This window comes from Streptomyces sp. AM8-1-1, assembly GCF_032229325.1.
GTDB lineage: Bacteria > Actinomycetota > Actinomycetes > Streptomycetales > Streptomycetaceae > Streptomyces > Streptomyces achmelvichensis.
Genome location: NZ_CP135086.1, coordinates 1,539,721 through 1,652,723, shown reverse-complemented (window position 1 = coordinate 1,652,723; position 113,003 = coordinate 1,539,721). Strand labels below are relative to the sequence as shown.

Below are 113,003 nucleotides of genomic sequence, written 5' to 3'. Positions count from 1 at the left end.
AGGCGAGCCGGATCGCGTTCGCGGACCGAGGGCGCTGGGTCGGTGACCCGGCGTTCGAGAAGGTGCCGACGAAGGGGCTCCTGTCGCAGCGGTTCGCCGACTCGCGCGGATGCCTGATCAAGGACGACGCGGTGCTCACCAGCCCGCTGGCGCCGGGCGATCCGAGCAAGCCGGTGGCGTGCGGCGGATCGGGCACGGCGGCACCGACCACGTTCGAGGGGGAGAACACCACCCATCTGACGGCGGCCGACAAGTGGGGCAACGTCGTCGCCTACACCCTCACCATCGAGTCGACCGGCGGCAGCGGCATCACCGTGCCCGACCGGGGCTTCCTGCTCAACAACGAGCTCACGGACTTCTCGTTCGCCCCGGCGAGCCCGGCGGTGCACGACCCGAACCTGCCGGGTCCGGGCAAGCGACCGCGCTCGTCGATCTCGCCGACGATCGTCCTCGATGACGGCCGTCCCGTCCTCGCACTCGGCTCCCCGGGCGGGGCGACCATCATCACCACCGTCCTCCAGTCCCTGACGGGCCGTCTGGACCGGGGCCTGCCCTTGGTGGACGCGATCGCCGCGCCGCGCGCCAGCCAGCGCAACCAGACGACGACGGAGATCGAGCCGGCTCTGTGGAACAGCCCGCTCCGCGGACAGCTGGAGAAGATCGGGCACGCCTTCCGGCAGAACCCGGAGATCGGCGCGGCGACGGGCATCGAGCGGCTGCCCGACGGCCGCTGGCTCGCCGCCGCCGAAAAGGTCCGCAGGGGCGGCGGATCGGCCATGGTCGTCCGCCCCAGCGGTGATCCGTACGGCCGCTGACCGAACGGCGCAAACGTCCGCCGCCCGTCCGGGGCCCCAAACCCCGGACGGGCGGCGGACGTTGGTCTTCCGGGCTCGGCGAGCGCCGGGTGGGGGCGGTCGGATGTGCGCGTGAGCGGGTAAGGACGCTTTCCTTACAGAAAGGCGACACCCCCCATGCGCACTCGCACACTCGCGCTCGCCGTCTGCGGCGCGGCCCTCCTCGCGGCGGTCGCGCTGCCCGCGACGGCGAGTTCCGCGGCGACCGGCACCGGTGCCTTCCGCGAAGGCACGGTCACCGCGGCCGACCTGCTCGCCAAGGTGACGGGCTGTCCGCAGATCTCGAACGGCCTGTACCGGACCGACAGCGAGGCCCCGGCGACGATCCCGGTCTGCGGCAAGGACGGCGTCGTGTACTGGACGGCCGACATGGACATCGACTGCGACGGCCAGGTCACGAGCGCGTGCAACACCGGCACCGACCCCTGGTTCCAGGCCGCGACGGCCTTCCACCAGTCCGACGGCCGGGCTCTCGACGCCGAGCGGCTGCCGTATGTCGTCGTGCCGACCACCAGCGCCATCTGGAACTACGCGAGCGCCGGCATCAAGGGGGGCGGCGTGGTCGCCGTCATCCACAACAACCAGGTGCAGTACGCGGTCGTCGGGGACACGGGCCCCAGCCAGATCATCGGTGAGGCGTCCTACGCCACCGCCCGGGCGCTGGGCATCGACCCGGACCCGTCGACGGGCGGCACCGCCGCCGGGGTCACGTACATCTTCTTCCCCAACACCACGGTGCTGCCGATCGAGAACCACGAGGCGGCGGTGACCCTCGGGGAGACGCTTGCCAAGCAGTTCGTCGCCGGGTTCTGACGGCGGGGGATCCGGCGGCGGGGCCCTGCGGTCCGCGAGGGCACGGTCAGAGCGCGGTGAGGATGCGGGGTCCGTCGTCCGTGATCGCCACCGTGTGCTCCGCGTGCGAGGCGCGGCTGCCGTCGAGCGTGCGGACCGTCCAGCCGTCGCCCGCCGTGCGGTGGCCGTCGGTGCCGCCGCCGATCACCATCGGCTCGATCGCCAGCACCATCCCGTGGCGCAACGGCATGCCCCGGCCCGGGCGTCCCTCGTTCGGGACGCCCGGGTCCTCGTGCATGCTGCGCCCCACGCCATGACCGCCGAAGCCGTCCGGGATGCCGTACCCGGCCGTCCGGCACACGCGGCCGACGGCATGGGCGATGTCACCGATGCGGTTGCCGACGACGGCGGCCGCGATACCGGCCTCCAGGGCCTCCTCGGCGGTGGCGATCAGTCGTACGTCCTCGGGCCGGGCGCGCCCGACCGTGAAGCTGACGGCCGAGTCGCCCACCCAGCCGTCCCGGATCGCCCCGCAGTCGAGGCTCACCAGATCGCCGTCCCGCAGGCGGTATCCGTCCGGGATGCCGTGCACGATCGCGTCGTTGACGGACGCGCAGATGACCGCGGGGAAGGGGATGGGAGCCCATGAGGGGTGATAGTCCAGGAACGGTGATCCCGCCCCGGCCTCGTCCAGCACCGCCCGGGCGGCACGGTCCAGTTCCAGCAGGCTGACGCCCACGGCCGCGGTCTCGCGGGCCGCCGTGAGTGCCTGCGCCACGAGGCGGCCGGCCTCGCGCATCGCCTCGATCGAGGCATCGGTCTTGATCTCTACCATGCCAATTACTATACCGGTCCTACCGGTATTGGAATACCAGCATTAGAATACCGCCATGGTGCGCACCCCTCTCACCCCCGAAGAGCGCGAACGCGGCGAACGGCTCGGCCGGATCCTGCGCGTCGCGCGCGGCGACCGCAGCATGGTGGAGATCGCCGCGGCCGCCGGCCTCTCGGCCGAGACCCTGCGCAAGATCGAGACGGGCCGGGCCCCGACGCCCGCGTTCTTCACGGTCGCCGCTCTCGCGCGGGTGCTCGGTCTGTCGATGGACGAACTCGTGGTGCGCTGCGCGCTGGTGCCGGCCGCCTGACGGGCCTCCGGGCCGATCAGGTACGACCCGGGCCTGCCGTTCGGAACAAGACCGGGTCAGTGACCGGGTTCCGGGCGAGCGACGGGACCTCGCCCGCCACCGCGAGCTGGATACGGCGGTGGCGCGGCCGCTCGATCTCGTCGAGCAGGGCCACGGCCAGGTCGCCGTGCGCGATCCGTCCGCCGCCGTCGATGAGCCGTCCCCGGGCCGTCCGGTAGCTGCCCGTGCGGGGAGCTTCCGCGTCCAGGTCCATGGGCGGGACGACCATCAGCCAGTCCAGCTCCTCGGGCGCCCGGCGCAGGACGTCGAACTCCGCGACATGCCCCTGGGAGAACACCCGGTACGGCTCGGGGAAGCCCGGATCGTCCATCACCCGTACACCCGGTGACGTCTCCAGCGTCGAGGCGATGCCCAGCGTCAGGAAGCGGCGCACGCCGGCCTCGGTCAGCCCGGTGACCATCGCCTCGGCCGCGCCCGTGAAGAACTCCTCCGCCGGGACGTCCAGCCGCGCCGCCGCGTTGACCGCCGCGTCGTGACCCGCCGCGAGCCGGGCGACCGCTGCTCCGTCCGTCGCATCGCCGGGTACGACCGTCATGCCGTCCGCCGCGAGATCCGGGTGTCTGCCGGGGTCGCGCACCACCGCTGTCACCTCGTGGCCGCGCGCCGCCGCCTCCGACACCGCAGCTCTGCCGACCCGTCCGCCCGCTCCGAAAACGATGATGTGGCCCATGTCCCGGACGGTAGAACGGAGGTGGCCGGTTACTGCAAAGGTACCGAGCGGACCCGGGGGAGCACGCAGGATGGAGCGCATGGAGACGAAGCCGGAGCCGCTGAGGCCGGACATGTTCGACGATCCCGACTGCTCGGCCGGGTTGCAGCCGTTCCGGTTCGGCGACAAGTGGTCCGGGATGGTGATGCGCTGCCTGGAGGACGGACGGCGCCGCTTCTCCGAACTGCGTGTCGCGCTGCACCGGGTGACCCCGAAAGTGCTCACCGAGACGCTCCGCGCGATGGAACGCGACGGCTTCGTGAAGCGGACGGCGTACGACGAGAATCCGCCACGGGTCGAGTACGAACTCACCGTTCTGGGCCGTTCGGCACTCCAGCCGATGAACGCGGCGTGCGACTGGGCGCGTACGCACCGGCCCGAGCTCGTCGCGGCCCGGGATGCGGACCCGGAGTACGGGCGCGGATAGCCGGACCGGCCGCGCCAGGGGCCCCGGACACGGCGTAGTCTCGCGAACGTGACTGCCGAGGACTTCGCCGCCGCCAAGTACATCAGCGTGACCACGTTCCGTAAGAACGGAACGGGTGTCGCCACCCCCGTCTGGTTCGCCGAGGACGGCGGAAAGCTGTACGCCTGGACACGGACCGATTCCTGGAAGGTCAAGCGGCTGCGCAACGACCCGCGCGTCGTGGTGAGCGTGTGCGACGTGCGCGGCCGGATCGCCGAGGGCGCCCCCACCGCCGAAGGGACGGCCGAGCTCCTCGACGCGGCGGCGACCGCACGGATCCGCATACTCCTGGCCCGCAAGTACACCTGGCAGTTCTGGCTGGTCGACTGGCCGGCCACGCTGGTGAGGCTCGGCAAGCGCCCGCACACCGGCATTGCGGTAACCGTCTGAAAACAGCGCGTAGCAGTGCCGTAACACGTCTGATGTCCAATGCCACCCAGTCGAGGGTGGGGCGGGACAGTGATGGCGGTGCATCAAGTACCGGCACAGACCGGTGTGTTCGCGCGGTACCTCAAGGGGCTGGCCGCGCTCCTGGACCGTGACAGCGGCTGGTACGCGGTCTTCCTGCACCGTGACCCGCAGGGCATGCAGGCGTGCCTGGACGGCTTCGAGGTCCCGCCGTGGGACGTCGTCGGATCACTGCTCCAGGATCTCGCGGTGGTGCGCGGACGGGAGTTCGTGGAGCAGGAACAGCTCCGGGCGAAGCAGCTGCACACGGCCTCGGCCGCGGCCCACGACCGCCGGCCGGGCGGTCGCGAGGCCCTTGTGGAGCGCCTGGAGCTGATGCGGCGCGAACTGATCCACGCCACCGGTCGCGACGAGGAGCTCATCCGTCTGATCGCCTCCGAACCGGAGGGCACGGAGACGGCGGAACATCTGGCGTACGAGCTGGAGTGGGTCCGGGACGACCACGCGCGGGCCACCGCGAGGGTCGCGGAACTGCGCCGGCGCCTGGCCGCCCTTCCCCCACCGGAACACGGCCGGGCCGGCGCCCCGGGAGCGGCGGAGCGTGTGCCCCGGCAGGCGTCCCGCCCGGCCCCGGTGCAGTGGCCCGCTCCGGCACAGGAAGGACCCCGGCCCGGCCCGCACACCCACACGGCCGGGCCGTCCGCCGGGCCCGACCAGGGCAAGGGCAGGAGCAAGGACGGCGGCAAGGACGGCGGCAAGGACGGCGGCAAGGACGGCGGCAAGACCAAGGACAAGCGCCGGCGCCCGCGCGGCGCCCGGTTCGCCGGCATGGAGGAGGACGCCGAGGCCGTCGCCGTGCCCGAACTCCCCGTCGGCGGGGATCTGCCCCGCGGGGCACGGTACGGCGGCGCGGGCACGGCTCCCGAACAGGAGCAGCCCGTCCTCGCCGATCCCGACGACGCCCTGCGCGCCGCGCGCGAGACCGTGCGCACCCTCGGGCGGCTGCGCGCCGAGGGCCGCAGCGGAGAGGCCCATGCCCTGCTCTGCGAGGCCGCCACCCTGCCCGCCACCTGGTTGCCCGTGCTCGCCGCCGAGCTCCACCGCGCCGGCCTGGAGGCCGACTGGGCCACGCTGCTGTGGGAGGCCGCCTCGCAGCCCGTGCTGCGGCTCGCGGCGATCGCCGGAGCCCTCTCCGGCGCCGGCCGCGCCCAGGACGGCCACCAGCTCCTGCGTCAGGGCGTGACCCGCCCCGCCGACGAGATCGCCGCCGCCGTGCTCTCCCTCGACGAGGACGGCCGCGCCCCCGAGGCGCTCGCCCTGCTCATCGCCTACGCCCAGCTGCACACCCCCGCCGACACGGCGAGAATCGCCGACCGCGACCCCGCCCGTCTCGTCCCCCGTCTGCTCGCCGCCGCCCGTGCCGGAACCGCGGCCCATGAGCGCGATCTTGTCCACGCCTTACGTGTCTCGGGCCACCTCGGCGCCTGACCCGTACGGTGTCGACCGCTCGGGTGCGAAACACGATCGACTCTGCGGGTTGACGACGATGGTCTTGCCCCAGTGTGTGACGGGGCTTACGTTCTCCATCTACGCATTCGTCTACGTGCGTAGAGGCCCTCTGCCGTTCGGCCGAAGGAGCAGCTCATGGCCACTGTCGTACGCGCCGCACTCGTCCAGGCGACCTGGACCGGCGACACCGAATCCATGATTGCCAAACACGAGGAACATGCCCGGGAGGCGGCCCGTCAGGGTGCCAAGGTCATCGGATTCCAAGAGGTCTTCAACGCCCCGTACTTCTGCCAGGTCCAGGACCCGGAGCACTACCGCTGGGCCGAGCCCGTCCCGGACGGTCCCACCGTCCGCCGGATGCAGGATCTCGCCCGCGAGACCGGCATGGTCATCGTGGTACCGGTCTTCGAGATCGAGGGCGCGGGCTTCTACTACAACACCGCCGCCGTGATCGACGCCGACGGCTCCTACCTGGGTAAATACCGTAAGCACCACATCCCTCAGGTCAAGGGATTCTGGGAGAAGTACTACTTCAGGCCCGGAAACGCCGGCTGGCCCGTCTTCGAGACCGCGGTCGGCAAGGTCGGTGTCTACATCTGCTACGACCGCCACTTCCCGGAGGGCTGGCGGCAACTGGGCCTCCAGGGTGCCCAGTTGGTCTACAACCCGTCGGCGACCTCGCGCGGCCTCTCCAGCTACCTCTGGCAGCTCGAACAGCCGGCCGCCGCCGTGGCGAACGAGTACTTCATCGCCGCGATCAACCGCGTCGGCGAGGAGGAGTACGGCGACAACGACTTCTACGGCACCAGCTACTTCGTCGACCCGCGCGGCCAGTTCGTCGGTGAGGTGGCCAGCGACAAGGCCGAGGAGCTCGTCGTACGCGACCTGGACTTCGACCTGATCGACACCGTCCGGCAGCAGTGGGCCTTCTACCGCGACCGGCGCCCCGACGCGTACGAGGGGCTGGTGCAGCCGTGAGTCATCTGTACGACCGGCACAAAGCCGTGATCCCCGACTGGGTCGCGCTCTACTACCAGCGCCCCATCGAGATCACACACGGCGAGGGCCGCCATGTCTGGGACGCGGACGGCAACCGCTACCTCGACTTCTTCGGCGGCATCCTCACCACGATGACCGCCCACGCGCTGCCCGAGGTCACCAAGGCGGTGAGCGAGCAGGCCGGGCGGATCATCCACTCCTCGACGCTCTATCTGAACCGCCCGATGGTGGAGCTCGCCGAGCGGATCGCGGCGCTCTCGGGCATCCCCGACGCGCGGGTCTTCTTCACCACCTCGGGCACCGAGGCCAACGACACCGCCCTGCTGCTGGCCACCGGACACCGCCGGTCCAACCAGATCCTGGCGATGCGCAACAGCTACCACGGCCGGTCGTTCTCGACCGTGTCCATCACGGGCAACCGCAGCTGGTCGCCGACCTCGCTCTCCCCGCTGCAGACGCTGTACGTGCACGGCGGCGTCCGCACCCGGGGGCCGTACGCCCACCTGTCCGACGCGCAGTTCATCGAGGCGTGCGTGGCGGACCTGGAGGACCTGCTCGGCCACACCCGCGACGTCGCCGCGCTGATCGCCGAACCCATCCAGGGCGTCGGCGGGTTCACCTCCCCGCCCGACGGGCTGTACGCCGCGTTCCGTGAAGTCCTCGACCGGCACGGCATCCTGTGGATCGCCGACGAGGTGCAGACCGGCTGGGGCCGTACCGGCGACCACTTCTGGGGCTGGCAGGCGCACGCCGGCAACGGACCGCCGGACATCCTCACCTTCGCCAAGGGCATCGGCAACGGCATGTCCGTCGGCGGCGTCGTCGCGCGTGCCGAGATCATGAACTCGCTGGACGCCAACTCCATTTCGACGTTCGGCGGCTCACCGGTCACCATGGCCGCGGGCAGCGCCAACCTCGCGTATCTGCTGGAGCACGACCTCCAGGGCAACGCCCGCCGCGTCGGCGGACTGCTGCTCGAGCGGCTGCGCGGGATCGGGGCGAGCGTGCCCGCCGTCCGCGAGGTGCGCGGCCGGGGGCTGATGCTCGGCATCGAACTGGTCAGGCCCGGCACCGACGAGGCCGATCCGCAGGCGGCGGCGGCCGTCCTGGAGGCCGCGCGCGAGGGCGGGCTGCTGATCGGCAAGGGCGGCGGGCACAACACCAGTGCGCTGCGCGTCGCGCCGCCGCTCTCCCTGACCGTGGCCGAGGCGGAAGAGGGCGCGTCCATCCTCGAACACGCCCTGCGCAGCGTTTAGGGCCCGATCCACACGACAGGCCCAGGGCCTGACGCCGGACAGGCCCCGCGCAGGGCCTGTCGTCGGGATCGGGCCCAGCCGACCGTACGTATCCCAAGGGAGCGCACCAGCCATGAGCAGCACCCGCACCCTCATCCGTGGCGGACTGGTCATCACCGCATCGGACGAGATCCACGCAGACGTACTGATCGAGGACGGCCGCATCGCCGCGCTCGCCGCGCAGGGGTCCGCCGTCTCCGAGCCCTGGACCGCCGACCGCATCATCGACGCGACGAACAAGTACGTCATCCCGGGCGGCGTCGACGCCCATACGCACATGGAGCTCCCGTTCGGCGGGACCTTCGCCTCCGACACCTTCGAGACGGGCACCCGCGCCGCCGCCTGGGGCGGCACGACCACCATCGTCGACTTCGCCGTCCAGTCGGTGGGCCGCCCGCTGCGCGAGGGGCTCGACGCCTGGTACGCGAAGGCCGACGGCAACTGCGCCGTCGACTACGGCTTCCACATGATCCTCTCGGACGTCAACGAGTCGTCCCTGAAGGAGATGGACCGGCTGGTCGAGGAGGGTGTCACCTCCTTCAAGCTGTTCATGGCCTATCCGGGCGTCTTCTACAGCGACGACGGCCAGATCCTGCGCGCCATGCAGCGCTCCGCCACCAACGGCGGGCTGATCATGATGCACGCCGAGAACGGCATCGCCATCGACGTCCTCGTCGAACAGGCACTCGCCGAGGGCCGCACCGACCCCCGCTACCACGGCGAGGTGCGCCGGGTACTGCTGGAGGCCGAGGCCACCCACCGGGCCATCCAGCTGGCCCGGGTCGCGGGCGCCCCGCTCTACGTCGTGCACGTCTCGGCAGAGGAGGCCCTCGCCGAACTCGCCGCCGCCCGCGACATGGGGCTCAATGTCTTCGGCGAGACCTGTCCGCAGTATCTCTTCCTGTCCACGGACAACCTGGCCGAGCCCGACTTCGGGGGCGCGAAGTACGTCTGCAGCACCCCGCTGCGACCAAAGGAGCACCAGGCGGCGCTCTGGCGCGGACTGCGGACCAACGATCTCCAGGTGGTCTCCACCGACCACTGCCCGTTCTGCTTCGTCGGGCAGAAGGAACTGGGCCGCGGCGACTTCTCCAAGATTCCCAACGGCCTGCCGGGCGTCGAGAACCGGATGGACCTGCTGCACCAGGCCGTCGTCGACGGGCACATCACCCGCCGCCGGTGGATCGAGATCGCGTGCGCCACCCCGGCCCGCATGTTCGGTATGTACCCGAAGAAGGGGACCATCGCGCCGGGCGCGGACGCCGACGTCGTCGTCTACGACCCGCACACCGAGCAGACCCTCTCGGTGGAGACCCACCACATGAACGTCGACTACTCCGCGTACGAGGGCAAGCGGGTCACCGGACAGGTGGAGACCGTGCTCTCTCGCGGTGAAGTCGTCATCGACCAGCGGAAGTTCACCGGCCGGGCGGGACACGGCCAGTACACCCCGCGCGGAACCTGCCAGTACCTCGGCTAGAAGGGGTCAAAGACCATGGACTTCGGACTCGTCCTGCAGACGGATCCGCCGGCATCCGGTGTCGTCGGACTGATGCGGCGCGCGGAGCGCAACGGCTTCCGCTACGGCTGGACCTTCGACTCGGCGGTGCTCTGGCAGGAGCCGTTCGTCATCTACAGCCGCATCCTCGAACACACCGAGACGATGATCGTCGGGCCGATGGTGACCAACCCGGGCACCCGGACCTGGGAGGTCACCGCCTCCACCTTCGCCACGCTCAACGACATGTACGGCAACCGCACGGTCTGCGGCATCGGCCGGGGCGACTCGGCGATGCGGGTCGCGGGCCGCAAGCCCAACACCCTTGCCCGGCTGGGCGAGGCGATGGGCGTGATCCGCGATCTCGCGGAGGGACGCGAGGCCGTGGTCGACGGTCAGCCGCTGCGACTTCCATGGGTGCAGGGCGGCAAACTGCCGGTGTGGATGGCCGCGTACGGCCCCAAGGCGCTCGCGCTCGCGGGCCAGAAGGCCGACGGTTTCATCCTCCAGCTCGCCGACCCGTATCTCACCGAGTCGATGATCAACGCCGTGCGCACCGCCGCGTCCGACGCCGGACGGGACCCCGATTCGATCACCATCTGCGTCTCGGCGCCCGCCTACGTCGGCGACGATCTGGCCCACGCCCGAGACCAGTGCCGGTGGTTCGGCGGGATGGTCGGCAACCACGTCGCCGACCTGGTCTCGCGCTACGGCGAACACTCCGGCCTGGTGCCCGAGGCCCTCACCTCGTACATCAAGTCGCGGGAGGGATACGACTACAGCCACCACGGCCGCGCGGGCAATCCGTCCACGGACTTCGTCCCGGACGAGATCGTCGACCGGTTCTGTCTGCTGGGCCCGGCCGAGGCGCACATCGAGAAGCTGCGGACACTGCGCGACCTGGGCGTGGACCAGTTCGCCGTCTACAACATGCACGACGCCAAGGAAGTGACGATCGACGCGTACGGCGCCGAGATCATCCCCGCGCTGAACGGCTGAGATCCCCCACCGCAGCCTGCCCCCGCTGAACCGTGCACGACCGCTCACCACCGCTGAAGACCTCCGAAGGGCCAGCGCCATGACCGCGACCGTCCCCCCTGCCCCCTCCGGCCAACCGATACCGGATTCGTCCGGCCGCGTCGAGCTCGCGCCCGGCGCCGTACCCGCGGACGGCCGCTTCGTCAACGACGATCTGCTGCCCGTCCCCGTCGCCCGACGCCGCTGGACCACCTACAACTTCGCCGCCCTGTGGGTCGGCATGGCCCACAACATCCCGTCCTGGCTGCTCGCCTCGGGACTCGTCGCTCTGGGCATGGACTGGAAGCAGGCGGTCTTCACCATCGGGCTTGCCAACGTGATCGTCCTCGCGCCGATGCTGCTCACCGGGCACGCCGGACCGAAGTACGGCATCCCCTTCCCGGTCCTGGCGCGCGCCTCGTTCGGGCTGCGCGGCGCGAATCTGCCCGCCCTGATCCGGGCCGCGGTGGCCTGTGCCTGGTTCGGCATCCAGACCTGGATCGGCGGGCAGGGCATCTTCATCCTGCTGGGCAAGATCTTCGGCGGCTGGACCTCGGCCGCGGAGATCGGCGGCCAGCCCTGGACGCTGTGGGTCTGCTTCCTGCTCTTCTGGATCCTCGAACTCGCCATCATCTACCGGGGGATGGAGGCCCTGCGGCGGTTCGAGAACTGGGCGGCGCCGTTCGTCATCGTCGGCGCCGTGGTGCTGCTCGTGTGGATCGCCGTCAAGGCGGGCGGCTTCGGCCCGCTCCTCGACCAGCCCTCCAAGCTCGGCTGGGGCGCCGACTTCTGGCCCGTCTTCTTCCCCTCCCTGATGGGCATGATCGCCTTCTGGTCGACCCTGAGCCTCAACATCCCGGACTTCACCCGGTTCGGCGCCGGGCAGCGGGCCCAGATCTGGGGCCAGACGCTCGGTCTGCCGACGACGATGACGCTCTTCGCCCTGCTGTCGGTCTTCGTCACCTCCGGCTCGCAGGCGGTGTACGGGGAGGCCGTCTGGGACCCGGTCCAGCTCGCCGCCAAGACCGACAACGTCTTCGGGCTGCTCTTCGCGCTGGTGACGGTGCTGATCGCGACGATCTCGGTGAACATCGCGGCCAACGTCGTCTCACCCGCGTACGACCTGGCGAACCTGGCGCCGAAGTTCATCAACTTCCGCACCGGAGCGCTGATCACGGGTGTGGTGGGCGTCCTGATCATGCCGTGGAAGCTGACCGAGACACCCGAGCTGTACATCTTCACCTGGCTCGGCCTGGTCGGCGGCCTGCTCGGCACGGTCGCGGGCATCCTCATCGCGGACTACTGGCTGATCCGGCGCACGGTCCTCGATCTGCCCGGCCTCTACACCGAGGGCGGCCGCTACTGGTACACCTCCGGCTGGAATCTGCGGGCCGTGGCCGCCTTCGTCGTCGGCGGTGTGCTGGCGATCGGCGGCTCGCACTCGGCGCCGGGCAAGGGGCCCTTCCCCGAGGACGGCCTCATCCCGTTCCTCAAGCCCCTCGCCGACTACGGCTGGGCCGTCGGGCTCGCGGCCTCGCTGCTGCTCTACGTCTCGCTCATGCGGATCTCGGAGCGCCGGAAGGCGTGAGACCCCACGGAGGCGCGGCGTCCCCGCCGTTCAGCGCCGCTCAGCGACGGGAACGCTGCGCCTCCACGATCTTCTCGACCGTCGGCTCCGCCCCGGCCCGCCGCTGCACCCGCTCGGCGAATCCGGGGAACTGGCCGGCGATCGCGCTCAGGATCTTCAGCTCCAGGGGAGCGACGTTGATCTCGGCGACGTCGCGCTCGACCGCCCGCATCACGGCGTTCACGACCGCGCGCGGCGAGACGGTGCGGACCCCGCCGGGCGTCCCCGAACCGGTGGCGGCGAACATCCCGAGGTCGCGGACGAAACCGGGCTGCACGACGGAGACGCCGACGCCCGTACCGTGCAGATCCTGGCGGAAGCCGAGGGAGAAGCCGCGCAGCCCGAACTTGGTCGCGTTGTAGAGGGACGACGACTTGGTCGCCGCCTTCCCGGACAGGGAGCCGACGAAGGCGATGTGGCCTCTGCCCGCGTCGACCATCGCGGGCGCGAGCAGCCGGGCCAGCATCGTGGGCGCCCGCAGATTCACCGCGAGGGCCCGGTCGATCTCCTCGGGCGAGTAGTCGAGGACGTCGCCGCTGGAGGGCAGGGCGGCGTTGGCTATCAGGATGTCCGTCCCCGCGGCCTCCTCGGCCAGCCGCCGTACGTCGTCCGGGTCACCGAGGTCCGCGAGAATCGTGCGGGCGCCATAGGCGTCGGCGAGCGGTGTCAGTGCTTCGGCACGCCGGCCGGACACCACCAAGGTCGCCCCTCGCGCCGCCAGTTCGGCGGCGAGCGCCCCGCCGATGCCCCCCGTCACGCCGGTGAGCAGAACGGTTGCTCCGGTGATGCGCATCTGGTTACCCTCCAGTTCTGTTCGTTCGAACGAACAATAGGGAGGCGGGGCGGTCGTGTCCACAGACGAATTCGGCGGACTGACGGAATACGTAAGCGAGTTGGCGGACGGCCACACCACGTCCGAGGCCCTTGTGGCACGTGCCGTCGAGCGCATCGAGGCAAGTCAGGGCACCATCAACGCCTTCCGCTGGGTGCGCTCCGAGGAAGCACTCGCCGAGGCCCGGGAAGCCGACCGGCGGCTCGCCGCGGGGGAGAGGCTGCCGCTGCTCGGCGTGCCGGTCGCCGTCAAGGACGACACCGACGTGGCCGGACTGCCCACCCTCTTCGGCTGTCAGGGGGACATCGTCGCCGCGGGTTCGGACGGTGAGGCGACCCGCCGGCTGCGCGCGGCGGGAGCGGTGATCGTCGGCAAGACCAACTCCTGCGAACTCGGCCAGTGGCCGTTCACCGAAGGACCCGCCTTCGGCGCCACCCGCAACCCCTGGTCCACCGACCACACCCCGGGCGGTTCGTCCGGCGGCTCTGCCGCCGCCGTCTCGGCCGGGCTCGTGCCCGCGGCCCTCGGCTCGGACGGCGCCGGGTCCATTCGCATCCCGTCCGCCTGGACGCACCTGGTGGGCATCAAGCCCCAGCGTGGCCGCGTCTCCCTGCACCCGTACTCCGACGCCTTCCAGGGCCTCGCCGTCAACGGCCCGCTCGCCCGCACCGTGGCGGACGCCGCCCTGCTGCTCGACGTCGTGCAGGGCCCGCACCCCGAGGATCTGCACCGCCCGGACGCGATCGACGCCTCCACCGCCGCCCGCCGCGAACCGGGCAGGCTGCGGATCGCGCTCGCCTGGCGGCCCCCGCTGACCCTCACCCGCACCGGCCCCCACCCCGAGGTGCGGCGCGCGGTCACCGGGATCGCCGAGGCGCTCGCCCGGCTCGGCCACCACGTCGAGGAGGCCCGGCCGCGCTACGGCCTGATCGGCCTCTCCTTCGTGCCGCGTGCCACCGCCGGTGTCGCGGAGGTCGCCGCACTGCACCCCGACCCGGCGCTGCTCGACCCGCGCACCCGCAGCGCGATGCGCTCCGGCAAGCGACTCGGCGGCCGGGTCGTGCGCGCGGCCCGCGCCCGTGAGGCCCGCCAGCACACACGGATCGGCGAGATCTTCGACGGCCGCGGGTTCGACGTCGTGCTCGCCCCGACCACCGCGACACCGCCCCCGCGCATCGGCACCTTCGACCACCTGGGCGCCTGGCGGACGAACGCCGTCATGGCGGCCGCGTGCCCCTACGCCTGGCCCTGGAACGTCCTCGGCTGGCCGGGTGTCAACGTACCCGCGGGTCTCACCGCCGACGGCCTGCCCGTCGGCGCCCAGCTCCTCGGCCCGGCCGGCAGCGAGGAGACGCTCATCTCGCTCGCCGCTCAACTGGAGGCCGACCAGCGCTGGTACGAGAAGCGTCCCCAAGCCCCCGGGATCTCCAGGAGCACCCCGGTGGAACAATGAGAGGCATGTCCCACGCCGCCCGCTCCGCGCCGACCCGGCAGCGCATCATCACCGCCGTCCTGCACATCATCGGAGAGGGCGGTGTCGCGGCGGTCACCAACCGGCGCATAGCCAAGGAGGCCGGGGTCTCGCTCGGCTCGGTCACCTACCACTTCGAGACCCAGCACGACCTGTTGCGGGAGAGCCTGCTGCACTTCGTACGCGAGGAGACCCGCCGCTTCACCGAACTCGCCGACCAGTGCCAGAGCGAGGGCATCGACATCGGCGGCGCCGCGTCCCTGGCGGGCCAGGTCGCGGACGGCACCTCCTTCGACAGCGCGCACATCGCGCCCTTCGAGCTGTACGTCGAGGCGGGACGCGACGAGCGGCTGCGGGAGGCGGCGGCGGAGGCGTTCACCGCATACGACCGGCTGGCGGCGCAGATCCTCACGGGCCTGGGCGTACCCGACGCGGAACGGCTCGCGGCGACGACCGTCGCCCTCGTGATGGGCCTCCAACTGCGCCGACTCGCGACGGGCAGCTCGGCCGACGACCTGGTGGACGCGCTGCTGCTGCTCGCGCGGGGGGCGGCAGCCGCGGACACGAGCCGGTAGGGCCCGTCGTTCCGATCAGCCGAGGACCAGGTCCACGACCTTGCGGTACTCGCTCTCCTGCGCCGCGTCGAGCGTCGCATGCGTGGCGATGCGGAAGACCAGTGCGCGCACGAGCAGTTGGGTCCAGTCCGGCAGATGCGACCAGCGCTCCAGCAGCGCGGGATCGGCGTCCCACCAGCACAGCGCGTCGACGGCGACGACCGCGGAGGCCCAGGACGCCGGCCGCCAGTACGGCGGCCAGTCGATGATCGCGGGCGGAGCGTCCGTCGCGAAGAGCACATTGCCCAGCAGGTCGCCGTGCACGATCTGCGCGGGTGCCGCGACGGGACGGCGCGCGGCCAGCAGTGGCCGCAGCAGCGGGAAGTCCGGGCCCTCCTCGCTCTCGCCCCACGCCAGCCGGTCCGCCCGTGACCAGGCGTTGTCCCGTACGCCGAGGAAGCGCGGCCGGGGCAGGTGCGCCACCGCCGCGTGGAATGCCTCGCCCGCGCGGATCACCTCGTCCGGCCGGCGCGGATCGGCCGTACCGCCGACCATGCGCCACGCCTCCCAGCCGCCGGCGCACCAGGAGCCGTCGGCCGCCGCGACCGGCCGTGCGACCCGGAAGCCGGCCGTCTCCGGGAGGTGGCACAGCACCCCGGCGCGCCACGAGGTCTCGGGTCCCATCGCCGCGGGCTTCAGCACCACGGCGTCGGACCGCCAGGCCGAACCCTGGCCGCCGGGCAGGGGAGCCGGCCTGCCGGCCGTTCCGAACGCGGTGAGGACAGATGCGGGCGGGGCGGGGGAGTGGCTCATGCCGCCGCAGCGTAGGCGACTAGCCTGCACGAATGCCGAACTCCCGTCTCGCGCCCGGTGAATTCGGGATGCCGCACAGATTCGGTGACCGGTCGTACGGCTCGACGGGGGCGGGCCGGCGAGAGGGGCCGCGTACGGCCCACTGCTGCGAAAGGGGCTCCATGTTCACCACCCGGCCCACCCTCCAGGGCACGTTCGGCATGGTCTCGTCCACGCACTGGCTTGCCTCGCAGTCCGCGATGGCGGTCCTCGAGGACGGTGGCAACGCCTATGACGCGGCCGTGGCGGCCGGCTTCGTGCTGCACGTCGTCGAGCCGCATCTGTGCGGGCCCGCGGGCGAGGTGCCGATCCTCCTCGCCCCGGCCGGCGGCGACGTACGCGTGCTCTGCGGACAGGGTCCCGCACCCGCCGGGGCCACCATCGGCCACTACCGGTCCCTCGGACTCGACCTGGTGCCCGGCACCGGGCCGCTGGCCGCCGCGGTGCCCGGCGCCTTCGACGCCTGGATGGTGCTGTTGCGCGACCACGGGACCAAGTCCCTCGCCGAGGTGCTGCGTCACGCGATCGGGTACGCCGAGGACGGGCATCCGCCGGTGGAGCGCGTCGGGGCGACCGTGGAGGTGGTCCGCGAGCTCTTCGAGACGGAGTGGACCTCGTCCGCCGACGTCTATCTGCCGGGCGGCCGCGCCCCCGAGCCCGGCGAGTTGTTCCGCAACCCCGCCCTCGCGGCGACCTGGCGACGGCTCGTCGCCGAGAGCGAGAGCGAGAGCGCGGGCGGCGGACGGGTGGCCGAGATCGAGACGGCGCGGCGGGTGTGGCGCGAAGGCTTCGTCGCCGAGGCACTGCTGAAGCAGTCCGGTCGCCCCACCATGGACACCAGCGGCCGACGGCACACCGGCACGCTGACCGCCGCCGACCTCGCCGGCTGGTCCGCCACTCACGAAGCACCGGCCACCTACGACTGGAACGGCTGGACCCTGTGCAAGGCGGGCCCCTGGAGCCAGGGCCCCGCGCTCCTGCAACAGCTCGCGCTGCTTCCCGACGACCTGCCGCCGTACGGCTCCGCCGCGTACATCCACCTGCTCGTGGAGGGCTGCAAGCTCGCCATGGCCGACCGGGAGGCCTGGTACGGGGACGCCGACGACGTGCCCCTGGAGGAGCTGCTCTCGCAGCCGTACAACACCGCACGGCGCGCCCTGATCGGCGAGCACGCCTCCCGTGAACTGCGGCCCGGCAGCCCCGGCGGCCGGACGCCCCGGCTCAGTCCGCACGCCACGGACGTGGCGGGGAACGCCGGTGACGACGCCATGGGCGTCGGCGAGCCCACCGTCGCCAAGGACGGCAGGAGCAGCGGCGACACCTGCCACATCGACGTCGTCGACCGCTGGGGCAACATGGTCGCCGCCACTCCGAGCGGCGGCTGGCTCCAGTCGAACCCGGTCGTACCCGAGCTGGGCTTTCCCCTCGGCACCCGCCTCCAGATGGCCTGGCTCGACCCCGGACTGCCCAACTCCCTGACCCCCGGCCGGCGGCCGCGCACCACCCTGACGCCCTCGATCGCCCTGCGTGACGGCGAGCCGGTGATGGCCTTCGGCACCCCCGGCGGGGATCAGCAGGACCAGTGGCAGCTGCACTTCTTCCTGGCGGTGGCGCTGGGCTCCGCCGTACGCGGCGGGCTCGACCTCCAGGGCGCGATCGACGCCCCCAACTGGCACAACGACAGCTTCCCCGGCTCCTTCTACCCGCGCGGCATGTCGCCCGGCAGCGTCACGGTCGAGTCCCGCGTCGGGCCCGACGTGATCGCGGAGCTGCGGCGGCGCGGCCATGACGTCACGGTGGGTGACGCGTGGTCCGAAGGGCGGCTGTGCGCGGTCGCCCGGGACCCGCGCACCGGGGTGCTGTCCGCCGGGGCGAACCCGAGGGGAATGCAGGGTTACGCGGTGGGACGCTGAGGGGACAGCCCGATGTCAGAGGGCCGTGCTTAGCTGGACATATGATCGATGACTTTGTTGCCGGTGACCTGTCCGACGTCGAGGAGGCGATCCGCAAGGCGGCCGCCGCCGAGATCATGCCGCGGTACCGCCAGCTCGCCGCACACGAGATCGTCGAGAAGACCGGCCCGCACGACCTGGTGACGACGGCCGACCGTCAGGCCGAGGAGCACCTCACCGCCTCCCTCACCGCGCTGCTGCCCGGGTCGGTCGTGGTCGGCGAGGAGGCGGTGCACGCGGATCCCGCCGTGTACGACGCGCTCCGGGGCGACGCACCCGTGTGGATCGTCGACCCCGTCGACGGCACGCGCCAGTTCGTGCACGGCGATCCCGGCTTCTGCACGCTGGTCGCGCTCGCGCAGCACGGGAAGGTGCTGGCGTCCTGGACGTACGCACCCGTCCGCGACGACATGGCGACGGCGGTCCGCGGCCGCGGCGCCCGCCTCAACGGTGAGCCCCTCCGCGCGGGCTCGCCCGGCCCCGACGCCGTCCTGCGCGTGGCCATGTCCCACCCCGACTACACCACCCCCGATCAGAAGCGCGCCCTCCTCGGACTGAACGTCGACGGCGTCGACGCCCGCCCGTGCGGTTCGGCGGGCCTGGAGTACCTGTCGGTCGCCCGCGGCGACCTGGATGGAGTGGCCTTCTCCTGGGAGAACGCGTGGGACCACGCGGCGGGACTGCTGCTGGTGGAGGAGGCGGGCGGCACGGACGTGACGGTCGCGGGGGAGAGGTTCCGCATAGCGGGCGGGAACACGCTGCCGTTCACGTCGGCGCGGACGGACGCGGTGGCCCGGAGGATTCGCGCGCTGCTGACGACCTGAGGCGCGGGCGGTCCGTCCGCCTTCGCGTGAACAGGCTTCGCGGATCATGTGGTTGAGACCGGGTGATCGCCCTGTGTGATGATGTACGGACAAGAACCGGCCCTGGGGAGGACCGGTGAGGCGGAGGGGCGGGGACGGGGCGTGGGGAAGGACGGGGCGTCCATATCGGACGAGGAGTGGGAGCGCTTCCTGCGGGAGTCGGAGGCCGGAACCCATGACGCCCCCGAGGAGCCGTCGGCACGGGCCCGGATGGTCACGCGGCGGCTGCGGGACGAGCCCGCCCCTCCGGAGGGCTGGCGCACTCACCGGCCGGCCCGGCGGCGGCGGGGCAACGGCTGGTACGGAGTCGGTCTGCTGGTCGCGATCGGCCTGTTCGTCGTGGCCCTGAACCCGGGCTGGGTCACCGGCCGCCTCGGAGGCGGAGGCGGCGGGAGTCAGCCGCTCGCTGCGGAGTCGGAACGTCCGGATCAGCCGCCGCCGAGCGAGGTGGCAGTCCAACTTCCCACAGTGGAAGAGCCGTTCAGAGGGTCGCCCGCCGCGGAGTGGGGCGATGGGACGGCCGGGGTCCATCTCCCTGTGGCACGGGCCACCGGCTGGATGAGCAAGCAGCAGGTCGCCCGGACGATCGAACGGACCCGGGACTTCCTCGCCGCGTCCAGTCTGGATCCCGGAGTGCTGCGCGGGGAGCGGCCGGGCAAGGCGATCGCGTTGATCAATCCGCATCAGCAGGACGTCCAGAACTATCTGGCGACCGCCTTCCGCGCGCCCAGCCGTCAGAACGATCCCCTGCTGCTGTTCAGCCGGTTCGGGAAAGAGCACGTGCGGCTCGTCGGGGACGTGATCAAGGCACGGGGACGGGTCACGTACCGGGAAGGTGAGCGCGGTGCGGTCGAGGTGACCACCGATGTCACCTACGTCTATCCGGTCGTACGCGCCGCTGCGGGGAGCAGCGAGGTCGCGCGCACCGTCGTGCGCCGCGAGGTCGTGATGAGCTGGGACGACCCGCAGAAGGTGACCGTCGAGCCCGGGACGTTCTCTCTCATCTCCTACAAGGTGGATACCGCCAACGGCGGTTGCGACACCTTCACCGGCTACTTCACCCCCGCGTTCACCGCCGAGCGGGCGGTCTCGGGCCCGGGAGACGGTCCCGAGGTCGACCCGTACGACCGGAGCACCTCGATGGACGTGCGTATGAGAGACGCCGCCGAAGCGGGATGCGGGACCGCCACCCGCTCGTAGACGCACGGGAGGCCTACGCGCCCACCGCCGCCCTCACCTCCCGCACCAGCCTCCCCGCCACTTCCACCGCTTCCCCGTCCAGCCCCTTCAGCACCCTCCCGGCGTCCTTCGCGAACCCCTCCGGCGTGTCCCGCATCGTCGCCGCCGCCGGCAGCGCGCCCTTCTCGTTCAGGCACCACACCCTGTGGTGGGCGTGCAGGGACTGGACCAGGATGCCCATCGCGCGGGACAGGCACAGCGACTGGTGCAGTACGTCCCCGGTGCTCACCGACTTCGCCGCCGCCGCCACCGAGAACTCCGCCTCCCACGAGGCGCGGATCAGGGCCTCGCGCAGCGCTTCCGGGTACACCTGTGTCTCCTGCCGCAGCGCCGTCAACGCGCCGTCCGTGTCGGCCAGTACGCGGCACAGCGCCACTTCCCCGGCGTACGCGGGCGACCAGAACCCCAGCGGGTGGCCCGGCTGTATGCCCGTTTCGTAGCGGCCGGTGCGGCAGTCCGCCCAGACGCGCTCCACCCGGTCCAGGTCCCGCAGGATCCAGTCCACGGGCGTGCCGTCGACGACCAGCCACGCCCCGCCGTCGACCCACGGTCCCCACCCGCCCGGCCCTGCCACCTCGACCGGCCGCCCCGTCGCCTCCGCCGCCTGCGCGGCCAGGGCGGCGACGTCCACCGAACCCCGGTAGTAGACGCCGAGATCCCAGTCGGAGTCGGGCCGGTGCGTACCCCGGGCACGGCTTCCGCCGAGTGCCACGGCGCGTACCCCGGCGACGCTCATGAGCTGCGCGGACATCGTCTCGATCACGTTGTTCACGGCATCGGACCCTACCCAGGGCACCGCTGTCGGCGCCCCGGAATATCCTGGGGCTCCTGGCCATCGGCTGACAAAGGAGTCCGAAGGTGCCGTCGATGCTCGATGCCGTCGTCGTGGGGGCGGGCCCCAACGGACTGACCGCCGCCGTCGAACTGGCCCGCCGTGGCCACTCAGTGGCGGTGTTCGAAGCCCTGGACACCGTCGGCGGGGGAGCCAGGACCGAGGAGCTCACCCTCCCCGGCTTCCGCCACGACCCCTGCTCCGCCGTCCACCCGCTGGGCGTCGGCTCGCCCGCCTTCGCGGACATGCCGCTCGGTCGGTACGGCCTGGAGTGGTTGCAGCCCGAACTGCCGCTGGCGCACCCGTTCCCGGATGGCACGGCCGCCGTGCTGAGCCGCTCGGTGGGGGAGAGCGCGATGTCGCTGGGGGCCGGGGACGCGGGGACGTACCGCCGGCTCGTCGCGCCGTACATCGGGCACTGGGACACGATGGCCGCCGACTTCCTGCGCACGCCCTGGGACGGGCTGCCCCGGGACCCGTACCGCTTCGCCCGCTTCGGGACGACCGCGATCCAGCCCGCGACCTGGGTCGCGCGCCGGTTCCGGGGCGAGAAGGCCCGAGGTCTGTTCGCCGGGCTGGCCGCCCACGCCATCGCGCCGACCAGCGGTATCGCGACGGCCGGTATCGCCATGATGTTCGCGCTCGCCGCCCATGCCAAGGGCTGGCCGGTGCCCCGCGGCGGCTCGCAGTCGATCTCCGACGCCCTCGCCGCGTATCTGCGGGACCAGGGCGGCACGATCCACACCGGCGCCGAGGTCAAGCGCCTCGACGAACTGCCCCCGGCCCGCGCGTACATCTTCGACACCTCACCGACGGCCCTCGCCCGTATCGCGGGCCTCGGGAACGCGTACGAGCACTACCGCTACGGCCCCGCCGCCTTCAAGATCGATTACGCGCTCTCCGGCCCCATGCCGTGGACCGCGAAGGAGGCCCGCAGCGCCGGGACGGTGCACATCGGCCCCACGGCCGGCGAGATCGAGGCGGCGCTCGGCGCGGCTCTGCACGGCCGGCAGCCCGACAAGCCGTTCCTGATCACCGCACAGCCGAGCCTCATCGACTCCTCACGGGCGCCTGCCGGCAAGCATGTCCTGTGGGTGTACGGCCATGTACCGGCCGGCTGGGACGGGGACGCCACCGAGGCGATCGAGCGCCAACTGGAGCGCTTCGCGCCCGGTTTCCGCGATCTCGTGCTCGCCCGCGCGGTCGCCGGCCCGCCCGAACTGGCCGCGCGCAACGCCAACTACATCGGCGGGGACATCGCCTGCGGCGCCTTCGCCGGACTCCAGACGATCCTCCGGCCCAAGCTCGCCCGCGTCCCGTACGCGACCGCGCACCCCGCCGTGTTCCTCTGCTCGTCGGCGACCCCGCCGGGTCCGGGGGTCCACGGGATGTCGGGTCACCACGCCGCCAAGGCCGTGTGGCGCCGGCTGCGGGGCGCCCGGTGAGGAGGTCACTGCGGCGGTGGGCACGCAGGCGGATGATGGACGTATGACACAGCAGCAGCCGAAGATCGTGCTCGTCCGCGGGGACATCACCGAGCAGCGGGTCGACGCCGTCGTCAACGCGGCCAACTCCTCGCTCCTCGGCGGCGGCGGTGTCGACGGTGCCATCCACCGCCGCGGCGGCCCGGCGATCCTCGCGGAGTGCCGCGACCTGCGTGCCTCGCACTACGGCAAGGGCCTGCCGACCGGCCAGGCGGTCGCCACCACCGCGGGCCATCTGCCCGCCGGCCATGTGATCCACACCGTCGGTCCGGTGTGGTCACGGGAGCAGGACCGCAGCGCCCTCCTCGCCTCCTGCTACCGCGAATCGCTGCGCGTGGCGCGGGAGTTGGGGGCGGGCACCGTGGCCTTCCCGGCCATCTCGACGGGCATCTACGGCTGGCCGATGGACGACGGGGCCCGGATCGCCGTCCGAACGGTCCGCGCCGAGGCGGGGCCGCCGGTCGCGGAGGTGCGGTTCGTCCTGTTCGACGACCGCGCGTATGAGCAGTTCGCCGCGGTGCTGGCCGCGGAGGAGTGATCCCTCGCGATCCGGCCGCGCCTCCCGAGGGGGCGCCGACGCGGTCCTGCCTCGTGGGTAGGGCGACCGCGGTCGTGGTCTCGTACGGGTGACACCGGGCCTGGCCTCGCACGGTGACACCGGGCCCGGGCCCGGTCCTGGCAGCTCGAGGCTGATGTCGTTTTCCCGCCAGCTTCGGCACTGCCTGTGCACGATGCTTGACCCATGCACACCGACACCGAGCGCTGCGTGCGCGCCGTCCGGTCGAAGGACGCCCGATTCGACGGCTGGTTCTTCACGGCCGTCCTGACGACGCGGATCTACTGCCGTCCCAGCTGCCCGGTGGTGCCGCCGAAGGTCGAGAACATGACCTTCTACCCGAGCGCCGCCGCCTGCCAGCAGGCCGGTTTCCGCGCCTGTAAGCGCTGCCGCCCCGACACCACACCCGGCTCCCCCGAGTGGAACGCCCGCGCGGACTCCGTGGCCCGTGCCATGCGCCTGATCCGGGACGGGGTCGTCGACCGTGAGGGCGTCCCGGGCCTCGCCGCCCGCCTCGGCTACTCCACCCGCCAGATCGAGCGGCAACTGCTCGCGGAGCTGGGTGCGGGCCCTCTCGCCCTCGCCCGGGCCCAGCGCGCGCAGACCGCGCGCGTCCTGATCGAGACGACGGGCCTTCCGATGGCCGAGGTCGCCTTCGCGGCCGGCTTCTCCTCGATCCGCACCTTCAACGACACCGTCCGCGAGGTCTTCGCGCTCGCACCCGGTGACCTGCGCACCCGTGCCGCCCGCAGCACGACCGCCCCGCCGCAGACCCCGGGAGTCATCGCGCTCAGGCTGCCGTACCGGGCGCCGCTCGATCCGAGCAATCTCTTCGGGCATCTCGTGGCCACGGCCGTGCCCGGCGTCGAGGAGTGGCGCGACGGCGCCTACCGGCGCACCCTGCGGCTTCCGCACGGCCACGGCGTCGTCGCCCTCACCCCCCGCCCCGACCACATCGCCTGCCGGCTGTCACTGACCGATCCGCGCGATCTCACCCTCGCCATCAGCCGCTGCCGCTGGATGCTCGACCTGGACGCCGATCCCGTCGCGGTCGACGACCAGCTGCGGACCGATCCCCTGCTCGCGCCCCTCGTCGACAAGGCCCCCGGGCGCCGGGTGCCGCGCACCGTCGACGCGGCGGAGTTCGCCGTACGGGCGGTGCTCGGCCAGCAGGTCTCCACGGCCGCGGCCCGTACGCACGCCGGCCGGCTGGTTCTCGCGCACGGTGAGCCGGTCGAGGACCCGGAGGGTGGCCTCTCCCACCTCTTCCCGTCCCCCGAGGCCCTCGCGGCGCTCGACCCCGAGTCCCTGGCACTGCCCCGCAGCCGGCGCACCACACTGACCACGCTGGTCGGGGCGCTGGCCGACGGCTCGCTCCGGCTGGGCGTCGACAGTGACTGGGACAAGGCCCGCGCGGAACTGACCGCCCTGCCCGGGTTCGGGCCGTGGACGGTCGAGACGATCGCCATGCGGGCCCTCGGTGACCCGGACGCCTTCCTGCCGGGCGACCTCGGAGTGCGCCACGCGGCTGCCGGACTCGGCCTGCCCGTCACCCCGGCCGCTCTCACCGCACGCGCCGCGGCCTGGCGCCCTTGGCGCGCCTATGCCGTCCAGCACCTGTGGGCCACCGGCGACCACCCCGTCAACCGCCTGCCCGCGTAAGGAGTTTCCTCATGACCAAGCAGTACACGGTGGTCGACAGCGCCTACGGCCCGCTGACGCTCGTCGCCACCGACGGCACGCTGAGCGGCCTCTACATGACCGATCAGCGCCACCGCCCCGGCGAGGAGACGTTCGGTGAGGAGGACCCGGCCCCGTTCGGTGAGGTGATCGGACAGCTGGACGCGTACTTCGCCGGCGAACTGACCGCGTTCGACGTGCCGGTCCGGCTGGAGGGCACCCCCTTCCAGCGGAGCGTGTGGGACCTGCTGATGAAGATCCCGTACGGCGAGACGCGGACGTACGGCGAACTCGCCGGGCAACTCGGCAGGGCGAGCGCCTCGCGGGCCGTGGGGCTCGCCAACGGCAAGAATCCGGTGTCGATCATCGTCCCGTGCCACCGGGTGATCGGCGCCTCGGGCAGCCTCATCGGTTACGGCGGCGGGCTGGACCGCAAGCAGCGGCTGCTCGCCCACGAGCGCGGCGCGGAGGGCGCCTTGTTCTAGGGCCTGTCCGCCGGACCCCCACGACATGACTGTCCCCCGCACCCTGACCTCGGGTGCGGGGGACAGCATGCGCGCGAGCGCACCGTCGGACGTTCAGGCCCTCATGCGAACGAGAAGGCCCTAGCCGCGCGAGGCCCTGCGGCGCCGCATCCACCACGTCAGCCCGCCGCCCGCGACGGCGAGCGCGGCAGCCGCGGCGGCGATCAGGCCGACGGGCGTGCTGTTGCCGGTGTCGGCGAGGTCGCCGTCCGGGTCCTTGGCCGGCGGAGTCGTGTCGCCGCCGGGCGTGGACGGTCCGGGTGCCGGGGTCGACGGGGGATCGGTCGGCGTCGGGTCGTCCGGGCCGGTCGGTGTCGGTGTCGGCTTCGGGTCCTCCGGGCTGGTTTGCTGATCGGAGGTGCTTCCGCCGAAGTAGGCGGTCTCACTGTCCTGGTAGGTCACCTCGGACTGGACCGATGTCCTGGTGGTCTTGTCCAGGCCGCGGTGCTGCGTGTTGAACTCGGTGCGGGTGATGTTCCGCTTCGGCGCCTTGGAGAAGTCGACCCCGCCCATGGACAGGATCCACACCTTGCCGTCGTAGACGCGCTCGAACTTGTAGTCACCGTTCTTGAACGAGTGGACGTACTTGTCGTAGACGGTCTTCTTGTCCCAGTCCTTGTTCTCGCCCCTGAGCGGCCACCGCTTCACATCGTTGCTGTTGATGATCTTGCGGAAGTCGGTCGGGCTGACCGCGTCCTGGCGGCGGATGTACTCGGCCGCCACCCGCGAGGAGTACACACGGCGCAGATCGACGTACGACGCGTCGTCGTTGACGCGGCGTTCGAGTTCCGGCTGGATCATCGTGAGGATCAGGTTCTCGGCCTGCTTGGTCTGCGCCTCGGTGAGCTTGCAGTTGCCGGGCGGCACATCGGGTCCGGTGGGGACCTCCATGTTGACCTTGAGCGGCGCGTCCAGGATGTAGATGCCGCCGTCCTGCTCCCGGATCTTCGCGGGCTTCGGGGTGATCCACTGGCGGATGACCGGCAGGCACGGCATGCCTTCCGGGGTACGCGGCGCCTCGCGCCAGAAGCGCTCCCCGCGCTCGTACTTGTCGGGGTTCATCGCATCCGCGTAGTCGTGCTTGAGAGTCAGGTCCGCCTCCAGCAGGATGCGCCCGGCGTCGGTCTTCGCGAACTCCTTGTCCATGATCACGTCGGGACGGATCGGGTTGAGGTTGACCCAGAACTTGTCCGGGGTCAGGGCGAGCCAGGTGAAGAAGGCGTCCGAGGCGAGCTGGAGCTTGGCGTCACCGCCGTAGCCGGGGTTCTCGTCCGGGTTCTTGACGTAGTCGGCCTTCATCGAATAGTCGAGGCCCTTGCCCTTGACCGGCGTGCCGACGTAGTTGATCTCCAGGGTGGAGAAGTCGATGCCGCCCGGCCCGCGGTTGAAGTAGCCGCCGCCGTTGTTCTGGTTGTACATCCCCTGCAGCCGGCGGGCTTCTTCGAGCGTCTTCCCCGACCGCAGTGCCTGGTCGATGATCGGCCCCCGGCCGCCCTTGAGGGGATCCGGGTTGAAGCGCTTGTCGTAGTTGGTGTAGACGTTCGGCTTCTGTGTGCGCTCGATGGCGTTCGACCGGCGCTCGTTGACCCCGGCCTGGGTGCGGTCGGTGCCCCGGTCCCGCTTGAGGTCGTCGTCGAACTGCTTGATCTTGGCCTTCGTCGAGTCCTCGGTCCGGGCGCCGGTGAGGTACCGGAACGTCGACTTCGGCTTCTCCTTGGCGATCTGCCGGTCCGCCTTGAGCTGGTCGCTCTCGATCCTGCCGTTCGACTTCGCCTCGACCTTGCCCTCGGTCCGGCGGTTGTGCATGTCGACGACGCGGTAGCGCTTCTCGCCGGTCTCCGGGTCGGTGTACTCGATGACGTCCTGGCACCACCAGTCGGGACCGACCATGTTGTACTTCTTGACCATGCGGGCCTCGAACGCCTCGCCCCGCGGAGGGTTGCCGTGCGCGCCGATGTAGCGCACGTCGAGGTACCGCTTGAAGTCCTTGTAGCCCGTCGGGTTGTTGTACTGGCTGTTGTAGCGGGCGTAGATCTCCATGACCTTGTCGGCCGGGTTCTTCGTCCGGTTGAACTTGCGCTGCCACTTGCGGTAGTTCGTTCCCGCGGCCTCGCGCTGGGCGTCGGTCGGCGGCAGCACCCCGTCATAGGCCTTCGCGGGGTTGTCGTAGGTGTAGTTCTCGTCGTTCGGCCACGCCTCGTACGGAAGACTGTTCGGCGGCCCGGAGTTGGCGGGCGTCGAGGGAAACTTCTTCTTGAGGAACTTCTCGTCGCACCGGATCGGCTTGACGTTGGGCGGCTTCGCGGCGTGCGCCTCGTCGAGTGCGGGCAGGCCCGTCAGGGTCAGGGTTCCCGCGGCGGTGAAGGCGATCGCTAAGCGCGCCCACACACGCCGATGACGCGCAGGTCGAGGTGTCTGAGTGATCACTGGCTTTCTCCCCGTTGGAACCCCCGTTGTCACTGGGAGAGTCGCGCGGCACCAAGGGGGCTCCGATGTCAACTGGTCCGTGTGCGCCGCCAGTTGTTCACACTAGGGGTGTGGCGTCCGGGGTTCCCGGGGTTTTGTGCGGCATGTCCCCGACAACTGGGCGCTGTTTCGCGATTGTTACGGTCAGAACTCGTCGAACTCCCCGAGCTCGCCGATCCAGGTGTCCTCCAGATCGCCGGTGGCCTCTTCGGTGTGCCGGACGCGGAAGACGGAGAGAGTGCGGCCCTTGCGGAACAGCGGGGCGGTGCGCCCCAGAGCGAGCCGGACCAGACCTTCCCAGGCGAACGACCCTGGGGCAGCGTCGAGTTCGACGTCCTTGCCTGCCAGGTCGTCGGGGGAGATGCCGAAGGCGTCGACGATCTCCTGCGGGGTGCCGAGGAGATCCCAGTCCCCTTCTCCGCTCCACCCGGCGGCGAACAGGCGCGCGCCGCCCGGGTGGTGGATCACATGGGTGCCGTAGGTCATGTTGTGGTCGATCGTCGCCGAGCCGATGACGACCGCCCCGGGGAAGCGCTCGGACAGCGCGTCGGCCTGCTCGGCGAGGGGGAAGGTGCCCCCGGTGAACACCAGGGCGGGATCGTTGATCTCGGTCACCGTTCCCCAGCACCCGACACCGACCAGATCGAGGTCGGCACGGGTGGCGAAGGGGGGCCGCTCGGTCGCCTCGATCCGGTCGACCTCCTCCACCACGGTGCCGATGGTGCCGAAGGCAGCGGCGAACTCCCGTGCCCGCGCCGGGTCATGCGGGGGCAGTGCCTCCTCGCCGACGGGGAAGGGCGGCTCGACGAGGGTGAGCCTGAACTCGCCGAGCTGAGCGATGGACTGCTCGGGCGGGTACTCCCAGAAGTCGTTGTCGGTCATCGGTTGCCTCCGTGGATATCAGGAAGGATCACGGCACGGGCCGTGGGAATCCCGGCCCTTGGGCGGGGTCTCCGGGTTCAGTCTCCAGGGCGTCGGCGCGCCGCGTGAGTTCCGCCGCGACGTCGTCCCGGTCCGGCCCGTGCAGCCACAGGCTCTCAGCGGCCTCGCGAAGGAGAGCCGGGTCGTCGGGCCGCTGAAGGAGCACGAGTCGATGGGCGAGGTTTCGAACCCACACCGGAAGAAGGCCGTCGACCAGCTGCGGGCACAGCTCGCGCAGCATCGCGAGGATCGTCTCCGCCTCGGCGAAGGTCAGCTCCTCGATGAAGCAGTGCTCGTGATGTTCCCGACCGCATGCCGGAGTCGGTCGGTACTCGTCTCCGTAAAGACACCGGGCGTGCTCGGTCAGGGTGCGGTGCATGGAGCCGAGCCTATGAGGTCGTCATCCGCCGGACGGACCCCGGAGAGCCGCGAGGAGCTTCGGCAGCGCCGTGCCGATCGGCTCGCGGACGAGCTCGTCGGCGAGTTCGTCGTACGGCGTCGGGTCCGCGTTGACGATCGACAGACGCGCGCCGTGCTCGGCCGCGATCCCCGCGAGCGACGCGGCCGGCTGCACCTGAAGGCTCGTGCCGACCGCGACGAAGATCTCGCTCGCCTTGGCGATCGCCATCGCCTCGGACAGCACCTGGGAGTCGAGCCGCTGCCCGAACATCACCGTCGCCGACTTCAGAATCCCGCCGCAGGCCAGGCAGGAAGGATCCTCCTCGCCCGCCTCGACCCGCGCCAGCGCGTCCTCCATCGAGGAGCGCAGATGGCACCTCGTGCACACCACCGACCGTGACGTGCCGTGCAGTTCGAGCACCTTGCGGTCGGGCATCCCTGCCAGCTGGTGCAGCCCGTCCACGTTCTGGGTGATCACCCGGACCGCGAACCCCGGCCGCTTCTCCAGCTCGGCGACGGCACGGTGCGCGGCGTTGGGGCGTGCGCGCCATGTCGGGCTGTCCCGTCGCATCTGCCAGGCGCGGCGCCGGATGTCCGGATCGGCCATGTAGTAGTCGTACGTGACGAGCTTCTCGGCCTCCGGATCGCGCCGCCACAGGCCGTTGGGCCCGCGGTAGTCGGGAATGCCGGAGTCCGTGGAGATCCCGGCGCCGCTGAGAATCGCGACGAGAGTCATACGGCGAGCCTATGCAGCGAGTCCCGGGACAGCGAACCGGTTTTGCCGCGCCGGGGCGGGTAGGCCCGACCGCTCGCCGCGCCGGGCGGACACGCCCGACCGCTCGCCGCGCCGGGGCGGATACACCCGACCGTTCGCCGCGCCGGCCGCACGGCAGAGCGTCAGACTGCCGGCCGGCCGTCCTCCAGTTCCACCGCACCCGCCCCCGTGGCCAGGACATCGAGCGCGGCCACCACCCGGTGGCCCAGTTCGCCCAGCAGATAGGTGTGGATCTCCTCGCGGCCCACCAGCCGCCACGACAGCAGCTCCTCCTCCTGGAGCCGGATCGCCTTGAGACGGGACTCGCTGAGCACCCCGCCGTCGTACACATAGGCGATGATCGGCGGGCGTCCCGCGCCCGGGACCCAGTCGACCGCGAGCAGCCGCCCCGGCTGCACATCGAGGCCGATCTCCTCCAGCGTCTCCCGGCGGGCCGCCTGCCGGGGCGTCTCGTTGTCGTCCGACTCGACCGTCCCGCCGGGAAGTGCCCAGCCCTTGCGGTAGTTGGGTTCGACGATCAGCACCCGGCCCTGTTCGTCGAGGAAGAGCGTGGCGGCGCCGACGAGGACGCGGGGGAGCGAGGCGATGTACGCGGAGTAGTCGGAAGTCACGCAGGAAGCCTAGTGCCGCTCCCGGCACTGGAACGTGAAGGCGGGCCCTGTCCCTCGGAGCCGCCCCCGGCTCTCGGGCCACCGCGCCGGAGCGCCTCAGCTCTTGTCCGCACCGTGCGGGGACCGGTCCCGGCCGACCCGCTCCGCCAGGAACTCCTCCCAGGTGCGCTTCCCCAGGACGGCCCCGTCGAGCGACAGGTTCTCCCCGGCCCGGTAGGCACGGCCGGCCTTCCCCGGGATGCGGACCGGCAGCATCGGCCGGCGCCGGCCGCTCGCCCGGAGGTAGCCGCCGAGCAGGTCGGCCATCGTGTGGACCTTGGGACCGGCGAGGTCCGGCACCAGGCCGGCCGGGGCGCCGAGCGTCAGTTCCACGAGACGGGCGGCCACCTCGCGGGAGTCGACCGGCTGGAGACGCATGCCCGGAGCGGGGATCACCGGCAGCTTGGCCATCTTCTCCGCCAGGGTCAGCGCCAGATCGTGGAACTGCGCGGCCCGCAGCGTCGTCCACGGAATCCCGGACCCTGCCACGGCCTGCTCCGCGGCCAGCTTCGACCGGAGCCACGCCAGCGGGACCCTGTCCGCCCCGATGACCGAGATGGAGACGAGGTGCCGCACCCCGGCCGCCGACGCCGCCCGCACCAGATGGCGGGTGGCCTCGTCGTCACCCTTCGGCCCGCCCGCGAGGTGCAGCACGATCTCGACCCCCTCCACGGCGGCCTCGATGCCCTCGCCCTTGACCAGATCACCGGTCATGTACTCGACGCCGTCCCCCGGCTCGCGGCCGTGGCGGCTGAACACCCGCACCTCGGGGCCGGCGTCCAGCAGCAGCGGAATCACGTGCCGGCCCAGGGTGCCCGTACCACCGGTGACGAGAATCGTCGATGCCATCTTCTTCTCCTGACGTCGTGGGGCCGGGAAGGCAACTCCCGGGCCCGCTCGGTAGTTTTCGAGGTTCTGCTTCTCTGACACATGGCGAACGGGGAACGTGACCGATGGACGAGCACGACTTTCTGACCGAGCGGTTCGCGGCCGACCGGACACACCTCGTGGCGGTGGCCTACCGGATGCTCGGCTCGCTGAGCGAGGCCGAGGACGCGGTGCAGGAAGCCTGGCTGCGTGCCCGCCGCGCCGGTACCGACGGCGTGGAGAACCTCACCGGCTGGCTGACCACCGTGGTCGCCCGGGTCTGTCTGAACATGCTGCGCTCACGCCAGTCACGGCGTGAGGACCCCCTGGACGCCGGGGTGCCCGAACCGCCCCTCGGCTCCGAGACCGGCGGTGACCCCGAAGAGGAGGCACTGCTGGCCGACTCGGTCGGGGTCGCCCTGCTAGTGGTCCTCGACATGCTGACGCCGGCCGAGCGGCTCGCCTTCGTCCTGCACGACATGTTCGCGGTGCCCTTCGACGAGATCGGTCCGATGCTCGAACGCTCGCCGGCCGCGGTGAGACAGCTCGCGAGCCGGGCACGCCGCCGGATCAAGGGCGGCACCCCGGCGCCCGACGCCGACATGATCCGTCAGCGTGAGGCCGTGGAGGCATTCCTGGCGGCCACCCGCGGCGGGAACTTCGACGCGCTGGTGGCGCTGCTCCACCCCGACGTCGTCCTCACCGCCGACCCGTCGGTCATTCCCACCCCCCAGCCCGTCGTGGTCAGCGGTGCTGCCACCGTCGCGAAGGGCGCGATGGCCGCCACCGGCCGGGCGCGCTTCACCGGACTCGCGCTCCTCGACGACCGGATCGGCCTGGCGATGGCACCGCGCGGCCGGCTGTCCCTGGTCCTCGCCTTCACGGTCACCGAGGACGGGATCACGCAGATCGACGTCATCGCGGACCGCGAACGGCTGGGCCGGATGGACCTCGCCGTCCTCGACGACTGAACGTCAGCCGCCGCCGTCTCCCGCCGTCGCGGTCAGCCGGACCGTACGCTCCGCGAGTTCACTGATGCGTGAGCCGTCGAATCCGAACACCGCGCTGCGCACCCGGTCCTCCAGCGGCCGTGTCCACTGCGCGGGGATGGCGGCGGCTCCGCACAGCACGCCCACGACCGAGCCCGCCGTGGCGCCGTTGGAGTCGGTGTCCAGCCCGCCGCGGACGGTGAGGGCGACGGTGCCGCTGAAGTCCCCGGCGCCGTAGAGGAGTCCGGCCGTGATGACGGCGGCGTTGGGCACGACGTGGATCCAGCCGAGGCCGCCCGTACGGTCCTCCATCTCGGCCAGCGTGTCGGACCAGGACGTCCCCGCGTCGTACAGGGCCGTGGTGTGGCGGACCGTACGGGCCAGTCGGCAGCTCGCCGGGATGCGCTCCAGGGCCGCCTCGATCGCCTCGCGCGGGCGGCTCGCGGTGAACGCGGCGGCCACCAGGGCGGCGGCCCACATCGATCCGTAGACACCGTTGCCGGTGTGCGACAGGACCGCGTCCCGACGGGCCAGCGCGGCGGCGCGGTGCGGATCGCCGGGGGACGTCCAGCCGAAGATGTCCGCGCGGATGAGAGCGCCGATCCACTCCTGGTACGGATTGTCGTACGAGGCGGTGAGCGGCGGCTTGATGCCGTTCGCCAGACTGCGGTACGCGGCCCGCTCGGCGGTGAACGTCTGGAGATACGGCAGCCGCAGCAGCCACAGGTCGCCCACCTGCTCGGTGGTGAAGGCGAAGCCGTGGGTCTCCAGCAGATGCAGACCGAGGATCGCGTAGTCGATGTCGTCGTCCCGGCAGCTGCCGTGGATCCGGCCGCGCACACACTCCCGCCACTCCGGGCGCAGCTCGAACTCACCGGGCCCCGCGTCGGGCGGCGGGCCGGGCAGATAGTCCGTGAGCGGCAGGGCACCGGTGCGGCGCAGATACCGGTCGATACGCTCGCGCGTCCAGTGATCGCCACGCTCCACCGGTTTGCCGAGCATGTTCCCCGCGATCCTGCCGAGCCAGCCGCCGAGCGTCCGGTCGGCGAGCTCCGCATGGTGCAGTCCCATACGTCCGGTGTACCGAAATGCGGCGCGAAGCGCGCGGTGGTGGGCCGGCCGTTCTGCCTCGTGCGCGGGTTCTCACGCTTCGTGGTGGGGTGGCACGTCCTGTGACCTGCCGGATAAGGTCGGGGCGGCGCGACTGCCTGTTCGACAGCAAGGGATAGCAGAGTGACGGACGGAGCAGTTCATCAGCCCGCGCGCGTGCTCGTGGCGGCTGACAAGTTCAAAGGCTCGCTCACGGCCGTACAGGTCGCGGAGCGGGTGACGGCGGGCCTCCAGCGGGTGGTGCCCGGCCTGGAGGTGGAGACCCTGCCCGTCGCCGACGGCGGCGACGGCACCGTCGCGGCTGCGGTGGCGGCCGGTTTCGAACGCCGTGAGGCCCAGGTGACCGGTCCTCTCGGCCAGGCCGTGACGGCGACCTACGCCCTGCGGGACGGCACCGCCGTCGTGGAGATGGCGGAGGCGTCCGGCCTCCAGCACCTTCCCGAAGGGGTCTTCGCGCCGCTCACCGCCACCACCTACGGCTCGGGCGAGCTGCTGCGTGCCGCGCTCGACGCGGGCGCCCGCACGATCGTCTTCGGCGTCGGCGGCAGCGCGACGACCGACGGCGGCGCGGGCATGCTGGCCGCGCTCGGCGCCCGTTTCCTCGACGAGGGCGGTGCGCCCGTCACCCCCGGCGGCGGTGGTCTGCGGGAGCTGGCCACCGCGGATCTGTCCGGGCTCGACCCGCGCTTCGAGGACGTGGAACTCGTCCTCGCCAGCGACGTCGACAACCCCCTCACCGGCCCTAAGGGCGCGCCCGCCGTGTACGGCCCGCAGAAGGGCGCGACACCGCAGGACGTGGCCACCCTGGACGAGGCGCTGACCCACTACGCCTCGATCCTCGGCCCCGACCAGGCCGGCCTGCCCGGCGCGGGTGCGGCGGGCGGTATCGGCTACGGGGCGCTGGTCGCGCTCGGCGCGAGCTTCCGCCCCGGCATCGAGGTGATGCTCGACGTGCTCGGGTTCGCCCCCGCCCTGGCGCGAGCGACCCTGGTGATCACTGGCGAGGGTTCCCTCGACGAGCAGACCCTGCACGGCAAGGCACCGGCGGGCGTCGCGGCGGCGGCGCGCGCGCAGGACATCGAGGTCGTCGCGGTCTGCGGCCGGCTGACCCTGCCCCCGGAGGCCCTCGGCCGCGCGGGCATCCGCCGTGCCTACGCCCTGCTGGAGCTGCAACCTGACCCCGCCCGCTGTATGGCGGAGGCGGGCCCGCTGCTGGAGAAGGTGGCGGAGAACATCGCGCGGGACTTCCTGACGTGAGCTGAGCCGGGGCGGCGGGGGCGCGCAGGGAGGTGCGGGCCGGGCACCCGGGCCCGGATGGCGTACGTCCGGCGTCCACAGGCCCGTCGCTGCTTCGGTCGGCGAGCGAACGACGCGTTCGTGAAGCTGCCTGCTGCCGGAGCCGAGAGGGCGCCCCTGCTGGAGCTGGAACCGGACCCCGCCCGCTGCTGGAGAAGGTGGCGGAGAACATCGCGGGGGATTGCCTGACGTGAACTGAGCCGGAGCGGCGGGGCACGGCCGGGATGTGCGGGCCGGCACCCGGGCCGGGCGAAGCCCGGCGCCCACGGGCCCGTCGCTGCTCCGCTCGGCTCGGCGAGGCCGCGATGTGTTCGTGAAGCTGCCTGCTGCATGAGCCGCGGGGGGCGACCGTCAGTCACGGGCGGCCGGCGCGCGTCGTGCCAGGCGGGCCCGCAGGCTTCCTTCACATCCTCGGCGCGGAAGAGCCGGCCGCGGGGGCCTCTCCATCTGGTCGGCAGAGGTCTGCTGGTAGGTGCGTGCGCGTTCCAGGAGGGCAGCGCGCTCCTCAGCGCCGAGCCGGTCGTCCCGCCGAGTCCGTCGACCGCCCGAGCCGATCGTCCCGCCGAGCCGGTTGCCCGCGCCGAGTCCGTCGACCGCCCGCCGATCGTCCCGCCGAGCCGGTCGTCCCCGCCAGCCCGTCGTCCGCCCCGAGCCGATCGTCCCGCCGAGCCGGTCGTCCCACCGAGCCGGTCGTCCGCCCCGGCCGGTCATCCATATCGAGCCGGCCGGTCGTCCCTATCGAGCCGGTCGGTCGTCGGAGCCGCCCGGTCGACCCGGGCCGTATCAGCCCTGCGCGTCCGCGAGTTCGATCGGGCCGCGCGGGTCGCCCGTGATGCGTCGCGCCTCCTCCACGACCGCGGCCGTCACCCGGGCCACCTCTCCGTCGTCGTTCTCGATCACGGCGTACTCGTCGTCGAGCTCGACGAGCCGCTTGGCAAGGGGCAGTTCGTGCCCGTAGAGCTGGTGGAGCCGGAACGTGAGTTCCCAGGGCGCCGACTGCCCGGACAGCATGCGCCGGGCGAGCGCTCGCACAGCTGCCTCCTCACGGGCCTCGCCCGCGACCGTATGGAAGGCCACGCCGAGCTCGTCCAGCGCCACGGGGAGCAGGTCGTGCACGGCGTAGCCCGCCTCGGCGCGGGTGCAGGCCGCCAGCTGCCGGAGGCCGGGGCGATCGAGTCCGGCGACGAGCGCGTCGCAGGCCGCGTCGACGACATCGGCCGCGGGGATCTCGCCCACGCTCCAGAGCGTGGCACGGTCCTGGAGTTCACTCAGCGCTGCTTCGGGCGACGGCATCCGGCCATGATCCCCATGTCCCGGGGCCACGGTCGAACGGGTTTCACGGCAGCGGCTGTTCGGCAGCCCGCTCCGGCGGGACTCGCACGCCCTGCGCCGATGTCCACCGCGTGCCCCGCAGCCACCCGCCGCCGAGGGTGGCGGCGCTTGTGCCCGTGCACAAGGTGTGCGCTGCGCCGCTGGTCATCCGCAGCGATTCGCCCCGGCGGCGTGGACGGCCGGGCAGCGCCGGTGGTGATGTGAGGCACCACAGGGGCACGCAGGACACAGGCCCCGGAAGGGGGACTGCATGGCCGCCTCGCTCGAGGTACGAGCACTGTCCGTCGGCTACGGGCCGGTGCGGGCGCTGCGTGAGGTCTCCGTCGATGTGCCGGAGGGCAGGATCGTCGCCGTGCTCGGCGGCAACGGCGCGGGCAAGTCCACCCTGCTGCGCGCGATCTCACGCACCCTCACCTTTCAGCGGGGCCGGGTCACCGCGGGCTCCGTCCACTTCGAGGGCCGCCCGCTGAACGGGCTCAGCCCGGCGCGCGTCGTGGCCGCCGGAGTGGTCCAAGTGCCCGAAGGACGGCAGGTGTTCGCACGGATGACGGTGGCCGACAATCTGCGGGCGGGCGCACTGGGGGCGCGTGGCGGCCGGCGGGAGGCCGCCGCGGCGCTCGCCCGCGTACACGAACTCTTCCCGGTCCTGGCCGACCGCGCCCACCAGCGGGCCGGTCTGCTCTCCGGCGGCGAGCAGCAGATGCTCGCGCTGGGCAGGGCGCTGATGGCACGGCCCCGGCTGCTGCTGCTCGACGAGCCGTCCCTGGGACTCGCCCCGCTGATGGCCGAACGGATCGCGCAGACCGTCCAGGAGATCAACACCGCCGGCACCTCGGTCCTGCTGGTGGAGCAGAACGCGGCGATCGCGCTGCGGCTCGCCTCCACGGCGTACGTCCTGGAGGTCGGCGAGGTCGCCCTGGAGGGACCCGCGGACCGGCTGGCCGCCTCCGACGAGGTGCGCCGGCGCTATCTGGGAGTGGTCGACGAGGAGGCCGCGGAGGACGCCGTACGGGCCGAGGCGGCCGCACCGGCGCTGCGGAGGTGGTCCGCATGACGGCCCCGGACACGGCCGCTGCCGTGGACGACGCCGCCGCCACGCCGGCGCTCACCGTCTCCGGCCTCACCGTCCGCTTCGCCGGTCTCACCGCGCTCGACGACGTCTCCTTCACCGTCGCGCCCGGCAGTGTCCATGCCGTCATCGGCCCGAACGGCGCGGGGAAGTCCACCTGCTTCAACGTCCTGTCGGGTGTCTACCGCGCCACAGCCGGCACGGTCCACTTCGGCGACAGCGAACTCACCGGCCTGCCCCCGCACCGCATCGCGGCGCTCGGTGTCGCCCGCACCTTCCAGAATCTCGCCCTCCCGCCGCACGCCACCGTCGCGGACAGCCTGCTGCTCGGCCGCCACCGGCTCACCCGCGCCGGCTTCCTCTCCGCCGGGCTGCGGCTGCCGTCCGCCGCCCGCGAGGAACGGCGACACCGGGAACGCGTCGGCGAGATAGCGGAGTTCGTCGGGCTCGCGGCCGATCTCGGCCGTCCTGCCGGAGCGCTCCCGTACGGCAAACAGAAGCTTGTCGAGCTGGGCCGCGCGCTGTGCATGGAGCCGCGGCTGCTCCTGCTCGACGAACCCGTCGCGGGCATGACCGCCGACGAGCGGCAGCAGACCGCCGCCGTCATCGCGGGCGTGCGCGACGGTCTCGGCATATCCATCGTGCTGGTCGAACACGACATGGGGGTGGTGATGCGGCTCGCGGACGCCGTGACCGTACTCGACTTCGGGCGCCGGATCGCGGACGGCACCCCGGCCCAGGTGCAGAGCGACCCGGCGGTCGTCCGGGCTTACCTCGGAACAGGTGCGCAGGCATGACGACCTTCACCGAACTTCTTCTCGGCGGGCTCTCCATCGGCTCCGTCTACGCCCTGATCGCCCTCGGCTTCGTCGTCATCTTCAAGGCCACCGAGGTCGTCAACTTCGCCCACGCGTCCCTCCTGCTGGCCGGCGGCTACGTCACGGCCGTCCTCCACGACGACATCGGCTTCTGGGCGGCGCTCGCCGTCGGCATCGCGAGCGCGGCCGTGGTGGGAGCCGCCGTCGAGTTCTTCGTGATGCGCCGCTACCGCGGCTCCGACCACAGCGTCCTCGCCATCGTCACCATCGGTGTCGACATCCTGCTGACCACCGAACTCACCCGTCGTATCGGCACGGACGTCCTCGCCCTCGGCGACCCGTGGGGCGACCGGGTGGTCACCATCGGCGACATCACCATCGCGCAGACCCGGATCGCCGCGTTCGTCGCCGCCGCCCTCCTCATCACCGCGTTCCTGCTGGCCTTCCGTTTCACCTCCTGGGGAGTGGCCATGCGGGCGGCTGCGGAGAACCCGCAGACCGCCGCGCTGATGGGGGTGCGGCTCGGCAGGGTCTCGCTCGCCGCGTGGGGCGTGGCGGGCGGCCTCGCGGCCGTCGCCGCGCTGTTCCTCACGGTCTTCCCGACCCCCGGGCTGGAACGCGCCACCTCGCTCGCGGCGCTCAAGGCCTTCCCCGCCGCGATCCTCGGCGGACTCGACTCCACCACCGGCGCCCTCGCGGGCGGGCTGATCGTCGGTGTCACCGAGTCGTTCGCCACCGGGTACCAGAGCGAACTGTCCTTCCTGGGCCGGGGCATCGGCGATCTCGCGCCCTATCTGGTGATGGTGCTCGTCCTGCTCATCAGGCCGGCCGGACTCTTCGGCACGAAGGAGCCCGCGCGTGTCTGACACCCTGCCCGAGACGCTCGACAAGGCCCCGTCCCTCAGGGCGCCCAGGGTCTCGGTGGCGTTCAGGAACCCCCGGGCGTACGCCTGGATCCTGGGCGGTCTCCTCCTCCTCGCCCTGCCCTTCTACCTCGACCGCTTCTGGCTCCAGGCCGGACTGTTCGCGATGGCCGCGGCGATCGGCGCCATCGGCATCAATCTGCTCACCGGCGCGACCGGCCAACTCTCCATGGGCCACGCCTTCTTCCTCGCCGTCGGCGCGTACGGCTACTGCGTCCTCGCGGGCGGAAACGAGGCCGAGAACGGCCACCGTCTCACCGGCCTCGGCCTGCCGACCTGGCTGGCCGCGATCCTCGCCGTCCTGCTCGCCGGCGCGGCGGGCGGCCTGTTCAGCCCCATCGCCGGCCGGCTGAGCGGGGCGTATCTCGGTATCGCCACCCTCGCCCTGATCTTCATCGGCCAGCATGTGCTGTTCAACGCGAGTGATCTGACAGGGGGGTTCAACGGCCGCGCCGTCCCGCCGCTGTCCCTGTTCGGCTTCACCTTCGACGACACGGAGGTCGTGATCGCCGCCGTGCCCTTCCAGTCGGCGGAGAAGCTCTGGTACGCGGCCCTGGTCGCGCTCCTCGCCTGCGGGCTGTTCGCCCGCGGTGTGCTGCGTGGCCGCCCCGGGCGCGCCATGAACGCCCTGCGCGACCACCGCATAGCGGCGGGCGTGATGGGAGTTCCGGTCGCCCGCTACCGGGCCGCCGTCTTCGTCCTCTCGTCGATGTACGCGGGTCTCGCGGGTGTTCTGCTCGCCCTGGTCTTCCAGCGCACGGTCCCCGAGTACTTCGGCATGATCCTCTCGCTCGAATACCTCGCCATGATCGTGATCGGCGGTCTCGGCACGGTCGCGGGCGCGGTCGTCGGCGCGGCGTTCGTGTCCCTGCTGCCCCAAGTGCTCACCCACTACAGCGACAGCCTCCCGCTGGTCGCCGCCCCGGGCACGGGCGGCGTCTCGCCGGGGGAGGCGTCGCGCTATCTGTACGGCGCCGCGGTGGTCGCGGTGGTGCTGTTCCTGCCCGGCGGACTCACCCGCCCGACAGTGTCCCGACGGGAGAAGACATGAAGCCGAAGAGATACATGGCGGTGCTGGCCGTACTGGCGCTCAGCGCCGTCGGTTGCAGCGAGAAGGCGACGAGCGGTGACGGCGGTGGGAAGGACGCCGGGGGAGTGAAGACCGGTGAAGGCGTCACCGCCAAGACCATCACGCTCGGTGTGCTCACCGACATGACCGGTGTCTACGCCTCACTCGGCAAGAGCGTCACCCAGGCCCAGCAGCTGTGGGCGAAGCAGACCAACGCGGCCGGCGGTGTCTGCGGCCGGCAGATCGAGCTGACCGTGCGCGACCACGGCTACGACCCGCAGAAGGCCCTCGCCGGCTACACCGAGCTCGAACCGAAGGTGCTGGGCTTCGCGCAGTTCATCGGCTCGCCGTTCGTGGCGGCCGTCAAGCAGCGCATCGACGGCCAGGACAAGGGCCTCGTCCTGCCACAGGCATGGTCGGCCAGTCTGCTCGGCAGCCCGTACGTCCGGGTGGTCGGCGCGACGTACGACATCGAGACGATCAACGCGATCGACTATCTGCTCACCCAGAAGCGCATCGCCAAGGGCGACAAGATCGGTCACGTCTACTTCGAGGGCGACTACGGCGAGAACGCCCTCGCCGGTTCCAAGTACGCGGCCCAGCAGGCGGGCCTCAGCATCGTCGAGCAGAAGATCAAACCGACCGACAACGACATGTCGGCCCAGGTGGCCGCGCTCAAGAAGGCGGGCGTCAAGGCCGTCGTCATCAGCGCCGGACCGCGGCAGGCGGCCTCCCTCGTCGGCGTGGCGGCCGCCGGCGGCTTCAATGTGCCGGTCGTCGGCAACAACTCCGCCTACGCCCCGCAGCTCCTCGCGACCCCGGCGGGGCCCGCGCTGATGAAGGACTACTACGTCGCCGCCTCCACCCTCCCCATCGGCGCCACGGACGCGGCGCCGGCCAAGCTGGCGAAGGAGTACGCGGCCGCCTACCCCAAGGACGGCCTCGACAACGGTGTGGTCGCCGGGTACACGGCCATGGGGGTCTACGGCGAGGTGCTGAAGAAGGCCTGCGCCGACAAGAACCTCACCCGGGAGGGCATCGACAAGGCCCTGCTGACCCTCTCCGCGTACGAGAGCGGCTTCGGCATCACCCACGACTTCTCCGACCCGGCAGCACCGTCGACCCGGCAGAGCGTCATCATGAAGCCGGACAACAAGGTCCCGGGCGGACTGAAGGTGGTGCGGCCCGCGGCCGTCGCGAAGGCGGCGGAGTCCTTCAAGAGCGGCGGCTAGGACGTGTCCCACCGCGGCTGAACCTGTCGCACACACGAGGAGGGCCCGGGTGCGGATCGCACCCGGGCCCTCCTCGTATGCCGTCGCCGTGTCAGGGCTGAGCCGCCCTGGCCTCACGGCTCTCACGACGGTTGTCACGGAACGTGTTCACCCGTCGTGCCGTCGCGAACAGCGGGATCGTCGCCGCCAGCACGATCTGCAGCGCACAGCCGGTCTGCAGCAGCAGCTGGCCCGCCGGGGCGTCGAACGCCCAGGCCGCCAGCAGACCCATCGCGGCCACGATCCATCCGAGCATCGCCACCGCCAGGACGCCCCGCGGCTTCGGGTACTCGACCCGGCTCACCATCAGCCACGCCGTACCGATGATCGCCAGCAGCGTCGGGATGAACGGCAGCTCCAGCAGGACGATCGAGACCACCGTGAGCGCGCCGAAGGGGCTCGGCATGCCCTGGAACATGCCGTCCTTCAGGGTCACGCACGAGAATCTCGCAAGCCGCAGGACCACCGCCAGGAGCACCACGATCGCGGCCACCGCCGAGACCCGCTGGTGGGCGTCGTCCGCGACCATGCCGTACACGAGTACGAAGTAGGCCGGGGCGAGCCCGAAGCTGATCAGGTCGGAGAGGTTGTCCAGCTCCGCACCCATCGGCGAGCTGCGCAGCTTGCGCGCCACGAGCCCGTCGCAGAGGTCGAAGATCGCGGCGAGCAGCATCAGGATCACGGCGGTGGCGGCACTGTGCCGCGCCATGCCGGTCTCCTGGCTGCCCTGGAGATGCGGGATGAGGATGCCGGTGGTGGTGAAGTACACCGCCATGAATCCACACGTCGCGTTACCGAGCGTGAGGGTGTCCGCTATTGACAGCCGCAGAGAGAGAGGCATCTCCTCCGCGTCGTCCTCGGCGTCGTCCTCGGCGACCCAGCCCGCCTGTGCGTCGGGATCAACCACGGTCAATGCGAGTCACCCCCGCGGTCGTGGTCTGACCGACCTCGACAGCGACATCGACACCTTCCGGAAGGTAGATGTCCACGCGCGAGCCGAAGCGGATCAGGCCGATACGGTCGCCCTGCTCGACCTTCGTGCCCTGCGGCACGTAAGGAACGATGCGCCGCGCGACGGCACCGGCGATCTGCACCATCTCGATGTCACCGAGCTCGGTGTCGAAGTGCCAGACAACGCGCTCGTTGTTCTCGCTCTCCTTGTTGAACGCCGGCACGAAGCCGCCGGGGATGTGCTCCACGGACGTCACCGTGCCCGCGAGGGGCGCGCGGTTGACGTGGACGTTCAGCGGGCTCATGAAGATCGCGACCCGGGTGCGCCCGTCCTTCCACGGCATGATGCTCTGCACCACACCGTCGGCCGGAGAGATGACGCGACCCTGAGTGATCTCGCGCTCGGGGTCGCGGAAGAACCACAGCATGCCCGCCGCGAGCGCGGTGGCGGGCACGGCCACGACCGCCGCGCGCCGCGAACGGCGCGAGCGGGCGAGGCTGAGGGCGGCGGTGGCGACGGTCGGCAGAAGCCACGGCGATGCTCCGCGCGCGAGGCGTACGCCACGGAGGCTGTCGCGAGGTGCAGAGGTTTGGCTGTGGGGCATGGATGACCTTCGTAGCGGATGATGCCGCGCTGGCAACGGGGGACGGCGGCTTTCCGAGCGATGTTATCGGTTGTGAGCCGTAACTGGGAAAGCCAGAAGCCGAGTCGGTCGGCCGGAAACCCTCAGAGAATGCTGACAGGGTGTGATCTTCTTCGCGGCCGAACCGCCGCGAAAGCGACAATCATCCCTGGAACCGGTACTCCTCGAGCAGCCTGCGTCCAATGATCATTTTCTGGATTTCGGCGGTACCTTCACCGATCAACAGCATCGGAGCCTCGCGGTAGAGGCGCTCGATCTCGTACTCCTTGGAGAAGCCGTAGCCGCCGTGGATCCGGAAGGCGTCCTCGACGACTTCCTTGCAGTACTCGGAGGCGAGGTACTTCGCCATCCCTGCCTCCAGGTCGTTTCGTTCCCCGGAGTCCTTTTTGCGTGCCGCATTCACCATCATCGCATGCGCGGCCTCGACCTTGGTAGCCATCTCGGCCAGTTTGAACTGGATCCCCTGGTGCTGGGCGATGGGCTTGCCGAAGGTGTGGCGCTGCTGTGCGTACGAGACGCCCAGCTCAAAGGCACGTTGCGCGACACCGCAGCCACGTGCCGCGACATTGACGCGGCCGACCTCGACGCCGTCCATCATTTGGTAAAACCCTCGGCCGGTGGTGCCGCCGAGTACCCGATTGGCCGGAATGCGCAGTCCGTCCATGATGAGTTCGGTCGTGTCGACGCCCTTGTAACCCATCTTGTCGATCTTCCCGGGGATGGTGAGGCCCGGACGGACCTCTCCGAAGCCGGGCTCCTTCTCGACGAGGAAGGTCGTCATCGACTTGTGCCGGGCGGTGCCCTCCGGGTGTCCTTCGTCACTCCGGCACAGAACGGCCACCAGATTCGACGTTCCGCCGTTCGTGAGCCACATCTTCTGGCCGTTGAGGATGTACTCGTCGCCGTCCCTGACGCCCTTGGACGTGATGGCCGACACGTCCGAGCCGAGCGCCGGCTCCGACATGGAGAACGCGCCGCGCACCTCGCCCAGCGCCATCCGGGGCAGGAAGGTGTCCTTCTGCTCCTGGGTGCCGTGCTGCTTGAGCATGTACGCCACGATGAAATGCGTGTTGATGATGCCCGAGACGGACATCCAGCCACGGGCGATCTCCTCGACGCACAGCGCGTACGTGAGCAGCGACTCGCCCAGACCGCCGTACTCCTCGGGAATCATCAGCCCGAACAGGCCGAGCTCCTTGAGGCCTTCGACGATCTGCGTCGGGTACTCGTCGCGGTGCTCCAGCTCGGTGGCGACCGGGACGATCTCCTTGTCGACGAAGTCCCGGACCGTCGACAGGATTTCCTGCTGGATGTCGGTCAGCCCGTGCGTCTGGGCGAGTCGGCTCATGACTACTTCTCCGGCTTCTTGGAGGGCTCGATCAACTCCGGGCGGCCGGGCTGCTCGCCGCCGCGCTCCTTGATGTACGTCTCGGTGGGGACCATCACCTTGCGGCGGAACACGCAGACCAGCGTGCCGTCCTGCTTGTACCCCTTCGTCTCGACGTGGACGATGCCGCGGTCGCTCTTGGACCGGGACGGCGTCTTGTCGAGAACGGTGGTCTCGCCGTAGATCGTGTCGCCGTGGAACGTCGGCGCGACGTGCTTCAGCGACTCGATCTCCAGGTTGGCGATGGCCTTGCCGGAGACGTCCGGCACGGACATACCGAGGAGCAGCGAGTAGATGTAGTTGCCGACGACGACGTTCTTGCCGAAGTCCGTCGTCTTCTCCGCATAGTTCGTGTCCATGTGGAGGGGGTGGTGGTTCATGGTCAGCAGACAGAAGAGGTGGTCGTCGTACTCGGTGACCGTCTTCCCGGGCCAGTGCTTGTAGACCGCCCCGACCTCGAACTCTTCGTAGGTGCGTCCGAACTGCATGGTGCTCAGGCCTCCGGGGCTTCGAACGTCGAGGTACGGATCATGCCCGCGGCACGGCCCTTGCCCGAGATGACCAGGGCCATCTTGCGGCTGGCCTCGTCGATCATCTCGTCGCCGAGCATCGCCGAGCCCTTCTTGCCGCCGGCCTCGGACGTGTAGTAGTCGTACGCGTCCAGGATCAGCTCGGCGTGGTCGTAGTCCTCCTGTGAGGGCGAGAACACCTCGTTGGACGCCTCGACCTGACCCGGGTGCAGGACCCACTTGCCGTCGAAGCCGAGCGCCGCGGCCCGCTGGGCGACGGCCTTGTAGCCCTCGATGTTCTTGATCTGGAGGTAGGGGCCGTCGATCGCCTGGAGGTTGTTGGCACGGGCGGCCATCAGGATCTTCATCAGGATGTAGTGGTAGGCGTCCGCCGGGTAGCCGGGCGGCTGCTCGCCGACGACCAGCGACTTCATGTTGATCGACGCCATGAAGTCGGCCGGGCCGAAGATGATGGTCTCCGTGCGCGGGGATGCCTGGGCGATCTCGTTGACGTTGTTCAGACCCTGCGCGTTCTCGATCTGCGCCTCGATGCCGATCTTGCCGACCTCGAAGCCCATCGTCTTCTCGATCTGGGTCAGCAGCAGGTCCAGCGCCACGATCTGCTGGGCGTCCTGCACCTTCGGCAGCATGATGCAGTCGAGGTTCTGCCCGGCGCCCTCGACGACGGTGACCACGTCGCGGTAGGTCCACTCGGTGGTCCAGTCGTTGACCCGCACGACCCTGGTCTTGCCCGTCCAGTCACCCTCGTTGAGGAACTTCACGATGGTGTGCCGGGCGTCCGGCTTGGCGAGCGGCGCGCAGGCGTCCTCCAGGTCCAGGAAGACCTGGTCCGCCGGGAGGCCCTGGGCCTTCTCCAGGAAGCGCGGGTTGCTGCCCGGCACTGCGAGGCAGGAACGGCGCGGCCTCAGACGGTTGACAGTCATGCGGGGACCTCCAGAGGGTCGAGCTTGTTCGCTTTCCGGATCTCGTCGACGATACGGCCGATGATCTCGGTGATGCCGAAGTCCTTCGGGGTGAACACGGCGGCCACGCCGGCCGCTTTCAGAGCGGTGGCGTCGGCGTTCGGGATGATTCCGCCGACGACGACCGGGATGTCCGGCGCCCCCGCCTCGCGGAGCCGGTCCAGCACGTCGGGCACCAGCTCGGCGTGCGACCCCGACAGGATGGACAGGCCCACGCAGTGCACGTCCTCGGCCAGCGCCGCGTTGACGATCTGCTCGGGCGTGAGCCGTATGCCCTGGTAGACCACCTCGAAGCCGGCGTCGCGGGCGCGTACGGCGATCTGCTCGGCGCCGTTGGAGTGCCCGTCCAGGCCCGGCTTGCCGACCAGCAGCCGCAGCCGTCCCGAGCCGAGCTCGTCGGCGGTGCGGGAGACCTTGTCGCGGACGACCGCGAGCGGCGTGCCCGCTTCCGCGGTGACCGCGACAGGTGCGCTGGAGACGCCCGTCGGGGCGCGGAACTCGCCGAACACATCGCGCAGCGCCCACGCCCACTCGCCGGTGGTGACACCCGCACGGGCGCACTCGACGGTGGCCGCCATCAGGTTCTCGGTCCCCGCGGCGGCCTTCTTCAGCGCGGTGAGCGATTCCGTGGCACGGGTCTCGTCGCGGTTGTCCCGCCACTCGTGCAGTTTGGCCACCACCCGCGCCTCGTTCTCCGGGTCGACCGTCATGATCGCCGTGTCGAGGTCGGCCGTCAGCGGGTTCGGCTCGGTGGTCTCGAAGATGTTCACGCCGACGATCTTGTCGTCGCCGCCCTCGATCCGCGCCCGCCGCTCCGCGTGCGAGGAGACCAGCTGCGACTTGAGGTACCCGGACTCGACGGCCGCCATCGCGCCGCCCATCTCCTGGATCCGGGTGATCTCCGCCAGGCACTCGTCGACCAGCGAGTCCACCTTGGCCTCGATGACGTGCGAGCCGGCGAAGATGTCCTCGTACTCCAGCAGGTCCGACTCGTGGGCGAGGACCTGCTGGATGCGCAGGGACCACTGCTGGTCCCACGGCCGCGGCAGACCGAGCGCCTCGTTCCAGGCCGGGAGTTGCACCGCGCGGGCGCGGGCGTCCTTGGAGAGTGTGACGGCCAGCATCTCCAGCACGATGCGCTGGACGTTGTTCTCCGGCTGCGCCTCGGTGAGCCCCAGGGAGTTGACCTGGACGCCGTAGCGGAACCGGCGCTGCTTCTCGTTCTCGATGCCGTACCGCTCACGGGTGACCTGGTCCCAGATGCGGCCGAACGCACGCATCTTGCACATCTCCTCGATGAAGCGGACACCGGCGTTCACGAAGAAGGAGATACGGGCGACCACGTCGCCGAACTTCTCCGCCGGCACCTGACCCGAGTCCCGCACCGCGTCCAGCACCGCGATCGCGGTGGACATCGCGTACGCGATCTCCTGGACCGGCGTGGCGCCCGCCTCCTGCAGGTGGTAACTGCAGATGTTGATGGGGTTCCACTTGGGGATGTTGGCGACCGTGTACGTGATCATGTCGGTGGTCAGCCGCAGGGAGGGCACGGGCGGGAAGACATGCGTCCCGCGCGACAGGTACTCCTTGACGATGTCGTTCTGCGTGGTGCCCTGAAGCCGGGTGGCGTCCGCGCCCTGCTCCTCCGCGACGACCTGATAGAGCGCCAGCAGCCACATCGCGGTGGCGTTGATCGTCATCGAGGTGTTCATCTGCTCCAGGGGGATGTCCTGGAACAGCCTGCGCATGTCACCGAGATGCGAGACGGGAACCCCGACCCGGCCGACCTCGCCGCGGGCGAGGATGTGGTCGGGGTCGTAGCCCGTCTGTGTCGGCAGGTCGAAGGCGACCGACAGACCGGTCTGGCCCTTGGCGAGATTGCGCCGGTAGAGCTCGTTGGACGCCTCGGCGGTGGAGTGGCCCGCGTACGTCCGCATGAGCCACGGCCGGTCCTTCTGACGCTCTGTCATGTGTGGGACCTCAGTCAGACGTTGCGGAAGCGGTTGATGGCGTCCACGTGCTTCTCGCGCATCTCTTCGTCGCGCACACCCAGACCCTCGCTCGGGGCGAGAGCGAGGACGCCGACCTTGCCCTGGTGGAGATTGCGGTGCACGTCGTACGCGGCCTGGCCGGTCTCTTCGAGGGAGTAGACCTTGGAGAGGGTGGGGTGGATCTTGCCCTTGGCGATCAGGCGGTTGGCCTCCCATGCCTCGCGGTAGTTGGCGAAGTGGGAGCCGATGATGCGCTTGAGCGACATCCACAGGTAGCGGTTGTCGTACTCGTGCATGTAGCCCGAGGTGGAGGCGCAGGTGGTGATGGTGCCGCCCTTGCGGGTGACGTAGACGCTCGCCCCGAAGGTCTCGCGGCCGGGGTGCTCGAAGACGATGTCGATGTCCTCGCCGCCCGTGAACTCGCGGATGCGCTTGCCGAAGCGCTTCCACTCCTTCGGGTCCTGCGTGTGCTCGTCCTTCCAGAACCTGTAGCCCTCGGCGCTGCGGTCGATGATCGCCTCGGCGCCCATCGCGCGGCAGATGTCCGCCTTCTGCTCGCTGGAGACGACACAGATCGGGTTGGCGCCGCCGGCCAGGGCGAACTGGGTGGCGTAGGAGCCGAGTCCGCCGCTGGCACCCCAGATCAGGACGTTGTCGCCCTGCTTCATGCCCGCGCCGTTGCGCGAGACGAGCTGACGGTACGCGGTGGAGTTCACCAGGCCCGGGGCTGCGGCCTCCTCCCAGCTGAGGTGCTGGGGCTTGGGCATCAGCTGGTTGGACTTGACGAGTGCGATCTCCGCCAGGCCGCCGAAGTTGGTCTCGAAGCCCCAGATCCGCTGCTCGGGGTCGAGCATCGTGTCGTTGTGGCCGTCGGAGGACTCGAGCTCGACGGACAGGCAGTGGGCGACGACCTCGTCGCCGGGCCGCCAGGCGTTGACGCCGGGCCCGGTGCGCAGGACGACGCCCGCCAGGTCGGATCCGATGACGTGGTAGGGCAGATCGTGGCGCTTGGTGAGTTCCGAGAGCCGTCCGTAGCGCTCCAGGAAGCCGAAGGTGGACATCGGCTCGAAGATCGAGGTCCAGACGGAGTTGTAGTTCACCGAGCTGGCCATGACGGCCACCAGTGCCTCGCCGGGGCCGAGTTCGGGCACCGCGACGTCCTCGACATGGATGGACTTGCGGGGGTCCTTCTCCTTGGTTTCGAGGCCGTTGAACATCTCGACCTCGTCCTTGTGCACGGTGACCGCGCGGTAGGACTCGGGGATGGGCAGTGCGGCGAAGTCGGCGGGGGTGCTGTCCGTCGACTGAATGGCGTCCAGGATGTCCTTCACGGGTGCCTCCGGCGAAGCGCGTTGCGGGGAACGCTGAGGGGAACGTCGGTGTGCTGCTGTGTGGAGGTGTGCCGTCGGTTCGGCGGGTGGTGCGGGTGTGGCGGCGCCGGTGGGCGCGAAGGGTGCCTGTGACGCAGGCGTCCGGGCCGCAAACTCAGGGTTTGCTGGGACAGCCGGCGTACGAATGGTCTCTGCACGCCGGCCGCCCGGACAACTTCAACGTATGGCACGGCGTGCCATGTGACAAGACACTGCGTGCCAACAATTTCTCTCAGTTGTCATCCGGGGGGGGGGGGGCACGTATGAGCAACAACGGCCGCCCCCGAGGGGGCGGCCGTTGCTCACTGTGAGTGACCGAATGCGCTCCGCTGCTCGGAGCGGGGGGCCCGAGTGTGATTCCCGGGGTGGCCCGGGGGTCGCGGGTACCGCCATCCGTATGAACTTCAGGGCCTGGCGGAGGGGTCAGAACCCCCGGCACACCGGGTCAGGCGCGGCGGTCCTGAAGCGCCCGCTCGATCGTCCGCATCACGTCGTCCAGCGGCGCGTCCGTACGCGCCACGGCCACCAGGACCTCGCCCTCGGTGGTCACCGCCGCGGCCGGTGCCGGATCGCCGGAGCGGGGCGCGGACGCCGTGGGCACCCCGTCCCGTGAGCGGCCCGCTCCTATGCCGGTGCCGAAGGTGTCGCGGACGATCGCGAAGGCGTGGTCGAGCTGGGTCTCCACGTCGCCCTGGCCGCCGGCGCGCAGCCAGCGGCGCAGCACGTGGTTGTGCGCGGTGACCACCGCGGACGCCGCCACCTCCGCCAGCAGCGGATCGTCGTTGCCGTCGTGGTGGTCGCGCTCGTCGAAGTGCCCCAGCAGATAGCGGGTGAACAGCCGCTCGTAGCGGGCCACCGAGGCGATCTCGCGCTCCCGCAGGGTCGGGACCTCGCGGGTCAGCCGGTAGCGCTCCACGGAGACGGCGGGGGAGGCCGCGTACATCCGCATGACCTCCTTGATTCCCCGGCACACCGTGTCGAGCGGGTGCTCGTGGGGCGGAGCCGCGTTCAGCACCGCCTCGGCCCGTACGAGCGTGTCGTCGTGGTCCGGGAAGATCGCCTCTTCCTTGGAGCGGAAGTGGCGGAAGAAGGTCCGCCGCGCGACGCCCGCGGCCGCCGCGATCTCGTCCACCGTCGTCGCTTCGTAGCCCTTGGTCGCGAACAGTTCCATCGCCGCGGCGGCCAGTTCGCGCCGCATCTTGAGGCGCTGTGCGGCGGCGCGACTGCCGGCTGCGCTCTCCGGGGCGTCGGACGTGGCCTTGGTACGGGCGGGCTTGGCGGGCTGCGGCATGACCTGAACGTACTGCATCCGTGCAGGAGAGCGCGCCTGTGGGTGAGGAGCGCCCGCCCCTGTGGCGGGGGCGGAAACGGGGGCCGGAGCCGGGGGCGGACCGTCCGAGGGATCGAGCAGTCCGCCCCAGCCGGCGGTGTGATCAGCGGCGGGCATATTCGCGGAAGCCGCGCCCGGTCTTCCGGCCGAGGCAGCCCGCGGCCACCAGGTGCTCCAGCAGTGGCGCGGGAGCGAGACCCGGGTCGCGGAACTCGCGGTGCAGCACCTTCTCGATCGCGAGCGAGACGTCGAGCCCCACCACGTCGAGGAGTTCGAAGGGCCCCATCGGGTAGCCGCCGCCCAGCTTCATGGCGGCGTCGATGTCGTCGAGGGTGGCGTAGTGCTCCTCGACCATCTTGATCGCGTTGTTCAGGTACGGGAAGAGCAGTGCGTTCACGATGAATCCGGCGCGGTCGCCGCAGTCCACCGGGTGCTTCTTGATCTTCGCGGTCACCGCGCGGACCGTGGCGTGGACGTCGTCGGCCGTCAGGACGGTACGGACGACCTCGACCAGCTTCATCGCCGGCGCCGGGTTGAAGAAGTGCATGCCGATGACGTCCTGCGGACGCGAGGTGGCGCGGGCACAGGCCACGACCGGCAGCGAGGAGGTGGTGGTGGCGAGCACCGCACCCTCCTTGCAGATCTTGTCCAGGGTGGCGAACAGCTGCTGCTTGATCTCCAGGTCCTCGGCGACGGCCTCGACCGCGAGATCGACGTCCGCGAAGGCGTCCAGGGAGCCGGCGGGAGTGATCCGGCCGAGCGTCTCGTCCCGCGCCTCGGCCGTCATCCGTCCCTTGTCGACAGAACGGGAAAGAGACTTGGTGATACGGGACTTGGCCGTCTCCGCCTTCTCCAGCGAGCGCGCGGCGAGCACCACGTCGTAGCCCGCCTTGGCGAAGACCTCGGCGATGCCGCTCGCCATGGTCCCGGAACCGGCCACGCCCACGGAACGGACCTCACGGCCACCCGCTCCCTCGGCCGCCGGCTGCGGGGTGAGCGCGTCCGGCACCGGGGTCGCGGCACCGGGTGCCGCGTAGGTGTAGAAGCCGCGCCCCGCCTTGCGGCCGGTCAGACCGGCCTCGCTCAGCTGCTTGAGGATGGGGGCCGGCGCGTGCAGCCGGTCGCGGGACGCGGAGTACATCGCGTCGAGAACCGTCCGGGCGGTGTCGATGCCGATCAGGTCCAGCAGTGCCAGCGGTCCCATCGGCAGGCCGCAGCCGAGCTTCATCGCGGCGTCGATGTCCTCACGGGAGGCGTACTTGGCCTCGTACATCGCGGCGGCCTGGTTGAGGTAGCCGAAGAGCAGACCGTCGGCGACGAAACCGGGCCGGTCACCCACGGCGACGGGCTCCTTGCCGAGTTCACGCGCCAGCGCGGTGACCGCTTCGACGGCGGCGGGCGCGGTCAGCACCGAGGAGACGACCTCGACCAGCTTCATCGCGGGAGCCGGGTTGAAGAAGTGCAGCCCGAGCACGCGCTCGGGGTGCGAGGAGTCGGCGGCCAGACGGGTCACGGACAGGGCGTTGGTGCCGGTGGCGACGATGGTCGTGGGGCGCACGATGCCGTCCAGCGCACGGAAGACCTGCTGCTTGGCCTCGTACGACTCGGACACCACCTCGATCACGAGATCCGCGTCGGCGGCCGCCTGGAGATCGGAGAACGTGCGGAAGCGGGCGAGCGTGTTGCGGCGCTCCTCCTCGGTGATCCGCTCACGCTCCACGGCGCGTGCGGTGGAGGCTTCGAGGGCGACGACGGCCTGGCGGGCGGCCGCGGCGCTGATGTCGATGCCGATGACCTCACGGCCGGCCCGGGCGAGCACCTCGGCGATGCCGGTGCCCATGGTGCCGAGGCCGACGACGGCAATGGTGTGGAGAGGGGTGTCCATCAGGGGACTCCAGGGATGAGTGACGACTGAAGAAGAGGTGCGCGCGGGGAGATGCGCACGGGCGGTGCGCGTGGGGAGGTGCCAAAGGGCGCACGGCGCACGTCGATTGCGTGTCGTGGTGCAGGGCCGGCGGACTCTGTCCCGGAGTCACGCCGTACGCGATACGTCCACCGACGCATCACGGTGCTTGCCGAACCGACTGCACTCGCGGCGGCTGCGTCACCAGGCCACCGGGAGCTCTGCGGGGGTTACCCGCTCACTTGAGATTAACTCGCCAGTAACGAGCGCGCCAGACCTGGTCCGGTGTGATCTGGATCGCCGCCGTGCGCGGCCCCTGCCGTCGCTACGCTGACCGGCATGGACGAGGAGTTATGGTCCCTGGCCCAGCGGCTGAGGGGCGAGTCGGGCGGCTCGGTCGCCTATGAACGGCTGCTGGCGACCGAGGACCAGGAGGAGCTCGCGGGCGTCCTCATCGAACAGGAACGCCCCTTGTGGGCGCGGGAGATGGCAGCCTTCCGGCTCGGGTGCGCGGGGGACCGGCGGGCCTTCGAGGCCCTGGTACTGCTGCTCAACCACCGTGATCCGGCGCGCTGTGTCTCCGCCGCGCACGCGCTGGCCGCGCTGGGGGACCCCCGTACCCCGCGAGCGGCGGCCGCGCTGGCCACGAACGAGCTGAGGGTCGCCTACGCCCTGGTGCCGGTCCGGCTGCTCACCCGCCTGCGCGCCCCGGAATCCGCACCGGCCCTGATCACGGTGCTCCGGCGGCGGCTGGCGCCGGGCGATCCGCACTGGCGGGTGGCGCTCGCCTGTGTGGAGGGTCTCGGGGCACTGGGCGACCGGCGCGCGGGGGACATACTGCGATCCGCGCGGACGCATCCGCGTCTGACGGCGGCGGCGGAGGCGGCGCTGGCCAGGATCGGGTGACGAGGCCGGCGAGGCCGCGGGTGCCCTACGGTCCCGCCGCGGAGGCGCTTGCTGGGCGACCGGGCACGGGGGGTGGCGCAACGCAAGCGCGCTCCGGGCCGCGGAAACGCAAGCGGGGAGATGCGCAAGCCGGGGAGAAGTGCAAGCCGGGGAGAAGTGCAAGCGGGCTCCGGGCCGGAAGAGATTCCGGACCCGGAGCCCGCGGGCTCCCCCGATGTGCCCGTCGGGGTCGGTAGAACCCGACGGGCAGTCTGTGGCGTGCTCGTGCGCGCCGGTCCCGCGCCGGCCCGCGCTGTCGGTGGGCCGGCTCCGCGCGAGGATCAGTAGAGCTTGGCGACCGCCGTGCGCGTGGTCTTCCGGAACCCGTCCAGCGGCGCTCCGTCCAACTCGCCCAACTGGCTCCAGCGGACCACCGTCACGGCCTTGCCGTCGCGGCCGACCGAGTAGAGCGCGATGTCGGAGGAGCCGATCTCGGTGTCGTGGGTGTCGATGCTGTAGACGTTCGCACCTTCCTCCACATCGACCCTGCCGTGGTGGAAGGCCTCGCCCTCGATGGTCGGGTACTGCTCCTTCATCCGGTCGAGGCAGCTCTCGACCGATGCCCGGAGCTTGGTGACGAGCGCCTTCGCCTTGGCCTCGGTGGCCGCGACCGTGATGGTCTGCTGCGCTCCGGTGTCCAGCTCGGTCCTGAACTCCCGGTGCTTGCTGCCGGCCTTGGGCGCGACTCCCTGGGTGCAGAAGTCGTCGCCCGTGCCGGGCTTCACCGGGTCGGCGTGCCAGGCCGTGGAGGCGGCCGGCAGCTGGGAGGCGGACAGGAAGGCGGGCGTCACGGGAGCGGCGGTGGCCGCGCCGATCGTGACGACCGTCAGACCGACGGCCGCCGTGGTCAGGGCAGCGGTGCGGAACATGTTCATGAAAGGACTTCCCCGTTGTTCGTGGTTGGTGGAGCGATCACCAGCTTTGACGGCTCGTGAGGTGGCGGCAAGCACCTGAGGCACGTCCGGAACCGTGGAACCATTCCACCCCCGCTGACGTGGGACTCTTCAGCAGGGGTGAAACGCCGTCCTGGGACGGCCGGGGGGAGTTGAAAGGCGTGAGCACACCGCGAGAGTCCGAGACCGAGGCGTTCGCGCAGCGGCTGCGCGAGATCCGGGACGCGTCGGGCCGCAGCTACGGCGCTCTGGCACGTCGGGTGGGCGTCAGCGCGTCGACCCTGCACCGGTACTGCTCGGGAAGCACGGTGCCGGTGGAGTTCGCGCCGATCGAACGACTGGCCCGGCTGTGCGGGTGCGCCGGTGACGACCTGATCGCGCTGCACCGGTTGTGGGTTCGGGCGGACGCCGACCGCCGCCGGCGCATGGAGAGCGGCGGTGGGCGGGCCGACGCAGGTGACCCGCACGGCACTTCGGGCCTGGCGGCCACCGCGGCCACCTCGGCCACCTCGGAGGCGTCGGACACCTCGGCCACCTCGGAGGCGTCGGACACGTCGGGCACCTCGGAGGCGTCGGGCACGTCGGTCACCTCGGAGGCGTCGGGCAATCCCGCTTCGGGCACCCCCGTTCCGGCCGCCCCCGCCGAGGATTCGAGTGTCGGCATCCCCGTACCGGGCGGGCTCCCGCACGCAGACCAGGTATCCGCAGAACGTCCCGCGCGAGCGCCCGCACCGGCAGCAATGCCCCCATGGGCCGGCGCGCGTCTGTTCCGTCGTCCCGCTGCCTACGCCGCCGCCCTCGTCGCGTCCGTCCTCGCGCTCGTCCTGCTCATGGCCTTCGACCAATCACCGCTCTCCGCCGCTGACCGACAGCGCCCGACCGCCCAGCAGCCCGGCGACCAGGACACGGGCACCTCTCAGCCGCCTGGGGGCGGCTCCGCTCCCCAGGAGCTCACCACTCCCGAGGCGGCCGGTACGGATTCCGCGGAAGGGGGGCACGGCTCGGGGGAGGGGAAGAGCCCCGATCCCCGGACGAAGGCCACCCGGGCGCCCGGTGGGTCCCAACCCCGCGGAAACGGCACGCCGTTCACCTGGACCACGGATCAGCATGTGTGGCAGAACGGCTGCGGCCACACCTATCTCGTGAAGCGTGGCCCCTCCGCCGTACCCCCTCCGCCGGCCGAGGCCGACGCCGAACAGTGGGCGCGGTCCGTGGGTGCGGTGCACGCGGGCGACGCGGGTGTACGGATCACGGTGCAGGGCCGCAGCGACACCGCCGTCGTGCTCCAGGGCATCCAGGTCCGGGTGGTCGCGCGCCGGGCACCACTGAAGGCCGACGCCTACAGCATGAGCCCCGGCTGCGGCGGATCGATCACTCCCCGGCTGTTCGACGTGAACCTCGACGCCTCCCGCCCGGTCGCCCGCTCCGTGGCGGGCAACGATGCCGGTGACGCGATCCCCGCACTCTCCTTCCCCTACAAGGTCTCGGCGAAGGACCCGGAGATCCTGCTGGTCACCGGCCGCACGGTCACCTGTGACTGCGACTGGTTCCTGGAGCTGGCGTGGAGCAGCGGCGACCGGTCCGGCACCGTGCGCATCGACGACCACGGGCGCCCGTTCCGCACGAGCGGCTACCAGGGCAGGCCGGTCCACGAGTACGACTCCGGTTCCCGCCGCTGGATCTCGGCAGGGAGCGAGACGGACGCCGAAACGGACGCCGAAACGGACGCCGATACGGAAGGGGACGGCGGCACGGAAGCGGGCGCCGAACGAGGCGCGGACGCCGAGTCGGGTGCGGGCACGCAAGCCGGTGCCGGGACGGGGGCGGGCGCACATCCGTCGGCGGCACCGGCCCGGCCGTTCAGCGAAACGACAGGAGCTAGCCGGTGAGAGACCGCGTGTAGCGGACCTCAGGGACCGGCACACCGTCCACGTCGAAGAGTTCCTCCGCGCCGTCGGGAGTGAAGCCTGCCCGTTCGTAGAACCGGCGCGCGCGGTCGTTCTCCTTGAGCACCCACAGCTCCATCCCGCGGAACCCGGCCTCCCACGCCCGGCGCGTCAGCTCCTCCATCAGCTCACGCCCCACCCCTGTGGCGACCTGCTCGGGCAGCACGTATATCGCGTACAACTCGCTTCTGTCGGCGGTCGTGCCCGCGTCCCTGCTCGGCCCGAAGCAGCCCCAGCCGACCACGGAGCCGTCCCGCTCCGCGACCACATTGGTCACCCGGCCCGCGCTCCGGGCGAAGAAGCCGCGGCGCTTCTCCGCGTCCTCGGCCACACTCATCGCGTCGAGGTAGGACTGCGGCATCAGCCCCGCGTACGCGGCCTGCCAGCCTCGCACCCGGACGGTGGCGACGGCGTCGCAGTCATCGATCGTCATGTCCCGGATCCGCACCCCCACGGCTCAGTTCTCCTCCCCGACCAGCGCGAACGCCTCGATCTCCACGAGCAGTTCGGGCCGGAACAGGGCAGCCACCTGGACCGCCGAACTCGCCGGCAGGTGCTGCCCGGCGAACACCTCGTCCCGGGCGGCACGCACCGCGGGCAGCTGAGCCACATCGGTCACGAAGTAGGTGAGCTTCACGACGTCCGAGAACGTCGCACCCGCCGACGCGAGACACCGGCGGATGTTCTCGAACACCTGCCGCGCCTGCGCCGCGGGGTCGCCCTCGCCCACGATCCTGCCGTCCTCGTCGAAGGCACACTGCCCGGATATCGCGACGAACCGGCCGGTGCCCCAGACGACATGGCTGTAGCCGGTGCCGGGGGCCACGCCGTGAGGGGCTTTCACATGGGTGAGCTGTGCAGTCATGCGTACATCCTTGCGTACGCCACTGACAATCCGGACCGACGGCCCCCTCGCCCGCCTGCTCACCGGCCCCGCGCTGCCCCGCCCGCCCGGCGGGCGGCGCCCTCAGAGCAGGGTCAGCTGCGTCGGCGCCACAGCCTCCTCGACCGCCGCCTCCGGCGTACGGATCCGCCGGGGCATCCCGCGGTCCGCCGGTCCGATCCCGAACTCGGCCGCCAGTTCGTGGACATGGCGGGTGATCCGCCGCTGGTACCACTTCGGTGCGTACGCCCCCTCCGCGTACAGCCGCTCGTAGCGCCGTACGAGATGAGGGTGGTGCTCGGACACCCAGGCCATGAACCACTCACGCGCACCGGGTCGCAGATGCAGGACGAGCGGGGTCACCGACGTGGCTCCGGAGGCGGCGATCGCCTTCACCGTCGCCCGCAGCTGGTCCGGGCGGTCTCCGAGGAAGGGGATGACGGGTGCCATCAGAACCCCGCAGCCGATGCCGTGGTCGGTGAGGGTGCGGACGACGTCGAGGCGGCGCTCCGGTGCCGGTGTGCCCGGTTCGACCGTGCGCCACAGTGTCTCGTCGATGAAGCCCACCGACACGGATATCCCGACGTCGGTCACCTCCGCCGCCTGCACCAGCAGATCCAGGTCGCGCAGGATCAACGTCCCCTTGGTGAGGATGGAGAACGGGTTCGCCCGGTCCCGCAGCGCCGAGATGATGCCCGGCATCAGGCGGTAGCGCCCCTCGGCCCGCTGGTAGCAGTCGACGTTCGTGCCCATCGCGACATGCGCGCCCTGCCACTGGCGGGACGCGAGCTGGCGGCGGAGCAGATCGGGGGCGTTGATCTTCACCACGATCTGGGAGTCGAAGCCGAGGCCGGTGTCGAGATCGAGATAGCTGTGGGTCTTGCGGGCGAAGCAGTAGACGCAGGCGTGCGAGCAGCCGCGGTAGGGGTTCACCGTCCACTCGAACGGCATGCGGGAGGCACCGGGCACCCGGTTCAGAATCGAACGCGCGCGGACCTCGTGGAAGGTGATCCCCCGGAACTCCGGTGTGTCGAACGTCCTGGTGGTCACCGCGGACGTCCCGAACAGCGCGGTCTCCCCGGCCGTTGCGGGGTTCTCGACCAGATTGTCCCAGCGCATGGTCGCCTCCTCGGTAGCACTGACCCCAGAATAGAACACGTGTTCCCTTGATCACTGCAACCCCTGTGTGAAGGCGGGTGCGCCGGCGGCGCCGACGCCGCGGATTTGGGTGCCCGCACCCGAGGTGGTTGGCTAGCGCCACCCCGAACAACCGAGTGCTGGAGGAACAGCAATGGCGCAGGTCGAGGCCACCACGGAACGAATCATCTCGGCGGACGCGGAGAAGGTGTTCGATGCCCTGGCCGACTACGAGAACACCCGCGCGAAGCTGCTGCCCGAGCACTTCAGCGAGTACGAGGTCCGGGAGGGCGGGGACGGCGAGGGCACCCTCGTGCACTGGAAGCTCCAGGCCACGAGCAAGCGCATCCGCGACTGCCTCCTCGAGGTGACCGAGCCCACCGACGGGCAGCTGGTCGAGAAGGACCGCAACTCCTCCATGGTCACCACCTGGACCGTCACTCCCGCCGGGGAGGGGAAGTCCAAGGTCGTCGTCACCAGCGTCTGGAACGGCGCCGGCGGTATCGGCGGGTTCTTCGAGCGGACCTTCGCCCCCAAGGGGCTCGCCCGCATCTACGACGCCGAGCTCGACAAGCTCGCGCACGCGGTCGAGAAGTAGGCCGGCCCGAGTTGCTGTAACACTCACCGTTTCGAGTGGTTTTCCCCGCGGTCTCGTGATGCGCCCCCGGCGCCACGAGCCGCGGGAAAGCCCCTGATGAGCGCCCGACGCGCGCCCCCCGAACGGCAGTTGGCGCCCCCGGCGCGCCGCGTCCCCGAACAACGCCCCGCTTGCTCCCTCTTGGCGTGTAATGCGAAGAATGACGCCGCGCAGGGCGTGACGAGGGGAGCAGATACGTGGGCGGCATCACTCTGGTGAAGGACGAGCAGGCCGCACCGGTCACCGGCGGTCCCTCGGATCCCTCACCCCCGGCCGCCGCGGCAGCGGCTCCCGAACCGCTCAGCCCCCGGCGTGTACGCCTCGTCTTCTGCGGCCTGATGCTCGCGCTGCTCCTCGCAGCGCTGGAGCAGATGATCGTCGCCACCGCGCTGCCCAAGATCGTCGGTGAGCTCCAGGGGCTGGACCGGATGCCCTGGGCGATCACCGCCTATCTGCTCACCGCCACGGTGGGCCTGCCCATCTACGGCAAGCTCGGTGACCTCTTCGGACGCAAAGGCGTCTTCCAGTTCGCCATCGTCGTCTTCATCATCGGCTCGGCACTGGCCGGATGGTCTCGCAGCATGGACCAGCTCATCGCCTTCCGCGCCGTCCAGGGCATCGGCGCCGGCGGCCTGATGATCGGCGTCCAGGCGATCATCGCCGACATCGTCCCGGCCCGTGACCGCGGGCGGTTCATGGGCCTCATCGGGGCCGCCTTCGGTCTCGCGTCCGTGGCCGGACCCCTCCTCGGCGGGTTCTTCACCGACCATGTCTCGTGGCGCTGGTGCTTCTACTTCAACGTCCCCTTCGGCGTGCTCACGCTCGTCGTGGTGACCGCCGTGCTGAAGCTCCCGAAGCCCGCCGCACGGGGACGGCTCGACGTGCTGGGCGCGCTCTTCCTCGCGGCCGCCTCCACCTGCCTTGTCCTGCTGACCAGTTGGGGCGGCACCGAGTACGACTGGGACTCGCACGTCATCCTCGGACTGGCGGCCGGCGCCGCCGCAACGGCCGTCCTCTTCCTCGTCGTCGAGTCCTTCGCCCCCGAACCGATCATCCCGCTGAGGCTGTTCCGCGACTCGGTCTTCAACATCACCAGCCTCGTCGGCGCCGTCGTCGGTGTGGCGCTCTTCGGTGCCGCGAGTTATCTGCCGACCTTCCTCCAGATGGTCGACGGAGCCAGCGCCACCGAGTCGGGCCTGCTGATGCTCCCGATGATGGGCGGCATCGTCGTCGCCTCCATCGTCTCCGGCCAGCTCATCAGCCGCACCGGGCGCTACAAGGTCTACCCGGTGCTCGGCAGCGCAGTCTCGGTCGCCGGTATGTGGCTGCTGTCGCGCCTGGAGACCGACACCTCCCGGCTGGAGTACAGCGTCTGGCAGGCGGTGCTCGGCGTCGGGATCGGTCTGGTGATGCCGGTCCTGATCCTCGCCGTGCAGAACGCCGTACCGCCCGCCGACCTCGGCACCGCCACCAGCGCCAACAACTACTTCCGCCAGATCGGCGGCAGCGTGGGCGCGGCCGTCTTCGGCACCCTCTTCGCCGACCGGCTCACCGACTCGCTGGCCGACCGCCTCCCGCAGGGCGCGGGCCTGCCGGACCCCGAGTCGATCACCCCGCAGCTCGTGCACGCCATGCCGCCGGCGATGCGCGACGGCTACATCCAGGCGTACGCCGACGCCATGCCGCGGATCTTCCTCTATCTCGTGCCGGTGCTCGTGCTCGGCCTGTTCATCGCCTTCTTCCTCAAGGAGAAACCGCTGGTGTCCCACAACGCCTCCGCCGCCGAGACCGCTTCGGTGCCCCCGGCCCGCAGTGCGCCCGCCCACTCCTTCGGGGTCCCCGTCTGCGGGACCGTCCAGCACCACGACGGCACCACGGTGCCGCGCGCCGCCCTCACCCTCATCGATGTCCAGGGGCAGCAGATCGGCCGGGGCGCCAGCGGCGAGGACGGGCGGTATGCGCTGAGCGTGCCCGGCTCCGGCTCCTATGTGATGATCGCCGCCGCCGGCGGGCACCAGCCGCAGGCGGTCACCGTCACGGTCGGCGAACGCCCCGTCGAACTGGACGTGGTCCTCGGCGGCGCCGGACGTCTCGCGGGGACGGTGACCACCGCCGACGGCATGCCCGTACGGGAGGCGACGGTCACCCTCACCGATGTCCGCGGCGACGTCGTGGCCACCACTCGCAGCGGGCACGAGGGCGGGTATGTGATGACGGAGCTGGTGGCGGGGGAGTACACGCTCGCCGCGAGCGCCCCCGCCTTCCGCCCCGCCGCGCTCCCGGTGAGTGTGCAGGCCGCGAGGGAGACCCGGCAGGACGTCGAACTGGCCGGAGGCGCGATGCTGCGCGGCACGGTGCGGGCCGGCGGCGGGCGTCCCGTGGAGGAGGCCCGTGTGACGCTCCTCGACGCGGCGGGCAACGTGGTCGACACTCTCACCACGGGCCCCGACGGCACCTTCCGCTTCGTCGACCTCTCCTCGGGTGAGTACACGGTCATCGCGGCAGGTTACCCGCCGGTCGCCACAGTTCTGCAGGTGGCGGGCGGGGGGCGTACCGAACGCGATCTCCAGTTGGGGCACGAGGACTGACTCTTCGTCAGTTTCGCGCGGGCGCACCACCTATTCCACGGTTGCGCCGCACACCGTGTCGCCGTCGCCGTACCGTGGTGCCGAGGCCGCGGTTTCCGGCGGCGGGGAAGGAGCCTCCCAGCCATGGACAGTGGTGTTCCGACACCGCCACGGCAGTTCGCCGTGGCCGGCCGGATTCCGCTCGCCGTGGTCGTCGTGGACGGCGACGGCCTGGTCTCCCACTGGTCGACCGGAGCACGCCGGCTCTTCGGCCGCGACCGTCAGGAGGCCGTCGGCCGGCCCGCCACCGAACTGCTCCCCGTCACCGGAGCGTTGGCGGCTGATGGTGAGTACGAGGGGTACGACGGCTACGGCGGCCCCGGCACGGGCCTCGACGCCCCGCTGAACGGCCGCACCTCCTACCCGGCGGCGGGAAGGGCCCGGCTCTCCGAGCCCGGCAGCGAGCGCATCGACGTGCTCTGGTGGGCGTATCCCATGGTCGGACCGGGAACCGAGCGACTGCTCGTCCTGGCCGCCGACGCGCGGCTGTTCGGCGCCGAGGACGAGAGCGTCGAACGCATCGCGCCCGGCTTCGCCCTGCACACCGAGTTCTCCGGCTCGGACGAACTGGCGCGCAGGCTCCCCGAGATCCTGCCGAGCATGAGCGTGCAGGAGTCGACGCGGATCGTTTCTCAGATCCTCGAACTCGGCTACCCCGTGCTGGAGTTCAGTCACCACGATCGGGTGCCGGTCACACCCGACTGGGGTGTGCCGCGGCGCGCCGAGCGCAGGGCACGGCAACGGGCGGCCGAGGCGGCCGTCGCCGCGGGCCGGGAGGCGGACGGCGCCGATCTGGAGCAGGACCTCGAATACGCCGCCGTCCGCGAGCGCCTCGAATTCCTCAACGAGGTGAGCGGCCGCATCGGATCATCCCTCGACCTCTCCCGCACCATCCAGGAGGTCAGCGCCGCCGTGGTGCCGCGCTTCACGGATGTCGCGGGCACGTACCTGCGTGAGCAGGTCATCGCGGGCGAAGGCTTCCCGGACGGGCCGCCCGACGCGACCACCCTGTGGCACCGGGTCGCCGTCGAGCACGTCGACGAACCGGGCCGCTGGGACGATGTCGTACCGGTCGGCGAGTCGATGCCGTTCCCCGAGCACACGCCGTTCTTCCAGTGCATGACCACCGGTGATCCGGTGCTGGTGCCGAGGATCAGCGAGCAGATGGGCACCGCCATCGCCTCGCAGTTCGAGAAGCGCGACATCCGGCCGCTGATCAACGGCCGCTCCATGCTCGTCGTGCCGCTGAAGGCACGCAACGTCGTCCTCGGCTTCATGATCCTGCTGCGCCACGCGGAGCGCGCCCTGTTCAACGACATGGACCGGGTGACCGGGGCCGAACTGGCCGCACGCGCGGGGCTCGTCCTCGACAACGCCCGGATGTACACCTACCAGGAGAGCGTCGCCGAGACGCTCCAGGACTCGATGCTGCCGCAGGTCACCCCGCGGATGGCCGGGTGCGACACGGCCACCCGCTATCTGCCGGGCACCCTGCTCGGCCGGGTCGGCGGCGACTGGTTCGACTCCGTGAAGCTGCCCGGTTCACGGACCGCCCTGGTGGTGGGTGACGTCATGGGTCACGGGCTCAACTCGGCAGCGATGATGGGGCAGTTGCGGACCGCCGTACAGACGATGGCCGCGCTCGACCTGCCCCCCGAGCAGCTGCTGCGCAACCTCGACGACCTCGCCCAGCGTCTCGGCGAGCACTATCTCGCCACCTGTCTGTACGCGGTCTACGACCCGATCCGGCACGAGCTGCTGATGGCGAACGCCGGGCATGTGCCGCCGGTCCTCGTCCGGGCGGCCGATGGGCGCAGCGAACTGCTCGACCTGCCCACCGGTGCCCCGATCGGCGTCGGCGGAGTGCCCTTCCGGAGCGTTCGGGTGCCCGTGGCCCCCGGCGATCGTCTCGTGATGTGCACCGACGGGCTGGTGGAGGTTCGGGGAGAGGACATCGGGGTCGGCCTCGCGACACTGTGCGAGTCGGCGGCGCACCCGGCCGCCTCGATGGACGACGCCTGCGACACGATCATCCGATCGCTCAACACCCGTGGTGGGCGCAAGGACGACGTCGCTCTGCTGATGGCCCGGCTCAACGGCATCGCTCCCGAGTCGGTCGCGACCTGGGAACTGTCGCTGGAGCCGCGGGAGGCAGCCCGGGCGCGCCGGCTGGTCCGTGGGCAGCTGGCGTCCTGGGGGCTCGCCTCGGTGACGGAGACCGTGGAGCTCCTGGTCGGCGAGGTCGTGACCAACGCGATCCGCCACGCGGACGGGCGCCGTGCGGAACTGCGGCTGGTCAGGGCCGAGTCGCTGGTGTGCGAAGTGGCGGACGACGACCACACCCTGCCGACGCTGCTCGACACCTCGGGGGACGACGAGGCCGGGCGCGGACTGCGGGTGGTGAGCGCGCTGGCGCGTGAGTGGGGGACCAGCCGTACGGCAGGCGGCAAGACCGTGTGGTTCGAGCTGGCTCTGCCCCGGGCAGGGGCCGCTGCGCGAGCGGGGCACCGGTAGGGCGTGCAGGAGCCCTGCGGGGGCACCCCGTAGGGCGGGTCCGTGTCCGCGCGAGCCCGGCGGGTGCAGGCGCGTCTGTGTCCGTGCCGGCGGGGCAGGCGTAAGGCAGACCCACTTCTGTGCCGGCGAGGCACGAGTGGCCCGACCGTCACGCTGTCGAACGCGACGTGAAGGTATGCACACGATGCTTGTCGCCGTAACACCGGAGCGGTAGACCGATCTTGACGTGGTGTCACATCCTGGGGAGCTGGTCATGAGCGTGACGAGTCGGTACAAGGACGCCTGGGACGGCTTCTGGGGCGAGGCCTCCGGTGAACCGGGATCGGTCCTGTGGGACGCCGAGCCGGCGCTGACCGCGGGACTGCATCTGGCGCTGTACGAACCGCATGTGGACCACCCCGGACTGACCCTGCTGGACCTCGGCTGCGGCAACGGCACCCAGACCCGTTTCCTCGCCGACCGCTTCCCCACGGTGATGGGAGCGGATCTCTCGGCCGCCGCCATCGAACTCGCCGTGCAGCAGGAGAAGTCCCCGGCCGCGGGCGGCGACGCACCCTCGGGCGAGATGCGGTTCCGCCAGCTCGACGCCGTCGATGCCGAGCAGGTGGCCGCACTGCGCGAGGAGCTCGGCGACTGCAACGTCTATATGCGCGGGGTGCTCCATCAGAGCGACCCACAGGACCGCCAGGATCTTGCCGACACGGTCGCGACCCTGGTCGGTGAGCGGGGGCGGGCGTTCGTGGTGGAGCTGGCGGAGGCCGCGGGACAGCAGCTGGCCCGGCTGGCCCAGGCGGCGTCCGGCCCGCCGCCCAAGCTCCAGCCGGTGTTCCGGCACGGCATCGTGCCCGGAGCGGTGTCGGACGCGGACATGGTCGAGTACTTCCGTACGGCGGGACTCACGGTGTTCGCGAGCGGAAGCCTTCCGCTGACGACGACCGAGTATCAGAAGGACGGTTCGCGGATCGAGCTGCCCTCGAAGTGGCTGGTTCTCGGCCGCCGCTGAGAATGCACCACGAGCTCCATTTCCCCTTCCCAGTACGTCGTCTGACGGAGCGCCAGGTTCCTTTCCGTCGCCGAAAATTGGTCTGGACCACAACGGTGAACTGTGGTTAGGGTGCGCTGTGGACCCGCACCGCTCACCCCGGTCACGGGTCCGCTCCTGCCGAGCTGCTGATGGGACCGGGCTGTGATCGACATCGTGGTGGTGCTGAGGGCCGAGGACGCGGTTCTCGACTTTCTCTCCATACTCACCGACCCCGAGGCCCGCGAGGTCCACGTCCTGTGCGCAGGCACCGCGGAATCGGTGGTGCTGCCCGCCGGAAGCGACCGGGCCGACCGGCTCGCCGCGCTGGCCCGGCGGGAACGGCCGGTGGACGAAGCCGCCGCCTCACCCGGGTCCGGTCCGCTCGCCGAAGCCATCGGCAAAGCCGCGGCGGGCCGGGCGGCCCGTGTCTGGACGCACTCGCCCGCCGACAACCGGGGCAGCCGCGGCCTGCTCGGGCGGGACGCGGCCATCGCGGCCGGGGACCTGTCCGTCCTCCACGCGGTGGGGTACTCGCCCTACCTCCAGGTCGTCAGCGACCTCGACCGTCCCCTCGACCGCGACCTCGCCGCCGCCAAACTCCGCTTCGTGAACCGCCATTGCGGTCATCTGCTGCGTGCCGACTCGGCCCAGCACCGGATCGACACCGCCCGTATCCCGGCGACCGAACGCTTCTTCGCCGCGGGCGCCGACGAGCGCGAGCGGCTGTTCGCCCTCCTCGCGAGTCTCGGGGACGACGCCGCCTCGGTCGTCGACCCCTGGGAGTTCGCCACCTCCGCCTACGAGCAGGAACGACTCGACGCCACGACCTCGTGGATCGCCGGCTGGTGCACCCTGGACGACGGACCGCTGATCGAGGTCGGCGCCTGTGAGGGAGCACTCACCACCCGGCTGACCGGCAAAGGCTTCGACGTCGAGGCCACCGAGCCCAACGCTGCGTTCCGCGCCCGGCTCGCCGAACGCGTCGCCGGCGAAGCCCGCGTGCACCCCGACGACCTCGAGACGCTCGCCGCCGGACGACGCCTTCCGGGCGCCGCGTACCTGCTGATCGAGATGCTCTACTACGGCCAGGATCTCGGCCTCCTGGACACGCTTCCGGCCGATCTGGTCTTCGTCGCCCTGGAACCGGCCGCCCTCGCCACACGGCTGCGCCCCTGGCTCGCGGCCTCGACGGGCTGGGAACAGGTCGACGAGACCCAACTGGTCTTCCCCGCGGTGGAGTCGGTGTGCGGCGGCCGGGCCTATCTGAGCAAACGCGGCAGCGTCGGCGTCCTGCTGCGCCGGACCGCCGGCTGACATCGCTGTCACGCCCCGGAGGCCCCTGTGTACGACGTCTGTGTCGGGCTCGGATACCACTGCGAGTCGACCTACCAGATCCGGCGCGTCACCGGCAGCGACCGCGCCCACTTCTTCGACTGGCTGGACCTCGAGTTCGAGTCCGTGCTCGAAGCCGTCGAATCCGACTTCCGCAATGTGCTGCGACCCGGGTTGACCGAGCCGTTCAGCGACGGGGCCTGCGCACTCGACCGAGGGTCCGACATCCGGTTCTTCCACGAGTTCCGAGCCGTGGAGGGACAACCGCTGACCGCGGACGACATCGCGCGGCAGTTCCCGGCGGTCAAGGCCAAGTTCGAGCACCTGGCCGTGCGATGGCGTGAACTGACCGCCTCCGACGCCCGGGTCCTCTATGTGCACCACGACGCCTTCGACGAACTCACCGCGGCCGACCTCCGACGGCTCCGAGCACTGCTGTCCGCCCGCAACCCCGGCCACCGGTTCGCGCTGCTCTGGCTGCGCCGGACACCTCCGCCGGACGCCGCCGCGCTGCCGCCCGGCATCGGCTGGGACACCGTCGCGGCCCGGCCCGGACGCTGGGAAGGCGACGACGACGCCTGGGACGCCGTGTTCGCCCGGCTCGACCCTCACGTCCTGTGGCCCGGATCCGGCTGATCCCTGAACCCCGGGTGCCACTGTTCCCCGGAGGGCGGGCTCCGCCCGACCCCTCCCGCCCGTCCCACTCCACGAGGAGCCCATGTCTGTGTCCGCACACCCCTTATGGCGCACGGTCGTCCTCTCGCCGCACTTCGACGACGCCGCGCTCTCCCTGGGCGGGCTGCTGCCCCTGCTGCCCGGGCCGACCGCCATCGTCACCGTGTACGGCGGCGCCCCGCCCGCGGACGCTCCGACGTCCTGGTGGGACAGTTCCTGCGGTTTCTCCTCCGCGGCCGAGGCCTACCGGTGCCGCCGTGCCGAGGACGCCGCGGCGTGCGGCCTGCTCGGCGCGGAGCAGGTGGTGCTCGACCATCCCGACGGCCCCTACGCCGACAGCGCCGAACTCCCCGGCCTGGACGCCTTTCTGGAGACTCTCGCGCCGGACGTCCGCCTCCTCGTCCCGCTCGGCACGAACCAGCCCGACCACGCGACGGTGCGGCGCCGGGCCCTGAAGGTCCTCGCCGCCCTCCGCGCGCCCCTGCCCTGGGTCTACGCGGACCTCCCCTACACCGGCCATCTGCCCGAGTGGGGAACCGACGAGGCCGACGCGGCCCTCGCGGTGAACACCACCTACGGCCCGGCGTACCGGGAACTGCTGGACGGCCACCGCACCACGGTCCGGCACGGTCTGCGCCTCGACGACGACCAGTGGGCGCGCAAGCGGGCGGCCGTGCTGTGCCACGGCTCGCAGCACGCCGCGCTCGCCGGTGACCACGGCGGATTCCTCGCCCGCACGGGACCGCTGAGCGCCGAGTTGGTCTGGTCCCTGGAGCCGGGGACACCTCCGGAGGCGGGGTCCTGACGTCGGCGGACGGCGCGTCCTGACGTCGGCGGACCGCGCGCGTTGACCGGAACGGGTGATGCCAGTGGTCCACCCCAGAGGCAGTTATCCACAGGGCTGGTCGACGTGCCGGGCGACGCGTACGGTTTCGTCGCATGAAGATCCTCATCAGCGCCGACATGGAGGGCGCCACCGGTGTCACCTGGCCTGCCGACGTGCTGCCGGGCACTCCCCAGTGGGAGCGCTGCCGGGCCCTGTTCACCTCCGATGTGAACGCCGCGGCTCTCGGCTTCTTCGACGGCGGTGCCGATGAGGTGCTCATCAACGAAGCGCACTGGACCATGCGCAATCTGCTGCTGGAGCAGCTGGACGAGCGGGTGCAGATGCTCACCGGGAAGCACAAGTCGCTGTCCATGGTCGAGGGTGTGCAGCACGGCGACGTGGACGGCATCGCCTTCGTCGGCTATCACACGGGCGCCGGCACCCAGGGCGTGCTCGCGCACACCTATCTGGCCAACTCGATCACGGGCGTCTGGCTGAACGGCACCCGGGCGAGCGAGGGCCTGCTGAACGCGCACGTGGTCGCGGAGTACGGCGTGCCGGTCGTCCTCGTCACCGGGGACGACCTGACCTGCGTCGACGCCGGGGGATACGCGCCCGCGGCCCGCGCGGTCGCGGTGAAGGACCATGTCTCGCGGTACGCGGCGGTGTGCCGGACCCCGGCCCGTACCGCGGCGGACATCCGAGCCGCGGCCAAGGAAGCGACCGCGCTCGCGGTGCGCCACGAACCGGTGCGTGGCGGGCCGTTCACCGTGGAGCTGGAGTTCGACGCGGACCATCTGGCGGCCGCCGCCACCGTCGTGCCCGGGGTCGCGGGCAGCGGGGAGCGGCGCGTCGCCTACAGCAGCGAGACCATGTACGAGGGCATCCGCACCTTCAAAGCGGTCACGACGATCGTCTCGGCGGCGATGGAGGAGCAGTATGGCTGACGTGACAGGGCCCATCGACGACCGGGCGCTCGACGAGGTGGTGACCTTCACCTCCGAGCTCATCCGGATCGACACGACCAACCGCGGGGGCGGGGACTGCGTCGAGCGGCCCGCCGCGGAGTACGTGGCGCAGCGGCTCGCCGACGCCGGCATCGAACCGACCCTGCTGGAACGCACGCCCGGGCGCACCAATGTCGTCGCGCGTATCGAGGGCACCGATCCGTCGGCGGATGCCCTGCTGGTCCACGGTCATCTGGACGTCGTGCCCGCCGAACCCGACGACTGGACGGTGCACCCCTTCTCCGGCGAGATCCGCGACGGCGTCGTCTGGGGCCGCGGCGCGGTCGACATGAAGAACATGGACGCGATGATCCTGGCCGTCGTCCGGGCCTGGGCCCGGGCGGGCGTCAGGCCCCGGCGGGACATCGTCATCGCCTACACCGCCGACGAGGAGGCCAGCGCGGCCGACGGTTCCGGCTTCCTCGCCGACGAGCACCCCGGTCTCTTCGAGGGGTGCACGGAAGGGATCAGCGAGTCCGGGGCGTTCAGCTTCCACGCCGGTCCCGGGATGACGCTCTACCCCATCGCCGCGGGGGAGCGGGGCACCGCGTGGCTCAAGCTGACCGCACGTGGCCGGGCCGGTCACGGCTCCAAGGTCAACCGGACCAACGCCGTCAGCCGCCTCGCGGCCGCTGTCGCCAGGATCGGGGACCACCGGTGGCCCCTGCGGCTCACCCCGACGGTGCGTGCCGCTCTCGCCGAGCTCGCCGCCCTTCAGGGCCTCGACGCCGATGTCGAAGCCGAGGACTTCGACGCGGACGAACTGATGCTGAAGCTCGGCACGTCAGCGGCCCTCGTCGAGCCGACCGTGCGCAACAGCGCCAATCCGACCATGCTGGACGCCGGCTACAAGATCAATGTGATCCCCGGCCATGCCACGGCCTTCATCGACGGACGCATGGTGCCCGGCGGCGAGGACGAGTTCCGCGAGACCATGGACCGGCTGACGGGACCGGACGTGGACTGGGAGTTCCACCACCGCGAGGTGCCCCTCCAGGCACCCGTCGACTCCCCGACCTTCGCCCAACTGCGCGCCGCCGTCGAGCGGTTCGACCCCGAGGGCCATGTCGTGCCGTACTGCATGCCCGGCGGCACCGACGCCAAGCAGTTCTCCCGGCTCGGGATCACGGGCTACGGCTTCTCGCCGCTGAAGCTGCCCCACGGCTACGACTACGCGGCGATGTTCCACGGTGTCGACGAGCGGGTCCCGGTGGAGGCACTCCACTTCGGGGTGCGGGTGCTCGACCACTATCTGCGTTCCGCATAGGGGGAGTTGGAAATGGTACCGACAGGAGCCTATGGAACGTGGCCTTCGCCCATCGCCGCGGCGCTCGCCGCGTCGCACAGCGGAAGGCCCGAGTTCCCCGGCATGGTCGGTGACGAGGTCTGGTGGACGGCGCCGCGCCCGACCGAAGGCGGCAGACGGGCCCTGATGCGCCGCCGGGCCGACGGAGTCGAGGAATCCGTGCTCCCCGCTCCGTGGAACGTCCGCAGCCGCGTCATCGAGTACGGCGGACACCCGTGGGACGGCGTCGTGGAAGGCGACGGCGGAGCGCTCGTCGTCTTCGTGAACTTCGTCGACCAGCGGCTGTACGCCTTCGAGCCGGACGAGCCCGGCGCCGAACCGCGCCCCCTCACACCGCTCTCGTCCGTCGGCGGCGGCCTGCGCTGGGCCGAGCCGAGGATCCACGCCGAGCGGAACGAAGTGTGGTGCGTGCTGGAGGAGTTCACCGGCGAGGCGCCCACCGATGTGCGGCGCGTGATCGCGGCCGTGCCACTGGACGGATCGGCCGCCCGGGACCGCGGCGCCGTACGGGAGCTCTCCGACGACCGCCACCGCTTCGTCACCGGGCCACGGCTCTCGCCGGACGGACGGCACGCGGCCTGGATCGCCTGGGACCATCCGCGGATGCCCTGGGACGGCACCGTGGTGATGCTCGGCGAGGTGACGCACGACGGCCCGTTCGCCTCGGTGCGCCCCGTCGTCGGGGAGAGCGACGAGTCGGTATGCCAGGTCGACTGGGCTCCGGACGGCTCGCTGCTCTTCGTCTCCGACGCCGGCAACTGGTGGGAGCTCCAGCGCGTCCGGCCGGAAGCCCTCGGGTCCGGTGCCGCGCGGCCCACCCCGCTGTGTCCCGGCCGCGGGGAGGAGTTCGGCGGGCCGCTGTGGAAGCTGGGCCTCACCTGGTTCCGCCCCCTGGCCGACGGACTCGTCGCCGTGATCCACGGCAAGGGCGCCACCACCCTCGGGATACTCGACCCGGAGACCGGCGAACTCGTGGACGCCGCCGGGCCCTGGACCGACTGGGCCCCGATGCTCACCGTGCACGGCGACCGGGTGATCGGCGTGGCGGCCAGCCCGCGCAGCGCCTACGAGATCGTCGAGCTGGACACCCGCACCGGGCGTACCCGGGTCATCGGCTCGGCGCACGACGACCCGGTGGACCCGGCGTACTACCCGGAGCCGCAGATCCGTACCTTCGCCGGTCCCGACGACCGGGCGATCCATGCCCACATCTATCCGCCGCACAGCCCCGACCGGGTGGCGCCCGACGACGAGCTGCCGCCCTACGTGGTCTGGGCCCACGGCGGGCCCACCAGTCAGGTCCCCCTCGTCCTCGACCTGGGGATCGCCTACTTCACCTCCCGCGGCATCGGGGTCGCCGAGGTGAACTACGGCGGCTCCACCGGATACGGCAGGGAATACCGCGAGCGCCTGCGCGAGCAGTGGGGGGTCGTCGACGTCGAGGACTGCGCGGCCGTCGCCGCCGCCCTCGCGGACGAGGGCACCGCGGATCCGGCCCGCCTCGCGATCCGCGGCGGCAGCGCCGGGGGATGGACCACCGCCTCATCGCTGACCAGCACCGATGTGTACGCCTGCGGCACGGTCATCTTCCCCGTGCTGGATCTGGTGAGCTGGGCCGCGAGCGAGACCCACGACTTCGAGTCCCGCTATCTGGATTCGCTGATCGGGCCGATCGACGAGGTGCCCGGCCGCTATCGCGAGCGCTCTCCGTCGGAGCACGTCGACCGGATCACCACACCGTTCCTGCTGCTCCAGGGTCTCGACGACGTCATCTGCCCGCCCGTGCAGTGCGAGCGGTTCCTGGCGCGGATGGCGGGCCGCGGTGTGCCGCACGCCTACATCGCCTTCGAGGGGGAGGGCCACGGCTTCCGCCGTGCGGAGACCATGATCCGCGCCCTGGAGGCCGAACTCTCCCTGTACGCGCAGACCTTCGGCATCGCCCGGCCCGACATCCCGTTGCTGGAGCTCAAGAAGTGACCGTCACACCCCTGACGCGGCCCCGACGACTGCGGGCGGGGGACAGGGTCGCCGTCGTTGCTCCGAGCGGACCCGTCCCCGACGACCGTCTGGAGGAGGGCCTCGGCATCCTGCGGGGCTGGGGCCTGGAGCCTGTCGTGATGCCCCATGTCCGCGGGCGGCATCCGGATTTCTGGTACCTCTCGGCATCCGACGACGACCGCGCCCGGGACCTGACGGACGCCTGGTGCGACCCGTCGGTGTCGGCCGTCATCTGCGCCCGCGGAGGGTACGGCGCGCAGCGCATGACCGACCTCCTCGACTGGACGGCCATACGGTCGGCCGGCCCCAAGGCGTTCGTCGGCTACAGCGATGTGACCGCCCTGCACGAGGCGTTCGCGACCCGTCTGGGCCTCGCCACACTGCACGGGCCGATGGTGGGTGCGACCACCTTCCTCAAGGACGACCGCACGCAGGAGTCGCTGCGGGCCACGCTGTTCGAGCCGGAGTCGGTGCGCACACTCGGCCTGGACACCGCCCGCACGATGATCCCCGGCCGGGCCCGGGGCATCACCCTCGGTGGCTGCGTGAGCCTCCTCGCCGCGGACCTCGGCACACCGCACGCCAGGCCCTCCGCCCGGGGCGGACTGCTGCTGCTGGAGGACGTGGGCGAGGAGGACTACCGCCTCGACCGGGTGCTCACCCAGCTCCTGCGCACCGGCTGGCTCGACGGCGTCGCGGGTGTCGCCCTCGGCTCCTGGGCGCAGTGCGGCCCCTACGAACAGATCCGGGCCGTGCTGCGGGACCGCCTGGGCGGCCTCGGTGTCCCGGTGGTCGAGGAGCTGGGCTTCGGGCACAGCGACACCGCTCTGACGATGCCGCTCGGCGTTCCGGCGGAGCTGGACGCCGAGTCGTGCACCCTCACGCTGGACGAACCGGCGCTGATCTGACGACGGTCAGCGGCCGAGCGCCGCGTACCCCGGCCTGATGACCTCGTCGATCAGCCGGCGGCGCTCCGGCAGCGGCAGGAACGCGGACTCGACCGCGGCGACCGTGAGCTCCTCGAAGACCTCGGGGCCGTAGCCGAACGCGTCGGCCATGTGCTGGAACTCCTGGCTCATGGTCGTCCCCGACACCAGACGGTTGTCGGTGTTGAGCGTGACGCGGAAGCCGAGGCGGCGCAGCAGGTCGAGCGGGTGCGTCGCGTAGTCCTTGGCCGCGCCCGTCTGGAGGTTGGAGGTCGGGCAGACCTCCAGCGCGATGCCGTTGTCCCGGATGTAGGCGGCGAGCCCGCCCAGCTCCGCGGTGCCGTCGTCGTGCACCGTGATGTCGTCGGTGATGCGCACACCGTGCCCGATCCGCTCAGCGCCGCAGATCTGCACGGCCTCGTGGATCGACTCGGCGCCCACGGCCTCACCGGCGTGGATCGTGAAGTGGCAGTTGTGCCGCTTCAGATGCTGGAAGGCGGGCAGATGGCGGGCCGGCGGGTTGCCGATCTCGCCGCCCGCGATGTCGAAGCCCGCCACCCCACGGTCCCGGTGGGCGACCGTGAGCTCGGCTATCTCCAGCGACCGGTCGGTGTGACGCATGCCGGTGAGCAGGGCGCGGACGGTGATCCGGCCGTCCGCGCGGCGCTCGCCCTCGCGGAATCCGGCGTTGACCGCGTCCACGACCTCGTCGAGGGTCAGACCGCGCTCCAGGTGCTGCTCGGGGGCGTAGCGCACCTCGGCGTAGACGACGCCGTCCGCCGCCAGGTCCTCGGCGCACTCCGCCGCGATGCGCTCCAGCGCCTCGCGGGTCTGCATCACCGCGCAGGTGTGGGCGAAGGTCTCGAGATAGCGCTCGAGCGAGCCGGAGTCCGCCGCGTCACGGAACCAGGTCGCGAGCGCGGCCGGGTCCTCGGTGGGCAGATCGCGGTAGCCGCACTCCCGGGCCAGTTCGATGATCGTGGCGGGGCGCAGGCCGCCGTCGAGGTGGTCGTGGAGGACGGCCTTGGGCGCGCGCAGGATGTCAGACAAGTGCATGCACCGGGAGTGTACGGCACCCGCTTCGGGCGGGCCGTGACGGCCGTCTCACGAGCCCGCCGGCCGGTTCGTCAGAGCACCGGTCCCTCCGATCGGTTCGTCCGGAGCGTCGGCCCCGCCGGTCAGTTCGTCTGGAGCACCGGCATCGCGGGCGCCCCCGTCGGCAGCATGTGCTTGGCGGCCAGGATCGCGGTGTCCCCGACCCGTACCACCTGCGTGATGAGCACGGCGGGGGTGTCGGCCGCCCGGCCCAGCTGCTCGCCGCGCCGCCGCCCGAGCAGTGTCGCGCTCATCGCGCTGTGCGCGGTCAGGGCCACTCCGCGCGAGGCGCCGGTCAGGACCGCGAGCATCGAGCCGGCAGGGGCGGACGCGGTGCGCAGCGCCTCGGCGAAGTCCGGGTGCGCCTTCTCCAGCACCTCGTCGGCGGCCGCCCACTCCTGGCTGAGCGCCGCCGCCGTACCGTCCCCGGCCAGCAGCGACTCCCAGAACCGCAGCTCCGCGCCGGCCGGTGCCAGCAGATGCTGGGTGGTGAAGTCGGTGGGTTCCTCGACCGTGCGCAGCAGCGGCCGCACCCGCAGCGGGGAGCCTGCGGCGAGCAGGTCCTCCAGCGGCTGGATGTGCTCGTAGCCCCGTCGGGGCGGGCGGTCGCTGACGGTCCTGCCGACGCCTCGCCGGACCGAGAGCAGTCCGTCCTCCTGGAGCAGGAGCAGGGCCTCGCGCAGGGCGGGTCGGCTCACCCCCAGTTCACCGGCCAGCCGGGGTTCCGACGGAAGAGTGGAGCCGGGCGGGTAGGTGCCGTCGTGGATCGCGTCGGCGATCCGCTCGTACAGCACGACGACCGGTCTGCGCTGCTGCCCGCCGACTGCCATGGCCCCTCCTCGGTTCGCCTCGGCCACTTGTCAGACAAGGATGGTGAACGGCGCTCAGGGTGGCAAGCCGCCGACGGCCGGTGTCGTCAGCTTGCCATGCCTCCACCCGCACGTCCGGCTCCGGTGTCCGGCAGGCCCCTGCCCGCGGGTTGTGACCTGACGCGATGTCGGATTCCGCCTCCCGCCTTCCTCCCGCCCGCTTTCCTGCCGCCGCCTTCCTCTCGTCGCACACGTTGAAGACCCGGTGGACGCGCGTGAGGATGGAACGATGCGAAATATCGTGATCGTCGACGCTCCCTCGAACCTGGGCCTGCGCCCGCCCGCCCCCGGAGCCGTGCCGGGCTGCTACAAGCTCGCCGGCGCGCTGCGGGAACAGCGCATCGTCCAGCGGCTCGGAGCCTTCGAGGGCGGTGTCGTCGTACCGCCGCGCTACGACCGGGGCGACTGGCAGGAGGGCGACGGTGTCTTCAACGCCGACGCGATCGCCGCGTACACCCCCAGGCTCGCGGACCGTATCGAACACCATGTGCGCGCCGGTGACTTCCCCCTCGTCCTCGGCGGGGACTGTTCGATCCAGCTCGGCGCCTCGCTCGCCCTGCGCCGGCTGGGCCGGTACGGGCTCGCCGCGGTCGACGCCTCCGCGGATTTCCGGCACCCCGGCAACTCCGCGCACGTGGGCGCGGCGGCCGGTGAGGAACTGGCGCTCGCCACCGGGCGCGGCCAGGAGGACCTGACGAACCTGGAAGGGCTGCGGCCCTATCTGCGGGACGAGGACATCCGGCTCATCGGCATCCGCGACTGCTTCCACGACGACCGCGCCGAACTCGCCGAGCTGAAGATCCCGACGATGACGGTGGCGGAACTGCGCGAGTGGGGCATCCCCGAACTGACGTCGGCCGTCGTGCAGACCCTCGAAGTGCCCCCGCTGGAGGGCTATTGGGTCCATCTCGACGCCGATGTGCTCGACCCGCGCGTCATGCCGGCCGTCGACAGCCCCGACCCGGACGGGCTGCTGCCGCACGAACTGACCCTGCTGCTCAAGGGACTGGTGCGTTCGCCCCGTTGCGTGGGCATGAATGTGACCGTGTACGACCCAGATCTCGACCCGGACGGCGGCGCGGGGGCGCTGCTCACCGACCTGATCGTCGCCGCCTTCACCGAGGACTGACCCCCCGAGCCCTCTGGCCGGGGCGGCGACAAAGCTGTTCCATGGTCGTCGGGTTGCCGCCGGAACCGTCGGCGGCCCCGCGGCGAGCAAAGCGAGGTTGCCTTGGCCACGACCGTCCGGCGCACCGTACTGACCCTGCCCGCAGCCCCCGTGGGGCCGCCGAACCCGTTGCCCGCGCTGCGACCGCTCGACGAGATGCACGCGATCGACGAGCGGACCAGAGCGGAACTGCCGCGCGAGATGGCGCGGCAGATCGGCTACGAGCCGTTGCGCACCCTGCTGCCGGTGCGTGTGCTGGACGGCTACGGCCGCAACCGCGCCCCCGCCGATCTCGACGCGATCGTCATCGAGAACGACCACCTGCGTGCGACCGTGCTCCCGGGCCTCGGCGGCCGGATCCACTCGCTGCACCACAAGCCCACCGGCCGTGAACTCCTCTACCGCAACCCGGTGTTCCAGCCCGCCGACTTCGCGCTCAACGGTGCCTGGTACTCCGGCGGCATCGAGTGGAACATCGGCGCGACCGGCCACACCACACTGTCCTGCGCACCCCTGCACGCGGCCGTCGTGCCCGCCCCGGACGGCGGCCGGATGGTCAGACTCTGGGAATGGGAACGGCTGCGGGACCTGCCCTTCCAGGTCGATCTGTGGCTGCCCGCCGACTCCGCGTTCCTCCATGTCGGCGTGCGGATCCGCAATCCGCACGAGAAGCCCGCGCCGGTGTACTGGTGGTCCAACATCGCCGTCGAGGAGCACGCGACCACCCGCGTGCTCGCCCCCGCCGACGAAGCCTGGCACTTCGGTTACGAACGCAGCCTGCGCCGGGTGCCCGTACCGGAGTACCGCGGCGCGGACCGGACGTATCCGCTGCGCAGTGAGTACCCGGCCGACTACTTCTACGAAGTGCCCCCCGAGGCCCGCAAATGGATCGCGTCCCTGGACGCCGCGGGGCAGGGCCTCGTGCAGACATCGACCGACACCCTGCGCGGCCGGAAGCTGTTCCTGTGGGGCTCCGGACGCGGTGGCCGGCGCTGGCAGCAGTGGCTGACCGAGCCGGACACCCCGGGATACGCCGAGATCCAGGCCGGTCTCGCCCGCACCCAGCTGGAACACGTACGGCTCGACGGCGGCGAGGAGTTCAGCTGGCTGGAGTCGTACGGCCCGCTGGCCGCGGACCCCGACACGGTGCACGGCGAGGACTGGGGCGCGGCCCGTGCCGAGGTGGAGGCGCGCCTCGCGGACGCGCTGCCGCGCGAGACCGTCGACGCCGCGTACGAGGCCTGGCTGCCCTGCGCGGACACCGAACCGGCCACCCGGCTCGCCCGCGGATCCGGCTGGGGCGCGCTCGAAGTCCTGCGCGCGGGCCACAAACTGCCGGGCACACCCTTCGACGAGTCGACGCTCGACGAAGAACAGGCGCCCTGGCGTGAGCTGTTGACGAGCGGTGTCCTGCCCGAGCCGCGCCGCGTCGCTCCGCCGGGCCCCTCACTCGTCGCCCCGCACTGGCGGGACATGCTGGAGACCGCTCCCGCCGACCCGCTGACCGAGTACCACCTGGGTGTCGCCCAGTGGCACGCCGGCGATCTCGCGCAGGCCGTCCGGAGCTGGGAGCGGGGACTGGCGCTCGCCCCCTCGCGCTGGCCGTTGCTGCGCTGCCTCGCCGTCGCGGACCAGGAGGGCGGCAACGGCCGACGGGCCGCCGAACGCTATCTGGAGGCGTTCGACGACCTGTGCCAGGAGCGTCGCGACGACGGCGAGGCATGGACGGCGGCCCTGGCGGCTCTCGGCCGTGAGGCGATCGACGCACTCCTCGCGGCCGACCGTCCGGCGGACGCCCGCTCGGTCTGGTCCCGGCTGCGCCCGGCGGTACGGCAGCGCGGCCGGTTCCGTCTCGCGGAGGCCAGACTGCTCCTCGCCGAGGGCCGGCCGCGGGAGGCACGGGCGGTCTTCGACGAGGGCTTCGAGGTCGCCGACCTGCGGGAGGGTGCGGAGATCCTCAACGAGGTCTGGGCGGCCACGACGGATGACCCGCTGCCCGACGCGTACGAGTACCGGATGCGGCCGCAGGGCTGACGCGGTTGCCCCGGCGGCCGGTGCTCAGACCGCCTTGCGGTCGACGTACTCGAAGACCGCGCCGTCGGGGTGAACGGCGATCAGATTGCGGCCCGCGGGGGTCGGGACCGGTCCGGCCACGACCTGTGCGCCGACCTGGGAGAGGGTGGCGTACGCATCGTCCACGTCGGCGACCGCGATCGTCGCCGTCACCTTGCGCAGCACTTCGAGCTCCGACTCGGGGCCGCTCATCAGCAGGAAGCAGCCGACGGCCGCGACCGAGACACCGCCGCGCTCGAAGCGCATCGGCTCGGTGCCGGTGAGGCGTTGGTAGAAGGCCGCCGCGGCCTCCAGGTCGTCGACGCAGATGCGCAGCGTGGTTCCCAGGATCTCCATAGGCAGAGCCTAGTAAAGGGGGCGGGGAGGTGGAATCAGTTGCCCGATTGAGGGCGTGATGCGAGGATCCGCGGCGCCGGTCGGGCTTGCGGGGATGGCGGTCCACCGCGGGGCGTTCAGGCCCGGCAGAGCACCTCGGCGTGCGGCACGAGGAAACAGGCGTCCTCGTGCGAGCCCCACGCGCGCCAGCCCTCGGCGATGGCCTTCAGCCGGTCGGCGGTGGTGTGACCGCCGTCGACCGCGAGTTCGGCATACACCGACGCCGTCGTCCGGTCCGCCCACAGCCCGCTCCACCACGCCCGGTCCTGCCCTCCGGCGAAACACCACGCCGAGGCGGTGACGGTGACCTCGTCGAAGCCGGCGGCGCGCGCCCAGGACAGCAGCTGCCGGCCGGCGTCGGGCTCACCGCCGTTGGCCCGTGCGACCCGACGGTAGAGGTCCAGCCACTCCTCCAGCAGAGGTGTCTCGGGGAACCAGGTGAAGGTGCCGTAGTCGCTGTCGCGCGCGGCGACCGTGCCGCCGGGGCGGCACACCCGTCGCATCTCGCGCAGCGCCTGGACCGGGTCACCCACGTGCTGAAGCACCTGATGGGCATGGACGACGTCGAACGAGTCGTCGGGGAAGTCCAGTGCGTGGACGTCGGCGACGGTGAAGTCCGTGTTGCCCAGCCCGCGTTCGGCCGCCAGCTCACGGGCCTTGCCGACGATGTCCGCGGCCAGGTCCACGCCCGTGACATGGCCCTCGGGGACCAGGGCCGCCAGGTCGGCGGTGATGGTCCCCGGGCCGCAGCCGATGTCGAGGATCCTCATGCCGGGATGCAGCTCGTCGAGGAGGTAGGCGGCCGAATTGGCCGCGGTGCGCCAGGTGTGCGAGCGCAGTACGGACTCGTGGTGACCGTGGGTGTAGACGGCGGTCTCCTGCGGCATGGCCGGATCTCCTCTGGTGCGAACTGCCCCGGATGATGAGAACAGCCTAGGGCGCTGCGCCGCATATTGAGACCCGCGTCTTGCATGATGGACGCGGACCGGGCGTGGCGCGTTAGGCACCGAGGCCGCCGGGTACCCGCGCCCCATGGACACGAACCTGTCGGATCTCGCGGCTCAGAATGTGGCGCAGGTCGTCCGGGACGCCCTCAAGGACGAGTTGCGCGAGCAGACCAGGAAGCAGCGGCACGCCGCCCGTATGTACGCGGGCGCCAGTGCCGCCGGTCTCTACGGCGGTGCGGCGGTCGTCGCCTGCGCCGTCCTCGCGCTCGCCCTCGTGATACCCGGCTGGGCGGCCGCCCTGATCGTCGCCGTTCTGCTGCTGGCCGCGGCCGAGATGATGAAGCGCGCCGCGAAGCCGGGACCGGATGCGGCCGTCGCCGGGACGACCGGAACCCCGGCGGTGGTCGAGGAGCCGCCCATGCCGGAGGCGCCCCCGGTCGTACCGCCCGCCGGGAGCCCGGTCGGCCCGCCGCCCGTCACACCGCCGGCCGTGCCGCACGCACGCGAGAAGGAGTAGGTCTCCGAGGCAAGTCCCCGACCCGGCAACGGGGGTGCGCGGACAGGTGAGGGGGCGTCCACCGCGGTGGACGCCCCCTCACCCGTATCCAGGAGGGGCGAGCGAGGCCGCCTTTTGCGTCGGGCTCGGGAAGGCTAGGGTTCCGGCGCAGCGAGCCACCCACGAGGAGCCAGAGATGCCCGGTCGTCCGAGCGCGCGTTGACGTTGTAGGCCGTGACCGGCCTGTCATCGCGTGCTGCCCTTGACGTTGCGGCACAGCGAGCCTTCCCCTGCCCGAACCGGTGCGCCTGAGACGCGCCGGGTGACGGGCCTCGTTGTCGGCAACCCGAGGGATCCCCGTGCCGTCCGCATCCTCCGCCGCATCCGATTCCGGCCGGCCTGCTCCGTCGAGCCTGTGGCGGGACGCCGACTTCCGCAGACTCTGGATGGGGCAGACAGCCTCCCAACTCGGCGAACACGCCCATCTGGTGATCCTGCCGCTCTTCGCCGTCGTGACACTCGACGCCAGCGCCGGCCAACTGGGCGCCCTTCGCGCGGTGGGGCAGGCGCCGATCCTGCTGCTCTCGCTCTTCGCCGGCGCGTGGGTCGACAGATGGCGGACCCGTACGACGATGGTGCTCACGGACGTCGGCCGGGCTCTCGTCCTGGGCGCCGCCGCCGTGGCCGGCCTCTTCGGCGTGCTCGGCCTGCCCGCGTTGACGGCGCTCGCCTTCGCCGTCGGGACCCTGTCCGTGTTCTTCGACGTGGCCTACCAGGCGTCTCTCGTACGGCTGGTGGAACGCGACCGACTGGTGCGAGGCAACAGCGCGCTGGAGGGCAGCCGGTCCGCGGCGCAGATCGCCGGTCCCGCTCTCGGCGGTGCGTTGGTGACCCTGTTGTCGGCGCCGCTCGCCACCGCCTCCAACGCACTGTTCTTCGCGCTGTCGTTCCTGTCGATCCGGCGGATCCGCCGCTCCGAATCCGTCCCGGAACGCGCGGAACGTCCCCCACGCCTCTGGCGGCGGATCCAGGAGGGCCTGCGATTCGTCGCCGGCGACACCGCACTGCGGGCCGTGTGCCTGGCCTCGGCCGCCTTCCAGTTCTCCTTCGCGGCCATGATGACCGTCTATCTGCTCTTCCTGCCGCGGGAACTGCACCTGTCGGGCACGGTCGTAGGGCTGGTACTCGCGGCGGCGGGACCCGGCGCGCTGCTGGGCGCGCTGCTGGCGGCCCGCCTGCCGAGCCGGTTCGGCCACGGCGTGGTGCTCGTGTGTGCGGCGGTACTCGGCGACGGCGTGTTCCTGTGCGTGCCCGCGCTGCGCGGCTCCTCCGCGGTGACGATTCCCGTACTCCTCGCGGCCGGCTTCGTGTTCGGGCTCGGCGGCCAGTTGGTGAACGTCACGGTCATGGCCGTCCGGCAGGCCGTCACTCCGGCCGGGATGCAGGGCCGCGCGGCCGCGACGATCACGTTTGTCGGCATGGGACTGACCCCGCTCGGTTCTCTGCTCGGCGGATTCCTGGCACAGGAGTGGGGACTGCGCACCAGCCTGCTGGTGACGGCCGCGGGCATGATGCTGTCCCCGGCGGTGATGGCTGTGTCCCCACTCGCCCGCCTGGGTCGGGAACTCCCCGCCGCGCGCGACGCGCCTGTGAGCGCGAACGACGCGCCGCCGGGTTCGCACGACGCGCCGCCGGGTTCGCACGACGCGCCGCCGAGCTCACGCTCCTCGACGTGAGCCCTTGCCCGCCCGACGTCACAGAAGCGCCTGCGGCCGGTAGACCGTGAGCGCCTCCGCCGCCTTGTCGATGACCAACTCACCGGGGGCCTCGGTCACTTCACCGTCGAACGCCAGCGGAGTGCCCGGCGCCAGGCCCGTGATGCGGACCCTGCGCAGCTTCTGGGCCGCGTGCACCGGCGACCGGCTCAGCGGTCCCGCGAGTGCCGCCGCCAGCAGGCGCACGCCCGGCCACCGGCCGCCGTGCACGACGCGTACGTCCAGCAGTCCGTCGGCGAGATCCTGCCGGTGCCCGGGCGTCGGCCCCATGCGCTGGTACATGCCGTTGCCGGCGAACAGCAGCCACATCGGGCGCCGGCGACCCTGGACGTCGGCCTCCAGAGGATGCTCGCCGCGCAGGACGACCAGCGCCGCGAGCACCCCCGCCGGCCAGCCGCCGATCCGCGGCGACCAGTGTTCGCGGATGCGGACCAGTTCCGGGTAGACGCCCAGGCTGAAGGTGTTGAGGAAGTATCCGGAGCGCTCCTTGCCCTGGGCTGCGGGCGGGCCGGGCGTGAAGCGGCCGAGGTCGACCTTGACGGCCTCGCCGCCCGCGAGCGCTCGGCATGTGTCGTGGACCGACTCGATGCCGAGGTCGTAGGCGAAGTGGTTGAACGTACCGCCGGGGAAGACCGCCAACGGCACACCGCGGTGCGCGGCCACGACAGCCGCCCGGTTGATGGTGCCGTCGCCGCCGAAGATGCCCAGCGCCTGTCCGCGTCCGGCCGCCTTCTCCAGCTCCGCGTGCAGATCCTCCGGTTCGCACTCCACGACCTCGGCCATCGGCAGCGCCTCTTGCAGCAGGTGCGACGAGTCCGCCGATCCCGACTGGCGGTTGACCACGACCACCAGGCCGTCGCCGCCGGGCAGTACGGGCGCGCTGGTCTGCGGCCGGCCGGGCGGCGGCAGCTGGGACCTGGTCGGCACCACCCCGCGGACGGCGAAGGCCGCCCCGACGCCCAGCGCCGCCCCCACCAGGACGTCGCTCGGGTAGTGCACGCCCGTGTAGATACGGGAGAACGCCACCGAGACCGCAGCGGGGGCGATGATCGCGCCCCAGCTCTTGGACTCCAGGGCGACACCGGTCGCGAAGGCGGCGGCCGAGGCGGCGTGCCCGGACGGGAAGGACGTCGTGAAGGGCTGCCGCTTCAGCTGCCGTATCACCGGCACCGCGTCCAGCATCGGCCGCGCCCGGCGCACCGACCGCTTCGCGACCGTGTTGATGGTGGCCGAGGCCAGTGCCAGGGACGCCACCCCGCGCACGGCGGCCCGGCGGGAGCGGGGGCTGCGCCCCAGCGCGACCATCCCTGCCGCCGCACCGAACCAGAGCAGTCCGTGGTTGGCGCTGCGGCTCAGCCGTGGCAGCACCGGCTCGGCACCCGGCCACTCCCGGGCGGCCACGGTGCTGAAAATCTGCCGGTCCCAGCTGCTGAGCAGCGCCGAGATTCTGTCCCGGAGCTGAGGGTTCACCTGTGTATGAGCGTCAGACATGGGTCGCGGGTACCCCGTGGACGGGTCCGCCACGCTGAACGTCCGCCATCGGGCACCTGTCCGTCCGGCATCCGCGAACACCCCGACGCAAGGACTTCCACCGCCTACGATCAGGGGCATGGTCGTCGACAGGCACAACCGCGCGCTCCCGGCCGCTTCTTCGCGCCGCCCGCGGTCCTCCTGTCCCTGTTGATTCCGGACGCGCTTCCCGGATTCCTCCGGCCTTCGCGTCTCTTCCGCCTCACCGGCGTTCCGTTCGACCAGCACCCCTGCCTCTGACGCCTTCTTGATTTCGAGGAGTTTGTGGTGATTTCTGCCCTGAACCGTCGTGACCTGCTGAGACTGCTCGTCACCGCACCCGCCGCGGCCCACCTGCCGGCCGTCGCCCCCGCCGCGGCTGCTCCCGCGGCCCCTGCCGCCCCCGGCATTCTCAAGCCGCTCCCACCGGAGATCTTCACCGTGCGCGGCACCAACGCCGAGACCAACCCCGCGGCGCTGCGTGCCACCGGTCTGCTCACCCCCGCCGACCACTTCTTCGTGCGGAACCACACCTCCACCCCACGGATCGCGGAGAGCGACTGGAAGCTGACGGTCTGGGGCAGCGGACTGCACGGCCGCCGCCCGGTCGACTTCAGCTACGGCCGGCTCCGGTCCCTGCCCTCGGTCACCCGGACCGCGGTCGTCGAGTGCGCCGGCAACGGCCGCAGTTTCTACACCACCCAGCAGGGCGAGACGGTCACGGGAACCGCCTGGACGCTCGGTGCCATCGGAGCGGCGCGCTGGCGCGGGGTCCGGCTGCGGGACGTCCTGCACCACGCCGGGGTCTCCTCGTCCGCGGTGGACGTCATGCCGCGCGGTCTGGACGACCCCTTCGTCAGCAGCGGCGTCGACCTCGGCCGGGTGCGGCGCCCGCTGCCGCTCGCCAAGGCGCTCGACGACGTCATCCTCGCGTACGAGATGAACGGTGAACCCCTGCCGTACGACCACGGCTTTCCCGTCCGCGTGATCGTCCCCTCCTGGATCGGGATCGCCTCGATCAAATGGCTGGGGGACATCGAGGTCAGCGACACACCGCTCGCCTCGCCGTGGAACACGGACTTCTACCGCCTCTTCGGGCCCGCACACCCGCCCGGCGGCAGTGCTCCGCTCACTCGCCAGACGATCAAGAGCGCCATCGAGCTGCCCTTCGGCGCGACCCTCGAAGCGGGCCGGACCCATCGGCTGACCGGCCGGGCCTGGTCGGCCGCCGCCCCGGTGCGCGAGGTCGAGATCAGCACCGACGGCGGGAGCCACTGGCGCCGGACCCGGCTGCGCGACACTCCACGGCGCGACGGCTGGGTCCGCTGGACCGCCGACTGGAGGCCGCGCCGCACCGGCCCGGCCGAACTGCTCGCCCGGACGACGGACCGCTCGGGCAACACCCAGCCGGCGCGGTCGGTCCACAACACCCAGGGCTATCTCTTCGACGCGGTGGTCCGCCATCCCGTCACCGTCGTCTGACGCCCCTGCTGCGTTCGCGCGGACCGGCTCTCCCGCACGGCGGGCTCGGGCAAACCTCCGTATAAAGGGCTCGTGGGCCGGGCGGGCCCTCGGGACACGAACGGCGGAGGCGGCGGCATGCAGCGGACGGAGCCGGAAGGCCGCGGACCTGTCCGCTACGGACCGCCGGCGCCCGAACCGGGACTCCCCGTCCTGCCCGAGCTCGCCGAGGCGACCGCCGCGGCGGCCGCACGGCCCGTGGGCGAGCCGCCGGGCGGCGGCCCCGAGCTGCGGGAAGCGGCCTGCGGCTACTGGTCGCGGCGCGGGCTGCGCAGCCGGTCCGACGAGGTCGTCGCCGCCTCCGGCCCTCAGCCCCTGCTGTTCGCCCTCATCGCCGCCCACCGCGGGGACGTGCTGCTGCCCCGGCCCTGCCCCGCATGGTGGACCCCGCAGGCCCGGCTCCTCGGCCGGCCCGCCTACCACGTGCCGACCCCGGCGGAGTGCGGCGGCGTGCCCGACCCGTACGCGCTGCTGGAGACCGTGCGACGGGTGCGGGCGGAGGGCGGCGACCCGGGGCTGCTGCTGCTCTCCGTCGCCGACGACCCCACCGCGACCGTGGCGCCGCCCGAGCTCATGCGCGAGGCCTGCGAGGCTGCCGTCGCCGAGGGCCTGCTCATCATCAGCGACGAGACCTGGCGGGACACCCTCCACCGGCCGCACGAGACGGTGCTGGTGAGCCCGGCGGAGATGTGCCCGGGAGAGGTCACCGTGCTCAGCGATCTGGCCGGCGGGCTGATGCCCGCCTCGTGGCCGGTCGCCGTCGCCCGGTTCCCCCCGACGGACCAGGGGGCCGCCCGGCGCGCCAGAACCCTCGACATCCTCACCGCCCTCGGCGCCGTGGTGGCGGAACCCGTCGCGGCCGCCGCCGCCTTGGCACTGGACGAGCCCGCGCCCGTCGTCACCAGGTCGGAGCAGGCGGCCGGGCTGTACGGGGCGGTGACCACCGCGATGCACCACGCCGTGCTCGTCTCCGGAGCGGTCGCCCGCCCGCCGCAGGCCGGCCGGCATCTCTACGCCGACCTCGGCCCGCTGCGCGCCCCCCTCGCCCGGCTGGGTGTGACCGACTCCATGGAGCTCGAGGAGTATCTGAGCGACCGTCTCGGGTCACCCGCGCCCGGCGGGCACCGGTTCGGCGACGAGCTGGGTGAGCTGCGGGTGCGGCTGGCCGCGGGGCCGCTGCTGGGCGCCGGCCCCGAACAGCGTCAGGCATCCCTCACCTCACCGGCGCCCCTGGAATTGCCGCACGTATCCAGGGCATTGAGCATTCTTGGAACGGCCTTCGACGAACTGCGTTGAACGGAGCCCCGGATGACGGAACAGACCGAACAGGCGGAGCACTCGGGACAGGCAGACCGGACCGACGACCAGGCGCCCGGGGCGGCGGACCGTGCGGGGGCGACGGGACCGGCCCTCACCACCCCGGAGCCCACCGCGTCCCTGACCGCCGGCGTACGGCCGCAGCTCCGGACCCGTCCGATCGGCGAGATCCGTCACTGGCCCCGCTCGTTCGCCGACCGCCTGACCGCTCCGCTGCCCGGGGTACGGGCCATGGCCCGCCTCGCCCGTGAGGGCGCGGTGCGTCCCGGCCGGGACGGCCTCCAGGACATCCCTCTGCTGCCCTTCGAACCCGGTCCGCTGCCCGCCGTCGACGCCACCACCGTCGCCGTCACCTGGGCCGGACACGCCAGTTGGGTGCTGCGCATCGGCGGGCTCACCGTGCTGACCGACCCCGTGTGGTCCCGCCGGATCTTCGGCACCCCGGCCCGGGTCACCCCCGTCGGGGTGCGCTGGGAGGACCTGCCGCCCGTCGACGCCGTGGTCATCAGCCACAACCACTTCGACCATCTGGACGCTCCGACCCTGAAGAGACTGCCGCGGCACACACCGGTCTTCGCCCCCGCCGGCCTCGGCCGCTGGTTCCGCCGCCGGCTCTTCACCCGGGTGACCGAGCTCGACTGGTGGGAGGGCGCGGAGCTGGACGGCGTCCGCTTCGACTTCGTACCGGCCCACCACTGGTCCAAACGGACACTCGTCGACACCTGCCGCTCGCTGTGGGGCGGCTGGGTGCTCGGCGACCGGCTGGGCCGGTCCGTGTACTTCGCCGGCGACACCGGCTACGGCCACTGGTTCCGCGAGATCGGCCGCCGCCACCCCGGTCTCGATCTCGCGCTCCTGCCCATCGGTGCCTACGCCCCGCGCTGGTGGCTCAGCGATGTGCACACCGATCCGGAGGAGGCCGTGCGCGCCCTCGAGGATCTCGGAGCGCGGCACATGGCCCCGATGCACTGGGGGACGTTCGTCCTTTCGGCGGAACCCGTCCTCGAACCGCTCGTCCGGGTGCGCGCCGCGTGGGAGCGGACCGGCCGGCCGCGCGAGCAGCTGTGGGACCTGCCGGTCGGCGGATCGCGGGTGCTGGACGCCGGCTGACGGGACCCTCGCAGGTGCCTGTGGGACGGCCGTGACCCGACCCGAGAGCCTCTACGCATGCTGCCCCGACGACCCCGGCCGGTGCCCCTTCCGGCGCCACCGGCGCCACAGCGGCGGCGCCCCGCTGAGCACCACCGTCAGCGCCACCGCGACGACCACGCCCTTCCACGGTTCGTCGAACAGCGAGCCGCCGAGTATCCCGATCAGCTGGTACGTCGCCGCCCATGCCAGGCACGCCGGGATGTCACCCCGCACGAACGAGCGCAACGGCATCTTGGCCAGCAGACAGGCCAGCATCACCGGGATGCGCCCCGCCGGTACCAGCCGCGACAGCACCAGGACGGCCACCCCGTGGTCCTCCAGCTTGCTCTGCGCCTGTTCGAGGTGCTCCGGCGCCGCGCGGTCGCGGAGCGCGGCCAGCCAGCGCGAGCCGTTCTTGGACCCGACGCCGCGCTGCCCGAGCCAGTACAGCGTCACATCGCCCAGGAACGCGGCGAACGACGCCACCAGAAAGACGAACAGCAGGCTCAGCGGGGACGTCTGATGGAAGGCCACCACCGCCGCGGAGCTCACCACCGCCCCCGTCGGCACCACGGGCACCAGGGCTCCCAGCGCCACCAGCAGGAACAGCGAGGGATAGGTGACGGCCTGCTGGGTGGACTCCGGCGGCAACTGGGCCACGAAGTCCGACAGCTGCCCGAACAGCTCCGCGGCCTTCGAGCTCACCGCCTCGCCTCCGGTCTGACCCGCTCACCGTGGCCGAGCCGGTGCACGGCCACCTTCGGTGCGATCCGCGCCGCCTTGCGGAGGAACTCCTCGCCCGGGGCGTAGAACTCGTGCGGGCGGACGCCGTCCAGGCCGATCGGCCAGTACGTGCCGTAGTGCACCGGCACCGCGGCACCCGGCGCGAGGGCGACCAGTGCCTCGGCGGCCCGGTGCGCGTCCAGATGCCCGTGCCCGAGGTAGGGACCCCAGCCGCCGACCGGCAGCAGTGCCACATCGACCGGACCGACCTCGTCCGCCATCGAGTCGAAGAGTCCGGTGTCCCCGGCGAAGTAGGTGCGGGCCTCACCGGTGATCACATAGCCGAGCGCGGGCGACCGGTGCGGACCGACCGGCAACCGCCGTCCGTCGTGCAGGGCGGACACCGCCCGCACCACCACGTCGCCGACCGGTACCTCGTCACCGGGGAGCACCTCGGTGACCGGCAGCCGCAGCCGCTTCAGGCCCGGCACGGAACGCGTCGCGCCCTCCGGCACGATCAGCGGAGTGCCCGGCGCGATCCTGGCCAGTGAGGGCAGGTGCAGATGGTCGGAGTGCAGATGGGAGACGAGAACCGCGTCGGCGACGGCGGCCTCCGGCGGCGGCACGGCCCCGCGCCGCCTGCGCAGATGCGCGAGCCGGCGCACGAACAACGGGTCGGTCAGCACCCGGACCCCGGAGTCCTCGACCGTGCAGGTGGCATGACCCCACCAGGTGACTTCCACCGGCACGCAGCGCCTCCTTCTGCCCACGTCGGCCCGTTGTGCGAACCACGAGGACCGTTCTGCGAACCACTGCCCGTTTCGCGGGCGGGTACCCGTCCGAGCCTATGGCCTGTCGTTCCGAGCAGGCCTGGCGCCCATGGTCTGTCGTTCCCCGCAGGCCATGGGCGTCCCGGCGCACGAGCCCTCAGCCCGCTCCCGCCGCGCCCTCTGATGCGCCTCGGTGCGCGCTCCCTGGAGCTGGTCCGGCCGGAGTAGGGTCGGCGCGACCGCAGAGCGCAGGGGGATGTTGATGGATGCCTTACGAGTGGCGGCGATCGCCAGCCTGACGCCCCTCGAGGAGCTCGACAGCGACCCGTTCCTGGTGGACACCCGCAGTCAGCACGCGATGTGCGCCCGCTGGGCCGCCGACAAGGGCGGGGTCGTCACCCGCCAGCTGCTGTTCTACGGGCTGCGGCACGACCACTGCGGGCTGTGGGCCGATGTGGACGCCGGCGAGGTGGATCTCTTCGTCGCCCCCAACGACCGGGTGCTGGCACGGGCGTTGACGTCGGTGCGGGATTTCGTCGCCGAGTGCGAGCGCCGTGGCGTACGGCTGGAGACGGCGGGCCTGGACGAGCCCGTCTACGACGCGGCCATGAAGGCGGACGTCCATCGCAGGCTCTCCATGCCGACCGCCGGCTACAACGGCCGCTGACCCGCGGCCCCGGCCTGCGGGGACGCGCGAGCGGATCGTGACCGCCGCTGTGCCACGCTGGAGACCTGATCCAGGGGTGAGGTGGAAGCGGCGTGGTCGAAAGCCGATGGCGCAGGGCGGGGAGCACCCTGCTGCGAGTGGTCGCCGTGTGGATGGTCTCCACACTGACGATGCTGGCTCTCGCCGGGCTGCTGCCCGACTTCCGGCTCCAGTCCGAGGACGGCGAGAGCATCACCCGTACCGCGGTGACGGCCGCCTGGGGCGCGGGCGCCTTCGGTCTGCTCAGCGCGCTGGTGTGGCCGGTGGTGGTACGGGCGCTGCTGCTCGTACCGGCACTCCTGCTCGGCCTGTTGGTCTTCTTCCTCAACGGCTCCCTGCTGCTGCTCGCGCTCCGGCTGATCCCCGACGGCGGCGGAGAGGCGGCCCCGGAGACCGCGGTCCTCGTCGCCGCCGTGATGTCCGCCGTCGCCTCCGCGACCTCCACGGCCCTCGCCGTGCACGACGACAACGCCTACCGGCGCCGGCTCTCCCGGCTCGCCACCCGGCGCCGCCGAAGACGCGGTGAGGACGTCGGCCGTACCGCCGCCGACGGCACGGTCTTCCTCCAGCTCGACGGAGTCGGTCACGAGGTGCTCCAGCGCGCGGCCAAGGACGGTGTGATGCCGACCGTCGCCGAGTGGCTCGCCACGACCCACCGGCTGACCCCCTGGCGTACGGACTGGTCCAGTCAGACCGGCGCCAGCCAGCTCGCCATCCTGCACGGCAGCAACCACGACGTCCCCGCCTTCCGCTGGTACGAGAAGGACACCCGCCGGGTCATGGTCAGCAACCGGCCCGCCAGCGCGGCCGAGCTCCAGCGCCGCGCCATCGAGCGCACCGGCGACGGCGGGTTGCTCACCGTCGACGGAGCCAGCCGCGGCAACCTCTTCAGCGGCGGCGCCGACCAGCTCGCGCTGGTGCTGTCGATCGCCGCCAGGCGTGGCAGGGCGAACCGCTCCCGGGCCGGGTACTTCGCCTACTTCTCCGACCCCGCCAACGCCGTCCGCACGGCCGGCGCCTTCTTCGCCGAAGTGGTCCGTGAGATCCGCCAGTCGACGCGGGCGCGGCTGCGCGGTGACACACCGCGGATCGGCCGCGGCGGTCTCTACCCCTTCATCCGGGCGTTCGCGACCGTCGTGGAACGCGACGTCGTCGTCGCCGCGGTGCTCGGTGACATGCTCGCCGGGCGCACCGCCGTCTACGCCGACCTCGTCGCCTACGACGAAGTGGCCCATCACTCGGGACCCCACAGCCGCGACGCGATGCAGGTCCTGGAGCGGCTCGACCGTTCGCTCGCCCTGATCGCCAGGGTCTCCGAGCACACCCCGCGCGGCTACCGGATCGTGCTGCTGTCCGACCACGGGCAGAGCCCGGGCCAGACCTTCGAGGGCGCCTACGGTCTCACCCTCAAGGACCTCGTCCGGGCCGGCTGCGGCCTGCCGGTGTCCCGGCGCGCCGAACGCTCCAGGAGCGGCGCGGAAGCGCGGGACGCGGCGCGCCACACCCTGCACACCGCTCTGCACCGGCCACTGGCGGAGGGGGACGAAGTCGCCGCACCGAGCTCCGAACCGATCGTGCTCGCCTCCGGCAATCTCGCACTGATCTCCTTTCCCGACGTGCCCGAGCGGCTCAGCCGGGAGGAGATCGACGCCCGCCACCCCGCCCTGCTGCGGACGCTCGCCGGCCACCCGGGCGTCGGGTTTCTTCTGGTGCGCAGCGAGAAGCACGGCTCGTTGGTCCTCGGCCCCGGCGGAGTGGAGATCCCGCTCGCGGAGCTGGACGACGACGGCCCGCTGGCGGTGTTCGGCGCAGGCGCGGCCGATGCCGTGCGCCGTACCGACTCCTTCCCGCACGTCGCGGACATCATGGTCAACTCGATGTACGACCCCGAGACGGGCACCGTCCACGCCTTCGAGGCGCAGATCGGGTCCCACGGCGGCCTCGGGGGCGAGCAGTCCCAGCCCTTCCTGCTGTCGCCGCTGGAGCTGTCACCGCCCGTGAGCTGCGGCGCCGAACTGATCGGGGCGGAGCAGGTGCACGAGGTCCTGCGGCGCTGGCTGAACGAGTCCGAGGGGCCGCAGGTGCCGATCGCCCCCCTCGGCCGGACGGCGTCGCCCGGATAGCGTGGGCCGCGCTGTGGGGTCCACCGCGTGTGCCGATCTGGGGAGTGCCGGGTGCGTGCTGTCGTGTTCGAGGAGTTCAGGAAGCCGCTCGCCGTACGGGAGGTGCCCCGACCGGAGCCCGCGGAGGACGGTGCGGTGATCCGCGTCGAGGCGACCGGGCTGTGCCGCAGCGACTGGCACGGCTGGATGGGCCACGACGCCGACATCACGCTGCCGCATGTGCCCGGCCACGAACTGGCCGGTGTCGTCGAGTCGGTCGGCGCGGACGTCACCAACTGGCACCCGGGGGACCGTGTCACCGTGCCCTTCATCTGCGCCTGCGGCCGCTGCGCCGCGTGCGCGCGGGGAGCGCAGCAGGTGTGCGAACGGCAGGAGCAGCCCGGGTTCACGCACTGGGGGTCGTTCGCGCAGTACGTGCCGCTCCGGTACGCCGACACCAATCTGGTGGCCCTGCCCGACGCGATGTCCTTCGCCACCGCGGCCGGTCTCGGCTGCCGGTTCGCGACCGCCTTCCGCGCGGTGGTGGGCCAGGGCCGGGTGCGGGCGGGGGAGTGGGTCGCGGTGCACGGCTGCGGCGGGGTGGGCCTGTCCGCCGTGATGATCGCCGCGGCCTGCGGGGCGCGGGTGGTCGCGGTCGACGTGTCGCCGGAGGCCTTGGAACTGGCGCGGGCGGTCGGCGCCGAGGTCTGTGTCGACGCCTCCACACTGCCCGGTGGCGTCAACGCCCCGGTCCCGCCCAACACCACCCCGAACAGCGGCGCGGCCGACTCCGCCACGGACGGCGGCGTGGCCGAAGCCGTCCGTGAGATGACCGGCGGCGGCGCCCACCTCTCGCTGGACGCCCTCGGCTCCCCGGTGACCTGCGTGAACTCGGTCCAGTGCCTGCGCCGTCAGGGCCGTCACATCCAGGTGGGCCTGCTGCCCGATGGCGTACGGCTCCCGATGGAGCGGGTCGTGCCGCTGGAGCTGGAGATCCTCGGCAGCCACGGCATGGCCGCCCACGACTACCCGGAGATGATGGCGATGGTCGCGTCCGGGTCGCTGCGCCCGGATCTCCTCGTGACGAAGGAGATCGGTCTGGACGCCGTTCCGGAGGCGCTCGCGTCGCTCGGCACCGCGCCCGGCAGCGGAGTGACGGTGATCCGGCCGCACGGGGTGTGAGGGCCGGTGGAGCCGTCCGTGCGGCGGGCCGGTGCACCCGTCCGGATCCGGCGTGTACGGGAATCGGGCTAACGGGCGTCCCCCGGTGGAGGGGAACTGTGGCCACGACGGCCGCGCCGCGGGCCCGCAGGGGTAAAGGAGGCCTGTCCAGGAAGGTCACGCCCCATGAACCAGCCCGCGCCGTACACCGTCGCCCTCCGCGCCCTGGCGCGCCGGGCTGCGCCGATAGCGCTGGTGGCTCTCCTCGCCCTGTTGGGCATGTCCCTCGGACCCGGGGCGCAGACCATGGCGGTGGGCGAACTCCGGCCGCCGGCCTCCGCGCCCGCCGACCCGACGCATCCGGGCCAGCCCGAGGAGGGCGACACCGGGACCTCCTCGCCGGCCCGCGCCCGCGCCTCGGTGCGGCCGCCGGGTGACGATGCCGGCGCCGGGCCCGGCGGACGAGCCGTCCGGCCCTCCCAGCGTTTTCCGGACGGGCCGCCACGTGTACCGCTCGCCGTGCGTTGTGTGGTGCTGCGCTGCTGACAGTGCTGAGGACCCCAGCACTGTTCCGCACCATCACCCCCACATCACGCGAGGTGCACAGCCATGCCCATCGACCCGTTCGCCGCGCTCAGCGCCATGGTCCGCGCCGAGGCGGCGCGCACCGAGACCACGCACACCGTCGAGCCCACCGAGCGGCGCAGGCCTCCCGAGACCGAGTCGGAACCGAGGCCGGACGCCCGCCGTTCGCGCACCGACGACCGCACCGTCTGACGCTCCCACAGCGCCCGACGCCCCTGCCACCGGCCCGTTTTGGAGCATCGGCAGATCATCAATACGATCCGCTGATGATCAATAGAAAACGGCTGGCGGCCGGGGCGTGCGGCCTGCTCGCCGCCCTCGCCGTCGGGCTCTTCCCGGCCGGCGCAGCCGCCGACGACGAACCGGCGGACAAGTCCCCCGAGGCAGCTCCCAAGGTCGAGTTGGTGCTCGACGTGAGCGGCTCGATGCGTGCCCGCGACATCGACGGCCAGACCCGTATGTCGGCGGCGAAGCAGGCCTTCAACGACGTACTGGACGCCGTGCCCGCCGAAGTCCGGCTCGGCATACGCACCCTCGGGGCCGACTACCCCGGCAAGGACAGAAAGGTCGGCTGCAAGGACACCAAGCAGCTCTACCCCGTCGGGCCGCTCGACCGGACCGAGGCCAAGACCGCGATCGCCACCCTCGCCCCCACCGGCTGGACGCCCATCGGCCCGGCGCTGCTCGGCGCGGCCGACGACCTCGAGGGCGGCGACGGCACCCGGCGGATCGTGCTCATCACGGACGGCGAGGACACCTGCGCCCCGCTCGACCCGTGCGAGGTCGCGCGCGACATCGCGGCCAAGGGCATCCACCTCGTCATCGACACCCTGGGACTGGTCCCGGACGCGAAGACCCGCAACCAGCTGAGCTGTATCGCGGAAGCCACCGGCGGCACCTATACCTCGGTGCAGCACACCGACGAACTGTCCGACCGCGTCAACCAGTTGGTCGACCGCGCGGCCGAGCCCGTGGTCACCCCCGTCGCCACCCAGGGCGCGGCACAGTGCGCGAAGGCCCCGCGGCTCGAACCGGGCCTCTACAGCGACCGGGAGACGTTCGGTCAGCACCGCTGGTACCGCGTGGACGTGCTGCCCGGCCAGGAGCTGCGCGCCTCGGTGAGCATCGGCGCCGACCGTGCCGTCAACAACGACTACGGCGTGCTCCTGCGGGCCGTCACCGTGCACGGCCGGGAGATCGTCCGCGGTTCGGAGGCGGGTGACGGACGCACCGACGTCATCTCCACCGGCCTGCGCTATCCGAAGCCCGAGTCCGCCGACGATGCCGACGACACGGACGACTCCAAGCCCGCCGCCGAGTCCGTCTGCCTGGAGGTCAGCAACGCCTTCGCCGCGGCCCCCGCGGTGAAGACCACGCCCGGTATGCCCGTCGAGCTCACCGTCGACATCGTGGACGCGCCCGACGGGTCGTCCGACGTCGCCGCCTTCGGTCTCGGCCGCGGCTGGTGGCTCCTGGCCGTCCTCGCGCTCACGGGCCTGCTGGCCGGAGTGCTGTGGGGCTGGATCTCGCGCTGGCGCGTCGCCGTATGGAGGACCAACTGATGCGTATCGCACGCGCACTGACGACCGTGCTGCTCGCCGCCGCCGCACTGAGCGGCTCGGCGGGTGCCGCCGTCGCCGACGACCCGTCGCCATCGCCGAGCGACGGCGCGAGCGGGGCGGGACCGACCGAGGCCGGTACCGGTTTCCGTGACGCCACCGCGATCGAGCAGGGGCAGCCCGCCACCGCCACCGCGTCGGCGGGCGACTATCTGTACTGGGTGTTCCCGGCGGACGCGGGCCACCGGGCCACGGTGAAGGCCACCGTCACCCTGCCCGAGTCGGCCACCCGGACCGGGGCGTCCACCTGGCAGCTCGATGTGTACGACGGGCTGCGCCGGCGCCAGGCCTGTATGTACGGCATGCAGACCCGGGCGGCCTCGAAGGACGCGGCGACCGTGGAGCTGTCCTGCACGCTGCGGACCGTCCGTTCCTGGGCGGAGCCGTGGGACAACGATCCGCTGCCCGGCAGTTACTACGTCCGTCTGACCGTGACCGAGCTCCCCGAGGAGGACCTCGGACTGCCGGTCCGCGCCGAGGTCCGTGCGGACGTGTCCGACGTGGGCGGCGCCTCCGCCGTGGACGGCTCACTCGCCGCTCCGCTGGTGGCGGGCGCGAAGACGGCCGACGAGGCGGGCGAACCGAAGCAGGCGGGCGTTTTCGCTGAGCCCGAGGACGGCTGGTCCTCCGGCTGGTGGTCGGACCGCTGGATCTGGACGGTCGCGGGCGGGCTGCTCTGTGCGCTCGGCGCGATCGCCGGATACGCGCTGACACGGGGCGCGGGCCGCCCCTCAGGCACACCGGCGACCGCCTGACACACGCGGGCGAGTGGCTGCGACCGGCAGCCACTCGCCCCACGGACTACGCCTCCTGGAGCGCGGCGAGCTGCGCGGCCAGGGTCTCCTTCGACTGGAACGTCGCGCCGAACAGGGCGACATGCTTCCAGTGCAGGGTGCCGTCCCCGGCGACGACGAACACCGCGCGCCGCAGCCCGATCCCCGGGGCCGCGACCCCGAACGCCTTGGAGACCGCCCGGTCGGTGTCCGCGAGCAGCGGCATCCGCAGCCCGTGCTTGCGCGCGAACGCCTCGTGGCTGTCCACCCCCTGTGGGCTGATCCCCCACACCTCGGCGCCGCACTCCGTGAACGACTCCAGACCGCTGGAGTACGAACACAGCTGCTTGGTGCAGACGGTGGTGTCGTCCCCGGGGTAGAACGCGAGCACGAGCGGCCGCCCCTTCACAGCGGCGAGCGAGAACTCACGCCGCTCGAAGGCGCCGTCCACCAGCACGCCTCCGGGGAGGGTGAAGTCGGGGACGGGCTTACCGGGTTCAGGTGACGCTGCCAAGGGAACTCCTGCGGCTACGGGTACGGACGGCGGGGGTACGTGCGGCTCGGCGGCCCCTGGCGCCCCTCGGGGGCGGACCGCACACCCAGACAGTCCACGCCGACGAGGGGTCCGGATGGAAGACCAGGCGGCGATCGTGGCCGGGTTGCAATCGAAGACCGTCGGCAGCACCGATGAGGTGGAACGTCAGCCGTGCGCCGCCGGGGAACAACTCCCGTAACGCGTCGGCCGGTACGTCCCGGTCGTCGGCAAGCGTACTGATGTCCACGAAGATCGCCGTGAACCCCTCGCCCGCTCGCTCCCGCAGCGCCTGGGCGAGGGCGGGCAGAGTGCTCCGCGCCAGCCGTCCGCTCACGGCGATCCACACCTGCGGCCCGTCCGTGGCCAGTACCCGTACCCGTACCGTCGCTCGCATCTGCGCCCCCAGTACCCGGGTGATCCGCGCACCGCCGGTGGGCGCGCCGTCACCGTTGTCTTCGGAGCGGGAGGGCCGGCGGATTGCCCGGGGTGCCGACCTTTCTCCCCGCCCGGAGGCCGCGACCCGTCACCAGCCGGTCAGCAGCAGATGGTTGAGGAGCAGCGCCGGCAGTGCCTGGGCGGCGAGCCAGCCGCGGGCACGGGGGAGGAACGCGCAGGCCGGAAGCAGCCACAGGGCAAAGGGGAGCCAGATGCGTTCCGTCTCCGCCTTGCTCATGCCGGACAGGTCGGCGACCAGCAGGGCGAGGAGGGCGGCGGCCACGAGGAGCGCGAGACGGGCGTCGGCGACGGGGCCGCCGGGGCGGGTGAGCGCACCGCCACGGTGCCGCAGGAGCAGCGCTCCGGACCGTCGCAGCCCCGCCGCCGTCGCCAGACCCGTGATGAGCACCGCGCACGCCAGGTTGCCCCACACCCAGTAGCCGTAGGGACGGATGCCGCCCGCGCCCTGGTAGTAGCGCGTGACCAGCACGTCGTACGCCTCCCACCAGGCGAACCCGGCGAGCGTGAACGCCGCCGGGACCACCGCCAGCCCGGCGAGCAACGCGACCGACAGGCCGGGGCACTCCCGGATTCCGTGCCGGCCGAGCACCAGCACCGCCGCCGCGATCAGGGCGAAGAGCGTGAGACCGTACGACAGATAGCAGGTCAGACCGAACAGCAGTCCCGACGCCCCCGCACACGGTGCGGACCGCCTGGTGACCGCCAGGGCCAGCAGCGCCACCGCCCACGCCGCCACCGCCGCGAAGTACGCGTCGGCCGAGGTACCCATCCACACCGCTGCCGGGGCGACCACCAGGAAGGGCGCAGCTCTGCGCGCGAGTGACTCGTCGGCCAGGGCGCGGATCGTCACCAGCACGGCCACGCAGGCCGTCGCTCCCACGGTGATGCACCACACTCCGGCCCAGACCCCGCCCCCCAGCCCGACCCGGTCGAGCAGCACGAAGGTGAGTGTGGCGCCGGGTGGGTGGCCGGCGACGTGGGCGGGCCAGTTGTCGGGGGAGCCGATGAGGATGTGCGAGGTGAAGTCCCGCAGGGCTGCCGGGATGTCGTGGAAGCGGTCGACGGCCCGGAGGTACTCGTGGCGGGTGGTGAGCCGGACGGCGATACCGCGGTGCCACCCGTCGATCAGGGCGAGGGAGCAGATCCACGCCATGGCCGCGGCCCACGTCAGCGGGAGCAGGGCCCGCCAGGGGAGACGGGTAGCGAGGGCGGGCCCGTACACCACGGTGGCGATCGCCACCAGCACGGCCGCCGGTGTGCCGGGGCCCACATGGGGTCCCCAGGACGCCAGCAGCGGGGGCCAGTTGACGAGCAGCGTCCCGCTGGTCCCCTGGATGTGGCGGCCGACCAGCACGGCCGCCGTCACGAGCAGCGCGGCCGCCCCGGCGGCGTACAGGTCATGGCGGAGGCCGCGGGGGGGTACGGCGTCGGGCCCGGCGGGGGGCAGGGTGCGGATCACACGGGAACGCTAGGCCGCGCGACCGCTCCAGGGACCGCCGTCCGGGCCGATGTCAGCGTTTCGTCATGGGTCGCGCACCCGTTTGCCGGGTGCCCCCGGCCTACCGTCAGGACATGCCCGCCCCCGACGCCCCACGGCTTCCCTCCTCGCCCGGCTTCTGGCGCAGCCCTCTGCGCGGCCCCTGGTTCACCTCGGTGCTGGGCCTCGTCCTGCTCGTCGGCATCACCGTGCTGTTCGTGACGGGCCTGGTCTCGTACGCCGCGTACAACCCGGATCTGTCGCCGGTGAACGACACGACGCCCGACAAGGGCATCCTCGGCTTCTACCTCTTCTCCTGGCCGACGGACCCGCACTGGCTGTACCGGCTCAACCAGGGCGTCCACGTCACCCTCGGCATCACGGTGATCCCCGTCCTGCTCGCCAAGCTGTGGTCCGTGGTGCCGAAGCTGTTCGCGCTGCCGCCGGCCCGCTCGCTCGCCCACGCCCTGGAGCGGATCTCGCTGCTGCTCCTGGTGGGCGGTGCGCTGTTCGAGTTCGTGACCGGCGCGCTCAACGTCCAGCTGGACTACGTCTTCCCCGGCTCCTTCTATCCGCTGCACTTCTACGGAGCGTGGGTGTTCTTCGCCGCGTTCGTCGCCCACGCCCTGCTGAAGATGCCCATCGCACTGCGCAACCTGCGGCACCTGCGGGAGGAGAAGAACGACCTGGTGTCTCCGCACCCCGCTGAGCCGACGGTCTCCCGGCGCGGCGCTCTGTGGTTCGTCGGAGGCGGCTCGCTGCTGCTGTTCGCGACGACCGCGGGACAGAACTTCGACGGCCTGCTGCGGCGCACCGCCCTCCTCGCACCGCACGGCGGCGACGACCCCGGCAGCGGCCCGAACGGCTTCCAGATCAACAAGACCGCCCGGTACGCCGGGATCGTCGCGGCGGAGACCCGCGACGACGCGTGGCGACTCGTGGTGACGGGACGCTCGGGCACCGTCCGCCTCAGCCGCGACCGGCTCCTTCAACTCCCGTTGCACAGCGCAGCGTTGCCCATCGCCTGTGTGGAGGGCTGGTCGACGTCGGACCAGTGGTGGCGCGGGGTACGGCTGCGCGACCTCGCGGCGCTCGCCGGATACGACGGCGACCCGCCCGACGTGTTCGTCGAGTCCCTCCAGCGCAGCGGCGCCTTCCGGCGGGCCGCCCTGCGTGCCAACCAGGTGGCCGACCCGCGCTCCCTGCTCGCCCTGTACGTCAACGGCGACCAGCTCTCGCCCGACCACGGCTACCCGGCGCGCATCATCGTGCCCGCGGCTCCCGGTGTGCTGAACACCAAGTGGGTGGCCCGGATGACGTTCGGAGACCTCTGATGCTTCCGCCGCTTCGCCGCATCCCGATCGGCAGCCCCGTGCAACTGCTGCTGCTCGCCTGCTCGTTCGCCCTCGCCGCCTACGCGGGTGTGCGGCTGCTCGCGGACGACTGGCTCGGTGTCACCCTGTGGTTCGTGGGGGCGGCACTGCTGCACGACCTCGTGCTGCTGCCCTTGTACTCGGTCGCCGACCGGGCACTCGTACGAGGGCTCGGTGCCTTCCGGCGCCGGGACTCGGTCCCGTACGTGCGCGTACAGGCAGCCCTCTCCGGGCTGCTCCTGCTCGTGTGGTTCCCGCTGATCAGCGGGGCTGCCGAGGCGCGCTACCGGTCCGCCACCGGGCTTCCCGCGGACGTGTTCCTGGCCCGCTGGCTCCTGATCACCGCCGTCCTCTTCGGCGGCTCGGCGCTGCTCCTGGTGCTGCGGCTGTGGCTGCGCAGGGAGACGAAGCACCGTCCGCCGGCCGTCCACTGACCGGTCTGCTCCCAGCCCCGTGCGTACCTCAGCAGCGCGGGTGTACCGAGCCGCGCCCAGGGAAAGAGGGGGTCGGTTCCGTCGGTGTCGCCGAGACCGACGACCCGCACCCGGGCGCGTTCGTCGACGTCCACCGGGACGGTCTCGGCGATCAGCAGGCCACCGGGGCGCAGGAGTACGGCCAGCCGGTCCAGCAGGGCCATCGGGTCGCCGCCGATGCCGACGTTGCCGTCCATGAGCAGGGCGGTGCCCCAGCGGCCTTCGCCGGGTATCGCCTCGAAGACCGAACGCCGTAGCGCCTGACCCCCGAGCCGCACGGTGTGTTCGACGGCCGCCTCGCTGACATCGATACCGAGGACGGCCCGCCCCCGGGCGGCGAGTTCGGCCACCAGCCGGCCGGGCCCGCACCCGACGTCGAGCACCGTTTCCTCGCACCGGTCCAGCACGCTCCGGTCGACGGCGTCGGCGCGGGCGCACCAGCGTTCCACCTCGAGGGGGAGCAGCGAGCCGTCGGCGCGGCGCAGGAACAGCGGACCGTGACCGGCGCGCAGGGCGGCGGCGTAGGGGTCGGCGGTCGCCCAGGGGAAGGCGGTGGCGGGAGGCGTGCTCATCGGGGTGTGGCCGGTCGCGAGGCCGGCCGGGTGGGCGGCTGCGCGTCGGCGTCGTCCGGTCGGCCGGGCGGTGCCGTGCGCGAACCCGGTCCGCAGTCCTCGCCCGTGTCCGCCGTGTCCGCGGTGTCCGACGTGACCGCCAGGACCGACGTGCACCGGGCCAGCCGGGAGGCGAAGCGTCCGTGCGGGGCCAGTGCGGCGACGGCCTGCGCGTCGGCGGCCGTGTCGACGTCCCGCAGGCACGGGAGGTCGCGCACCCGCAGATCGGCGGCGAGGAGGCGGTCCCGTTGGACCGCTCCCGTCCCGGCGGTCGACATCGGCACGCCCCGCAGCAGCGCGGGATCGGGATGCGCCAGCCCGAGCGCCCAGAAGCCGCCGTCCTCGGCCGGGCCGAAGAAGGCGTCGCAGGCGGCGAAATCGACGGTGAGCAGCTCGGGCGTCACCTGCGGGGTGTCCATGCCGATGAGCAGGGCCGGCCCGTCGCAGTGCGCGAAGGCGTCCGCCAGCCGTTCGTCGAGCCCGCCCGCGCACTGCGGTACGACGTCGAAGCCGGACGGCAGCCAGGGGCCGGGGGTGCCGTCCAGGACGAGAACGCGCCGGGAGGCGGGGGCGGCCGCCACGGCGTGCAGGGTGTCGGCGAGGGCCGCCTCGGCCAGCTCCGCCGCCTCGTGCGGCGTGAAGGGAGGAGTCAGCCGGGTCTTGACCCGTCCCGGCCGCGGCTCCTTGGCGATGACGAGCAGCGTGGTCAACGGACGGTTCCCCCTGGGTGTGCGGTGCCTGCCGGGTGCGCGGGCCTCTCGCCGAGCACGCGTCTCATGTCCCGTACGGCCTGCCAGGTACCGCGCCAGGTGCCGGTCACCTTCGAGGCTCCGGTGCGCGGCAGGTACGGCACGTCGTGCTCGGCGATCCGCCAGCCGGCGTCGGCCGCGCGGACGACCATCTGGAGCGGATAGCCGCTGCGCCGATCGGTGAGGGCGAGGGCGAGCAGCGGTTCCCGGCGGGCGGCGCGCAACGGACCGAGGTCGTGCAGGCGCAGTCCGGTGCGGCGGCGCAGTATCCGTGCCAGCGCGAGGTTGCCCGCCCGGGCGTGTGCGGGCCAGGCGCCCCGGCCCTGCGGACGCCGCCGGCCGAGCACCAGGTCCGCCCCGCCGTCGCGCACCTCGCGGACGAAGGGGACGAGGAGCGACGGGGCGAGGGAGGCGTCGCAGTCGCAGAAGCACACCACGTCGGCGGTGGCGGCGGTCAGCCCGGTGTGGCAGGCGGCGCCGAAGCCCCGGCGCGGCTCGTGCACGACGGTGGCGCCGAACGCGCGGGCGATCGCGGCCGATCCGTCGGTGGAACCGTTGTCGACGACGATGGCGCGCCAGCCCGGCGGAATCCGTTCGAGCACCCAGGGAAGGGCCTCGGCCTCGTTCAGGCAGGGCAGCACCACATCGACGTCCGAAGGTGTCGTGGTCACGGTTTCACCCTACGAACGCGAATCGGGCATTTGGGACTCCCACTCCTTACGAAACGCGGACGTCGGAGGCCGGCGTGCTCCTCACCGGCGGCACGGTGCCAGGCTGGAGACATGCAGCAACAGCCGTACGAGTCCCCGGGGACGCACGCCACCGACAGATCCCGCCGGGTCCTGGTCGTCGACGACGACCCGACCGTCGCCGAGGTCGTCGCCGGGTATCTGGACCGCGCCGGCTATGTCGTCGACCGCGCCGACGACGGTCCGACGGCCCTGACCCGCGCCGCCTTGCACCGGCCGGACCTGGTGGTGCTCGACCTGATGCTGCCCGGCATGGACGGCCTGGAGGTCTGCCGGCGGATCCGTGAGCGCGCCCCCGTGCCGGTCATCATGCTCACCGCCCGCGGTGACGAGGACGACCGCATCCTGGGTCTGGAGGTCGGCGCCGACGACTACGTCACCAAGCCCTTCAGCCCTCGCGAACTGGTGCTGCGCGTGGAGTCGGTGCTGCGCCGCAGCGGGCCCGTCGCCGGACACCGGCTGGGGGCGGCCGGTCTCACCCTCGACCCCGCGGCCCGCCGGGCCACCAGGAACGGCACCGAACTCGCCCTCACCCTGCGGGAGTTCGACCTGCTCTGCTTCTTCCTGCGCAACCCGGGGCGGGCCTTCAGCCGTGAGGACCTGATGCGCGAGGTGTGGGGCTGGGACTTCGGCGACCTGTCGACCGTCACCGTCCACATCCGCCGGCTGCGCGGCAAGGTCGAGACCGACCAGGCCCGGCCCCGCCTGATCCAGACCGTGTGGGGCGTGGGCTACCGCTTCGACCCCGCCGCCGAGGAGAACTGACGTGCGCGACACCCTGCTCATCGCCCTGTACGCCTTCGCCGGTGCCGCGGCCACCGGTCTGGCCGGAGCGGGCCTCCTGCGTCTCATCCGGCGCCGCTCGCTCACCGCTTCGCTCGCCGTGGTTGCCGCGGTCGGCGTCGTGGCGATGCTCGCGGGCACGCTCGCCGTCGCCTGGGCGATGTTCCTGTCACCGCACGACCTGACCGTCGTCACGACCGTCGTCGCGATGGCGGCCGTCGTCTCCCTCGCCACCGCGCTGCTGCTGGGCCGCTGGGTCGTCGCGCGCAGCCACGAACTCGCCGTGGCCGCACGCTCGTTCGGTGACGGAGGGGACTTCGCCGCCCCCGACGGCCCGGCCACCGCCGAACTGGAGTCCCTCAGCCACGAACTCGCGGCCACCAGCGCCCGGCTCGCCCGGTCCCGTGAGCGGGAACGCGCCCTGGAGGCCTCCCGGCGCGAGCTCGTCGCCTGGATCTCGCACGATCTGCGCACCCCTCTGGCCGGTCTGCGCGCCATGTCGGAAGCCCTGGAGGACGGCGTCGCCGCCGACCCCGACCGCTATCTGCGGCAGATGCGCACCGAGGTCGAACGCCTCAACGACATGGTCGGCGACCTCTTCGAACTCTCCCGCATCCAGGCCGGCACGCTGCCCCTGATGCCCACCCGGATCTCCCTCTACGACCTGGTCGGCGACGCGCTGGCGGGAGTCGACCCGCTCGCCCGGCAGCACGGCGTGCGCCTGGTCGGCGGCCGCATCGAGCCGGTACCGGTGGAGGTGGACGGCAAGGAGATGAGCCGGGTGCTCGGCAACCTCCTGGTCAACGCCATCCGCCGGACCCCGGCCGACGGCACGGTCGCGGTCTCGGTGGAACGTTCCCCCGAGGGCGTGGTGTTGTCGGTGTCGGACGGCTGCGGCGGCATCCCCGAGGAGGACCTGCCGCGCGTCTTCGACACCGGCTGGCGCGGCACCCACGCCCGGACACCCCCGGCCGGCGCGGGCCTGGGCCTCGCCATCGTGCGGGGAATCGTGGAAGCGCATCAGGGCCGGGCCGGCGTACGCAACATCCCCGGCGGCTGCCGCTTCGAGGTGGTGCTGCCCGCCGCCGCTTCCTGACGCGGGCACCACCACCGGGCGCTACGCCTGCATCCCGGCCCGGGCGAACTCCGTCATGCCTCGCGCGAATCCGACCTCCGGCTTCCACCCCAGCTCGTCCCGCAGCCGCGAGGAGTCCGCGGTGATGTGCCGTACGTCCCCGAGCCGGTACTCGCCGGTGACGACCGGCTCGGGTCCGCCGTACGCGGCGGCCAGCACCCGCGCCATCTCGCCGACGGTGTGCGGGTCACCGCTGCCGGTGTTGTACACGGCGAGCACCCCGGGGGCGGCCTCCGCCTCCAACGCCACCCGGTTGGCCGCCGCCACGTCCCCGACATGCACGAAGTCCCGCCGCTGCCCCCCGTCCTCGAACACCCGCGGTGCCTCGCCCCGGGCGAGCGCCGAGCGGAAGAAGGAGGCGACGCCGGCGTACGGGGTGTCGCGGGGCATCCCCGGCCCGTACACGTTGTGGTAGCGCAACGACACCGCCGACCCGCCGGTACAGCGGGCCCAGACGGCGGCCAGATGCTCCTGGGCGAGCTTGGTCGTCGCGTACACGTTCCGCGGATCGGCCGGGGCGTCCTCCCCGACCAGCCCGGGTGAGAGACCCTCCCCGCACTCCGGGCAGGTGGGCTCGAACCGCCCCGCGTCGAGATCGGCGACATCCCGCGGCCCGGGCCGTACGACTCCGTGCAGCGGGCACGCGTACCGCCCCTCCCCGTACACGACCATGGACCCGGCGAGCACCAGCCGCCGGACACCGGCCTCGGCCATGGCGGCGAGCAGCACGGCGGTGCCGAGGTCGTTGCGCGAGACGTACTCCGCGGCATCGGCAACCCCGTTGCCGAGCCCGACCATCGCGGCCTGATGACACACGGCATCCACCCCACCGAGCGCCCGCCCGACGGCAACCGGATCCCGCACGTCGGCTGAGGGATCGACTCTGACGTCGAAGACAAGGGGCTCGTGCCCCCGTTCCCGCAGAGCGGCGACGACATGGGACCCGATGAACCCGGCGCCGCCGGTGACCAGTACACGCATACGGCCACGCTAGCTCCGCGGGGGTGGCGCACCGGGGTGCGGCGGCCGTACGTCATGACTCCGTAAGGAGGGAGTTGGGTGTGGGTCGCGCCGGGGCCGGTCCGTTCAGGGCGTGTGGAACGTGCTCTGCGGGGAGCAGCCTCAACAGCGGAAGCGTGCGTGGTCGCCCTCGACGTGGATCAGGAAGTCGTGGATCGTTTCAGAGCCGCCGACGGGCACGAGAACGAGCCGCAGTGCGTCGACGGCTTCCAGGGCCGCGACCGTCTCACGATCGTTGCTGCGGTCCTGCTCCACGGCTCTGGTCCATGCCGACACCGTGGGCTGTATCGGCTCCCAGGCGGTCGTCGACGTGAAACGGCAGTGGAACCACGGCTGATCGATGTGGTCGAGTACGAGCGTGCCGATGTGGGTGTCCCCCTGCATCAACGACCACATGTGATCAGTCACGTCTCTCCCACTTCCGGGTGCCGCGGGCACGCTACAGGGCGCTCTGCGTGCCCTGAGGGCTGCCCTGGTCGGTGCGCACCTCGTGCGGCAGCCACTCCGCACGGCAGTCCCGATGGTCGGCGTAGGGCACGACCAAGTCCCTCAGGTCGTCGCAAGGCCAGTCCTCGCCGTCGAACTGGCAGTCGTTGCGGTCCTCCCAGGGCAACTCGGGGTCACCGCCGGCGGGACTGAGCCGGTGCCGGGCGAGGATGCGCCGCTTGGCCTCGATCACACGTAGGACGCGGGCGGGATCGTGGAAAGCCACGTGCCGGGCGATCGCCGGGTGTAGTTCGGCCTCCTCGTCGAGTCGGGCGCGTAGGAACGCCACCAAGTCGTCGCTCATGAGCCCATCATCGAGGAGGCGCAGGCCGGGAACCCAGTTCAAGGACTTGGCAGGCCAGGGGCTTTCCGCGTACGCGATCTCCCGAACTGGTTCTCCAGGAGCCAAAAGGGGTGGTAGCCCGTGGCCTGCCCAGACATAGTGGCGCGCATGGCTTCCCTGGTGAAACACATAACCATCGACTGTGCCGACGCCTATGGACTCGGTAGCTTCTGGGCCGAGGCCCTCGATTCTCCGCTGGCCGACGACGACTACCCGGGCGACCCGGAGGCACTGATCGAGTCGCCGGGTGCCACGCTGCTGTTCGTGACGGTCCCCGAGCGTAAGGCCTCCGCCGTCAAGAACCGCGTGCACCTGGATCTGCAGCCGCAGGACCGTACCCGGGACGAGGAGATCGTGCGACTGCTGGCCCTGGGCGCCACTCTCGTGGCCGACCACCGCCGCCCCGACGGCACCGGCTGGGCGACACTGGCCGACCCCGAAGGCAACGAGTTCTGCGTCGAGCGCAGCGCGGCCGAGCGGGCAGCCGCGGCATAGCCGTACAGCAACGACGCCCTCGCCCTCGCGGGAGCCGTCCTGAGCGCGTCGGGAACTGCCCACGCCCAGACACCCGCCGCACCAGCGAACATCTTCGGGTCGGCTGACCCCGACATCCTCGGGATCAACCTCGGCCACGTCCTCCACGGCCTCGGCCTCGGCGTCGGCGGCCAACTCCTCGGCAACGCCCGCGGCTGAAATACGCCCACGGCCTCTTCCCCCTCCTGACAGGGCGGCCTCCCCACCGTCGGCCGGGCCGGATTGGGTTCGGGCACAGGTTCTGAAACAGCGCTCAACTCCGCTGCTGTCGGCAGCGGAGTACACCCCATTACCTCCCGCGTAATCGACCGCCCCGCCACCGCCCGGCACTCTTGCGGTACCGGAACTCGGGCGGCGCACTCCGTCCGAGCTCCGGGTCCCCAGCAGGCCCTACGACCTCGATGGAGGCTGATTCGTCATGTCCGCAACCCTGCTCGCCGGTATCTCCCGCACCACCGAACCGCGGACCATGCTGCGCCGGTTTCTCGCGCTCGATGCCCTGGTGACCGGGGTCAACGGGCTCGCGTACGCCGTGGCTTCCAGGCCCCTCGGGCGGTTGCTCGGGGTCGACTCCGGGGTGGTGCTGGGGCTGGGGGTCTTCCTCGCCGTCTACGGGGCCGGGGTCGGGTATCTCGCCTCGCGGCCGCAGCCTCCGGTCGCCGCCGTGACGTGCGTCATCGACGCCAACCTCGCCTGGGCCGTCCTCAGCATCGCCGCGCTCGCCCTCTGGCTCGAGCCCAGCACCGCCGGTGCCGTGTGGATCCCGTTGCAGGCGATGACCGTCGCCGCCTTCGCAGTTCTCCAGTGGTCCGCCCTGCGCGCCATGGCCCGGAGGTGATCCGGCCCGATGAGCTAGGGCGTCAGGGACTGGAGGTACTTCACCGTCGCCGGGTCCGCCGGGAGCAGCGTCTCGATGGCCAGTTCCGCGACCGTCACGTCCATCGGGGTGTTGAAGGTGGAGATCGAGGAGACGAACGACAGGACCCGGCCCTCGTGCTCGATCCGCAGCGGCAGGGCGAACGGGGGAGCGGGCGCCGGGTCGGACGGGGGCGGTTCGGTGGCGGGTGGGTCCGGGACGGGGTAGACCGCGACCTCGTCGTAGAGCGCGCGCAGTTCCGTGGAGCGGGCCAGGGCGATCTGGCGTTCCATCTGGGCCAGCAGATGGCCGCGCCACTCCCGCAGGTTGCGGATCTTCGGGGCCAGCCCCTCGGGGTGGAGCGTGATCCGCATGGCGTTCAGCGGGGGCGTGAGCAGGTGCTCGGGAAGGCCGTCCAGCAGCATCGCGATGCCGCGGTTCGCGGCGATCACGGTATAGGTGCCGTCCACGATGATCGCCGGGTAGGGCTCATAGCCGTGCAGCAGCTGTTCCAGGCCCTCGCGCAGGGCGCCCAGCGCCGGGTCGTCGAGGGAGGTCTCGGCGTACCGGGGAGCGTAACCGGCCGCCAGCAGCAGGGCGTTGCGCTCCCGTACCGGCACGTCCAGGTGTTCCGCGAGGCGCAGGATCATCTCCTCGCTCGGGCGCGAGCGGCCCGTCTCGATGAAGCTGATGTGGCGGGCCGAGGAGTCGGCGCGCAGGGCGAGTTCCAGCTGGCTCACCCGGCGGCGCTCCCGCCAGCCGCGCAGCAGCGGTCCTACTCGGGTGCCGGGCGCAACAGTTGCCATACCGGAACCGTAATACGGCGGACGGGCCCACGGCGGGCGCCGAGGTCAGCCGCGTGCCTCGCCCAGAAGGGACGCCAGCCCGCTGTCCATGTCGATGGCCCGTGTCTCCAGCTCGACGGGCACGGTCGCGTACGAGTGCAGTAAGAAGTGACGCAGCCTGCCGGTCGCGAACCGCAGGAGCGCCACCCCCTCGGGGGAGCGCAGCTCGACCATCGTCTGGGTGCGTCCGCACGGCCACACGTGCACATCGCCCGTGCCGGACGGGGTGTGCAGGCCCGCGTCCAGCAGGCTGCGGGCAAAGGTCCAGGTCACCGTGGCGCCGCTGAGGGAGACCGCCGCCGGGAAGACCATCCGGACGGCCAGTGGATCATCGGCGCGGTAGGACAGGGTGACCGGCATGGGGGCGGGCTGCGGGGCGTCGCTGATGAGGTGGGCCGGCACGGACTGTTCGACGGTCGGGGACATCGGCATCGCTCCTCTGCTGTGCTGCGGCTGGTGGCTGTTCAGTTCCTCATGCCTCTACGACGCAGCCGGGGCCCTCGCCACTTCTCGACACCGCCACTGTCCAATGTGACCTGCATCACATGAGGCGGGGGTGGAGGGGCGGGCAAGGAGAAGCCCCGGCCAGACGGGGGTTCTGGCCGGGGCGGCAAAGGGGCGGTGGGCACGTCCGTGCGCAGCCGCTTATAGATGAACGGTAAACCATCGTAGACGGTTCCCGCACTGCGGGTCCGCCGTGACAGGAGTGACGTCGGTTACTGCGCCCCGGCCCGTGGCACCACCGTCGCGAGGACGGAGGGCAGCGGGTACCAGTCGGCCGACACCACGCTCGCGCTCCGTCCCGCCAGCAGTCCGACCCGGTCGCGCGCCTGCGCCTCGGTCGGGTTCGTGCCGTCGATGGCGGGGGCCACATTGTGCGCGTCCGTCATCACGACGAGATACCTGTTGCGCTGGTACCAGGCGGTGTCGATGGTCCCGCCGGAGTACGTCCCGGCGTCCCCGTCGAACAGGACGAACCAGGGGCGGATGGTCGTGTCGGCGTACCGCGTGCGGGGGTCGCCGGCGGCCGCGCCGAGGACCGCGGGAAAAGCGGCCGCGTCGCGCAGCCGGCCCGCCCCCGCGAGGGTCCGCAGATGCGTGGCGTACTCGCGGTCGGTCCACAGGGTGTCGAGCGGGTTGCTCTTCTCCACCGTGCCCGGGATCAGCTCGATCACGAACTTGCCCGCGAGTGCCGACCGCGTGGGCCAGCCGTTCGTCCGCACCGCGGTGTCGAGGTCCGGCTGCCCGCCGGCGAGGTCCGCGGGCCGGTACAGCGCGTCACCGAGCCGGGCCGTGAGGAGAGCGTCGAGTGCGGCGGGGCCGCGCCCGTTCTGCCCCTGGAAGCCGTCCTTCATCTCGATCTTGACGAGGATCGGCCGGTGGCCCGGGTGGGCGTCGTGCCAGGCCTTCATGTCGGACAGGCACCCGCCGAGGTCCTGGTTCCTCGCCTTGGTCCGCAGCTGGGCCGCCGTCGCGGCGTTCTCGCAGTTGTTGTCGTTGCCGATGGGGTTGCTGTGCGAGACCCGCCAGGAGCGCCCGAACACATTGGTCCACACGTCGAGTTCGAGCATGCCGGCGCCGGAGTCGAGCGCGTCCGCGAAGTACCCGTACTTGGCCTTCTCGTACGCGTTGTGCACACCGACCCAGGTCGCCGAGGAGTACGGCAGCTGCCCCGGGTCCGCCGCCCGGTCCGTGGCCGCCCGGGCCGGAGCGAGAGCGACGCCGAGCAGACCGGCCGCGACCGCTGTGGTCACGGCCGCACGCGAGAGCTTCCCCATGGTGGGTTCCCTGCCTCTGTGTCGATGGCGTCGACGACGCCTGTTCGATCAAGTCGAGGGAAGGTTAGGGGAGTTGGGTGAACCGTGGGGAGACTGGACTCGGCCGTTGAAGGCGTGGAAAGAGGGGGTGGGGGGAGCGGCGAGGACGAATGCCCCGCCTTGCCGCGAACCGGTCCCCGCCGGTGTCGCGTACCGGCCGTGCCCCGGCGACGTACGGGTGCCGCAGCGCGCGGGAGGGCTGGGCGAGGCACTCGCGCCCCGGCCTCGGCGCCGCAGCGCCCGCCCGGCCTCGGTATCGCAGCACTCGTGCCCCGGACTCGGCGCCGCCGTCAGGGCGTCGGTGCCGGCAGGGGTCCGCGGACGGCGGCCTCCGACTCCGTCCTGCGGTTCCGTTCGGATGAGGTCAGGTCCGGTGGTGGCCGAGCGATTGCCCGATGCGCTGCGCCAGCTCGCTGCGGGGCGCGACGGTGGGCGTGCCCTCGAGCCAGCCCCGCAGATGAGTCCCGAGCTCCAGCCCGAAGGTCTCCGCCTCGTTCTCCTCCGCCTGCCGGAAGTCCGTACGCGCCGCCAGGTTCTGCACGGTGGCATCGATGTCGGCGCTGTCCGTGACGAGGCGCGCCGCGACCGACGTTCCGGTCTTGCCGTGTCCCGCGTGGCTACCGTGCCCCGCCATCATGTGCCAGACCTCGTGGCCGAAGATGACCAGTTGGTGGAAGGGCCGGTAGGTCGCCTGGACGCAGATGATGTCCCGGTCGGCCATGTCCAGGTACAGCCCGCTCGCGGTCTCCGGCGGAAAGTCCACCAGGCGGTGGATCACCGGCCTGCCGCGCCGTTTGCTGAGCCGGGCGCAGAGAGCGGCGAACACCTCGTCGGGTTCGGACGGCCGGGCCTGTTCCACTGCGCGCGCCAGGTCGTCGCGGAGCTCGCGCATGGCGCTCTTGCTGCTCACTTCACTCCCCCCGGTTGAGAGTTGTCGTCGGGACGGCGGCGTGCGGTGGGCGCCCGCGCGTGACCACACGGTACCGACCCGGTCCAGCTCCTCGCATCAGCCTGGCGCACCGGGCCCGCGTGATGGGCCCCGGCGCGCGAATGGGTTCGCGTCGCTGTCTTCCGAGGGGTGAAGGGCGAGCCATGCGGTCCTGAGGTCTGTCCCTGATGTGAGGTGGGCCGGACCGGCGACGACGCGCGGGGATGCCTCGCGGACGCGGCCGCCGATCACGAGACCGGCTTCCTGTGCGCCCGGCCGTGGGGCGAGCCGGTCCAGGGGGCTGTCCGCCCGAGGGACCGTCCCCCGGGTCTTCGCCGGAGAGCCGTTCCTGTCCGCGGGCCGCGCGGGCGAAGGGGAGGACCTGCCGCCGTCCGGGGAGCCTCGGGTGCCTGGTGCGGAGCCGGCCGCGTGCCCGGGCTCCCGAAGGCCTGACCCTCTGCACGTGCGCCTCACGCTCCTTCGGGGCACCATGGCCGCATGCTGCTGGCTCGAGTCGCCGACGTGTCCAGGGACGTGGCCGCCACCTCCGCACGCTCACGGAAGATCGCCCTTCTCGCCGAGCTGTTCGCGGACACCCGGCCCGAGCACGTGGCCCTCGTGATCTCGTATCTCTCCGGGCGGGTCCCGCAGGGCCGCATCGGCATCGGGTGGAGCGTGCTCAAGGAGCGGCCCGCGCCCGCGGAGACCGCCGCGCTCACCGTTCCCGAGGCCGACGCGGCACTCACCGCGCTCGCCGGCCTTCAGGGCGCCGGTTCCCAGAACGAGCGCAAGCGCCTCGTACGCGATCTGATGGCCGCGGCCACAGCCGACGAGCAGCAGTTCCTGACCCGTCTGCTGACGGGCGAGGTTCGGCAGGGCGCGCTGGACGCCGTGGCCCTGGAGGCCGTCGCCAAGGCCGCGGACGCGCCCGCCGAGGACGTACGCCGGGCGGTGATGCTGGACGGATCGCTGCCTCGTGTCGCCGGTGCGCTCTTCGCCGAGGGGCCGGCGGCGCTCGCGGAATTCCGGCTGCGCGTCGGCAGCCCCGTACAGCCGATGCTCGCCCATACGGCGAAGTCGGTCACCGAAGCCGTCATGACCCTCGACGCGCGCTGCGTGGTCGAGGAGAAGCTCGACGGCATCCGTGTCCAGGTGCACCGCAGCGGCGACGAGATCAGGATCTACACCCGCTCGCTGGACGACATCACCGACCGGCTGCCCGAAGTCGTGGACGCGGCCCGGGACATGACCGGTGATCAGTTCATCCTCGACGGCGAGGTGATCGCGCTCGACCGGGACGGCCGCCCCTACTCCTTCCAGGAGATCGCCTCCCGCGTCGGCTCCCGGATCGACGTCCGGGCGGCCCGCGCCACGCTGCCCGTCTCTCCCGTCTTCTTCGACGTACTGGCGGCCGACGGCGAGGAGACGCTCGACCTCCCGGGCGGCGAACGGCACGCAGTCCTCGCCCGCCTCGTGCCGGAACCCATGCGGGTCCGCCGCCATGTCGTCGCCGACCCCGGCGACAGTGAACAGGTCGCCGCAGCCGAGGAGTTCTTCGCCGAGACGCTGCGCCGCGGTCATGAAGGCGTCCTGGTCAAGGCGCTCGACGCCGCCTACGTCGCGGGCCGGCGCGGCCGCTCATGGCTGAAGGTCAAGCCCGTCCACACCCTCGACCTCGTCGTCCTGGCCGCCGAATGGGGCCACGGCCGCCGCACGGGCCTGCTCTCCAACCTCCACCTCGGCGCCCGCGTCTCCGACGGTACGTACGTCATGCTCGGCAAGACCTTCAAGGGGCTGACCGACGAGATGCTGCGCTGGCAGACGGACCGGCTCCGTGAACTCGCCGTCGACGACGACGGGTTCACCGTCAGGGTCCGTCCCGAACTGGTCGTGGAGATCGCGTACGACGGAATCCAGCGCTCTCCCCGCTACCCGGCGGGTGTCACGCTCCGCTTCGCCCGGGTGCTGCGCCACCGCACCGACAAGGCGGCGCAGGAGGCCGACACCATCGAGCAGGTCCTCCAGTCCCGGGGCTGAGCGGCACGGTCAGCGCGTGCCCAGCACCTTCTCGGCGAAGGCCGTCAGATGGGCGACCGTACGGTCGATGCGCTCCTGCTCGGTGAGCGTCTCCGCGTCCACCCCGGTCCGCAGCTTCGGCTGCCGCTTGCCACGGATGTAGAGCGAGCAGGCGAGGTCGGAGC

106 protein-coding genes and 1 pseudogene (2 of these 107 only partly in view) are annotated in these 113,003 nt (G+C 71.8%); 60 read left to right on the top strand and 47 right to left on the bottom strand.

Going from position 1 to position 113,003, the window contains the following annotated elements; genetic code table 11:
• Positions 1-815, top strand: the 3' end of a protein-coding gene (gene ggt, locus RPQ07_RS07485; protein WP_313943269.1) for a gamma-glutamyltransferase. The gene continues 1,003 nt to the left of window position 1, outside the view; the window shows 815 of its 1,818 coding nt (coding positions 1,004-1,818); its start codon lies beyond the left edge, outside the window; the stop codon is at positions 813-815.
• A 156-nt stretch (positions 816-971) separates the two neighbouring features.
• Positions 972-1,667, top strand: a complete 696-nt coding sequence (locus RPQ07_RS07480; RefSeq protein ID WP_313943267.1) for a glycoside hydrolase family 75 protein — start codon at positions 972-974, stop codon at positions 1,665-1,667.
• A 46-nt stretch (positions 1,668-1,713) separates the two neighbouring features.
• On the opposite strand, the gene map is transcribed toward RPQ07_RS07480, so the two are convergent.
• Entirely contained in the window at positions 1,714-2,481 is a 768-nt protein-coding gene (gene map, locus RPQ07_RS07475) for a type I methionyl aminopeptidase (RefSeq protein WP_313943266.1), read from the bottom strand.
• 55 nt (positions 2,482-2,536) lie between these two features.
• Between map and RPQ07_RS07470 the strand changes: the two genes are divergently transcribed.
• The gene (locus RPQ07_RS07470) at positions 2,537-2,791 is read left to right on the top strand and encodes a helix-turn-helix transcriptional regulator (protein WP_313943265.1); all 255 of its coding nucleotides are present in this window, start codon (positions 2,537-2,539) and stop codon (positions 2,789-2,791) included.
• Between the two features lie 16 nt (positions 2,792-2,807).
• Here the strand turns inward: RPQ07_RS07470 and RPQ07_RS07465 are convergent, their stop codons facing one another.
• Positions 2,808-3,521, bottom strand: coding sequence for an NAD(P)-dependent oxidoreductase (locus RPQ07_RS07465; protein ID WP_313943264.1), 714 nt, complete (start codon positions 3,519-3,521; stop codon positions 2,808-2,810).
• Positions 3,522-3,600: 79 nt separating this feature from the next.
• On the opposite strand from RPQ07_RS07465, the gene RPQ07_RS07460 reads away from it, so the two are divergent.
• The 8 genes from RPQ07_RS07460 (at position 3,601) to RPQ07_RS07425 (ending at position 12,340) form a co-directional block, all read left to right on the top strand.
• Positions 3,601-3,987 (top strand): helix-turn-helix domain-containing protein, encoded by a 387-nt coding sequence (locus RPQ07_RS07460; RefSeq protein WP_313943263.1) that lies wholly within the window; start codon positions 3,601-3,603, stop codon positions 3,985-3,987.
• Positions 3,988-4,035: 48 nt separating this feature from the next.
• Positions 4,036-4,416: a PPOX class F420-dependent oxidoreductase gene (locus RPQ07_RS07455; RefSeq protein WP_313943262.1), complete on the top strand. Its 381-nt coding sequence runs from the start codon at positions 4,036-4,038 to the stop codon at positions 4,414-4,416.
• Between the two features lie 72 nt (positions 4,417-4,488).
• Entirely contained in the window at positions 4,489-5,922 is a 1,434-nt protein-coding gene (locus RPQ07_RS07450) for a hypothetical protein (protein WP_313943261.1), read from the top strand.
• A 156-nt stretch (positions 5,923-6,078) separates the two neighbouring features.
• Positions 6,079-6,921, top strand: a complete 843-nt coding sequence (locus tag RPQ07_RS07445; RefSeq protein WP_313943260.1) for a nitrilase-related carbon-nitrogen hydrolase — start codon at positions 6,079-6,081, stop codon at positions 6,919-6,921.
• Positions 6,918-8,198 (top strand): aspartate aminotransferase family protein, encoded by a 1,281-nt coding sequence (locus RPQ07_RS07440; protein ID WP_313943259.1) that lies wholly within the window; start codon positions 6,918-6,920, stop codon positions 8,196-8,198. The genes RPQ07_RS07445 and RPQ07_RS07440 overlap by 4 nt, the downstream gene beginning before the upstream one ends.
• 112 nt (positions 8,199-8,310) lie before the next feature.
• Positions 8,311-9,717, top strand: coding sequence for a dihydropyrimidinase (gene hydA / locus RPQ07_RS07435; RefSeq protein WP_313943258.1), 1,407 nt, complete (start codon positions 8,311-8,313; stop codon positions 9,715-9,717).
• A 15-nt stretch (positions 9,718-9,732) separates the two neighbouring features.
• Positions 9,733-10,734, top strand: a complete 1,002-nt coding sequence (locus tag RPQ07_RS07430; RefSeq protein ID WP_313943257.1) for a TIGR03842 family LLM class F420-dependent oxidoreductase — start codon at positions 9,733-9,735, stop codon at positions 10,732-10,734.
• 79 nt (positions 10,735-10,813) lie between these two features.
• Positions 10,814-12,340, top strand: coding sequence for an NCS1 family nucleobase:cation symporter-1 (locus RPQ07_RS07425; protein WP_313943256.1), 1,527 nt, complete (start codon positions 10,814-10,816; stop codon positions 12,338-12,340).
• A 40-nt stretch (positions 12,341-12,380) separates the two neighbouring features.
• Here RPQ07_RS07425 and RPQ07_RS07420 read toward each other — a convergent pair whose 3' ends face one another.
• Entirely contained in the window at positions 12,381-13,172 is a 792-nt protein-coding gene (locus tag RPQ07_RS07420; protein WP_313943255.1) for an SDR family NAD(P)-dependent oxidoreductase, read from the bottom strand.
• A gap of 55 nt (positions 13,173-13,227) precedes the next feature.
• Between RPQ07_RS07420 and RPQ07_RS07415 the strand changes: the two genes are divergently transcribed.
• Complete coding sequence (locus RPQ07_RS07415; protein WP_313943254.1) at positions 13,228-14,664, top strand: amidase; 1,437 nt, start codon at positions 13,228-13,230, stop codon at positions 14,662-14,664.
• A 5-nt stretch (positions 14,665-14,669) separates the two neighbouring features.
• The gene (locus tag RPQ07_RS07410; RefSeq protein WP_313943252.1) at positions 14,670-15,257 is read left to right on the top strand and encodes a TetR/AcrR family transcriptional regulator; all 588 of its coding nucleotides are present in this window, start codon (positions 14,670-14,672) and stop codon (positions 15,255-15,257) included.
• A 15-nt stretch (positions 15,258-15,272) separates the two neighbouring features.
• Here RPQ07_RS07410 and RPQ07_RS07405 read toward each other — a convergent pair whose 3' ends face one another.
• Entirely contained in the window at positions 15,273-16,049 is a 777-nt protein-coding gene (locus RPQ07_RS07405) for a TIGR02569 family protein (protein ID WP_313943251.1), read from the bottom strand.
• Between the two features lie 161 nt (positions 16,050-16,210).
• Between RPQ07_RS07405 and RPQ07_RS07400 the strand changes: the two genes are divergently transcribed.
• The 3 genes from RPQ07_RS07400 (at position 16,211) to RPQ07_RS07390 (ending at position 20,103) form a co-directional block, all read left to right on the top strand.
• A complete protein-coding gene (locus RPQ07_RS07400) occupies positions 16,211-18,001 on the top strand; it encodes a gamma-glutamyltransferase family protein (protein ID WP_313943250.1) in 1,791 nt (596 codons plus the stop codon).
• Positions 18,002-18,042: 41 nt separating this feature from the next.
• Positions 18,043-18,864, top strand: coding sequence for an inositol monophosphatase family protein (locus RPQ07_RS07395; protein ID WP_313943249.1), 822 nt, complete (start codon positions 18,043-18,045; stop codon positions 18,862-18,864).
• Between the two features lie 141 nt (positions 18,865-19,005).
• Entirely contained in the window at positions 19,006-20,103 is a 1,098-nt protein-coding gene (locus RPQ07_RS07390) for a hypothetical protein (protein WP_313943248.1), read from the top strand.
• 13 nt (positions 20,104-20,116) lie between these two features.
• Here RPQ07_RS07390 and RPQ07_RS07385 read toward each other — a convergent pair whose 3' ends face one another.
• Positions 20,117-20,893, bottom strand: a complete 777-nt coding sequence (locus RPQ07_RS07385; protein WP_313948813.1) for a nucleotidyltransferase domain-containing protein — start codon at positions 20,891-20,893, stop codon at positions 20,117-20,119.
• A 107-nt stretch (positions 20,894-21,000) separates the two neighbouring features.
• Between RPQ07_RS07385 and RPQ07_RS07380 the strand changes: the two genes are divergently transcribed.
• The 4 genes from RPQ07_RS07380 to RPQ07_RS07365 all read left to right on the top strand — a co-directional run bounded on the left by RPQ07_RS07380 (position 21,001) and on the right by RPQ07_RS07365 (position 25,179).
• Entirely contained in the window at positions 21,001-22,419 is a 1,419-nt protein-coding gene (locus RPQ07_RS07380; RefSeq protein WP_313943247.1) for an NAD(P)/FAD-dependent oxidoreductase, read from the top strand.
• Positions 22,420-22,462: 43 nt separating this feature from the next.
• Positions 22,463-22,996, top strand: coding sequence for an O-acetyl-ADP-ribose deacetylase (locus tag RPQ07_RS07375; protein ID WP_313943246.1), 534 nt, complete (start codon positions 22,463-22,465; stop codon positions 22,994-22,996).
• Positions 22,997-23,200: 204 nt separating this feature from the next.
• Complete coding sequence (locus tag RPQ07_RS07370; RefSeq protein ID WP_313943245.1) at positions 23,201-24,676, top strand: AlkA N-terminal domain-containing protein; 1,476 nt, start codon at positions 23,201-23,203, stop codon at positions 24,674-24,676.
• 11 nt (positions 24,677-24,687) lie between these two features.
• On the top strand, positions 24,688-25,179 hold the full coding sequence (locus RPQ07_RS07365) for a methylated-DNA--[protein]-cysteine S-methyltransferase (RefSeq protein WP_313943244.1): 492 nt from the start codon (positions 24,688-24,690) through the stop codon (positions 25,177-25,179).
• A gap of 120 nt (positions 25,180-25,299) precedes the next feature.
• Here the strand turns inward: RPQ07_RS07365 and RPQ07_RS07360 are convergent, their stop codons facing one another.
• The 6 genes from RPQ07_RS07360 to RPQ07_RS07335 all read right to left on the bottom strand — a co-directional run bounded on the left by RPQ07_RS07360 (position 25,300) and on the right by RPQ07_RS07335 (position 31,278).
• Entirely contained in the window at positions 25,300-27,606 is a 2,307-nt protein-coding gene (locus tag RPQ07_RS07360; RefSeq protein WP_313943243.1) for a hypothetical protein, read from the bottom strand.
• Positions 27,607-27,828: 222 nt separating this feature from the next.
• Positions 27,829-28,566, bottom strand: coding sequence for a DUF6333 family protein (locus tag RPQ07_RS07355; protein ID WP_313943242.1), 738 nt, complete (start codon positions 28,564-28,566; stop codon positions 27,829-27,831).
• Positions 28,567-28,594: 28 nt separating this feature from the next.
• Positions 28,595-28,984, bottom strand: a complete 390-nt coding sequence (locus RPQ07_RS07350) for a hypothetical protein (protein ID WP_313943241.1) — start codon at positions 28,982-28,984, stop codon at positions 28,595-28,597.
• A gap of 21 nt (positions 28,985-29,005) precedes the next feature.
• Positions 29,006-29,740 (bottom strand): SIR2 family NAD-dependent protein deacylase, encoded by a 735-nt coding sequence (locus RPQ07_RS07345; RefSeq protein WP_313943240.1) that lies wholly within the window; start codon positions 29,738-29,740, stop codon positions 29,006-29,008.
• Positions 29,741-29,901: 161 nt separating this feature from the next.
• The gene (locus tag RPQ07_RS07340) at positions 29,902-30,390 is read right to left on the bottom strand and encodes an NUDIX hydrolase (RefSeq protein ID WP_313943239.1); all 489 of its coding nucleotides are present in this window, start codon (positions 30,388-30,390) and stop codon (positions 29,902-29,904) included.
• 96 nt (positions 30,391-30,486) lie between these two features.
• Entirely contained in the window at positions 30,487-31,278 is a 792-nt protein-coding gene (locus RPQ07_RS07335) for an SDR family oxidoreductase (protein ID WP_313943238.1), read from the bottom strand.
• A gap of 104 nt (positions 31,279-31,382) precedes the next feature.
• On the opposite strand from RPQ07_RS07335, the gene RPQ07_RS07330 reads away from it, so the two are divergent.
• Positions 31,383-32,267 (top strand): sigma-70 family RNA polymerase sigma factor, encoded by an 885-nt coding sequence (locus RPQ07_RS07330; protein WP_313943237.1) that lies wholly within the window; start codon positions 31,383-31,385, stop codon positions 32,265-32,267.
• A gap of 3 nt (positions 32,268-32,270) precedes the next feature.
• Here RPQ07_RS07330 and RPQ07_RS07325 read toward each other — a convergent pair whose 3' ends face one another.
• Positions 32,271-33,356: an ADP-ribosylglycohydrolase family protein gene (locus tag RPQ07_RS07325; RefSeq protein ID WP_313943236.1), complete on the bottom strand. Its 1,086-nt coding sequence runs from the start codon at positions 33,354-33,356 to the stop codon at positions 32,271-32,273.
• A 162-nt stretch (positions 33,357-33,518) separates the two neighbouring features.
• Between RPQ07_RS07325 and RPQ07_RS07320 the strand changes: the two genes are divergently transcribed.
• Positions 33,519-34,652 (top strand): glycerate kinase, encoded by a 1,134-nt coding sequence (locus RPQ07_RS07320; protein ID WP_313943235.1) that lies wholly within the window; start codon positions 33,519-33,521, stop codon positions 34,650-34,652.
• 822 nt (positions 34,653-35,474) lie between these two features.
• Here RPQ07_RS07320 and RPQ07_RS07315 read toward each other — a convergent pair.
• Positions 35,475-35,984 (bottom strand): hypothetical protein, encoded by a 510-nt coding sequence (locus RPQ07_RS07315; RefSeq protein WP_313943234.1) that lies wholly within the window; start codon positions 35,982-35,984, stop codon positions 35,475-35,477.
• A 289-nt stretch (positions 35,985-36,273) separates the two neighbouring features.
• Between RPQ07_RS07315 and RPQ07_RS07310 the strand changes: the two genes are divergently transcribed.
• Genes RPQ07_RS07310 through RPQ07_RS07290 form a run of 5 tightly spaced genes read left to right on the top strand, consistent with a single transcriptional unit; the run spans position 36,274 to position 41,134 of the window.
• Positions 36,274-37,077, top strand: coding sequence for an ABC transporter ATP-binding protein (locus RPQ07_RS07310; RefSeq protein ID WP_313943233.1), 804 nt, complete (start codon positions 36,274-36,276; stop codon positions 37,075-37,077).
• Complete coding sequence (locus RPQ07_RS07305) at positions 37,074-37,889, top strand: ABC transporter ATP-binding protein (RefSeq protein WP_313943232.1); 816 nt, start codon at positions 37,074-37,076, stop codon at positions 37,887-37,889. Before RPQ07_RS07310 ends, RPQ07_RS07305 begins: the two co-directional genes overlap by 4 nt.
• Positions 37,886-38,776: a branched-chain amino acid ABC transporter permease gene (locus RPQ07_RS07300; protein ID WP_313943231.1), complete on the top strand. Its 891-nt coding sequence runs from the start codon at positions 37,886-37,888 to the stop codon at positions 38,774-38,776. Before RPQ07_RS07305 ends, RPQ07_RS07300 begins: the two co-directional genes overlap by 4 nt.
• A 55-nt stretch (positions 38,777-38,831) precedes the next feature.
• Positions 38,832-39,884, top strand: a complete 1,053-nt coding sequence (locus tag RPQ07_RS07295) for a branched-chain amino acid ABC transporter permease (protein ID WP_313948812.1) — start codon at positions 38,832-38,834, stop codon at positions 39,882-39,884.
• A complete protein-coding gene (locus RPQ07_RS07290) occupies positions 39,881-41,134 on the top strand; it encodes an ABC transporter substrate-binding protein (RefSeq protein WP_313943230.1) in 1,254 nt (417 codons plus the stop codon). The genes RPQ07_RS07295 and RPQ07_RS07290 overlap by 4 nt, the downstream gene beginning before the upstream one ends.
• 91 nt (positions 41,135-41,225) lie before the next feature.
• Here RPQ07_RS07290 and pssA read toward each other — a convergent pair whose 3' ends face one another.
• The 9 genes from pssA to RPQ07_RS07245 all read right to left on the bottom strand — a co-directional run bounded on the left by pssA (position 41,226) and on the right by RPQ07_RS07245 (position 52,223).
• Positions 41,226-42,080, bottom strand: a complete 855-nt coding sequence (pssA, locus tag RPQ07_RS07285; protein ID WP_313948811.1) for a CDP-diacylglycerol--serine O-phosphatidyltransferase — start codon at positions 42,078-42,080, stop codon at positions 41,226-41,228.
• Positions 42,073-42,729, bottom strand: coding sequence for a phosphatidylserine decarboxylase (locus tag RPQ07_RS07280; protein WP_313943229.1), 657 nt, complete (start codon positions 42,727-42,729; stop codon positions 42,073-42,075). Before RPQ07_RS07280 ends, pssA begins: the two co-directional genes overlap by 8 nt.
• Positions 42,730-42,910: 181 nt before the next feature.
• A complete protein-coding gene (locus RPQ07_RS07275) occupies positions 42,911-44,116 on the bottom strand; it encodes an acyl-CoA dehydrogenase family protein (protein WP_313943228.1) in 1,206 nt (401 codons plus the stop codon).
• 2 nt (positions 44,117-44,118) lie between these two features.
• A complete protein-coding gene (locus RPQ07_RS07270) occupies positions 44,119-44,643 on the bottom strand; it encodes a MaoC family dehydratase (RefSeq protein WP_313943227.1) in 525 nt (174 codons plus the stop codon).
• 5 nt (positions 44,644-44,648) lie between these two features.
• Entirely contained in the window at positions 44,649-45,608 is a 960-nt protein-coding gene (locus tag RPQ07_RS07265; protein ID WP_313943226.1) for a CoA ester lyase, read from the bottom strand.
• The gene (locus RPQ07_RS07260; RefSeq protein WP_313943225.1) at positions 45,605-47,617 is read right to left on the bottom strand and encodes a protein meaA; all 2,013 of its coding nucleotides are present in this window, start codon (positions 47,615-47,617) and stop codon (positions 45,605-45,607) included. Before RPQ07_RS07260 ends, RPQ07_RS07265 begins: the two co-directional genes overlap by 4 nt.
• Positions 47,618-47,631: 14 nt before the next feature.
• Entirely contained in the window at positions 47,632-48,969 is a 1,338-nt protein-coding gene (ccrA, locus tag RPQ07_RS07255) for a crotonyl-CoA carboxylase/reductase (protein WP_313943224.1), read from the bottom strand.
• A 484-nt stretch (positions 48,970-49,453) separates the two neighbouring features.
• Complete coding sequence (locus tag RPQ07_RS07250; protein WP_391837744.1) at positions 49,454-50,299, bottom strand: TetR family transcriptional regulator; 846 nt, start codon at positions 50,297-50,299, stop codon at positions 49,454-49,456.
• Between the two features lie 142 nt (positions 50,300-50,441).
• On the bottom strand, positions 50,442-52,223 hold the full coding sequence (locus RPQ07_RS07245) for a 3-hydroxyacyl-CoA dehydrogenase family protein (protein ID WP_313943222.1): 1,782 nt from the start codon (positions 52,221-52,223) through the stop codon (positions 50,442-50,444).
• Positions 52,224-52,580: 357 nt separating this feature from the next.
• Between RPQ07_RS07245 and RPQ07_RS07240 the strand changes: the two genes are divergently transcribed.
• Entirely contained in the window at positions 52,581-53,147 is a 567-nt protein-coding gene (locus tag RPQ07_RS07240) for an adenylosuccinate lyase (RefSeq protein WP_313943221.1), read from the top strand.
• A gap of 320 nt (positions 53,148-53,467) precedes the next feature.
• Here the strand turns inward: RPQ07_RS07240 and RPQ07_RS07235 are convergent, their stop codons facing one another.
• Entirely contained in the window at positions 53,468-54,061 is a 594-nt protein-coding gene (locus RPQ07_RS07235) for a hypothetical protein (RefSeq protein ID WP_313943220.1), read from the bottom strand.
• A gap of 179 nt (positions 54,062-54,240) precedes the next feature.
• Here RPQ07_RS07235 and RPQ07_RS07230 point away from each other — a divergent pair, with 179 nt between their 5' ends.
• Positions 54,241-55,968, top strand: a complete 1,728-nt coding sequence (locus RPQ07_RS07230) for a helix-turn-helix transcriptional regulator (protein ID WP_313943219.1) — start codon at positions 54,241-54,243, stop codon at positions 55,966-55,968.
• On the opposite strand, the gene RPQ07_RS07225 is transcribed toward RPQ07_RS07230, so the two are convergent.
• The 3 genes from RPQ07_RS07225 to RPQ07_RS07215 all read right to left on the bottom strand — a co-directional run bounded on the left by RPQ07_RS07225 (position 55,958) and on the right by RPQ07_RS07215 (position 58,027).
• Positions 55,958-56,458, bottom strand: coding sequence for a GNAT family N-acetyltransferase (locus RPQ07_RS07225; protein ID WP_313943218.1), 501 nt, complete (start codon positions 56,456-56,458; stop codon positions 55,958-55,960). The two genes, RPQ07_RS07230 and RPQ07_RS07225, sit on opposite strands and share 11 nt — an antisense overlap.
• A gap of 24 nt (positions 56,459-56,482) precedes the next feature.
• Complete coding sequence (locus RPQ07_RS07220) at positions 56,483-56,890, bottom strand: RidA family protein (protein ID WP_313943217.1); 408 nt, start codon at positions 56,888-56,890, stop codon at positions 56,483-56,485.
• Between the two features lie 102 nt (positions 56,891-56,992).
• On the bottom strand, positions 56,993-58,027 hold the full coding sequence (locus tag RPQ07_RS07215; protein ID WP_313943216.1) for an Rv2578c family radical SAM protein: 1,035 nt from the start codon (positions 58,025-58,027) through the stop codon (positions 56,993-56,995).
• Between the two features lie 172 nt (positions 58,028-58,199).
• Between RPQ07_RS07215 and RPQ07_RS07210 the strand changes: the two genes are divergently transcribed.
• The 11 genes from RPQ07_RS07210 to RPQ07_RS07160 all read left to right on the top strand — a co-directional run bounded on the left by RPQ07_RS07210 (position 58,200) and on the right by RPQ07_RS07160 (position 72,899).
• The gene (locus RPQ07_RS07210; RefSeq protein WP_313943215.1) at positions 58,200-58,643 is read left to right on the top strand and encodes an SRPBCC family protein; all 444 of its coding nucleotides are present in this window, start codon (positions 58,200-58,202) and stop codon (positions 58,641-58,643) included.
• Between the two features lie 236 nt (positions 58,644-58,879).
• Positions 58,880-61,270 (top strand): MFS transporter, encoded by a 2,391-nt coding sequence (locus RPQ07_RS07205; RefSeq protein WP_313943214.1) that lies wholly within the window; start codon positions 58,880-58,882, stop codon positions 61,268-61,270.
• Between the two features lie 123 nt (positions 61,271-61,393).
• Positions 61,394-63,823, top strand: a complete 2,430-nt coding sequence (locus RPQ07_RS07200; protein ID WP_313943213.1) for a SpoIIE family protein phosphatase — start codon at positions 61,394-61,396, stop codon at positions 63,821-63,823.
• Positions 63,824-64,076: 253 nt separating this feature from the next.
• Positions 64,077-64,826 (top strand): class I SAM-dependent methyltransferase, encoded by a 750-nt coding sequence (locus tag RPQ07_RS07195; RefSeq protein WP_313943212.1) that lies wholly within the window; start codon positions 64,077-64,079, stop codon positions 64,824-64,826.
• 183 nt (positions 64,827-65,009) lie between these two features.
• Positions 65,010-66,161 (top strand): hypothetical protein, encoded by a 1,152-nt coding sequence (locus RPQ07_RS07190; protein ID WP_313943211.1) that lies wholly within the window; start codon positions 65,010-65,012, stop codon positions 66,159-66,161.
• Positions 66,162-66,188: 27 nt separating this feature from the next.
• The gene (locus tag RPQ07_RS07185) at positions 66,189-66,815 is read left to right on the top strand and encodes a DUF1796 family putative cysteine peptidase (RefSeq protein WP_313943210.1); all 627 of its coding nucleotides are present in this window, start codon (positions 66,189-66,191) and stop codon (positions 66,813-66,815) included.
• Positions 66,816-66,897: 82 nt separating this feature from the next.
• Positions 66,898-67,659, top strand: a complete 762-nt coding sequence (locus RPQ07_RS07180; RefSeq protein ID WP_313943209.1) for a PIG-L deacetylase family protein — start codon at positions 66,898-66,900, stop codon at positions 67,657-67,659.
• Positions 67,660-67,793: 134 nt separating this feature from the next.
• Positions 67,794-68,627 carry a M55 family metallopeptidase gene (locus tag RPQ07_RS07175; protein ID WP_313943208.1) on the top strand — a complete coding sequence of 278 codons (834 nt, stop codon included), beginning with the start codon at positions 67,794-67,796 and terminating at the stop codon, positions 68,625-68,627.
• The gene (locus RPQ07_RS07170) at positions 68,620-69,954 is read left to right on the top strand and encodes a M20/M25/M40 family metallo-hydrolase (protein ID WP_313943207.1); all 1,335 of its coding nucleotides are present in this window, start codon (positions 68,620-68,622) and stop codon (positions 69,952-69,954) included. The genes RPQ07_RS07175 and RPQ07_RS07170 overlap by 8 nt, the downstream gene beginning before the upstream one ends.
• 12 nt (positions 69,955-69,966) lie before the next feature.
• The gene (locus RPQ07_RS07165) at positions 69,967-71,970 is read left to right on the top strand and encodes a S9 family peptidase (RefSeq protein ID WP_313943206.1); all 2,004 of its coding nucleotides are present in this window, start codon (positions 69,967-69,969) and stop codon (positions 71,968-71,970) included.
• Entirely contained in the window at positions 71,967-72,899 is a 933-nt protein-coding gene (locus RPQ07_RS07160) for an LD-carboxypeptidase (protein WP_313943205.1), read from the top strand. The genes RPQ07_RS07165 and RPQ07_RS07160 overlap by 4 nt, the downstream gene beginning before the upstream one ends.
• A 6-nt stretch (positions 72,900-72,905) precedes the next feature.
• Here the strand turns inward: RPQ07_RS07160 and RPQ07_RS07155 are convergent, their stop codons facing one another.
• Together RPQ07_RS07155 and RPQ07_RS07150 are read right to left on the bottom strand one after the other, a co-directional pair.
• Positions 72,906-73,973, bottom strand: coding sequence for an adenosine deaminase (locus RPQ07_RS07155; protein ID WP_313943204.1), 1,068 nt, complete (start codon positions 73,971-73,973; stop codon positions 72,906-72,908).
• Between the two features lie 122 nt (positions 73,974-74,095).
• Complete coding sequence (locus RPQ07_RS07150; RefSeq protein ID WP_313943203.1) at positions 74,096-74,842, bottom strand: GntR family transcriptional regulator; 747 nt, start codon at positions 74,840-74,842, stop codon at positions 74,096-74,098.
• A gap of 268 nt (positions 74,843-75,110) precedes the next feature.
• Between RPQ07_RS07150 and RPQ07_RS07145 the strand changes: the two genes are divergently transcribed.
• Both RPQ07_RS07145 and RPQ07_RS07140 read left to right on the top strand, forming a co-directional pair.
• Positions 75,111-76,010 carry an arginase family protein gene (locus tag RPQ07_RS07145; protein ID WP_313943202.1) on the top strand — a complete coding sequence of 300 codons (900 nt, stop codon included), beginning with the start codon at positions 75,111-75,113 and terminating at the stop codon, positions 76,008-76,010.
• A 102-nt stretch (positions 76,011-76,112) separates the two neighbouring features.
• Positions 76,113-78,083: a DUF5107 domain-containing protein gene (locus RPQ07_RS07140; RefSeq protein ID WP_313943201.1), complete on the top strand. Its 1,971-nt coding sequence runs from the start codon at positions 76,113-76,115 to the stop codon at positions 78,081-78,083.
• 24 nt (positions 78,084-78,107) lie between these two features.
• On the opposite strand, the gene RPQ07_RS07135 is transcribed toward RPQ07_RS07140, so the two are convergent.
• Both RPQ07_RS07135 and RPQ07_RS07130 read right to left on the bottom strand, forming a co-directional pair.
• Positions 78,108-78,458, bottom strand: coding sequence for a VOC family protein (locus tag RPQ07_RS07135; RefSeq protein ID WP_313943200.1), 351 nt, complete (start codon positions 78,456-78,458; stop codon positions 78,108-78,110).
• Positions 78,459-78,574: 116 nt separating this feature from the next.
• Entirely contained in the window at positions 78,575-79,384 is an 810-nt protein-coding gene (locus RPQ07_RS07130; protein ID WP_313943199.1) for a methyltransferase domain-containing protein, read from the bottom strand.
• Between the two features lie 145 nt (positions 79,385-79,529).
• Here RPQ07_RS07130 and RPQ07_RS07125 point away from each other — a divergent pair, with 145 nt between their 5' ends.
• Together RPQ07_RS07125 and RPQ07_RS07120 are read left to right on the top strand one after the other, a co-directional pair.
• Positions 79,530-79,961: a phage holin family protein gene (locus RPQ07_RS07125; protein ID WP_313943198.1), complete on the top strand. Its 432-nt coding sequence runs from the start codon at positions 79,530-79,532 to the stop codon at positions 79,959-79,961.
• Positions 79,962-80,299: 338 nt separating this feature from the next.
• Positions 80,300-81,676 (top strand): MFS transporter, encoded by a 1,377-nt coding sequence (locus RPQ07_RS07120; protein ID WP_313943197.1) that lies wholly within the window; start codon positions 80,300-80,302, stop codon positions 81,674-81,676.
• 18 nt (positions 81,677-81,694) lie between these two features.
• Here RPQ07_RS07120 and RPQ07_RS07115 read toward each other — a convergent pair whose 3' ends face one another.
• The gene (locus RPQ07_RS07115; protein WP_313943196.1) at positions 81,695-83,206 is read right to left on the bottom strand and encodes a bifunctional phosphatase PAP2/diacylglycerol kinase family protein; all 1,512 of its coding nucleotides are present in this window, start codon (positions 83,204-83,206) and stop codon (positions 81,695-81,697) included.
• A gap of 306 nt (positions 83,207-83,512) precedes the next feature.
• Here RPQ07_RS07115 and RPQ07_RS07110 point away from each other — a divergent pair, with 306 nt between their 5' ends.
• The 3 genes from RPQ07_RS07110 (at position 83,513) to RPQ07_RS07100 (ending at position 87,172) form a co-directional block, all read left to right on the top strand.
• Positions 83,513-84,706: a sulfite oxidase gene (locus RPQ07_RS07110; RefSeq protein WP_313943195.1), complete on the top strand. Its 1,194-nt coding sequence runs from the start codon at positions 83,513-83,515 to the stop codon at positions 84,704-84,706.
• A gap of 117 nt (positions 84,707-84,823) precedes the next feature.
• Positions 84,824-86,041, top strand: coding sequence for an aminotransferase class I/II-fold pyridoxal phosphate-dependent enzyme (locus RPQ07_RS07105; RefSeq protein WP_313943194.1), 1,218 nt, complete (start codon positions 84,824-84,826; stop codon positions 86,039-86,041).
• 12 nt (positions 86,042-86,053) lie between these two features.
• Complete coding sequence (locus RPQ07_RS07100; protein ID WP_313943193.1) at positions 86,054-87,172, top strand: MBL fold metallo-hydrolase; 1,119 nt, start codon at positions 86,054-86,056, stop codon at positions 87,170-87,172.
• A 51-nt stretch (positions 87,173-87,223) separates the two neighbouring features.
• On the opposite strand, the gene RPQ07_RS07095 is transcribed toward RPQ07_RS07100, so the two are convergent.
• Positions 87,224-87,898: a DedA family protein gene (locus tag RPQ07_RS07095; protein WP_391837787.1), complete on the bottom strand. Its 675-nt coding sequence runs from the start codon at positions 87,896-87,898 to the stop codon at positions 87,224-87,226.
• Positions 87,895-88,665, bottom strand: coding sequence for an MBL fold metallo-hydrolase (locus RPQ07_RS07090; RefSeq protein WP_313943192.1), 771 nt, complete (start codon positions 88,663-88,665; stop codon positions 87,895-87,897). Before RPQ07_RS07090 ends, RPQ07_RS07095 begins: the two co-directional genes overlap by 4 nt.
• Before the next feature lie 283 nt (positions 88,666-88,948).
• Between RPQ07_RS07090 and RPQ07_RS07085 the strand changes: the two genes are divergently transcribed.
• From RPQ07_RS07085 to RPQ07_RS07055, 7 genes are all read left to right on the top strand, one after another.
• Positions 88,949-89,353: a hypothetical protein gene (locus RPQ07_RS07085; protein ID WP_313943191.1), complete on the top strand. Its 405-nt coding sequence runs from the start codon at positions 88,949-88,951 to the stop codon at positions 89,351-89,353.
• Between the two features lie 92 nt (positions 89,354-89,445).
• Complete coding sequence (locus RPQ07_RS07080) at positions 89,446-91,515, top strand: alkaline phosphatase family protein (protein WP_413777708.1); 2,070 nt, start codon at positions 89,446-89,448, stop codon at positions 91,513-91,515.
• 51 nt (positions 91,516-91,566) lie between these two features.
• The gene (locus RPQ07_RS07075) at positions 91,567-92,676 is read left to right on the top strand and encodes a zinc-dependent alcohol dehydrogenase family protein (protein ID WP_313943190.1); all 1,110 of its coding nucleotides are present in this window, start codon (positions 91,567-91,569) and stop codon (positions 92,674-92,676) included.
• Between the two features lie 165 nt (positions 92,677-92,841).
• On the top strand, positions 92,842-93,201 hold the full coding sequence (locus tag RPQ07_RS07070) for a hypothetical protein (protein ID WP_313943189.1): 360 nt from the start codon (positions 92,842-92,844) through the stop codon (positions 93,199-93,201).
• Between the two features lie 63 nt (positions 93,202-93,264).
• On the top strand, positions 93,265-93,432 hold the full coding sequence (locus tag RPQ07_RS07065) for a hypothetical protein (protein ID WP_313943188.1): 168 nt from the start codon (positions 93,265-93,267) through the stop codon (positions 93,430-93,432).
• 74 nt (positions 93,433-93,506) lie between these two features.
• Positions 93,507-94,802 carry a VWA domain-containing protein gene (locus RPQ07_RS07060; RefSeq protein ID WP_313943187.1) on the top strand — a complete coding sequence of 432 codons (1,296 nt, stop codon included), beginning with the start codon at positions 93,507-93,509 and terminating at the stop codon, positions 94,800-94,802.
• On the top strand, positions 94,802-95,614 hold the full coding sequence (locus RPQ07_RS07055) for a hypothetical protein (RefSeq protein WP_313943186.1): 813 nt from the start codon (positions 94,802-94,804) through the stop codon (positions 95,612-95,614). Before RPQ07_RS07060 ends, RPQ07_RS07055 begins: the two co-directional genes overlap by 1 nt.
• A gap of 46 nt (positions 95,615-95,660) precedes the next feature.
• Here the strand turns inward: RPQ07_RS07055 and RPQ07_RS07050 are convergent, their stop codons facing one another.
• From RPQ07_RS07050 to RPQ07_RS07040, 3 genes are all read right to left on the bottom strand, one after another.
• Positions 95,661-96,146 (bottom strand): peroxiredoxin, encoded by a 486-nt coding sequence (locus tag RPQ07_RS07050; RefSeq protein ID WP_313943185.1) that lies wholly within the window; start codon positions 96,144-96,146, stop codon positions 95,661-95,663.
• Positions 96,130-96,561 carry a hypothetical protein gene (locus RPQ07_RS07045; RefSeq protein WP_313943184.1) on the bottom strand — a complete coding sequence of 144 codons (432 nt, stop codon included), beginning with the start codon at positions 96,559-96,561 and terminating at the stop codon, positions 96,130-96,132. Before RPQ07_RS07045 ends, RPQ07_RS07050 begins: the two co-directional genes overlap by 17 nt.
• Positions 96,562-96,690: 129 nt before the next feature.
• On the bottom strand, positions 96,691-98,082 hold the full coding sequence (locus RPQ07_RS07040) for a hypothetical protein (RefSeq protein WP_313943183.1): 1,392 nt from the start codon (positions 98,080-98,082) through the stop codon (positions 96,691-96,693).
• A gap of 113 nt (positions 98,083-98,195) precedes the next feature.
• Here RPQ07_RS07040 and RPQ07_RS07035 point away from each other — a divergent pair, with 113 nt between their 5' ends.
• Positions 98,196-99,434, top strand: coding sequence for a molybdopterin-dependent oxidoreductase (locus tag RPQ07_RS07035; protein ID WP_313943182.1), 1,239 nt, complete (start codon positions 98,196-98,198; stop codon positions 99,432-99,434).
• A 322-nt stretch (positions 99,435-99,756) separates the two neighbouring features.
• Here RPQ07_RS07035 and RPQ07_RS07030 read toward each other — a convergent pair whose 3' ends face one another.
• From RPQ07_RS07030 to RPQ07_RS07020, 3 genes are read right to left on the bottom strand one after another with little or no spacing between them, the layout of a single operon-like run.
• Positions 99,757-100,518: a class I SAM-dependent methyltransferase gene (locus tag RPQ07_RS07030; protein ID WP_313943181.1), complete on the bottom strand. Its 762-nt coding sequence runs from the start codon at positions 100,516-100,518 to the stop codon at positions 99,757-99,759.
• Positions 100,515-101,267: a DUF2064 domain-containing protein gene (locus tag RPQ07_RS07025; RefSeq protein ID WP_313943180.1), complete on the bottom strand. Its 753-nt coding sequence runs from the start codon at positions 101,265-101,267 to the stop codon at positions 100,515-100,517. Before RPQ07_RS07025 ends, RPQ07_RS07030 begins: the two co-directional genes overlap by 4 nt.
• Complete coding sequence (locus tag RPQ07_RS07020; RefSeq protein ID WP_313943178.1) at positions 101,264-101,977, bottom strand: glycosyltransferase family 2 protein; 714 nt, start codon at positions 101,975-101,977, stop codon at positions 101,264-101,266. The genes RPQ07_RS07025 and RPQ07_RS07020 overlap by 4 nt, the downstream gene beginning before the upstream one ends.
• A gap of 111 nt (positions 101,978-102,088) precedes the next feature.
• Here RPQ07_RS07020 and RPQ07_RS07015 point away from each other — a divergent pair, with 111 nt between their 5' ends.
• Positions 102,089-102,820 (top strand): response regulator transcription factor, encoded by a 732-nt coding sequence (locus RPQ07_RS07015; protein ID WP_313943177.1) that lies wholly within the window; start codon positions 102,089-102,091, stop codon positions 102,818-102,820.
• 1 nt (position 102,821) lies between these two features.
• Positions 102,822-103,934 (top strand): HAMP domain-containing sensor histidine kinase, encoded by a 1,113-nt coding sequence (locus tag RPQ07_RS07010; RefSeq protein WP_313943176.1) that lies wholly within the window; start codon positions 102,822-102,824, stop codon positions 103,932-103,934.
• Between the two features lie 21 nt (positions 103,935-103,955).
• On the opposite strand, the gene RPQ07_RS07005 is transcribed toward RPQ07_RS07010, so the two are convergent.
• From RPQ07_RS07005 to RPQ07_RS06995, 3 genes are all read right to left on the bottom strand, one after another.
• Positions 103,956-104,954, bottom strand: a complete 999-nt coding sequence (locus RPQ07_RS07005; RefSeq protein WP_313943175.1) for an NAD-dependent epimerase/dehydratase family protein — start codon at positions 104,952-104,954, stop codon at positions 103,956-103,958.
• Positions 104,955-105,095: 141 nt separating this feature from the next.
• Positions 105,096-105,401, bottom strand: a complete 306-nt coding sequence (locus RPQ07_RS07000; protein WP_313943174.1) for a hypothetical protein — start codon at positions 105,399-105,401, stop codon at positions 105,096-105,098.
• A gap of 31 nt (positions 105,402-105,432) precedes the next feature.
• Positions 105,433-105,783, bottom strand: coding sequence for a DUF6221 family protein (locus RPQ07_RS06995; protein ID WP_313943173.1), 351 nt, complete (start codon positions 105,781-105,783; stop codon positions 105,433-105,435).
• Positions 105,784-105,930: 147 nt separating this feature from the next.
• Between RPQ07_RS06995 and RPQ07_RS06990 the strand changes: the two are divergent.
• Both RPQ07_RS06990 and RPQ07_RS06985 read left to right on the top strand, forming a co-directional pair.
• Positions 105,931-106,308: pseudogene (locus RPQ07_RS06990) on the top strand (VOC family protein); the annotation flags it as partial.
• Between the two features lie 466 nt (positions 106,309-106,774).
• Positions 106,775-107,194, top strand: coding sequence for a hypothetical protein (locus RPQ07_RS06985; RefSeq protein ID WP_313943172.1), 420 nt, complete (start codon positions 106,775-106,777; stop codon positions 107,192-107,194).
• Between the two features lie 14 nt (positions 107,195-107,208).
• On the opposite strand, the gene RPQ07_RS06980 is transcribed toward RPQ07_RS06985, so the two are convergent.
• The 4 genes from RPQ07_RS06980 to RPQ07_RS06965 all read right to left on the bottom strand — a co-directional run bounded on the left by RPQ07_RS06980 (position 107,209) and on the right by RPQ07_RS06965 (position 110,784).
• Positions 107,209-108,018 carry a helix-turn-helix transcriptional regulator gene (locus tag RPQ07_RS06980; RefSeq protein WP_313943170.1) on the bottom strand — a complete coding sequence of 270 codons (810 nt, stop codon included), beginning with the start codon at positions 108,016-108,018 and terminating at the stop codon, positions 107,209-107,211.
• A gap of 45 nt (positions 108,019-108,063) precedes the next feature.
• A complete protein-coding gene (locus tag RPQ07_RS06975) occupies positions 108,064-108,483 on the bottom strand; it encodes an SsgA family sporulation/cell division regulator (protein ID WP_313943169.1) in 420 nt (139 codons plus the stop codon).
• Between the two features lie 290 nt (positions 108,484-108,773).
• Positions 108,774-109,835 carry a phosphatidylinositol-specific phospholipase C domain-containing protein gene (locus RPQ07_RS06970; RefSeq protein WP_313943168.1) on the bottom strand — a complete coding sequence of 354 codons (1,062 nt, stop codon included), beginning with the start codon at positions 109,833-109,835 and terminating at the stop codon, positions 108,774-108,776.
• Between the two features lie 403 nt (positions 109,836-110,238).
• A complete protein-coding gene (locus tag RPQ07_RS06965; RefSeq protein WP_313943167.1) occupies positions 110,239-110,784 on the bottom strand; it encodes a hypothetical protein in 546 nt (181 codons plus the stop codon).
• A gap of 516 nt (positions 110,785-111,300) precedes the next feature.
• Here RPQ07_RS06965 and RPQ07_RS06960 point away from each other — a divergent pair.
• Complete coding sequence (locus RPQ07_RS06960) at positions 111,301-112,839, top strand: ATP-dependent DNA ligase (RefSeq protein WP_313943166.1); 1,539 nt, start codon at positions 111,301-111,303, stop codon at positions 112,837-112,839.
• 9 nt (positions 112,840-112,848) lie between these two features.
• Here RPQ07_RS06960 and RPQ07_RS06955 read toward each other — a convergent pair whose 3' ends face one another.
• A protein-coding gene (locus tag RPQ07_RS06955; RefSeq protein WP_313943164.1) for an FBP domain-containing protein crosses the window boundary here: on the bottom strand, positions 112,849-113,003 show its 3' portion. The gene runs 352 nt beyond the window's last position; 155 of the gene's 507 nt are visible here — the last part of the coding sequence; its start codon lies beyond the right edge, outside the window; the stop codon is at positions 112,849-112,851.

Bases quoted from the DNA above. Each gene is read 5' to 3' on its own strand.
- RPQ07_RS07065 (WP_313943188.1), top strand. From the start codon at position 93,265: ATGCCCATCGACCCGTTCGCCGCGCTCAGCGCCATGGTCCGCGCCGAG.
- RPQ07_RS07055 (WP_313943186.1), top strand. From the start codon at position 94,802: ATGCGTATCGCACGCGCACTGACGACCGTGCTGCTCGCCGCCGCCGCA.
- RPQ07_RS07045 (WP_313943184.1), bottom strand. From the start codon at position 96,561: ATGCGAGCGACGGTACGGGTACGGGTACTGGCCACGGACGGGCCGCAG.
- RPQ07_RS07325 (WP_313943236.1), bottom strand. From the start codon at position 33,356: ATGGGACTGCACCATGCGGAGCTCGCCGACCGGACGCTCGGCGGCTGG.
- RPQ07_RS07305 (WP_313943232.1), top strand. From the start codon at position 37,074: ATGACGGCCCCGGACACGGCCGCTGCCGTGGACGACGCCGCCGCCACG.
- RPQ07_RS07405 (WP_313943251.1), bottom strand. From the start codon at position 16,049: ATGAGCCACTCCCCCGCCCCGCCCGCATCTGTCCTCACCGCGTTCGGA.
- RPQ07_RS07125 (WP_313943198.1), top strand. From the start codon at position 79,530: ATGGACACGAACCTGTCGGATCTCGCGGCTCAGAATGTGGCGCAGGTC.
- RPQ07_RS07375 (WP_313943246.1), top strand. From the start codon at position 22,463: ATGACACAGCAGCAGCCGAAGATCGTGCTCGTCCGCGGGGACATCACC.
- RPQ07_RS07105 (WP_313943194.1), top strand. From the start codon at position 84,824: ATGCAGCGGACGGAGCCGGAAGGCCGCGGACCTGTCCGCTACGGACCG.
- RPQ07_RS07345 (WP_313943240.1), bottom strand. From the start codon at position 29,740: ATGACTCTCGTCGCGATTCTCAGCGGCGCCGGGATCTCCACGGACTCC.
- RPQ07_RS06995 (WP_313943173.1), bottom strand. From the start codon at position 105,783: ATGAGCGACGACTTGGTGGCGTTCCTACGCGCCCGACTCGACGAGGAG.
- RPQ07_RS07175 (WP_313943208.1), top strand. From the start codon at position 67,794: ATGAAGATCCTCATCAGCGCCGACATGGAGGGCGCCACCGGTGTCACC.
- RPQ07_RS07350 (WP_313943241.1), bottom strand. From the start codon at position 28,984: ATGCACCGCACCCTGACCGAGCACGCCCGGTGTCTTTACGGAGACGAG.
- RPQ07_RS07430 (WP_313943257.1), top strand. From the start codon at position 9,733: ATGGACTTCGGACTCGTCCTGCAGACGGATCCGCCGGCATCCGGTGTC.
- RPQ07_RS07465 (WP_313943264.1), bottom strand. From the start codon at position 3,521: ATGGGCCACATCATCGTTTTCGGAGCGGGCGGACGGGTCGGCAGAGCT.
- RPQ07_RS06970 (WP_313943168.1), bottom strand. From the start codon at position 109,835: ATGGGGAAGCTCTCGCGTGCGGCCGTGACCACAGCGGTCGCGGCCGGT.
- RPQ07_RS07420 (WP_313943255.1), bottom strand. From the start codon at position 13,172: ATGCGCATCACCGGAGCAACCGTTCTGCTCACCGGCGTGACGGGGGGC.
- RPQ07_RS07070 (WP_313943189.1), top strand. From the start codon at position 92,842: ATGAACCAGCCCGCGCCGTACACCGTCGCCCTCCGCGCCCTGGCGCGC.
- RPQ07_RS07150 (WP_313943203.1), bottom strand. From the start codon at position 74,842: ATGGCAGTCGGCGGGCAGCAGCGCAGACCGGTCGTCGTGCTGTACGAG.
- RPQ07_RS06960 (WP_313943166.1), top strand. From the start codon at position 111,301: ATGCTGCTGGCTCGAGTCGCCGACGTGTCCAGGGACGTGGCCGCCACC.
- RPQ07_RS07165 (WP_313943206.1), top strand. From the start codon at position 69,967: ATGGTACCGACAGGAGCCTATGGAACGTGGCCTTCGCCCATCGCCGCG.
- RPQ07_RS07085 (WP_313943191.1), top strand. From the start codon at position 88,949: ATGGATGCCTTACGAGTGGCGGCGATCGCCAGCCTGACGCCCCTCGAG.
- RPQ07_RS07170 (WP_313943207.1), top strand. From the start codon at position 68,620: ATGGCTGACGTGACAGGGCCCATCGACGACCGGGCGCTCGACGAGGTG.
- RPQ07_RS07450 (WP_313943261.1), top strand. From the start codon at position 4,489: ATGGCGGTGCATCAAGTACCGGCACAGACCGGTGTGTTCGCGCGGTAC.
- RPQ07_RS07300 (WP_313943231.1), top strand. From the start codon at position 37,886: ATGACGACCTTCACCGAACTTCTTCTCGGCGGGCTCTCCATCGGCTCC.
- RPQ07_RS07030 (WP_313943181.1), bottom strand. From the start codon at position 100,518: ATGAGCACGCCTCCCGCCACCGCCTTCCCCTGGGCGACCGCCGACCCC.
- RPQ07_RS07370 (WP_313943245.1), top strand. From the start codon at position 23,201: ATGCACACCGACACCGAGCGCTGCGTGCGCGCCGTCCGGTCGAAGGAC.
- RPQ07_RS07060 (WP_313943187.1), top strand. From the start codon at position 93,507: ATGATCAATAGAAAACGGCTGGCGGCCGGGGCGTGCGGCCTGCTCGCC.
- RPQ07_RS07015 (WP_313943177.1), top strand. From the start codon at position 102,089: ATGCAGCAACAGCCGTACGAGTCCCCGGGGACGCACGCCACCGACAGA.
- RPQ07_RS07245 (WP_313943222.1), bottom strand. From the start codon at position 52,223: ATGGACACCCCTCTCCACACCATTGCCGTCGTCGGCCTCGGCACCATG.
- RPQ07_RS07260 (WP_313943225.1), bottom strand. From the start codon at position 47,617: ATGACAGAGCGTCAGAAGGACCGGCCGTGGCTCATGCGGACGTACGCG.
- RPQ07_RS06985 (WP_313943172.1), top strand. From the start codon at position 106,775: ATGTCCGCAACCCTGCTCGCCGGTATCTCCCGCACCACCGAACCGCGG.
- RPQ07_RS06975 (WP_313943169.1), bottom strand. From the start codon at position 108,483: ATGTCCCCGACCGTCGAACAGTCCGTGCCGGCCCACCTCATCAGCGAC.
- RPQ07_RS07460 (WP_313943263.1), top strand. From the start codon at position 3,601: ATGGAGACGAAGCCGGAGCCGCTGAGGCCGGACATGTTCGACGATCCC.
- map (WP_313943266.1), bottom strand. From the start codon at position 2,481: ATGGTAGAGATCAAGACCGATGCCTCGATCGAGGCGATGCGCGAGGCC.
- RPQ07_RS07145 (WP_313943202.1), top strand. From the start codon at position 75,111: ATGCGAAATATCGTGATCGTCGACGCTCCCTCGAACCTGGGCCTGCGC.
- RPQ07_RS07215 (WP_313943216.1), bottom strand. From the start codon at position 58,027: ATGCGCTGGGACAATCTGGTCGAGAACCCCGCAACGGCCGGGGAGACC.
- RPQ07_RS07195 (WP_313943212.1), top strand. From the start codon at position 64,077: ATGAGCGTGACGAGTCGGTACAAGGACGCCTGGGACGGCTTCTGGGGC.
- RPQ07_RS07315 (WP_313943234.1), bottom strand. From the start codon at position 35,984: ATGCCGTCGCCCGAAGCAGCGCTGAGTGAACTCCAGGACCGTGCCACG.
- RPQ07_RS07410 (WP_313943252.1), top strand. From the start codon at position 14,670: ATGTCCCACGCCGCCCGCTCCGCGCCGACCCGGCAGCGCATCATCACC.
- RPQ07_RS07310 (WP_313943233.1), top strand. From the start codon at position 36,274: ATGGCCGCCTCGCTCGAGGTACGAGCACTGTCCGTCGGCTACGGGCCG.
- RPQ07_RS07270 (WP_313943227.1), bottom strand. From the start codon at position 44,643: ATGCAGTTCGGACGCACCTACGAAGAGTTCGAGGTCGGGGCGGTCTAC.
- RPQ07_RS07220 (WP_313943217.1), bottom strand. From the start codon at position 56,890: ATGACTGCACAGCTCACCCATGTGAAAGCCCCTCACGGCGTGGCCCCC.
- RPQ07_RS07155 (WP_313943204.1), bottom strand. From the start codon at position 73,973: ATGCACTTGTCTGACATCCTGCGCGCGCCCAAGGCCGTCCTCCACGAC.
- RPQ07_RS07480 (WP_313943267.1), top strand. From the start codon at position 972: ATGCGCACTCGCACACTCGCGCTCGCCGTCTGCGGCGCGGCCCTCCTC.
- RPQ07_RS07180 (WP_313943209.1), top strand. From the start codon at position 66,898: ATGTCTGTGTCCGCACACCCCTTATGGCGCACGGTCGTCCTCTCGCCG.
- RPQ07_RS07385 (WP_313948813.1), bottom strand. From the start codon at position 20,893: ATGTCCGCGCAGCTCATGAGCGTCGCCGGGGTACGCGCCGTGGCACTC.
- RPQ07_RS07135 (WP_313943200.1), bottom strand. From the start codon at position 78,458: ATGGAGATCCTGGGAACCACGCTGCGCATCTGCGTCGACGACCTGGAG.
- RPQ07_RS07210 (WP_313943215.1), top strand. From the start codon at position 58,200: ATGGCGCAGGTCGAGGCCACCACGGAACGAATCATCTCGGCGGACGCG.
- RPQ07_RS07250 (WP_391837744.1), bottom strand. From the start codon at position 50,299: ATGCCGCAGCCCGCCAAGCCCGCCCGTACCAAGGCCACGTCCGACGCC.
- RPQ07_RS07005 (WP_313943175.1), bottom strand. From the start codon at position 104,954: ATGCGTGTACTGGTCACCGGCGGCGCCGGGTTCATCGGGTCCCATGTC.
- RPQ07_RS07470 (WP_313943265.1), top strand. From the start codon at position 2,537: ATGGTGCGCACCCCTCTCACCCCCGAAGAGCGCGAACGCGGCGAACGG.
- RPQ07_RS07425 (WP_313943256.1), top strand. From the start codon at position 10,814: ATGACCGCGACCGTCCCCCCTGCCCCCTCCGGCCAACCGATACCGGAT.
- RPQ07_RS07115 (WP_313943196.1), bottom strand. From the start codon at position 83,206: ATGTCTGACGCTCATACACAGGTGAACCCTCAGCTCCGGGACAGAATC.
- RPQ07_RS07265 (WP_313943226.1), bottom strand. From the start codon at position 45,608: ATGACTGTCAACCGTCTGAGGCCGCGCCGTTCCTGCCTCGCAGTGCCG.
- RPQ07_RS07275 (WP_313943228.1), bottom strand. From the start codon at position 44,116: ATGAGCCGACTCGCCCAGACGCACGGGCTGACCGACATCCAGCAGGAA.
- RPQ07_RS07445 (WP_313943260.1), top strand. From the start codon at position 6,079: ATGGCCACTGTCGTACGCGCCGCACTCGTCCAGGCGACCTGGACCGGC.
- RPQ07_RS07035 (WP_313943182.1), top strand. From the start codon at position 98,196: ATGCCCGCCCCCGACGCCCCACGGCTTCCCTCCTCGCCCGGCTTCTGG.
- RPQ07_RS07225 (WP_313943218.1), bottom strand. From the start codon at position 56,458: ATGACGATCGATGACTGCGACGCCGTCGCCACCGTCCGGGTGCGAGGC.
- RPQ07_RS07330 (WP_313943237.1), top strand. From the start codon at position 31,383: ATGGACGAGCACGACTTTCTGACCGAGCGGTTCGCGGCCGACCGGACA.
- RPQ07_RS06980 (WP_313943170.1), bottom strand. From the start codon at position 108,018: ATGGCAACTGTTGCGCCCGGCACCCGAGTAGGACCGCTGCTGCGCGGC.
- RPQ07_RS07200 (WP_313943213.1), top strand. From the start codon at position 61,394: ATGGACAGTGGTGTTCCGACACCGCCACGGCAGTTCGCCGTGGCCGGC.
- RPQ07_RS07355 (WP_313943242.1), bottom strand. From the start codon at position 28,566: ATGACCGACAACGACTTCTGGGAGTACCCGCCCGAGCAGTCCATCGCT.
- RPQ07_RS07240 (WP_313943221.1), top strand. From the start codon at position 52,581: ATGGACGAGGAGTTATGGTCCCTGGCCCAGCGGCTGAGGGGCGAGTCG.
- RPQ07_RS07400 (WP_313943250.1), top strand. From the start codon at position 16,211: ATGTTCACCACCCGGCCCACCCTCCAGGGCACGTTCGGCATGGTCTCG.
- RPQ07_RS07235 (WP_313943220.1), bottom strand. From the start codon at position 54,061: ATGAACATGTTCCGCACCGCTGCCCTGACCACGGCGGCCGTCGGTCTG.
- hydA (WP_313943258.1), top strand. From the start codon at position 8,311: ATGAGCAGCACCCGCACCCTCATCCGTGGCGGACTGGTCATCACCGCA.
- RPQ07_RS07395 (WP_313943249.1), top strand. From the start codon at position 18,043: ATGATCGATGACTTTGTTGCCGGTGACCTGTCCGACGTCGAGGAGGCG.
- RPQ07_RS07365 (WP_313943244.1), top strand. From the start codon at position 24,688: ATGACCAAGCAGTACACGGTGGTCGACAGCGCCTACGGCCCGCTGACG.
- RPQ07_RS07280 (WP_313943229.1), bottom strand. From the start codon at position 42,729: ATGCCCCACAGCCAAACCTCTGCACCTCGCGACAGCCTCCGTGGCGTA.
- RPQ07_RS07130 (WP_313943199.1), bottom strand. From the start codon at position 79,384: ATGCCGCAGGAGACCGCCGTCTACACCCACGGTCACCACGAGTCCGTA.
- RPQ07_RS07335 (WP_313943238.1), bottom strand. From the start codon at position 31,278: ATGGCATCGACGATTCTCGTCACCGGTGGTACGGGCACCCTGGGCCGG.
- RPQ07_RS07290 (WP_313943230.1), top strand. From the start codon at position 39,881: ATGAAGCCGAAGAGATACATGGCGGTGCTGGCCGTACTGGCGCTCAGC.
- RPQ07_RS07100 (WP_313943193.1), top strand. From the start codon at position 86,054: ATGACGGAACAGACCGAACAGGCGGAGCACTCGGGACAGGCAGACCGG.